The 113,354-nt window shown below is 62.9% G+C and carries 103 protein-coding genes (1 of these 103 running past the window's edge); 54 read left to right on the top strand and 49 right to left on the bottom strand.

Going from position 1 to position 113,354, the window contains the following annotated elements:
- A protein-coding gene (locus APH27_RS09575) for an AEC family transporter (protein ID WP_027920239.1) crosses the window boundary here: on the top strand, positions 1-703 show its 3' portion. The gene continues 239 nt to the left of window position 1, outside the view; 703 of the gene's 942 nt are visible here — the last part of the coding sequence; its start codon lies off the left edge, out of view; it ends in the stop codon at positions 701-703.
- A 57-nt stretch (positions 704-760) separates the two neighbouring features.
- Positions 761-2,122, top strand: coding sequence for an amino acid permease (locus tag APH27_RS09570; protein ID WP_060484662.1), 1,362 nt, complete (start codon positions 761-763; stop codon positions 2,120-2,122).
- Positions 2,123-2,398: 276 nt separating this feature from the next.
- Here APH27_RS09570 and APH27_RS09565 read toward each other — a convergent pair whose 3' ends face one another.
- The 5 genes from APH27_RS09565 to gatC form a co-directional block, all read right to left on the bottom strand.
- Positions 2,399-3,442 carry a calcium/sodium antiporter gene (locus tag APH27_RS09565; protein ID WP_060484661.1) on the bottom strand — a complete coding sequence of 348 codons (1,044 nt, stop codon included), beginning with the start codon at positions 3,440-3,442 and terminating at the stop codon, positions 2,399-2,401.
- A 72-nt stretch (positions 3,443-3,514) separates the two neighbouring features.
- On the bottom strand, positions 3,515-3,889 hold the full coding sequence (locus APH27_RS09560; protein WP_027920236.1) for a septal ring lytic transglycosylase RlpA family protein: 375 nt from the start codon (positions 3,887-3,889) through the stop codon (positions 3,515-3,517).
- Between the two features lie 137 nt (positions 3,890-4,026).
- On the bottom strand, positions 4,027-5,472 hold the full coding sequence (gene gatB / locus APH27_RS09555) for an Asp-tRNA(Asn)/Glu-tRNA(Gln) amidotransferase subunit GatB (protein ID WP_027920235.1): 1,446 nt from the start codon (positions 5,470-5,472) through the stop codon (positions 4,027-4,029).
- 11 nt (positions 5,473-5,483) lie between these two features.
- The gene (gene gatA, locus APH27_RS09550; protein WP_060484660.1) at positions 5,484-6,935 is read right to left on the bottom strand and encodes an Asp-tRNA(Asn)/Glu-tRNA(Gln) amidotransferase subunit GatA; all 1,452 of its coding nucleotides are present in this window, start codon (positions 6,933-6,935) and stop codon (positions 5,484-5,486) included.
- 15 nt (positions 6,936-6,950) lie between these two features.
- On the bottom strand, positions 6,951-7,238 hold the full coding sequence (gene gatC / locus APH27_RS09545) for an Asp-tRNA(Asn)/Glu-tRNA(Gln) amidotransferase subunit GatC (RefSeq protein WP_027920233.1): 288 nt from the start codon (positions 7,236-7,238) through the stop codon (positions 6,951-6,953).
- A gap of 204 nt (positions 7,239-7,442) precedes the next feature.
- Here gatC and mreB point away from each other — a divergent pair, with 204 nt between their 5' ends.
- From mreB to tldD, 8 genes are all read left to right on the top strand, one after another.
- Complete coding sequence (gene mreB, locus APH27_RS09540; RefSeq protein ID WP_003255163.1) at positions 7,443-8,480, top strand: rod shape-determining protein MreB; 1,038 nt, start codon at positions 7,443-7,445, stop codon at positions 8,478-8,480.
- 192 nt (positions 8,481-8,672) lie between these two features.
- The gene (gene mreC, locus APH27_RS09535) at positions 8,673-9,686 is read left to right on the top strand and encodes a rod shape-determining protein MreC (RefSeq protein WP_371262705.1); all 1,014 of its coding nucleotides are present in this window, start codon (positions 8,673-8,675) and stop codon (positions 9,684-9,686) included.
- Positions 9,686-10,174 carry a rod shape-determining protein MreD gene (gene mreD / locus APH27_RS09530; RefSeq protein ID WP_027920231.1) on the top strand — a complete coding sequence of 163 codons (489 nt, stop codon included), beginning with the start codon at positions 9,686-9,688 and terminating at the stop codon, positions 10,172-10,174. Before mreC ends, mreD begins: the two co-directional genes overlap by 1 nt.
- Before the next feature lie 33 nt (positions 10,175-10,207).
- The gene (locus tag APH27_RS09525) at positions 10,208-10,819 is read left to right on the top strand and encodes a nucleoside triphosphate pyrophosphatase (RefSeq protein ID WP_060484659.1); all 612 of its coding nucleotides are present in this window, start codon (positions 10,208-10,210) and stop codon (positions 10,817-10,819) included.
- 54 nt (positions 10,820-10,873) lie between these two features.
- Entirely contained in the window at positions 10,874-12,331 is a 1,458-nt protein-coding gene (gene rng, locus APH27_RS09520; protein ID WP_027920229.1) for a ribonuclease G, read from the top strand.
- 82 nt (positions 12,332-12,413) lie between these two features.
- Positions 12,414-16,229 (top strand): YhdP family protein, encoded by a 3,816-nt coding sequence (locus tag APH27_RS09515; protein WP_060484658.1) that lies wholly within the window; start codon positions 12,414-12,416, stop codon positions 16,227-16,229.
- Positions 16,230-16,243: 14 nt separating this feature from the next.
- Positions 16,244-17,095 carry a carbon-nitrogen hydrolase family protein gene (locus APH27_RS09510; protein WP_060484657.1) on the top strand — a complete coding sequence of 284 codons (852 nt, stop codon included), beginning with the start codon at positions 16,244-16,246 and terminating at the stop codon, positions 17,093-17,095.
- 2 nt (positions 17,096-17,097) lie between these two features.
- Positions 17,098-18,537 carry a metalloprotease TldD gene (gene tldD, locus APH27_RS09505; protein WP_060484656.1) on the top strand — a complete coding sequence of 480 codons (1,440 nt, stop codon included), beginning with the start codon at positions 17,098-17,100 and terminating at the stop codon, positions 18,535-18,537.
- Positions 18,538-18,686: 149 nt separating this feature from the next.
- Here tldD and yjgA read toward each other — a convergent pair whose 3' ends face one another.
- Entirely contained in the window at positions 18,687-19,208 is a 522-nt protein-coding gene (gene yjgA, locus APH27_RS09500) for a ribosome biogenesis factor YjgA (RefSeq protein ID WP_027920225.1), read from the bottom strand.
- A 108-nt stretch (positions 19,209-19,316) separates the two neighbouring features.
- Between yjgA and pmbA the strand changes: the two genes are divergently transcribed.
- The 6 genes from pmbA to APH27_RS09470 all read left to right on the top strand — a co-directional run bounded on the left by pmbA (position 19,317) and on the right by APH27_RS09470 (position 24,571).
- Positions 19,317-20,663, top strand: coding sequence for a metalloprotease PmbA (gene pmbA, locus APH27_RS09495; RefSeq protein ID WP_027920224.1), 1,347 nt, complete (start codon positions 19,317-19,319; stop codon positions 20,661-20,663).
- Between the two features lie 127 nt (positions 20,664-20,790).
- Positions 20,791-21,192, top strand: coding sequence for a hypothetical protein (locus APH27_RS09490; RefSeq protein ID WP_060484655.1), 402 nt, complete (start codon positions 20,791-20,793; stop codon positions 21,190-21,192).
- On the top strand, positions 21,185-22,561 hold the full coding sequence (locus tag APH27_RS09485; RefSeq protein WP_060484654.1) for a lyase family protein: 1,377 nt from the start codon (positions 21,185-21,187) through the stop codon (positions 22,559-22,561). Before APH27_RS09490 ends, APH27_RS09485 begins: the two co-directional genes overlap by 8 nt.
- Before the next feature lie 30 nt (positions 22,562-22,591).
- Positions 22,592-23,053 (top strand): hypothetical protein, encoded by a 462-nt coding sequence (locus tag APH27_RS09480; RefSeq protein WP_060484653.1) that lies wholly within the window; start codon positions 22,592-22,594, stop codon positions 23,051-23,053.
- A 1-nt stretch (position 23,054) separates the two neighbouring features.
- Complete coding sequence (locus tag APH27_RS09475) at positions 23,055-23,666, top strand: superoxide dismutase (RefSeq protein WP_060484652.1); 612 nt, start codon at positions 23,055-23,057, stop codon at positions 23,664-23,666.
- Between the two features lie 11 nt (positions 23,667-23,677).
- Positions 23,678-24,571, top strand: coding sequence for a ZIP family metal transporter (locus APH27_RS09470; RefSeq protein ID WP_027920219.1), 894 nt, complete (start codon positions 23,678-23,680; stop codon positions 24,569-24,571).
- Positions 24,572-24,851: 280 nt separating this feature from the next.
- Here the strand turns inward: APH27_RS09470 and APH27_RS09465 are convergent, their stop codons facing one another.
- The 10 genes from APH27_RS09465 to APH27_RS09420 all read right to left on the bottom strand — a co-directional run bounded on the left by APH27_RS09465 (position 24,852) and on the right by APH27_RS09420 (position 31,869).
- Positions 24,852-25,124: an HPr family phosphocarrier protein gene (locus APH27_RS09465; protein WP_027920218.1), complete on the bottom strand. Its 273-nt coding sequence runs from the start codon at positions 25,122-25,124 to the stop codon at positions 24,852-24,854.
- Between the two features lie 20 nt (positions 25,125-25,144).
- Complete coding sequence (gene rapZ, locus APH27_RS09460) at positions 25,145-25,999, bottom strand: RNase adapter RapZ (protein WP_027920217.1); 855 nt, start codon at positions 25,997-25,999, stop codon at positions 25,145-25,147.
- A 2-nt stretch (positions 26,000-26,001) separates the two neighbouring features.
- Positions 26,002-26,469 (bottom strand): PTS IIA-like nitrogen regulatory protein PtsN, encoded by a 468-nt coding sequence (gene ptsN / locus APH27_RS09455; RefSeq protein WP_027920216.1) that lies wholly within the window; start codon positions 26,467-26,469, stop codon positions 26,002-26,004.
- A gap of 12 nt (positions 26,470-26,481) precedes the next feature.
- Positions 26,482-26,790, bottom strand: coding sequence for a ribosome hibernation-promoting factor, HPF/YfiA family (gene hpf / locus APH27_RS09450; protein WP_003255135.1), 309 nt, complete (start codon positions 26,788-26,790; stop codon positions 26,482-26,484).
- 78 nt (positions 26,791-26,868) lie between these two features.
- A complete protein-coding gene (locus tag APH27_RS09445; RefSeq protein ID WP_060484651.1) occupies positions 26,869-28,362 on the bottom strand; it encodes an RNA polymerase factor sigma-54 in 1,494 nt (497 codons plus the stop codon).
- Positions 28,363-28,537: 175 nt separating this feature from the next.
- Entirely contained in the window at positions 28,538-29,263 is a 726-nt protein-coding gene (gene lptB, locus APH27_RS09440; protein ID WP_027920214.1) for an LPS export ABC transporter ATP-binding protein, read from the bottom strand.
- Positions 29,264-29,788, bottom strand: coding sequence for a lipopolysaccharide transport periplasmic protein LptA (lptA, locus tag APH27_RS09435; RefSeq protein ID WP_027595608.1), 525 nt, complete (start codon positions 29,786-29,788; stop codon positions 29,264-29,266). It abuts the gene before it with no gap.
- On the bottom strand, positions 29,775-30,347 hold the full coding sequence (lptC, locus tag APH27_RS09430) for an LPS export ABC transporter periplasmic protein LptC (protein WP_027920213.1): 573 nt from the start codon (positions 30,345-30,347) through the stop codon (positions 29,775-29,777). The genes lptA and lptC overlap by 14 nt, the downstream gene beginning before the upstream one ends.
- Before the next feature lie 8 nt (positions 30,348-30,355).
- Positions 30,356-30,880, bottom strand: coding sequence for an HAD family hydrolase (locus tag APH27_RS09425; RefSeq protein ID WP_027920212.1), 525 nt, complete (start codon positions 30,878-30,880; stop codon positions 30,356-30,358).
- Positions 30,881-30,894: 14 nt separating this feature from the next.
- Positions 30,895-31,869 (bottom strand): KpsF/GutQ family sugar-phosphate isomerase, encoded by a 975-nt coding sequence (locus APH27_RS09420; RefSeq protein WP_027920211.1) that lies wholly within the window; start codon positions 31,867-31,869, stop codon positions 30,895-30,897.
- 247 nt (positions 31,870-32,116) lie between these two features.
- Between APH27_RS09420 and APH27_RS09415 the strand changes: the two genes are divergently transcribed.
- The 10 genes from APH27_RS09415 (at position 32,117) to hisC (ending at position 40,054) form a co-directional block, all read left to right on the top strand.
- Positions 32,117-32,926 carry an ATP-binding cassette domain-containing protein gene (locus APH27_RS09415; protein ID WP_027920210.1) on the top strand — a complete coding sequence of 270 codons (810 nt, stop codon included), beginning with the start codon at positions 32,117-32,119 and terminating at the stop codon, positions 32,924-32,926.
- The gene (gene mlaE / locus APH27_RS09410) at positions 32,926-33,723 is read left to right on the top strand and encodes a lipid asymmetry maintenance ABC transporter permease subunit MlaE (protein WP_027920209.1); all 798 of its coding nucleotides are present in this window, start codon (positions 32,926-32,928) and stop codon (positions 33,721-33,723) included. Before APH27_RS09415 ends, mlaE begins: the two co-directional genes overlap by 1 nt.
- Positions 33,723-34,208 (top strand): outer membrane lipid asymmetry maintenance protein MlaD, encoded by a 486-nt coding sequence (mlaD, locus tag APH27_RS09405; protein ID WP_027920208.1) that lies wholly within the window; start codon positions 33,723-33,725, stop codon positions 34,206-34,208. The genes mlaE and mlaD overlap by 1 nt, the downstream gene beginning before the upstream one ends.
- A gap of 9 nt (positions 34,209-34,217) precedes the next feature.
- Positions 34,218-34,865 carry a phospholipid-binding protein MlaC gene (locus APH27_RS09400; RefSeq protein ID WP_027920207.1) on the top strand — a complete coding sequence of 216 codons (648 nt, stop codon included), beginning with the start codon at positions 34,218-34,220 and terminating at the stop codon, positions 34,863-34,865.
- Positions 34,862-35,164, top strand: a complete 303-nt coding sequence (locus tag APH27_RS09395; RefSeq protein WP_027920206.1) for a lipid asymmetry maintenance protein MlaB — start codon at positions 34,862-34,864, stop codon at positions 35,162-35,164. The genes APH27_RS09400 and APH27_RS09395 overlap by 4 nt, the downstream gene beginning before the upstream one ends.
- A 118-nt stretch (positions 35,165-35,282) precedes the next feature.
- Positions 35,283-35,522, top strand: a complete 240-nt coding sequence (locus tag APH27_RS09390) for a BolA family protein (RefSeq protein ID WP_003255121.1) — start codon at positions 35,283-35,285, stop codon at positions 35,520-35,522.
- Positions 35,523-35,545: 23 nt separating this feature from the next.
- Positions 35,546-36,811, top strand: a complete 1,266-nt coding sequence (gene murA, locus APH27_RS09385) for a UDP-N-acetylglucosamine 1-carboxyvinyltransferase (RefSeq protein WP_027920205.1) — start codon at positions 35,546-35,548, stop codon at positions 36,809-36,811.
- 93 nt (positions 36,812-36,904) lie between these two features.
- Complete coding sequence (gene hisG, locus APH27_RS09380) at positions 36,905-37,540, top strand: ATP phosphoribosyltransferase (RefSeq protein ID WP_027920204.1); 636 nt, start codon at positions 36,905-36,907, stop codon at positions 37,538-37,540.
- A 136-nt stretch (positions 37,541-37,676) separates the two neighbouring features.
- The gene (gene hisD, locus APH27_RS09375; RefSeq protein ID WP_060484650.1) at positions 37,677-39,002 is read left to right on the top strand and encodes a histidinol dehydrogenase; all 1,326 of its coding nucleotides are present in this window, start codon (positions 37,677-37,679) and stop codon (positions 39,000-39,002) included.
- Between the two features lie 2 nt (positions 39,003-39,004).
- On the top strand, positions 39,005-40,054 hold the full coding sequence (gene hisC / locus APH27_RS09370) for a histidinol-phosphate transaminase (protein WP_060484649.1): 1,050 nt from the start codon (positions 39,005-39,007) through the stop codon (positions 40,052-40,054).
- Between the two features lie 58 nt (positions 40,055-40,112).
- On the opposite strand, the gene APH27_RS26365 is transcribed toward hisC, so the two are convergent.
- Positions 40,113-40,619, bottom strand: a complete 507-nt coding sequence (locus tag APH27_RS26365; RefSeq protein ID WP_156335869.1) for a hypothetical protein — start codon at positions 40,617-40,619, stop codon at positions 40,113-40,115.
- Between the two features lie 275 nt (positions 40,620-40,894).
- On the opposite strand from APH27_RS26365, the gene APH27_RS09360 reads away from it, so the two are divergent.
- From APH27_RS09360 to APH27_RS09345, 4 genes are all read left to right on the top strand, one after another.
- Positions 40,895-41,545, top strand: a complete 651-nt coding sequence (locus APH27_RS09360) for a FadR/GntR family transcriptional regulator (protein ID WP_060484647.1) — start codon at positions 40,895-40,897, stop codon at positions 41,543-41,545.
- Positions 41,546-41,558: 13 nt separating this feature from the next.
- On the top strand, positions 41,559-42,839 hold the full coding sequence (locus tag APH27_RS09355; RefSeq protein WP_060484646.1) for an MFS transporter: 1,281 nt from the start codon (positions 41,559-41,561) through the stop codon (positions 42,837-42,839).
- 160 nt (positions 42,840-42,999) lie between these two features.
- Positions 43,000-43,470, top strand: coding sequence for a nuclear transport factor 2 family protein (locus tag APH27_RS09350; RefSeq protein WP_027920198.1), 471 nt, complete (start codon positions 43,000-43,002; stop codon positions 43,468-43,470).
- Between the two features lie 18 nt (positions 43,471-43,488).
- Positions 43,489-43,782, top strand: a complete 294-nt coding sequence (locus APH27_RS09345) for a GIY-YIG nuclease family protein (protein WP_060484645.1) — start codon at positions 43,489-43,491, stop codon at positions 43,780-43,782.
- Here the strand turns inward: APH27_RS09345 and yejK are convergent, their stop codons facing one another.
- Positions 43,783-44,790, bottom strand: coding sequence for a nucleoid-associated protein YejK (yejK, locus tag APH27_RS09340; protein ID WP_060484644.1), 1,008 nt, complete (start codon positions 44,788-44,790; stop codon positions 43,783-43,785).
- 393 nt (positions 44,791-45,183) lie between these two features.
- On the opposite strand from yejK, the gene APH27_RS09335 reads away from it, so the two are divergent.
- Positions 45,184-45,465: an HU family DNA-binding protein gene (locus APH27_RS09335; protein WP_027920195.1), complete on the top strand. Its 282-nt coding sequence runs from the start codon at positions 45,184-45,186 to the stop codon at positions 45,463-45,465.
- A gap of 51 nt (positions 45,466-45,516) precedes the next feature.
- On the opposite strand, the gene rlmF is transcribed toward APH27_RS09335, so the two are convergent.
- The 5 genes from rlmF to APH27_RS09310 form a co-directional block, all read right to left on the bottom strand.
- Positions 45,517-46,467 (bottom strand): 23S rRNA (adenine(1618)-N(6))-methyltransferase RlmF, encoded by a 951-nt coding sequence (gene rlmF, locus APH27_RS09330; RefSeq protein WP_060484643.1) that lies wholly within the window; start codon positions 46,465-46,467, stop codon positions 45,517-45,519.
- Positions 46,468-46,629: 162 nt separating this feature from the next.
- Entirely contained in the window at positions 46,630-49,476 is a 2,847-nt protein-coding gene (locus APH27_RS09325; RefSeq protein WP_027920193.1) for a valine--tRNA ligase, read from the bottom strand.
- Between the two features lie 209 nt (positions 49,477-49,685).
- Entirely contained in the window at positions 49,686-50,057 is a 372-nt protein-coding gene (locus APH27_RS09320) for a hypothetical protein (protein ID WP_027920192.1), read from the bottom strand.
- Positions 50,058-50,062: 5 nt separating this feature from the next.
- Complete coding sequence (locus APH27_RS09315) at positions 50,063-50,491, bottom strand: DNA polymerase III subunit chi (protein ID WP_027920191.1); 429 nt, start codon at positions 50,489-50,491, stop codon at positions 50,063-50,065.
- A 50-nt stretch (positions 50,492-50,541) separates the two neighbouring features.
- A complete protein-coding gene (locus APH27_RS09310; RefSeq protein ID WP_027920190.1) occupies positions 50,542-52,035 on the bottom strand; it encodes a leucyl aminopeptidase in 1,494 nt (497 codons plus the stop codon).
- A 289-nt stretch (positions 52,036-52,324) separates the two neighbouring features.
- On the opposite strand from APH27_RS09310, the gene lptF reads away from it, so the two are divergent.
- Positions 52,325-53,440 carry an LPS export ABC transporter permease LptF gene (gene lptF, locus APH27_RS09305; RefSeq protein WP_027920189.1) on the top strand — a complete coding sequence of 372 codons (1,116 nt, stop codon included), beginning with the start codon at positions 52,325-52,327 and terminating at the stop codon, positions 53,438-53,440.
- Complete coding sequence (lptG, locus tag APH27_RS09300) at positions 53,433-54,494, top strand: LPS export ABC transporter permease LptG (protein WP_060484642.1); 1,062 nt, start codon at positions 53,433-53,435, stop codon at positions 54,492-54,494. Before lptF ends, lptG begins: the two co-directional genes overlap by 8 nt.
- A 49-nt stretch (positions 54,495-54,543) precedes the next feature.
- Here the strand turns inward: lptG and APH27_RS09295 are convergent, their stop codons facing one another.
- The 13 genes from APH27_RS09295 to arcD (APH27_RS09235) all read right to left on the bottom strand — a co-directional run bounded on the left by APH27_RS09295 (position 54,544) and on the right by arcD (APH27_RS09235) (position 70,108).
- Complete coding sequence (locus APH27_RS09295; RefSeq protein WP_027920187.1) at positions 54,544-55,032, bottom strand: RDD family protein; 489 nt, start codon at positions 55,030-55,032, stop codon at positions 54,544-54,546.
- Positions 55,033-55,122: 90 nt separating this feature from the next.
- A complete protein-coding gene (locus APH27_RS09290) occupies positions 55,123-55,332 on the bottom strand; it encodes a cold-shock protein (protein ID WP_016392187.1) in 210 nt (69 codons plus the stop codon).
- A 357-nt stretch (positions 55,333-55,689) separates the two neighbouring features.
- The gene (gcvT, locus tag APH27_RS09285; RefSeq protein ID WP_027920186.1) at positions 55,690-56,811 is read right to left on the bottom strand and encodes a glycine cleavage system aminomethyltransferase GcvT; all 1,122 of its coding nucleotides are present in this window, start codon (positions 56,809-56,811) and stop codon (positions 55,690-55,692) included.
- 26 nt (positions 56,812-56,837) lie between these two features.
- A complete protein-coding gene (locus tag APH27_RS09280; RefSeq protein WP_060484641.1) occupies positions 56,838-58,214 on the bottom strand; it encodes an L-serine ammonia-lyase in 1,377 nt (458 codons plus the stop codon).
- 136 nt (positions 58,215-58,350) lie between these two features.
- On the bottom strand, positions 58,351-61,206 hold the full coding sequence (gene gcvP, locus APH27_RS09275; protein WP_060484640.1) for an aminomethyl-transferring glycine dehydrogenase: 2,856 nt from the start codon (positions 61,204-61,206) through the stop codon (positions 58,351-58,353).
- An 11-nt stretch (positions 61,207-61,217) separates the two neighbouring features.
- Complete coding sequence (gene gcvH, locus APH27_RS09270; RefSeq protein WP_027920183.1) at positions 61,218-61,601, bottom strand: glycine cleavage system protein GcvH; 384 nt, start codon at positions 61,599-61,601, stop codon at positions 61,218-61,220.
- Positions 61,602-61,878: 277 nt separating this feature from the next.
- Complete coding sequence (gene gltS / locus APH27_RS09265; RefSeq protein ID WP_027920182.1) at positions 61,879-63,084, bottom strand: sodium/glutamate symporter; 1,206 nt, start codon at positions 63,082-63,084, stop codon at positions 61,879-61,881.
- Between the two features lie 106 nt (positions 63,085-63,190).
- Complete coding sequence (locus tag APH27_RS09260; protein ID WP_060484639.1) at positions 63,191-64,699, bottom strand: sigma-54-dependent transcriptional regulator; 1,509 nt, start codon at positions 64,697-64,699, stop codon at positions 63,191-63,193.
- 196 nt (positions 64,700-64,895) lie between these two features.
- Complete coding sequence (locus APH27_RS09255; protein ID WP_060484638.1) at positions 64,896-65,264, bottom strand: DUF5064 family protein; 369 nt, start codon at positions 65,262-65,264, stop codon at positions 64,896-64,898.
- Positions 65,265-65,319: 55 nt separating this feature from the next.
- Positions 65,320-66,249, bottom strand: a complete 930-nt coding sequence (gene arcC, locus APH27_RS09250; protein WP_027920179.1) for a carbamate kinase — start codon at positions 66,247-66,249, stop codon at positions 65,320-65,322.
- A 64-nt stretch (positions 66,250-66,313) separates the two neighbouring features.
- Positions 66,314-67,324: an ornithine carbamoyltransferase gene (locus tag APH27_RS09245; protein WP_027920178.1), complete on the bottom strand. Its 1,011-nt coding sequence runs from the start codon at positions 67,322-67,324 to the stop codon at positions 66,314-66,316.
- A 69-nt stretch (positions 67,325-67,393) separates the two neighbouring features.
- Complete coding sequence (gene arcA / locus APH27_RS09240) at positions 67,394-68,647, bottom strand: arginine deiminase (RefSeq protein WP_060484637.1); 1,254 nt, start codon at positions 68,645-68,647, stop codon at positions 67,394-67,396.
- Between the two features lie 33 nt (positions 68,648-68,680).
- Positions 68,681-70,108, bottom strand: coding sequence for an arginine-ornithine antiporter (gene arcD / locus APH27_RS09235; RefSeq protein ID WP_027920176.1), 1,428 nt, complete (start codon positions 70,106-70,108; stop codon positions 68,681-68,683).
- A gap of 433 nt (positions 70,109-70,541) precedes the next feature.
- On the opposite strand from arcD (APH27_RS09235), the gene arcD (APH27_RS09230) reads away from it, so the two are divergent.
- Entirely contained in the window at positions 70,542-71,969 is a 1,428-nt protein-coding gene (arcD, locus tag APH27_RS09230) for an arginine-ornithine antiporter (protein WP_027920175.1), read from the top strand.
- On the opposite strand, the gene APH27_RS09225 is transcribed toward arcD (APH27_RS09230), so the two are convergent.
- The 6 genes from APH27_RS09225 to gap all read right to left on the bottom strand — a co-directional run bounded on the left by APH27_RS09225 (position 71,949) and on the right by gap (position 78,808).
- Positions 71,949-72,362, bottom strand: a complete 414-nt coding sequence (locus APH27_RS09225) for a YbaN family protein (RefSeq protein WP_027920174.1) — start codon at positions 72,360-72,362, stop codon at positions 71,949-71,951. The two genes, arcD (APH27_RS09230) and APH27_RS09225, sit on opposite strands and share 21 nt — an antisense overlap.
- 53 nt (positions 72,363-72,415) lie before the next feature.
- Complete coding sequence (locus APH27_RS09220; protein ID WP_027920173.1) at positions 72,416-73,009, bottom strand: biliverdin-producing heme oxygenase; 594 nt, start codon at positions 73,007-73,009, stop codon at positions 72,416-72,418.
- Positions 73,010-73,273: 264 nt separating this feature from the next.
- Positions 73,274-75,859 carry a TonB-dependent receptor gene (locus tag APH27_RS09215; RefSeq protein WP_060484636.1) on the bottom strand — a complete coding sequence of 862 codons (2,586 nt, stop codon included), beginning with the start codon at positions 75,857-75,859 and terminating at the stop codon, positions 73,274-73,276.
- 125 nt (positions 75,860-75,984) lie between these two features.
- Complete coding sequence (locus APH27_RS09210; RefSeq protein ID WP_060484635.1) at positions 75,985-76,947, bottom strand: FecR domain-containing protein; 963 nt, start codon at positions 76,945-76,947, stop codon at positions 75,985-75,987.
- A gap of 90 nt (positions 76,948-77,037) precedes the next feature.
- Positions 77,038-77,550 (bottom strand): RNA polymerase sigma factor, encoded by a 513-nt coding sequence (locus APH27_RS09205; protein ID WP_027920170.1) that lies wholly within the window; start codon positions 77,548-77,550, stop codon positions 77,038-77,040.
- A gap of 256 nt (positions 77,551-77,806) precedes the next feature.
- Positions 77,807-78,808 carry a type I glyceraldehyde-3-phosphate dehydrogenase gene (gene gap, locus APH27_RS09200; protein ID WP_027920169.1) on the bottom strand — a complete coding sequence of 334 codons (1,002 nt, stop codon included), beginning with the start codon at positions 78,806-78,808 and terminating at the stop codon, positions 77,807-77,809.
- A 264-nt stretch (positions 78,809-79,072) separates the two neighbouring features.
- Here gap and edd point away from each other — a divergent pair, with 264 nt between their 5' ends.
- From edd to APH27_RS09145, 11 genes are all read left to right on the top strand, one after another.
- Positions 79,073-80,899, top strand: a complete 1,827-nt coding sequence (gene edd / locus APH27_RS09195) for a phosphogluconate dehydratase (RefSeq protein ID WP_027920168.1) — start codon at positions 79,073-79,075, stop codon at positions 80,897-80,899.
- Positions 80,896-81,855, top strand: coding sequence for a glucokinase (locus tag APH27_RS09190; RefSeq protein ID WP_060484634.1), 960 nt, complete (start codon positions 80,896-80,898; stop codon positions 81,853-81,855). The genes edd and APH27_RS09190 overlap by 4 nt, the downstream gene beginning before the upstream one ends.
- 165 nt (positions 81,856-82,020) lie before the next feature.
- Positions 82,021-82,746, top strand: a complete 726-nt coding sequence (locus APH27_RS09185) for a response regulator (RefSeq protein WP_060484633.1) — start codon at positions 82,021-82,023, stop codon at positions 82,744-82,746.
- On the top strand, positions 82,727-84,181 hold the full coding sequence (locus APH27_RS09180) for an ATP-binding protein (protein WP_060484632.1): 1,455 nt from the start codon (positions 82,727-82,729) through the stop codon (positions 84,179-84,181). Before APH27_RS09185 ends, APH27_RS09180 begins: the two co-directional genes overlap by 20 nt.
- Before the next feature lie 101 nt (positions 84,182-84,282).
- Positions 84,283-85,533, top strand: a complete 1,251-nt coding sequence (locus tag APH27_RS09175) for an AGE family epimerase/isomerase (protein WP_027920164.1) — start codon at positions 84,283-84,285, stop codon at positions 85,531-85,533.
- A gap of 104 nt (positions 85,534-85,637) precedes the next feature.
- Complete coding sequence (locus tag APH27_RS09170) at positions 85,638-86,924, top strand: ABC transporter substrate-binding protein (RefSeq protein WP_060484631.1); 1,287 nt, start codon at positions 85,638-85,640, stop codon at positions 86,922-86,924.
- 209 nt (positions 86,925-87,133) lie between these two features.
- Positions 87,134-88,042: a carbohydrate ABC transporter permease gene (locus APH27_RS09165; RefSeq protein ID WP_060484630.1), complete on the top strand. Its 909-nt coding sequence runs from the start codon at positions 87,134-87,136 to the stop codon at positions 88,040-88,042.
- Complete coding sequence (locus APH27_RS09160) at positions 88,035-88,892, top strand: carbohydrate ABC transporter permease (protein WP_027920161.1); 858 nt, start codon at positions 88,035-88,037, stop codon at positions 88,890-88,892. The genes APH27_RS09165 and APH27_RS09160 overlap by 8 nt, the downstream gene beginning before the upstream one ends.
- 3 nt (positions 88,893-88,895) lie before the next feature.
- Positions 88,896-90,050: an ABC transporter ATP-binding protein gene (locus tag APH27_RS09155; protein ID WP_060484629.1), complete on the top strand. Its 1,155-nt coding sequence runs from the start codon at positions 88,896-88,898 to the stop codon at positions 90,048-90,050.
- 41 nt (positions 90,051-90,091) lie between these two features.
- Complete coding sequence (locus APH27_RS09150) at positions 90,092-91,435, top strand: carbohydrate porin (protein WP_027920159.1); 1,344 nt, start codon at positions 90,092-90,094, stop codon at positions 91,433-91,435.
- 117 nt (positions 91,436-91,552) lie between these two features.
- Positions 91,553-92,407 carry a D-hexose-6-phosphate mutarotase gene (locus tag APH27_RS09145; RefSeq protein ID WP_060484628.1) on the top strand — a complete coding sequence of 285 codons (855 nt, stop codon included), beginning with the start codon at positions 91,553-91,555 and terminating at the stop codon, positions 92,405-92,407.
- Here APH27_RS09145 and hexR read toward each other — a convergent pair.
- The gene (gene hexR, locus APH27_RS09140) at positions 92,400-93,263 is read right to left on the bottom strand and encodes a DNA-binding transcriptional regulator HexR (RefSeq protein WP_177326722.1); all 864 of its coding nucleotides are present in this window, start codon (positions 93,261-93,263) and stop codon (positions 92,400-92,402) included. The genes APH27_RS09145 and hexR overlap by 8 nt on opposite strands.
- A 211-nt stretch (positions 93,264-93,474) precedes the next feature.
- Here hexR and zwf point away from each other — a divergent pair, with 211 nt between their 5' ends.
- The 3 genes from zwf to APH27_RS09125 are packed head-to-tail and all read left to right on the top strand — an operon-like array spanning position 93,475 to position 96,342.
- Entirely contained in the window at positions 93,475-94,944 is a 1,470-nt protein-coding gene (gene zwf / locus APH27_RS09135; RefSeq protein WP_027920156.1) for a glucose-6-phosphate dehydrogenase, read from the top strand.
- On the top strand, positions 94,931-95,644 hold the full coding sequence (gene pgl, locus APH27_RS09130) for a 6-phosphogluconolactonase (protein WP_060484627.1): 714 nt from the start codon (positions 94,931-94,933) through the stop codon (positions 95,642-95,644). The genes zwf and pgl overlap by 14 nt, the downstream gene beginning before the upstream one ends.
- Before the next feature lie 17 nt (positions 95,645-95,661).
- A complete protein-coding gene (locus APH27_RS09125; RefSeq protein WP_060484626.1) occupies positions 95,662-96,342 on the top strand; it encodes a bifunctional 4-hydroxy-2-oxoglutarate aldolase/2-dehydro-3-deoxy-phosphogluconate aldolase in 681 nt (226 codons plus the stop codon).
- 237 nt (positions 96,343-96,579) lie between these two features.
- Here the strand turns inward: APH27_RS09125 and leuA are convergent, their stop codons facing one another.
- The 4 genes from leuA to APH27_RS09105 all read right to left on the bottom strand — a co-directional run bounded on the left by leuA (position 96,580) and on the right by APH27_RS09105 (position 101,891).
- Complete coding sequence (gene leuA, locus APH27_RS09120; protein ID WP_060484625.1) at positions 96,580-98,253, bottom strand: 2-isopropylmalate synthase; 1,674 nt, start codon at positions 98,251-98,253, stop codon at positions 96,580-96,582.
- A 414-nt stretch (positions 98,254-98,667) separates the two neighbouring features.
- Positions 98,668-99,495, bottom strand: coding sequence for a M23 family metallopeptidase (locus APH27_RS09115; protein ID WP_060484624.1), 828 nt, complete (start codon positions 99,493-99,495; stop codon positions 98,668-98,670).
- A gap of 3 nt (positions 99,496-99,498) precedes the next feature.
- Positions 99,499-100,878 carry an exodeoxyribonuclease VII large subunit gene (gene xseA, locus APH27_RS09110; protein ID WP_060484623.1) on the bottom strand — a complete coding sequence of 460 codons (1,380 nt, stop codon included), beginning with the start codon at positions 100,876-100,878 and terminating at the stop codon, positions 99,499-99,501.
- A 134-nt stretch (positions 100,879-101,012) separates the two neighbouring features.
- On the bottom strand, positions 101,013-101,891 hold the full coding sequence (locus APH27_RS09105; protein WP_060484622.1) for a LysR family transcriptional regulator: 879 nt from the start codon (positions 101,889-101,891) through the stop codon (positions 101,013-101,015).
- Positions 101,892-101,988: 97 nt separating this feature from the next.
- Between APH27_RS09105 and APH27_RS09100 the strand changes: the two genes are divergently transcribed.
- The 4 genes from APH27_RS09100 (at position 101,989) to guaA (ending at position 106,558) form a co-directional block, all read left to right on the top strand.
- On the top strand, positions 101,989-102,744 hold the full coding sequence (locus APH27_RS09100) for a sulfite exporter TauE/SafE family protein (protein ID WP_060484621.1): 756 nt from the start codon (positions 101,989-101,991) through the stop codon (positions 102,742-102,744).
- Positions 102,745-102,789: 45 nt separating this feature from the next.
- Positions 102,790-103,347: a hypothetical protein gene (locus APH27_RS09095; protein WP_060484620.1), complete on the top strand. Its 558-nt coding sequence runs from the start codon at positions 102,790-102,792 to the stop codon at positions 103,345-103,347.
- Between the two features lie 86 nt (positions 103,348-103,433).
- Positions 103,434-104,903, top strand: coding sequence for an IMP dehydrogenase (gene guaB, locus APH27_RS09090; RefSeq protein ID WP_027920147.1), 1,470 nt, complete (start codon positions 103,434-103,436; stop codon positions 104,901-104,903).
- Between the two features lie 77 nt (positions 104,904-104,980).
- Complete coding sequence (gene guaA, locus APH27_RS09085) at positions 104,981-106,558, top strand: glutamine-hydrolyzing GMP synthase (protein ID WP_027920146.1); 1,578 nt, start codon at positions 104,981-104,983, stop codon at positions 106,556-106,558.
- Between the two features lie 59 nt (positions 106,559-106,617).
- On the opposite strand, the gene APH27_RS09080 is transcribed toward guaA, so the two are convergent.
- Positions 106,618-109,602: a membrane-targeted effector domain-containing toxin gene (locus tag APH27_RS09080; protein WP_060484619.1), complete on the bottom strand. Its 2,985-nt coding sequence runs from the start codon at positions 109,600-109,602 to the stop codon at positions 106,618-106,620.
- Positions 109,603-109,799: 197 nt separating this feature from the next.
- On the opposite strand from APH27_RS09080, the gene APH27_RS09075 reads away from it, so the two are divergent.
- Positions 109,800-111,182, top strand: coding sequence for a multicopper oxidase family protein (locus APH27_RS09075; protein ID WP_027920141.1), 1,383 nt, complete (start codon positions 109,800-109,802; stop codon positions 111,180-111,182).
- Positions 111,182-111,661, top strand: coding sequence for a tRNA adenosine(34) deaminase TadA (tadA, locus tag APH27_RS09070; protein WP_060484618.1), 480 nt, complete (start codon positions 111,182-111,184; stop codon positions 111,659-111,661). The genes APH27_RS09075 and tadA overlap by 1 nt, the downstream gene beginning before the upstream one ends.
- A 111-nt stretch (positions 111,662-111,772) precedes the next feature.
- Here the strand turns inward: tadA and mltF are convergent, their stop codons facing one another.
- Positions 111,773-113,230, bottom strand: coding sequence for a membrane-bound lytic murein transglycosylase MltF (mltF, locus tag APH27_RS09065; protein WP_027920139.1), 1,458 nt, complete (start codon positions 113,228-113,230; stop codon positions 111,773-111,775).
- Between the last annotated feature and the right edge of the window lie 124 nt (positions 113,231-113,354).

Raw genomic sequence — 113,354 nt, 5'->3', positions numbered from 1 at the left:
CTTCGCAGTCTCCTGGGGCATGGCCATCTGGCGAAGCCCGTTGGCCGACCGGGGCATCTACACCCAGGGTGCGTTTCGCGGCAACAACGGTGTGATCGGCCTGGCCCTGGCCGCCAGCCTCTATGGCGATTACGGCATTTCCCTGGGGGCGGTGCTCGCCGGCCTGGTGATCCTCATGTACAACTCGCTGTCGTCGGTGGTGCTGGCGGTGTACAGCCCGGACCTGAAGTCCGACCCCTGGAGCATTTGCAAGAGCATCTTCAGCAACCCGCTGATCATCAGCGTGCTGGTGGCCACGCCGATGGCCTACGGCCAGGTACCGCTGCCCAACTGGCTGCTGACCTCGGGCGACTACCTGGCGCAGATGACCCTGCCGCTGGCGCTGATCTGCATTGGCGGCACCCTGTCACTGGCGGCGCTGCGCGACAGCGGCAAGCTGGCCGTCGATGCCAGCCTGGTGAAGATGGTCTGGCTGCCGCTGATCGGCACGCTGGGTGCCTGGCTGTGCGGCTTCCGTGGTGCCGAACTGGGTATCCTGTTCCTGTACATCGGCAGCCCGACGGCGGCAGCCAGTTATGTCATGGCTCGTGCAGCCAACGGCAACCATGAATTGGCGGCGTCGATCATCGTGATCACCACGCTAATGGCTGCGATCACCACCAATATTGGTATTTTCATCTTGCAGTGGGGCGGATGGATCTAGATCCTTGACTGCAAAACAACAGCAACAACACTGCCTCACTGAGCCAAAGGACACTTCATGCAAGACCAGAGCACGCCCGAGCAGTTGAAGCGCGGGCTGAAGAATCGCCATATCCAGCTGATCGCGCTGGGTGGTGCCGTTGGCACCGGGCTGTTTCTGGGCATTGCCCAGACCATCCAGCTGGCCGGCCCCTCCGTTTTGCTGGGCTACGCCATCGCCGGCCTGATGGCCTTCTTCATCATGCGCCAATTGGGTGAGATGGTGGTCGAGGAACCGGTCGCCGGCAGCTTCAGCCACTTCGCCCACCAATACTGGAGCGAGTTCGCCGGGTTCGTCTCGGGCTGGAACTACTGGGTGGTGTACGTGCTGGTCGGCATGGCCGAACTCACCGCCGTGGGTATCTATGTGCAGTACTGGTGGCCAGAGTTTCCGACCTGGGCCACCGCGGCGATCTTCTTCGTGGCGATCAACCTGATCAACCTGACCCAGGTGAGGGTCTACGGCGAGATGGAGTTCTGGTTCGCCCTGGTCAAGGTGGTGGCAATCGTCAGCATGATCGGCTTCGGTGCCTGGCTGCTGGCCAGCGGTCACGGTGGCCCGGATGCCAGCGTGGCGAACCTGTGGCAATACGGCGGGTTCTTCCCCAATGGCGTGACCGGGCTGGTGATGGCGCTGGCGGTGATCATGTTCTCGTTCGGTGGCCTGGAGCTGGTCGGTATCACCGCTGCCGAAGCCGACAATCCGCGCCAGAGCATCCCCAAGGCGACCAACCAGGTGGTCTACCGCATCCTGATCTTCTACATCGGCGCCCTGGCCGTGCTGCTGTCGCTGTACCCCTGGCAGAACGTGGTGCAGGGCGGCAGCCCGTTCGTGATGATCTTCCACGAACTGGACAGCGACCTGGTGGCGACCATCCTCAACATCGTGGTACTGACCGCGGCGCTGTCGGTGTACAACAGCTGCGTGTACGCCAACAGCCGCATGCTGTTCGGCCTGGCCAGCCAAGGTGATGCACCGCGTCAGTTGCTCAAGGTCAGCCGCAGCGGCGTGCCACTGACGGCGTTGGGCGTTTCGGCCTTTGCGACCGGCATGTGCGTGCTGATCAACTACCTGATGCCCGGTGAAGCGTTCGGCCTGCTGATGGCCCTGGCGGTGTCGGCGTTGGTGATCAACTGGGCCAGTATCAGCATTACCCATCTTAAGTTCCGCAAGGCCAAACTGGCGGCGGGGATTACCCCGTTCTACCAGAGCTGGGGGCACCCGCTGACCAACTACCTGTGCCTTGCGTTCATCGTGCTGATTCTGGTGGTGATGTACCTGACTCCGCCGATTCGCATCTCGGTGATGCTGATTCCGGGGTGGATTGCGGTGTTGTGGGTGGCCTTCAAACTTAAGAAATCTCGCCAGGTTCGTCGTTAGATTTGTATTGCCTGTGAGATCGAGCGCCGCCCGCGCGGCGCATCGCGGATGAATCCGCTCCTACATCTGTTGCAACGTACCGAACCTGTTACGCCATGGTTGCCCGCCTTGGCGCATGTCGTGAGTCTTGCAAGCAGGCTGACAACCATGGCCTGACAGGCATGGCCACGTTGCAACAGATGTAGGGGCGGATTCATCCGCGATGCGCCGCGCGGGCGGCGCTCGGTCTCACAGGCGACACAAGGCCCAAGGCATGCACCTGCGGGTATCACTCCATCAATGCTGCCGCCGCCAGGCACGCACAGTGGTATAGAGCAACACCACACCCAGCACCGGCAGAACGTAGAACAGCATCAACCGCTCCAGGCGGCCAGCCAGTGGCATGCCCATGGTAAAGGCCGCCACATGCAGGGCGTAGACCAGGTACAGGCAGAGGAACATCAGCCCCTCGGCGCGGGTGATGCGATAACCGGAATAGAACACCGGCAAGCTCAGCGCGGCGACGCCAAGCATCACTGGCAAGTCGAAGGCCAGTGCATTGGGTGAGATGGTCAGTGGCTCGGGGGTAATCAGCGCGGTCAGGCCGAGTACTGCGAGCAGGTTGAACAGGTTGCTGCCGACCACTGTGCCGACTGCAATCTCCCGCTCACCTCGAATGGCGGCGATCAGCGCGGCGGCAAGCTCAGGCAGGGATGTACATACCGCGACCACGGTCAGGCCGATGACCCGTTCGGACAGGCCCAGGTCGGTCGCCACTTCGATGGCTGCTTCCAGCAGCAGGTGCCCAGCCAGGCTCAGCAGGCCGAGGCCGAACAGCACCTGCAGCAGCGTCCCGGACCAGAAGCGCCCGGCACTGGCCGCCCCGGCATTCGGCGCCGGATAGGTGCGGGCATAGTTGCGCGATTGATGCCACAACATGGCCAGGTAGCCCGTCAGGGCAAGCAACAGCAGCAACCCTTCGGCCCGGCCCAGGTGGCCGTTGGCACAGAGCGCATAGACCAGGCCGCTGGCGGCAATCATCAGCGGGATGTCCAGGCGCACCAGCTGGCGTGAAACCCGCAACGGGATGATCAGTGCCGCCAGGCCGAGGATGACCAGCACATTGAAGATGTTGCTACCGATTACGCTGCCCACGGCCACGTCGGGCGCACCCTGGTAGGCGGCCTGCAGGCTCACGGTCAGCTGCGGTGCAGTACTGCCGAAGGCCACCAGGCTCAGACCGATGATCAATGGCCGTACGCGCAGCCGCCCGGCCAGGCGCAGCGCCGCGCGCACCAGCAGTTCGGCGCCGGCGATCAGCAGCAGCAGGGCGACGCCCATTTGCAGCAGGCTGAAGGTTGGGAGGGTGGCGAGGTCGAAAATGGTGGGGCTCCAGTCAGGACGGGTGTCAGCTCAGTCGCTCAGACCTTGTACCCGGACGCGCGCCGTTCCGCTACGGAGCATGCCGATTTTTTCTGCTGCGGCACGTGACAGGTCGATCAGCCGGCCGCGGGTATGCGGGCCTCGGTCGTTGATGCGCACTACCACGCTGCGGTCGTTTGCCAGGTTGGTGACCAGCACCCGGCTGCCAAAAGGCAGGCTGCGGTGGGCGGCGGTGAGGCCGTGCTGGTTGAACGGTTCGCCGCTGGCGGTGCGTTTGCCGTGGTGGCGTGAGCCGTAGTAGGACGCGGTTCCGGTTTCATTGTAACCGCGGGGGTCGATGTCATGGCTGGCGCAGCCGGCCAGGGCAGAGAAGAGGGCGAGGGTGGTCAGGGATCGTTTTAGCAATTCGGATGCTCCGGTGCTGCTAGTGGGGCCGCTGTGCGGCCCATCGCGGATGAATCCGCTCCTACACGCGTGTCGCGATGCCTTGTAGGAGCGGATTCATCCGCGATCGAGGGCAAGGCCCTCGCCGCGTTTTCAGCTCACCCTTCGAGCTTGGCCTTGAGCAATTGGTTCACCTGCCCCGGGTTGGCCTTGCCTTTGGAGGCCTTCATCGCCTGGCCAACGAAGAAGCCGAACATCTTGCCGCGCTTGGCCTCGTCGGCGGCGCGGTACTGTTCGACCTGCTCGGCATTGGCGGCGAGCATCTCGTCGAGCATCTTGTCGATCGCACCGGTGTCGGTGACCTGCTTGAGGCCGCGGCTGGAGATGATGCTGTCGGCATCGCCTTCACCGGCGGCCATGGCCTCGAACACGGTCTTGGCGATCTTGCCGCTGATGGTGTTGTCGCGAATGCGCAGCAGCATGCCGCCCAGGTGCGCGGCGCTGACCGGCGCCTGGTCGATCTCGATGCCCAGCTTGTTCAGCAGGCTGCCCAGCTCGACCATTACCCAGTTGGCGGCCAGTTTGGCGTCGCCACCGATCTTGACCACTTCTTCGAAGTAGTCCGCCTGCTCGCGGCTGGAAGCCAGCACGTTGGCGTCGTAGGCCGACAGGCCGTACTGGCTCTGGAAGCGCTCGACTTTCTGTGGCGGCAGCTCCGGCAGGCCGGCGCGGACGGTTTCGAGGAAGCTGTCCTCGATCACCACCGGCAGCAGGTCCGGGTCGGGGAAGTAACGGTAGTCGTTGGCTTCCTCCTTGCTGCGCATGGAGCGGGTCTCGTCCTTGTTCGGGTCGTACAGGCGAGTTTCCTGCACCACCTTGCCGCCGTCCTCGATCAGGTCGATCTGGCGCTGGATCTCGCTGTTGATCGCGCGCTCGATGAAGCGGAACGAGTTGACGTTCTTGATCTCGCAGCGGGTGCCGAACTCGGCCTGGCCTTTCGGGCGGATCGACACGTTGCAGTCGCAGCGCAGCGAGCCTTCGGCCATGTTGCCGTCACAGATACCCAGGTAGCGCACCAGTGCGTGGATCGCCTTGACGTACGCCACGGCTTCCTTGGCGCTGCGCATGTCCGGCTCGGAGACGATTTCCAGCAGTGGCGTGCCGGCACGGTTCAGGTCGATGCCGGTGGAGCCGCTGAAGTCTTCGTGCAAGCTCTTGCCAGCATCTTCTTCCAGGTGCGCGCGGGTGACGCCAATGCGCTTGATGGTGCCGTCTTCGAGGGCGATGTCCAGGTGGCCCTTGCCGACGATCGGCAGGTCCATCTGGCTGATCTGGTAACCCTTGGGCAGGTCGGGGTAGAAGTAGTTCTTGCGCGCGAACACGTTGCGCTTGCCGATCTCGGCATCGATTGCCAGGCCGAACATGCAGGCCATGCGCACGGCTTCCTGGTTCAGCACCGGCAGGACGCCGGGCATCCCCAGGTCGACCAGGCTGGCCTGGGTGTTCGGCTCGGAGCCGAAGGTGGTGGCGCTGCCGGAGAAGATCTTCGACTGGGTGGCCAGCTGGGTATGAATCTCCAGCCCGATCACAACTTCCCATTGCATGTGTGAATTCCTCAGAAGCCGTTAGGGGCGCGGGTGTGCCAGTCGGTGACTTGCTGGTAACGGTGCGCGACGTTGAGCAGGCGGCCTTCCTGGAAGTACGGGGCCAGCAGCTGCACGCCGACCGGCAGGCCATCGACGAAGCCGGCTGGCATCGACAGGCCCGGCAGGCCCGCCAGGTTGGCGGTGATGGTGTAGACGTCTTCCAGGTAGGCGGCGACCGGGTCGCTGCTCTTGGCGCCAAGTTTCCAGGCCGGGTTCGGCGTGGTCGGGCCGAGAATCAGGTCGACATCGTTGAAGGCGGCCATGAAGTCGTTCTTGATCAGGCGGCGAATCTGCTGCGCCTTGACGTAGTAGGCATCATAGTAGCCGGCCGACAGGGCGTAGGTGCCGACCATGATGCGGCGCTGCACTTCTGCGCCGAAGCCTTCGCCACGGGAGCGCTTGTACAGGTCGGTCAGGTCTTTCGGCGCTTCGCAGCGGTAGCCGAAGCGCACGCCGTCGAAACGCGACAGGTTGGACGAGGCTTCGGCCGGGGCGATCACGTAGTACGCCGGAATGGCGTGCTGCATGTTCGGCAGGCTGATTTCCTTGACCACCGCGCCGAGCGTTTCCAGTTCCTTGACGCTGGCCTGGACCAGTTCGGCGATGCGCGGGTCGAGGCCGGCACCGAAGTACTCCTTCGGCAGGCCGATGCGCAGGCCCTGCAGCGAGCCATTAAGGCCGGCGCTGTAGTCCGGAACCGGCTCATCGATGCTGGTGGAGTCCTTGGCGTCGAAGCCGGCCATGCCTTGCAGCAGCAGGGCGCAGTCTTCGGCGGTACGCGCCAGCGGGCCACCCTGGTCGAGGCTGGAGGCGTAGGCGATCATGCCCCAGCGCGACACGCGACCGTACGTCGGCTTGAGGCCGGTGAGGTTGGTCAGTGCCGCCGGCTGGCGGATCGAGCCGCCGGTGTCGGTGCCGGTGGTGGCCGGCAGCAGGCGCGCGGCAACGGCCGCGGCCGAACCACCGGACGAGCCGCCTGGGACGTGCTCGAGGTTCCACGGGTTCTTCACCGCGCCGTAGTGGCTGGATTCGTTGGCCGAACCCATGGCGAATTCGTCCATGTTGGTCTTGCCCAGGGTGACCATGCCGGCTTCGGCCAGCTTGGCGACCACGGTGGCGTCATACGGCGCCTTGAAGTTGTCGAGCATCTTGGAGCCGCAACTGGTGCGTACGCCGAGGGTGCAGAACAGGTCCTTGTGGGCGATCGGCGCACCCAGCAGCGCACCGGTCTCGCCAGCGGCGCGACGGGCGTCGGCGGCACGCGCCTGGCCCAGGGCCAGCGCTTCGGTGACGCTGATGAAGCTGTTGATCTGTGGGTCGATCTGCTTGACGCGCGCCAGCAAGGCGCCGGTCAGCTCTTCGGAGGAAAACGACTTGTCGGCGAGTCCGCGAGCGATCTCGGCCAGGGTCAATTCATGCATGGCAGGCTCTATCCCTTACTCGATGACTTTCGGAACCAGGTACAGACCGCTTTCGGTCGATGGTGCGATGGCCTGGTAGGCCTCGCGCTGGTTGCTTTCGGTGACCTGGTCGGGACGCAGGCGCTGGCTGGCCTCCAGGGGGTGGGCCAGGGGCTCGATGCCGTTGGTATCGACCGCTTGCATCTGGTCGACCAGGCCGAGAATGCTGTTCAGGGCGTCAGTAATGCGTGGCAGTTCGCCGTCATTCAGGCCCAGGCGGGCCAGATGGGCGATCTTTTCCACGTCGCTGCGTTCAAGCGCCATGGTGATCTCCAGGGGAAACAAAGAACGGAATAGGGTCCGCGGTGAGGAACATGTCAGCATTTTGGCGGTCTAACGGCCGCGATCATCTGCTGGCGTGCTCGGAAAAACAGCCAATTTAACATATTGGCTCCTTGCCCAAAATCCCTGCCATTGTTAGAGTTTGCCGCACTTTTTTACCCACGCTTTCCCCAGGGTCACTTTCCCATGTTCAAGAAACTGCGTGGCATGTTTTCCAGCGATCTTTCCATCGACCTGGGGACTGCCAACACCCTTATTTACGTGCGTGAGCGCGGTATCGTCCTGAATGAGCCCTCGGTTGTTGCCATCCGTACCCACGGCAACCAGAAAAGCGTCGTCGCCGTCGGTACCGAAGCCAAGCGCATGCTGGGCCGTACGCCAGGTAACATTGCTGCCATTCGTCCGATGAAGGACGGCGTCATCGCCGACTTCAGCGTTTGTGAAAAAATGTTGCAGTACTTCATCAACAAGGTTCACGAAAACAGCTTCCTGCAGCCCAGCCCTCGCGTGCTGATCTGCGTGCCGTGCAAGTCGACCCAGGTAGAGCGCCGCGCCATTCGCGAGTCGGCCCTGGGCGCCGGTGCCCGGGAAGTGTTCCTGATCGAAGAGCCAATGGCCGCTGCCATCGGCGCCGGCCTGCCGGTCGAAGAAGCCCGTGGCTCGATGGTTGTCGATATCGGTGGTGGTACCACCGAAATCGCACTGATCTCGCTGAACGGTGTGGTGTATGCCGAGTCCGTTCGTGTTGGCGGCGACCGCTTCGACGAAGCCATCGTCACCTACGTGCGCCGCAACTACGGCAGCCTGATCGGCGAATCCACCGCCGAGCGCATCAAACAGGAAATCGGCACCGCCTACCCGGGTGGCGAAGTACGCGAAGTCGACGTGCGCGGCCGTAACCTGGCCGAGGGCGTGCCTCGCGCCTTCACCCTGAACTCCAACGAAGTCCTGGAAGCCCTGCAGGAATCCCTGGCTACCATCGTCCAGGCGGTCAAGAGCGCCCTGGAGCAGTCGCCGCCGGAGCTGGCCTCCGACATCGCCGAGCGCGGCCTGGTGCTGACCGGTGGTGGCGCATTGCTGCGTGACCTCGACAAGCTGCTGGCCCAGGAAACCGGCCTGCCGGTGATCGTCGCCGAAGACCCGCTGACCTGCGTCGCCCGTGGCGGCGGTCGCGCCCTGGAGATGATGGACAAGCACGCGATGGACCTGCTCTCCAGCGAGTGATCCCCGCAGCGATAGAGCGCCCGGTTTACAGGTAGCACGCGCAGTGCTACCTGTATGCGCAGGGCTGGCGTCCATTCGGGCGTCGTTTCCGTCAACCCGCAACCAGGCTGGTGCGTTGTCCCATGTCCAATGACCTCCTGAGTCGTCCACGAGGAACGGCCCATTAAACCGCTTTTCTCCAAGGGCCCTTCGCTGGGCGTTCGCCTGCTGGTACTGGTGGTGCTGTCGGTCGCGTTGATGGTTGTCGACGCGCGTTTCGACGTGCTCAAGCCGGTGCGTAGCCAGATGGGCCTGGTGCTCATGGAATCGTACTGGATCACCGACCTGCCGCAGCGCATGTGGCAAGGCGTGGCCGGCCAGTTCGGCAGCCGCACCGAGCTGATCGCCGAAAACGAAAAACTCAAGACCGAAGCCCTGCTGCTGCAGGGGCGCCTGCAGAAGCTGGCGGCCCTGACCGAGCAGAACGTGCGCCTGCGCGAGCTGCTCAATTCCTCGGCGCTGGTCAACGAAAAGGTCGAGGTGGCCGAGCTGATCGGTGTCGACCCCAACCCTTTCACCCACCGCATCCTGATCAACAAGGGCGAGCGTGATGGCGTGTTCCTCGGCCAGCCGGTGCTCGATGCCCGCGGCCTGATGGGGCAGGTGGTCGAGCTGATGCCGTATACCTCGCGCGTCCTGCTGCTGACCGACACGACCCACAGCATTCCGGTGCAGGTCAACCGCAATGGCCTGCGTGCCATCGCCAGCGGCACCGGCAACCCGGAACGCCTTGAACTGCGCCACGTCGCCGACACCGCCGACATCAAGGAAGGCGACCTGCTGGTGAGTTCCGGCATGGGTCAACGCTTCCCTGCCGGTTACCCGGTGGCCACGGTCAATGAAGTGATCCACGATTCTGGCCAGCCGTTCGCCATCGTCCGCGCCATACCTACTGCCGCGCTCAACCGCAGCCGTTACATGCTGCTGGTGTTCAGTGACCGTCGAAGCCCGGAACAGCGCGCCACCGACGCAGCGATTGCCCAGGAAGAAGCCGATCGCAAAGGTACTGGCCAACCCGCTGCCAATGCCGAGCACCCGGCCGCGGCCCCGACCCCGGCGCAGCCGGCTGCTCCGGCAGCTGCGGGTCAGGCACCTGCGGCCCCGGCTGCAGCGCCTGCCAGCCCAGCCGCCGCGCCTGCGGCATCTGCCCATTCACGGAGGCAATGATGGCCAAGTCGCGCCGTAATCACGGTTGGGTCATCTGGCTGACGTTTGCCATTGGCCTGCTGCTCAGCGTTTCTCCCATGCCGCAGTTCCTCGAAGTGTTCCGGCCCATGTGGCTGGCAATGCTGGTGTCGTTCTGGACCTTGAACGTGCCCAGCAAGGTGGGCATGACTACCGCCTTCGTACTTGGCCTGGCCGAGGATGTGCTGTACGGCACCTTGCTGGGGCAGAACGCATTCATCCTGACCCTGATCACGTTCCTTGTGCTGTCGCTACAGCAGCGCCTGCGCATGTTCCCGCTGTGGCAGCAGAGCTTGGTGATCCTGGTGATCTTCGGTATCGCCCAGCTGATCCAGCTGTGGCTCAGCGCGCTCACTGGCAATCGCCTGCCAACCCTGGCGCTGGTCTGGTCAGCCGTGATCAGTGCCTTGCTCTGGCCATGGATCAGTTTCGCCCTGCGCGACCTGCGCCGACGTTTGCATATCAACTGACGGCGCTGCCATCACTGACAGGGAGATGTCTGAATGAAACCCCTCTACCTCGCCTCCGGCTCGCCACGCCGGCGTGAACTGCTCGCCCAGATCGGCGTGCCGTTCACGGTTGTCAGTGCGCCCATCGATGAAACCCCGTTAGCGGGTGAAACCGCCGAAGCCTACGTCGAGCGCCTGGCCCGGGCCAAGGCCGAAGCCGGCCTGGCCACGCTTCAAGGCCCTGCCGTGGCGCTTGGCGCCGATACGGCGGTGGTGCTCGATGGTCGTATTCTCGGCAAGCCAGAAAACCGTGAACATGCACTGACCATGCTGGCGGACCTGGCCGGGCGCGCGCACCAGGTGCTGACGGCCGTGGCTTTGAGCGATGGCCAGCGTTGTGAAAGCCTGTGTGTCAGTAGCACCGTGCATTTTCGTCCTGTCGATGCCGCAGAAGCCGAGCGCTATTGGGCCAGTGGCGAACCCTTGGACAAGGCGGGCGGCTACGCCATTCAGGGCCTGGGTGCGGTGTTCGTCACCGGCCTCGAAGGCAGTTACTCGGCCGTGGTCGGCCTGCCATTGTGCGAAACGGCCACCCTGCTCACCCGGTTCGGTATCGCCTGCTGGCAGGTACCGGCGCTTTTGCCTGAGGTAACAAACCAGCGGTAGCCAGCCTGACACGCGCGATCCATCATTACCGAAGACCTTTGACGAGAGCCTGCCATGAGTGAAGAGATCCTGATCAACATCACGCCGATGGAGTCGCGTGTGGCGGTGGTGGAAAACGGGGTGCTGCAGGAAGTGCATGTGGAGCGCACCCAGCGCCGCGGCATCGTCGGCAATATCTACAAGGGCAAGGTGGTGCGAGTGCTGCCGGGCATGCAGGCGGCGTTTGTCGACATCGGCCTGGAGCGCGCGGCGTTCATCCATGCGTCGGAAATCTCCCAGCGCGAAGGCTCGGCAGTGGAGAACATCACCGCACTGGTGCATGAGGGCCAGGCCCTGGTGGTGCAGGTGACCAAGGACCCGATCGGAACCAAGGGCGCACGTCTGACCACGCAGCTGTCGATTCCCTCCCGTTACCTGGTGTACATGCCACGCAGCAGCCATGTCGGCATCTCGCTGAAGATCGAAGACGAAGCCGAACGCGAACGCCTCAAGCAGGTGGTCAGCGACTGCATGGACAGCGAGAACATCAAGGACGCCGGTGGCTTCATTCTGCGTACCGCTGCCGAGGGCGCGCGGGCCGAAGAAATCCTCCAGGACATCCGCTACCTGCGACGCCTGTGGGAGCAGATTGGCAGCCAGATCCAGACCTGCGGCGCGCCGACAGTCATTTATGAAGACCTTGGCCTGGCCCTGCGTACGCTGCGCGACCTGGTCAACCCGAAGATCGAGAAGATCCGCATCGACTCGCGGGAAACCTTCCAGAAAACCACGCAGTTTGTCGCCGAACTGATGCCGGAAATCGCCGATCGCCTGGAGCACTACCCTGGGGAGAGGCCAATTTTCGACCTTTATGGGGTCGAGGACGAAATCCAGCGCGCCCTGGAGCGCAAGGTACCGCTTAAGTCCGGTGGCTACCTGGTGGTCGACCCGGCCGAGGCGATGACCACCATCGACGTCAACACGGGGGCATTTGTCGGCCACCGCAACCTCGAAGAAACCATCTTCAAGACCAACCTCGAAGCCGCCACGGCAATCGCCCGGCAGCTGCGCCTTCGCAACATCGGCGGGATCATCATCATCGACTTCATCGACATGGAAGACGAAGAACACCAGCGCCAGGTGCTGCGGACCCTGGAAAAGCAGCTGGAACGCGATCACGCCAAGACCAACATCATTGGCATCACTGAGCTGGGCCTGGTGCAGATGACCCGCAAACGCACCCGTGAAAGCCTTGAACAAGTGCTCTGCGAACCCTGCGTCGCCTGCCAGGGCCGCGGCAAGCTGAAAACCCCGGAAACCATCTGTTACGAGATCTTCCGCGAAATCCTCCGCGAGGCCCGTGCCTACCAAGCTGAAGGTTACCGTGTGCTGGCCAACCAGAAAGTGGTCGATCGCCTGCTGGACGAGGAGTCCGGCAACGTTGCCGAACTGGAGGCCTTCATTGGCCGAACCATTCGCTTCCAGGTCGAGTCGATGTATTCGCAGGAACAATATGATGTGGTGCTGCTCTGAGGCATTCTGATACCCACCCAAGAAGGTACTGGCTGGCAAATTCGGCTCGTCGGGCCATCATGGATAAACGACCTGGAGGGCCATGGCCATGGGACGTCTGAACCGCGTTCTTGTTGCCTTGACCCGCTGGGGGCTGGGCATCTGCGCCTTGCTCGCTGTGCTGGTGGCGTTGTACGTCAGCCTTGGCCGCGAACTGGTGCCACTGGTGGCCGAATACCGTGCCGACGTCGAAAGCAAAGCTGAACAGGCACTGGGCCTGCCTGTGCATGTTGGGGCCCTGGAAGGACGTTGGAGTGGCCTGGCGCCGTTATTGCGCGTACGCGACCTGCAACTGGGTGAAGGCGCATCGGCCTTGCGCCTGGATGAGGTCAAGGTGGTGCCCGACCTCTGGGCCAGCCTGACCGCCCGTGAAGTTCGCCTGGCGCGCATCGAGCTCAGCGGCCTGCAGCTGATTTTGCGGGAAGACGAGCAGGGTGGCTGGGCCCTTGAAGGGCTGCCGAAAAAGGACGATGCGCCGCTGGACCCCGCCGAAGTGTTGCAGCGTCTGCGCCAATTGGGCCGCATCGATGTGTTCGACAGCCAGGTAACCCTGCAGCCCTGGCAGCGTGACCCGCTGACCCTCACCTATGTCAGCGTCGGTTTGCAGGCGGGTGCATCGCGTCAGGCCCTGGACCTGCATGCGACCTTGCCCGACGGCCAGCCGCTGGCGGTCAGCCTGCGCAGCCGGGCAACCGCCAAAGACTGGCGCGACGGTGAAGTCGAGGCCTACCTGAGCCTGCCACAAAGCGACTGGGCGCGATGGTTGCCGCCTCGGGTGCTGGGCCAGTGGCGGGCTGAAGCGCTGAAGGCCGGTGGTGAATTCTGGGTCGACTGGCGCAAAGGCCAGTTGCAGCAGGCGGTAGTCCGCCTCAATGCCCCACAATTGCGAGGAGCCTACGCTGAGCGCAAGGCTGCGGCTTTGGATAATCTCGCCCTGGCTGCGTGGTTCCAGCGCCGCGATGAGGGCTTCGATGTGGTGGTGGACTCACTCGCCGCGAGTATCGGCAAGGCACGCTGGGAATCGCACCTGCAAGTGAAGCAGCGCCAGGGTGATGACCCGGCGGGTGAAACCTGGCAAGTTCAGGCCGACCGCCTTGACCTCACCCCGTTGACCCCAGTGATCAACGCACTGGCCCCCTTGCCGGACAAGCTCATGACCGTGGTCGATGCGCTGAAGGTCACCGGGGCGCTGCGCAACGTTCGCCTGGAAGCACGGCCAAAAGCCGAGGGCGACCAGCGACTGCAGTTCGCCGCCAACCTGGAGAAGGTCGGTTTCGACGCCTATCACGGCGCACCGGCGGCCGGCAATGTGAGTGGCAGTATCAGTGGCGACCTCGGGCATGGCGAATTGCGCCTGGATACGGACGCGTTCATGCTGCATCTGTATCCGATCTTCGCCAAACCCTGGCAGTACCAGAAGGCCAATGCGCGGCTGACGTGGACGCTCGACCAACACGGCTTCACCCTCATCGCCCCCTACCTCAAGGTGCTGGGCGAAGAAGGCAAGATTGCTGGCGATTTCCTGATTCGCCTGCTGTTCGACGAAGGCGCCGAAAGCTACATGGACCTACGCGTCGGCCTGACCGAAGGCGATGGCCGCTACACCGCCAAGTACCTGCCCGAAGTGCTGAGCCCGGCACTCGACGAGTGGCTGCGCAGCGCTATCGTCAAAGGTAACGTCGACCAGGGCTACTTCCAGTACCAGGGCTCGTTGAACCACAGCGCCACACCGGAGGCTCGCAGCATCAGCCTGTTCTTCAAGGTTCACGATGCCGCGCTGGACTTCCAGCCAGGCTGGCCGCAGGTGCAGCAAGTGGATGGCGATGTACTGATCGAGGACAGCGGCGTACGCATCAAGGCACGCACGGGCCTGCTGCTCGACACCAAGGTCAGCGACGTCAGTGTGAACATTCCCCATGTCGACAACGGCCAGCACAGTCACCTGTACCTGGACGGTGATTTCGACGGCAGCCTTGGCGATGGTCTGAAAATTCTCAAGGAAGCACCGATCGGCACTGGCGAGATCTTTGCCGGCTGGGACGGCGAGGGGCCCCTCAAGGGCAAATTAAAGCTCGACGTTCCCCTGGCCCACGGCGAGCAGCCGAAAGTGCTGGTGGACTTCGCCACTGCCGATGCACACCTGAAGATAGCTCCGCCTAGCCTGGACCTGACGCGTCTGAAGGGCGACTTCAGCTTCGATCTCGACAAGGGGCTGAGCGGCAAGAACATCAGCCTGCAGGTGTTCGGCAAACCGGTCACTGCGCAGATCAGCGCCGACGGCCAGCCGGGGCAGATGCAGACGCGCATCAATGCCAGCGGCCAGGCTTCGCTGAAGTCCCTGACCGACTGGCTGCAGTTCAAGCAGACCTTGCCCGCCGTTGGCGATATCCCGTACCAGTTGCAGGTCAATCTGGGCAGCCGCGATAACAGCTTGAATGTCAGCTCTACGCTCAAGGGCCTGGCCATCGACCTGCCGGCGCCATTCGGCAAGGCGGCGGGGGAAACCCGTGACAGCCGTTTCAGCATGAGCCTGCAAGGGCCTGAGCGGCGTTTTGATGCGTCTTACGCTGATTTGGCCCGTTTCGCCTACGCCGCGCCGGCCGACAAGCTGGGCCAGGGCCGCGGCGAGTTGCTGCTCGGCCCTGGCCAGGCACAATTGCCAGCGGGCCAGGGGTTGCGGGTGAAAGGGCGGCTGGAAAGCCTGGACCTGGGGCCTTGGCAGGAGCAGGCCGCACGTTTTGCCGGTGACGACCCCGGTGGCAATGCCCGGCAGAACCTGCAGAGTGTCGACTTGAGCATCGGCCAGCTGAAAGCCTTCGGCATGGCCCTGAACCAGGCCGTGGTGCGCCTGGCCCGTGGCGGCTCGGCCTGGGATCTGCGCCTGGACAGCAGGGAAGTCATCGGCAACGCACGCGTGCCCGATGCCAAGGCTGCGCCAATGACGGTGCGCCTGCAGACCCTGCGCCTGCCGCCTGCCGACCCGGCTGAAACACAGTCGGAAGAAGGTCCCGATCCGTTGGCCTCCTTCGACCCGCGCAAGGTGCCGGCCCTGGACCTGAGCATTGACAAGCTGTACCGCGGCGACGAGCTGTTCGGAAATGCCGCGCTGAAACTTCGCCCGACCGCACGGGGTGTGGCAGCACAGGACATCGACCTCGATTTCAAAGGCCTGCATGTCGATGGCAGTGGCGGTTGGGAAGGCGAAACCGGGGCTACCAGCAGTTGGTACAAAGGCCGGCTCGATGGCAAGAACCTCGCCGATGTGCTCAAGGCCTGGGGCTTCGCCCCGACGGTGACCAGTCGCGATTTCCGCCTGGATGTCGACGGCCGTTGGCCTGGTTCGCCGGCCTGGGTCGGCCTCAAGCACTTCTCTGGCAGCATGGATGCTGCCTTGCGCAGCGGCCAGTTTGTCGAAGTGGAAGGTGGCGCCCAGGCCCTGCGTGTATTTGGCCTGCTCAACTTCAACTCGATCGGCCGGCGCCTGCGCCTGGACTTCTCCGACCTGTTCGACAAGGGGCTGGCCTACGACCGGGTCAAGGGCCTGCTGGTGGCCAGCAATGGCGTATACGTAACCCGCGAGCCGATCACAGTGACCGGGCCGTCGAGCAACTTCGAACTCGACGGCACCCTGGACCTGGTGCGCGATCGGGTCGCTGCCAACCTCCAGGTGACCCTGCCGGTCACCAACAACCTGCCACTGGCTGCGCTGATCGTCGGTGCGCCAGCGGTCGGTGGTGCGCTGTTCCTGGTCGACCGGTTGATTGGTGACCGGGTGTCGCGTTTCGCCAGCGTCCACTATCGCGTCGAGGGGCCGGTGAAAGAGCCTAAAATCACCTTTGTGAAACCATTCGATAAGTAACTTCGGGAGTGCCCATGAAGGCAGCGGTCATCCAGATGGTCAGCCAGGACGATGTGCTGGCCAACCTGCAACGTGCCGGCGCCCTGCTCGAACAGGCGGCCTTGGGCGGTGCGCGGCTGGCGGTTTTGCCGGAAAACTTCGCGGCAATGGGGCGCAAGGATGCCGCCGCCATCGGCCGCGCCGAAGCCTTGGGCGACGGCCCGATCCTGCCATGGTTGAAACGTACTGCACGCGACCTCAGGTTATGGGTGGTTGCCGGTACCTTGCCCTTGCCACCGCAAGGCCAGCCTGAAGCCAAGGCGCATGCCTGTTCGCTGCTCGTCGACGAACACGGCGAAGTGGTAGCGCGCTACGACAAGCTGCATCTGTTCGACGTGGATGTGGCCGACAACCGTGGCCGCTATCGCGAGTCTGATGATTATGCCCATGGTGCCCAGGTGGTGGTGGCCGATACGCCAGTGGGGCGCCTGGGGCTCAGCGTGTGTTACGACCTGCGCTTCCCCGAGCTGTACAGCGCCTTGCGCAGCGCAGGCGCGGAACTGATCACGGCACCGGCCGCCTTTACTGCGGTCACAGGAGCAGCGCATTGGGAAGTGCTGATCCGTGCCCGGGCCATCGAGACCCAGTGCTACGTACTGGCAGCGGCTCAGGGCGGAACACATCCAGGCCCGCGGGAAACCCACGGGCATGCGGCGATCATCGACCCGTGGGGGCGGATCGTCGCTGAACAGGCGCAAGGCGAAGCGGTATTGCTTGCCGAGCGCGACATTGATGAACAGGCGTCCATCCGGGCGCGCATGCCGGTCACCACGCACCGGCGCTTTTTCTCGCAGGACGCCTTGCGGCCTGCGCACACCTCGGAGTGACTATGAGCCAGATGTTATCCACCGTCAGCGAGCAGCTCCTGGCCCCGGGCGGACTCACCCTCGACAGCCTGCAGAGCGTGCTGGGCGAACTGGCCGGCCCTGGCATCGACGCCGCCGACCTGTATTTCCAGGGCCAGATTTCGGAAACCTGGGCGCTGGAGGACGGCATCGTCAAAGAGGGCAGCTTCAACCTTGACCAGGGCGTGGGTGTGCGTGCCCAGTCCGGCGAGAAGACGGGCTTCGCCTACAGCAATGCGATCAACCTCGAGGCGCTGACCTCGGCGGCCCGTGCGGCCCGCTCGATTTCCCGCGCCGGCCAGAACGGCACGGTGCAGGCCTTCCGCAGCCAGGACGTGGCGGCGCTGTACGCGCCGGACAACCCGCTGGACGTGCTCAGCCGTGCCGAGAAGGTCGAGCTGCTCAAGCGTGTCGATGCAGCCACCCGTGCCCTCGACCCACGTATCCAGCAGGTCAGCGTAAGCATGGCCGGGGTCTGGGAGCGCATCCTGATTGCCGCCGCCGACGGTAGCCTGGCCGCCGATGTGCGCCCGCTGGTGCGTTTCAACGTCAGCGTCATCGTCGAACACAATGGCCGTCGCGAGCGCGGCGGGCAGGGCGGTGGCGGGCGTACCGACTACCGCTTCTTCACTGAAGAACGCGTCATGGGCTATGCCCGCGAAGCGTTGCGCCAGGCGCTGGTCAACCTCGAAGCTATCCCCGCTCCGGCCGGTACTTTACCGGTGGTGCTGGGTTCCGGCTGGTCGGGTGTGTTGCTGCACGAAGCGGTGGGCCATGGCCTGGAAGGCGACTTCAACCGCAAGGGCAGCTCGGCGTTCAGTGGCCGGATCGGCCAGAAGGTTGCCTCCAGCCTGTGCACCATCGTCGATGACGGTACCCTTGAAGGTCGCCGCGGCTCGTTGAGTGTCGATGACGAAGGTACGCCGACCGAATGCACCACGCTGATCGAGAACGGCATCCTCAAGGGCTACATGCAGGACAAGCTCAATGCGCGCCTGATGGGCATGGCGGTTACCGGCAATGGTCGTCGCGAGTCTTATGCGCACCTGCCGATGCCGCGCATGACCAACACCTACATGCTTGCCGGCGAAAGCGACCCACAAGAAATCATCGCCTCGGTGAAGAAGGGCATCTATTGCGCCAACCTCGGCGGTGGCCAGGTCGATATCACCAGTGGCAAGTTCGTGTTTTCCACCAGCGAAGCCTACTTGATCGAAGACGGCAAGATCACGGCCCCCGTCAAAGGCGCGACCTTGATCGGCAACGGGCCTGAGGCAATGAGCCGGGTGTCGATGGTCGGTAACGACCTGGCGCTGGACAGTGGTGTGGGAACGTGCGGCAAGGATGGGCAATCGGTGCCGGTAGGCGTTGGGCAGCCGACCTTGAAGCTGGACGCGATTACCGTGGGCGGTACTGGCGCTTGATGATGCGCGCTGCCTGTAGGCGCGGCCTCGTGTCGCGAAGGGGCCGCCAAGCGGCCCCAGGGTTTCAGCGATACTGCAGAAATAGCTGGGGCTGCTACGCAGCCCAATCGCGACGCAAGGCCGCTCCTACAAGGGCACCGCGCCAGGCTTCAGCGCAGGCCGCGCTGCATCTCGTCGAGGTCGCGGATGTACTTGAACACCTTGCGCGCAGCGGCAGGCGGTTTGTTCCGCGCCTTTTCGTGCTGGGCATGACGGATCAGCGAGCGCAGCTGCTGGCGATCGGTCTCGGGGTATTCGTTGACGAAACGCTCGAGGTCTTCGTCGTTACCGTCGATCAGGCGGTCGCGCCAGCGCTCCAGGTTGTGGAAGCGCTCGTTGTACTGGCGGCTGGAGCTGTCGATCTGCTCAAGCACGGCGTGGATGGCGTCCAGGTCCTGGTCGCGCATCAGCTTGCCGACGAACGACATGTGGCGTTTGCGTGCGCCATGGGCGGTGTGCTTGCTGGCGTCGGCCAGGGCCTTGCGCAGCTCGTCGGTGAGCGGCAGGCGCGCCAGGGTGTCGGCCTTGACCGTGGTCAGGCGCTCGCCAAGTTCGACCAGCGCATGCAGCTCGCGCTTGATCTGGGTTTTGCTTTTTTCGCCGTCGAAGGCGTCGTCGTATGAATCAACCATGGTGGCAGTCCGCTAGAAATCGCCGCCATGATAACCAGTCGGGGGCCGCTTGTCCGGCCCGGTCGTAGAATGACCCTCGCCGTACGCAGAATTTGAGTGGAGAAAACCATGAGTGCAGTCCAGAGCGTAGGCCCCAAGGACCTGCCAGCGTTGCAGGAGCAGGTCGAAGCGATCATTGCAGAAGCCCGCAAGCAAGGCGCCAGTGCCTGCGAAGTGGCGGTATCGCTGGAGCAGGGCCTGTCCACCACGGTGCGTCAGCGCGAGGTCGAGACGGTCGAGTTCAACCGCGACCAAGGCTTTGGCATCACCCTCTATGTCGGCCAGCGCAAGGGTTCGGCCAGTACCTCGGCCAGTGGCCCTGAGGCTATCCGCGAAACCGTGGCCGCCGCTTTGGCGATTGCCAAGCACACGTCCGAGGACGAATGCTCGGGCCTGGCTGACGCCGCGCTGATGGCCCGCGAGATCCCCGACCTCGACCTGTATCACGACTGGGACATCGAGCCGGAGAAAGCCATCGAGATGGCGCTGGCCTGTGAGGCGGCGGCGTTCGACGCCGACAAGCGCATCCTCAATGCCGATGGCACCACCCTGAATACTCACCAAGGTTGCCGCGTGTACGGTAACAGCCACGGCTTCATCGGTGGCTACGCCTCGACCCGGCATAGCCTGAGCTGCGTGATGATCGCCGAAGGCGATGGCCAGATGCAGCGTGACTACTGGTATGACGTGAACCGCCAGGGCAACCTGCTGGCCGACCCGCGCAGCATTGGCGTGCGCGCCGCGCAGCGTGCCGCCAGCCGACTGGGTGCGCGGCCGGTACCGACCTGCGAAGTGCCAGTACTGTTCTCCGCCGAGCTGGCCGGTGGCCTGTTCGGCAGCTTCCTGTCGGCGATCTCGGGGGGCAACCTGTACCGCAAATCGTCGTTCCTCGACGGTGCCATCGGCCAGCGTCTGTTCCCGTCCTGGTTGACCCTCGACGAGCGCCCGCACATTCCGCGAGCACTGGGCAGCGCTGCATTCGACGGTGACGGCCTGGCGACCTACGCCAAGCCGTTCGTCGACAAAGGCGAGCTGGTGTCATACCTGCTGGGCACCTATTCCGGGCGCAAGCTGGGCCTGCCGAGCACCGCCAACGCTGGCGGTGTGCACAACTTGTATGTCACCCATGGCGTCGAAGACCAGGCGGCGCTGATCCGGCGCATGGGCCGTGGTCTGCTGGTAACCGAGTTGATGGGCCATGGCCTGAACATGGTGACCGGCGATTACTCGCGCGGTGCGGCGGGCTTCTGGGTCGAGAATGGCGAGATCCAGCATGCAGTGCAGGAGGTGACCATTGCCGGCAACATGAAGGATATGTTCCAGCAAATTGTCGCGATTGGCAGTGATCTTGAGACCCGAAGCAATATCCACACGGGCTCGGTTCTGATCGAGCGGATGACTGTCGCTGGCAGTTGATAGCCGCCAAAATTGCTCCGTGACATTGAAACCCGGCCATCGCGCCGGGTTTTTCTTTCATCGTTCAACACTTGAAGTGATTCTATTTATCACTTAATAATGAATATCATTATCCAGTAACCCGGCGATGATGTTCATGAAACCCGTCCTCCGCGAACTTCCCTACCTGGAAAACTGGCGCTGGCTCAGCCGGCGCATTCGCTGCGCCCTCGAGCCCGACGAGCCGCGTCTGATCGAGCACTACCTGGCCGAAGGCCGTTACCTGGTGTGCTGCACTGAAACCTCGCCATGGACTGTGGCGCTGACTTCCTTCCGCCTGCTGCTGGATACCGCCTGCGACCGCATGTTGCCGTGGCACTGGCGCTGCCTGTGCCTGGATCAGGCCTGGCGCCCACTGCTCGACCTGCGCAACCTCGATCGCCGCGAGCAGAACCAGCGCTGGCAGCCTTATGCCTTGCAGCTGGCCAACTGCCGGCTGCTGCCGTCGATTTCTCCCGATGAACTGATGCAAGGATTTGAAGATGAGTGATACCCGTATCGAGCGTGACAGCATGGGCGAGCTGCAGGTGCCGGCCAAGGCCCTGTATGGCGCCCAGACCCAGCGCGCGGTCGACAACTTCCCGGTCAGCGGTCAGCGCATGCCGGCCCAGTTCATCCGCGCCCTGTTGCTGGCCAAGGCCGCTGCGGCGAAGGCCAACATCGAACTGGAGCAACTGTCGGCAGGGCAGGGCCAGGCGATCGTCAAGGCAGTCGAGCAGCTGTTGGCCGAAGATTTCATCGAGCATTTCCCGGTGGATGTGTTCCAGACCGGTTCTGGCACCAGTTCGAACATGAACGCCAACGAAGTGATCGCCACCCTGGCCAGCCGCATCCTTGGCGAGCCTGTCAATGCCAACGACCACGTCAACTGTGGCCAGAGCAGCAACGACATCATCCCGACCACCATCCACGTGAGTGCCGCCCTGGCCCTGCATGAGCAACTGTTACCGGCGCTGAGCCATCTGGTGCAGGTGATCGAGGCCAAGTCGGCGCAGGTGCATCACCATGTGAAAACCGGCCGCACCCACCTGATGGATGCCATGCCGGTACGCATGAGCCAGGTGCTCGATGGCTGGGCCGCGCAGGTCAACGGCGCCAAGGCGCATATCCAGGCAACCCTGCCGAGCCTGCAGGCGCTGGCCCAGGGTGGAACCGCCGTAGGTACCGGGATCAACGCCCATCCCCAGTTCGCTGCGGGTTTCGCGCGCCAGTTGAGCGGCCTTACCAAGGTCGAGTTTACCCCTGGCCATAACCTGTTCGCCCTGATCGGTTCCCAGGACACTGCCGTGGCACTGTCTGGTCAGCTCAAGACCACCGCCGTGGCGCTGATGAAGATTGCCAACGACCTGCGCTGGATGAACTCGGGCCCCTTGGCCGGCCTGGGCGAAATCGAGCTGCAGGGCCTGCAACCGGGGTCGTCGATCATGCCGGGCAAGGTCAACCCGGTGATTCCGGAAGCCACCGCCATGGTCGCCGCCCAGGTGATCGGCAACGACGCCACCATCGCGGTGGCCGGCCAGTCGGGCAACTTCGAACTGAACGTGATGCTGCCGGTGATCGCCCGCAACCTGCTGGAGAGCATCGAGCTGATGGCCAATGTCAGCCGGCTGCTGGCCGACAAGGCCATTGCCAGCTTCAAGGTCAACGAAGGCAAGCTCAAGGAAGCCTTGGCCCGCAACCCGATCCTGGTCACCGCGCTGAACCCGATCATCGGCTACCTCAAGGCCGCTGAAATCGCCAAGACCGCTTACCAGCAGGGACGCCCGATCATCGATGTGGCACTGGAGCACACCGACCTGTCACGTGATCAGCTCGAGGCGCTGCTGGATCCGGAAAAACTCACTGCCGGCGGCATCTGACAAGCCGTAGCGCCCAGAGGGAGCAACGTCATGCAGCACTGGAAACGCACAACCGAGGCGGCCAACCGCCTGTTCAAGCAGGGCGAGCTGGTCGATGCCCGGGAACACTATCTGCAAGCCCTGGCCTTGGCCCAGGTGCTGTTCGAGCGCTGGCATGACGTCGATGAAGCGGTGGCTGCGCTGGTCATCGCCCATCACAACCTGGCCGACCTGCACCTGCGTCTGAACCAGCCGCATGAGAGCGCCGACTACCTGTGTGCCGCTCATCAGCGATTGCTTCAGGCCAGCCAGGAAGCACGTTTGCCACAGACGCTGCGTGACGCAGCGCTGCGCCACAGCGGGCGCACCTACACCGAACTGCTGAGTTTCATCGCCGAGTACGGCCAGTACCCACGTACCGAGCGCCTGCTCAACCGCCACGGCGCCGGGGTCAGCGAACTTGCTGGCCAGCCAGACGTGGCGCCCAGTACACATGCCTACGGAATCCATTGATATGCCGCATACCTTGCCTGCACTGACTTACGCCTACGATGCACTGGAACCGCACATCGATGCGCAAACCATGGAAATCCACCACACCAAGCACCACCAGACCTACGTCAATGGCCTGAACATGGCCATCGAGGGCACCGAGTGGGCCGAATGGCCAGTCGAGAAGCTGGTCGGGGCGGTCAAGCAACTGCCCGAAAACCTGCGCGGTGCGGTTACCAATCACGGTGGTGGCCATGCCAACCACAGCCTGTTCTGGACAGTCATGTCACCCCAGGGAGGTGGCTTGCCACGCGGTCAGCTGGCCAAGGCCATCAATGCCGAGCTGGGTGGTTTCGAGGTGTTCAAGGACGCCTTCACCAAGGCCGCGCTGACTCGCTTCGGCAGCGGCTGGGCCTGGCTCAGTGTTACCCCGCAAAAACAACTGGTGGTGGAAAGCAGCGGCAACCAGGACAGCCCGCTGATGCACGGCAACACGCCGATTCTTGGCCTGGACGTCTGGGAGCATGCTTATTACCTGAAATACCAGAACCGTCGCCCGGAATACATTGGTGCCTTTTACAACGTGATTGACTGGGCGGAAGTGGATCGCCGCTATCACGAAGCCTTGAAGTGAGTCGGCCCGGTATGCGCTCCGAGGTGATGTCTGTCAGCAGTGTGCGCCTGTTCCGGTTGGCGTTGGGAACTTTGCTGTTACTGGCCGGCACCGCGTTGCTGCTGGCCCGAGGCATTGCCTGGCTGGACCTGGAGCCGCGCATGCTGCGTGCCCTGGAAGGTGGCGCACTGTGCGCGCTGGGTACGGCATTGGGCGCAGTACCGGTGCTGGTGATTCGCAACATGCCGGTGGCTTTGGCCGATACCTTGCTGGGCTTTGGAGCTGGGGTGATGCTGGCGGCCACGGCGTTCTCGCTGATCATCCCCGGGCTGGAGGCTGCCCAGGCCATTGGCTTCAGCCCTTGGGGCGCCGGAGGCCTGATCAGCTTCGGCCTGATGCTCGGCGCTCTGTGCCTGTTCCTGGTCGATCTCAAGGTCTGCGGTGCTTCGCCGGAGGCGTTGGTTGGCACCGAGAATCAACCAGTGATCGCCGCGCGGATCTGGTTGTTCGTGATCGCCATCATTGCTCATAACATACCCGAGGGCATGGCCATCGGGGTGTCTGCCGGAGGCGGCATGGCCGATGCCGACAGCCTGGCGATGGGTATTGCCTTGCAGGATGTACCTGAGGGGTTGGTGATAGCACTGGTGCTGGCAGGGGCGGGGATGCCGCGCTTCCAGGCGTTTCTGATTGGCGCCGCCTCTGGCCTGGTCGAGCCGCTGGCTGCAGTAATCTGTGCCTGGCTGGTGAACATGGCAGCGTTGCTGTTGCCGGTGGGCCTGGCCTGTGCGGCCGGGGCGATGTTGCTGGTGGTGACCCAGGAGATCATTCCCGAGTCGCGCAGCAATGGGCATCACCGCTTGGCCAGCCTGGGGCTGTGCATCGGCTTCTGCCTGATGATGGTGATGGATACGGCAATGTCTTGATGTTCACCGGGATATTTTTTGCGCCTGTGAGATCGAGCGCCGCCCGCGCGGCGCATCGCGGATAAATCCGCTCCTACATGTGTTGCAACGTGCCGAACCTGTTGCGCCATAGTTGCCAGCCCTTGCGCATGACTTGAGCCTCGCAAACCGGCTGACAACCATGGCCTGTCAGGCATGGCTACGTTGCAACACATGTAGGAGCGGATTTATCCGCGATGCGCCGCGCGGGCGGCGCTGGATCTTACAGGCACTGAAAGTACCGCGGTAAGCACCAGGTGACTTACTCGCCTTCGTCGAAGTAGTTGTTGATCAGTGCTACCAGGGCTTCCAGGGCGTCGTTATCCTGCTCACCTTCGGTCAGCAGGTGCACCTGGGTGCCTTTGCCCGCAGCCAACATCATCACCGCCATGATGCTCTTGCCGTCCACCAGCTTGTCGGGCGCACGACCTACGCGGACCTGGCAAGGGTACTTGCCGGCCACGCCGACGAACTTGGCTGCCGCCCGGGCATGCAGGCCCAGCTTGTTGATGATGGTGATTTCGCGGGCGGGCATCGTGCGGTGGATCCTGTGGGCTAGAGGTCGCGATGGCGAACCTGGACGTTTTTCAGGGATTGCTGCAGCAGTTGGCCCAAGCGTTCGGTGATGTAGACCGAGCGGTGGTGCCCACCCGTGCAGCCAATGGCGATGGTGACATAGGCGCGGTTGCTGGCAGCAAAGCGCGGCAGCCATTTGAGCAAGTAGCTTGAAATGTCGTTAAACATTTCCTCGACGTCCGGCTGTGCAGCCAGGTAATCGATGACCGGTTGCTCCAGGCCGGAATGCTCCCGCAGCTCAGGCTTCCAATAGGGATTCGGCAGGCAGCGAACATCGAACACCAGGTCGGCGTCGACAGGCATGCCGCGCTTGAAGCCGAACGATTCGACCAGGAATGCGGTGCCTGGTTCGGGCTGGTTGAGCAGGCGCAACTTGATCGTATCGCGCAACTGATACAGGTTGAGTCTGGTGGTGTCGATCTTCAGGTCGGCAAGATCAGCAATCGGCCCCAGCAGTTCGCTTTCCACGCGTATGGCCTCGGCCAACGAGCGGTCGGCGTTGGTTAACGGGTGCCGTCGGCGCGTTTCCGAGAAGCGCTTGAGCAGCGTGTCCTCGTCGGCGTCGAGGTACAGCACGTCACACTTGATGTGGCGTGCGCGGGCTTCTTCGAGCAGTTCGGGGAAGCGTGACAGGTGGCTAGGCAGGTTGCGTGCATCGATGCTCACTGCCACCTTGGGTTGCAAAAGCTCGGTATTGATCAACGCGTTTTCCGCCAGCTGCGGCAGCAGCCCGGCTGGCAGGTTGTCGATGACGTAATAGCCGTTGTCTTCCAGTACATCGAGGGCGGTGCTCTTGCCGGAGCCGGACCGGCCGCTAACGATGATCAGGCGCATGTTCAGCTCCCGTTCTGTACGTCCAGGACGACTTGATACAACGCTTCGCTGCTGCTGGCTGCACGCAGGCGATCACGGACTTCCTTGCGATCGAGCATGCTGGCGATCTGGCGGAGCAGTTCGAGGTGCGCATCGGTGGCGGCTTCTGGCACCAGCAGGACGAACAGCAAGTCCACTGGCGCGCCGTCGATGGCGTCGAAATCAATGGGGGCGGCGAGGTGGAGCAGGGCACTTACCGGGCTCTCGCAACCCTTGAGGCGGCAATGCGGGATTGCGATGCCATTGCCAAATCCAGTGGAGCCCAGTTTTTCGCGGGCGATCAGCTTCTCGAAGAGATCTTGCTCATCAAGCTCGGGGACTTCGCGGTGGACCGCAGTGGCGATCGTTTCCAGCGCGCGTTTTTTACTGCTGACGCCCGGCACGTTCACCAGGGAACGGCCGGGGGTCAGGATGGTTTCAAGTCGGATCATGGATGAGAGGGATCAGCGGGCGGCTGCACCTTGCAGCAAGCTTTGCTGTTTTTCCTTGTGTTTTTTCAGTTGGCGGTCGAGCTTGTCGGCCAAGGCGTCGATCGCTGCATACATGTCTTCGTGTTCCGCGTTGGCAACCACTTCACCGCCTGGAATCTGCAGGGTCGCCTCGACCTTCTGCTGCAGTTTCTCGACTTTCATGATGACCTGCACGTTGGTGATCTTGTCGAAGTGACTTTCCACGCGAGCGAGCTTTTCGAGCACATAATCGCGCAGTGGCTGGGTGACTTCTACATGCTGTCCACTGATATTGACTTGCATACAGCTTCTCCTTTGTTGCCCGTGCATAAAGAGGCAGGTCTTGCACCTGCCCCACAAACGCTGTGGCACATCCAGGGGCTACATCAGTCGCTTGCGCTCGCTCGACGGTGCGATGCCGAGAGACTCGCGGTACTTGGCGACGGTGCGACGGGCTACCTGGATGCCTTGTGCCTCCAGTAAACCAGCGATCTTGCTGTCACTCAATGGCTTTTTCTGATTTTCCGCCGCAACCAGTTTCTTGATGATCGCGCGGATCGCTGTAGACGAGCATTCTCCGCCTTCGGCAGTGCTGACGTGGCTGGAGAAAAAGTATTTCAGTTCATAGATGCCACGTGGGGTGTGCATGTATTTCTGCGTGGTCACACGCGAAATGGTCGACTCATGCATGCCCACAGCTTCGGCGATGTCATGCAAAACCAATGGCTTCATCGCTTCGTCGCCGTGGTCGAGGAAGCCGCGCTGGTGCTCGACAATCTGCGTGGCGACCTTCATCAGCGTTTCGTTGCGGCTTTGCAGGCTCTTGATGAACCAGCGTGCCTCTTGCAGCTGATTGCGCATGAAGGTGTTGTCGGCGCTGGTATCGGCGCGGCGGACGAAGCCTGCGTACTGCGGGTTGACCCGCAGGCGCGGGATCGCTTCCTGGTTCAGCTCGACCAGCCAGCGGTCGCTGTCCTTGCGCACGATCACATCAGGTACAACGTATTCCGGCTCGCTCGACTCGATCTGCGAACCTGGCCGCGGGTTGAGGCTTTGCACCAGCTCGATCACCTGGCGCAACTCGTCTTCCTTGAGCTTCATGCGGCGCATCAGCTGGCTGTAGTCGCGGCTGCCGAGCAGGTCGATGAAGTCGGTGACCAGGCGCTGGGCTTCGCTGATCCACGGGGTGCTGGCAAGCAGCTGGCGCAGTTGCAGCAGCAGGCACTCGCCCAGGGTGCGTGCGCCGACGCCGGCTGGCTCGAACTGTTGAATTCGGTGCAGCACTGCCTCGACCTCGTCGAGCTCGATGTCCAGCTCCGGGTCGAAGCCTGCACAGATTTCTTCGAGGGTGTCTTCCAGGTAGCCCTGGCCGTTGATGCTGTCGATCAGGGTGACGGCGATCAGGCGGTCGGTATCGGACATCGGTGCCAGGTTCAGCTGCCACAGCAGGTGGCTCTGCAGGCTTTCGCCGGCCGATGTGCGGGTGGTGAAGTCCCACTCGTCGTCATCGTTGCTCGGCAGGCTGCTGGCGCTGGTCTGGTAGATGTCTTCCCAGGCGGTGTCGACTGGCAGCTCGTTGGGGATTCGCTCGTTCCACTCACCGTCTTCCAGGGTTTCGGCACTGCTGGTGCTTTCCTGGAAGCTGTTGTCCTGAACTTCGGCGGCCGGCTTGTTCTCGGCGTTGTCCGCCATCGGGTCGCTATTGTCGAAGTCGTCGCCGTCTTCCTGACGTTCGAGCATCGGATTGGACTCCAGCGCTTCCTGGATTTCCTGTTGGAGGTCCAGGGTGGAGAGCTGAAGTAGGCGGATGGCCTGTTGCAACTGAGGAGTCATCGTCAGTTGCTGGCCCATTTTTAGGACGAGCGATGGTTTCATGGCTGGGGCTTAATACCTTGTTCGCCGGCGCGCATGCGCCATCCACTACACGAGGGCGCCGGAGCGCCAAATTCAAGCAAGTTTTATGCCTCAAATTGTAGCGTTTGCCTAGAGCGCTGTAACAACTTAAGCCCCGACAGGGCGTTATTGCCAGCGCTCCAGGCAGATCCCGGGGTCAGAGTCGGAACTCGTGGCCCAGGTAGACTTCCTTGACCAGGTCATTGGCCAGGATGGTCTCGGCGTCACCTTCGGCGATCAGCTGACCATCGTTCACGATGTAGGCGGTTTCGCAGATATCCAAGGTTTCACGGACGTTGTGGTCGGTGATCAGTACACCGATGCCCTTGGCCTTGAGGTGATGGATGATCTGCTTGATGTCGCCCACGGAGATCGGGTCGACACCGGCAAACGGTTCGTCCAGCAGGATGAACTTCGGTGCAGTGGCCAGGGCGCGGGCAATTTCGACCCGGCGGCGTTCACCACCGGAAAGGCTCATGCCGAGGTTGTCGCGGATGTGGCTGATGTGGAATTCCTGCAGCAGGCTTTCCAGTTCTTTGCGCCGGCCTTCGCGGTCGATGTCCTTGCGGGTCTCGAGAATGGCCATGATGTTGTCGGCCACCGACAGCTTGCGGAAGATCGAGGCTTCCTGCGGCAGGTAGCCGATACCGGCGCGGGCGCGCCCGTGCATGGGCTGGTGGCTGACATCGAGGTTATCGATCAGCACGCGCCCCTGGTCGGCCTGGACCAGGCCTACGATCATGTAGAAGCAGGTGGTCTTGCCGGCGCCATTGGGGCCGAGCAGGCCGACGATCTGCCCGCTGTCGATCGACAGGCTGACATCGCGCACGACTTGCCGCCCCTTGTAGCTCTTGGCCAGGTGCTGGGCTTTGAGGGTTGCCATTTACTCGGCCTTCTTCTTCGGCTGGATCACCATGTCGATGCGCTGACGTGGCTGAGTCACGTTGCCACCACGACCGGCGGTCGCAACCTGGGTCTTGGTGTTGTAGACGATCTTCTCGCCTTCGGTGGTGTTGCCTTCGTTCTCGACCTTGGCGCGATCGGTGAGAATCACCGTGTCTTTCTGGGCCTGGTACTGGATGGTCACGGCCCAGCCTTTCATCTTGTCAGGCTTGGCCGTGCTCTGCTGCTGCTCGAAGTAGGCCAGGTTGCCCACCGAAGTCACCACGTCGATGTCGCCGTTGGCGGCACGGGTCATGGTCACGGTGTTGCCTTTGATCATCATCGAGCCCTGGGTGATGATCACATCGCCGGTGTAGGTGGCCACGCCTTGCTTGTCGTCCAGGTGCGCGTTGTCGGCCTGGATGCGAATAGGCTGGTCACGGTCGGTCGGCAGGGCGAAGGCGCTCGCGCTTCCCAGTGCTGCGCTCAGGCTGAGCAAAAGGGGGAGGGTTTTAACGAGCCTCATACTGTCCTCTTACGTTAGAGAGCAAGTCAATCTTGCCTTCTTTCAAATACGCTTTCATTCCTTTGCCCGTAGTTGTGCCACCGGCGCCGTCGATTCTAACGGCTTGCTCGGTCTGCGCATATTGCTTCTGCGGGAATACGGTCATGCGTGAGCTGGTAACGACGAGTTCACGCTGCTTTTCGTCGGTGCGTTGCACGCGGACGTTGTCGATCAGTTCGACCTCGGTGCCATCCGGGTTGACTTCGGCGCGTTCGCTCTGCACATGCCAAGGGTACTCGGTGCCCCGGTACATGTGCAGGTCGGGCGTGGTCAGCAGGGTGACTTCGCTGGCCCTGAGATGCTCGACCTTGTCGGCAGTCATTTCGTACTGCAGCTTGCCGTCGGGCAGGAACTGCACGCTGTGCGCGTTGATCGCGTAATAGTCGATGGCGCTTTCATCAACTTGGGCCGCCGGCTTTTCGAGGAAGCTCTCGGGGCTGACATTCCAGTAGCCGACTGCTACCAGCAGGGCGGCGATCACCGCCAGCAGCGCAAAATTGCGGGCTTTCTTGCTGAACATGGGCAGCCTTAAAGGTAGTTGGCGTTGGCAGCGTCCAGGGTACCCTGGGCCTGCATGATCAGTTCGCAGAATTCGCGTGCAGCGCCTTCGCCGCCGCGAGCCTGGGTTACTCCGTGGGCGTGCTGGCGGACGAACGGTGCGGCGTTGGCGACGGCAATGCCCAGGCCTACCCGGCGAATCACCGGCAGGTCAGGCAGGTCGTCGCCCAGGTAGGCGACCTGTTCATAGCTTAGGCCCAGTTCGGCGAGCAGGCCGTCGAGCACTGTCAATTTGTCCTCGCGGCCCTGATAAAGATGAGGAATGCCGAGGTTTTTCGCCCGGCGCTCTACCACTGGAGTCTTGCGACCACTGATGATTGCCGTGGTCACGCCGGAGGTCATGAGCATTTTGATGCCCTGGCCATCGAGGGTGTTGAAGGTCTTGAATTCGCTGCCATCTTCGAGGAAGTACAGGCGGCCATCGGTGAGTACGCCGTCTACGTCGAAAACGGCGAGCTTGATCGCCTTGCCGCGTTGCATGAGATCTAGAGTCATCTGTTCGTTCTCCTTTACATCACGCCAGCGCGCAGCAGGTCGTGCATGTTCAGGGCGCCGGTCGGCCGGTCGTCCTTGTCCACAACCACCAGGGCGCTGATCTTGTGGTCTTCCATGATTTTCAGCGCTTCGGCGGCGAGCATCTCGGCGCGAGCGGTCCTGCCGTGTACGGTCATCACCTGGTCGATCAGGGTGGTGTGAACATCGATGTTGCGGTCCAGGCTACGGCGCAGGTCGCCATCGGTGAAGATACCGGCGAGGGTGCCGTCCTGCTCCAGGACCACGGTCATGCCCAGGCCCTTGCGCGACATTTCGAGCAGGGCATCCTTGAGCAGTGTACCGCGCTGAACCTGTGGTAGCTCGTCGCCGGCATGCATGACGTTCTCGACCTTGAGCAGCAGGCGGCGGCCCAGTGCACCGCCGGGGTGCGAGAAGGCGAAGTCTTCTGCGGTGAAACCGCGCGCCTCGAGCAGTGCGATGGCGAGCGCGTCGCCCAGCACCAGCGCGGCAGTGGTGGAGGAGGTCGGCGCCAGATTCAGCGGGCAGGCTTCCTGGGCAACGCGTGCGTCGAGGTTGACCTCGGCGGCCTGGGCCAGTGGCGAGTCCGGGTTGCCGGTCAGGCTGATCAGCTGGATACCGAGGCGCTTGATCAATGGCAGCAAAGTAACGATTTCGGCTGTGCTGCCGGAGTTTGACAGCGCCAGGATCACATCATCCCGGGTGATCATGCCCATGTCGCCGTGGCTGGCTTCGGCCGGGTGCACGAAAAATGCCGGGGTGCCGGTGCTGGCCAGGGTGGCGGCGATCTTGTTGCCGATATGCCCAGACTTGCCCATGCCGACCACCACCACCCGCCCTGTGCTGGCGAGGATCAGCTCGCAGGCCTTGACGAAATTCGCGTCGATGCTGGCTGTCAGGCCCTGTACGGCCTCCAGCTCAAGGCGCAAGGTGCGTTGGGCGGATTGGATAAGCTCGCTGGATTGGCTCATGTCGAAAAGCAATGCCTGATTAAAAGGCGGCGATTATAGCTGCAATGGAGGAAAGCCTCATCCATTGGTTTGCCTGAACAATTGTCATGAAACCCTGTCGTTGCCCTGAACGACCTGTTCCACACCCTTGGGGGCGCACGGTCAGCGGTGCTATAGTTCGCCGCTATTCGGCCTGCCAAGGGTGCGTGTGCCTTCACGATGAAGGCCGGCGTCCATTAGTGCGAGGCTGCACTAGCAAGGAGTCTAGATGAGTGTGGATAGCGCCTACGCGGTCGAGTTGAAGGGAGTCACCTTCAAGCGCGGTTCGCGCAGCATTTTCAGCAATGTCGACATCCGTATCCCGCGTGGCAAGGTAACCGGGATCATGGGGCCGTCGGGTTGCGGCAAGACCACGCTGCTACGCCTTATGGGCGCGCAGCTACGGCCGTCGAGCGGTGAAGTGTGGGTGGCGGGGCAGAACCTGCCGAGCCTGTCGCGCAGCGACCTGTTCGACGCACGCAAGCACATGGGCGTGTTGTTCCAGAGCGGTGCGCTGTTTACCGATCTCGACGTGTTCGAGAACGTGGCATTTCCTTTGCGCGTGCATACCCAGCTTTCGGACGAAATGATCCGGGACATCGTCTTGATGAAACTGCAGGCCGTTGGCCTGCGCGGTGCCATCGACCTGATGCCTGACGAGCTGTCCGGCGGCATGAAGCGTCGGGTGGCGCTGGCTCGGGCGATTGCCCTGGATCCGCAGATCCTCATGTACGATGAACCGTTCGTCGGCCAGGACCCAATTGCCATGGGCGTGCTCGTGCGGCTGATCCGCCTGCTCAACGATGCCCTGGGTATCACCAGTATCGTGGTTTCCCACGACCTGGCCGAAACCGCCAGTATCGCCGACTACCTCTATGTGGTCGGTGACGGCCAGGTGTTGGGCCAGGGTACGCCAGACGAGCTGATGGGGTCGGACAACCCGCGCATTCGCCAGTTCATGAAAGGCGACCCGGACGGCCCGGTGCCATTCCACTTTCCCGCGCCTGACTACCGCGCCGATCTGCTGGGGGCGCGGTGATGCGCAGAAAATCCTTACTCGAACGTATCCGCCTGCTGGGGCGCTCGGCGATCGACGTGGTGGCGGTGCTCGGGCGTTCGTGCCTGTTCCTGTTCCATGCACTGATCGGTCGCGGCGGCATTGGCGGCGGTTTCCAGTTGCTGACCAAGCAGTTGTACTCGGTGGGCGTGCTGTCGCTGGCGATCATCGTCGTTTCCGGCGTTTTCATCGGCATGGTGCTGGCCCTGCAGGGCTACAGCATCCTGACCAAGTACGGCTCCGAGCAGGCGGTCGGGCAAATGGTCGCCCTGACCCTGCTGCGTGAGCTCGGTCCGGTGGTCACCGCGCTGTTGTTCGCCGGCCGCGCCGGTTCTGCGCTTACCGCCGAAATCGGCAACATGAAGTCCACCGAGCAGTTGTCGAGCCTGGAAATGATCGGCGTCGACCCGCTCAAGTACATCGTCGCGCCACGCCTGTGGGCCGGTTTCATCTCGCTGCCGCTGCTGGCGTTGATCTTCAGCGTGGTCGGTATCTGGGGGGGGTCGTGGGTCGCAGTTGACTGGCTGGGCGTTTACGAAGGCTCGTTCTGGGGCAACATGCAGAACAGCGTTTCCTTTACCGACGACGTGCTCAACGGGCTGATCAAGAGCCTGGTATTCGCCTTCGTCACGACCTGGATTGCCGTATTCCAGGGGTACGACTGCGAACCCACCTCAGAGGGGATCAGCCGCGCCACCACCAAGACCGTGGTCTATGCCTCGTTGGCAGTACTGGGTCTGGACTTTATTCTGACCGCCTTGATGTTTGGAGATTTCTGATGCAAAACCGCACCCTGGAAATCGGTGTCGGCCTGTTCCTCCTGGCCGGGATCCTGGCACTGCTGCTGCTGGCCCTGCGTGTCAGCGGGCTGTCGGCCAGCCCGAGCAGCGATACCTATAAAGTTTATGCGTACTTCGACAATATCGCCGGTTTGACGGTCAGAGCTAAAGTGACCATGGCCGGTGTAACGATCGGCAAGGTCACCGCCATCGATCTGGACCGTGATTCCTACACCGGCCGGGTGACGCTGCAATTGGACAAGGCGGTCAACAACCTGCCGACCGACTCCACTGCTTCGATCCTGACCGCCGGCTTGCTTGGCGAGAAGTACATCGGTATCAGCGTGGGCGGCGAAGAAGATGTGCTCAAGGATGGTGCCACCATCCATGACACGCAGTCGGCGCTGGTGCTGGAAGATCTGATTGGCAAGTTCCTGCTCAACTCCGTTGGCAAGGAACCAAAAGAAGCGCAACCGGCTAATTAAGGAGTTTCCATGATTTCGATCCTGCGACGTGGCCTGCTGGTGTTGCTGGCGGCCTTCCCTCTGATGGCCTTGGCCGCGCAGTCGCCGCACGACGTGGTGCAGAGCACCACCACCGAACTGCTTGGCGATCTCAAGGCCAACAAGGAGCAGTACAAGGCCAACCCTAACGCCTTCTACGATGCGCTCAACCGCATCCTTGGCCCGGTGGTGGACGCCGACGGTATTTCCAAGAGCATCATGACCGTCAAGTACTCGCGCAAGGCGACCCCTGCGCAGATGCAGCGCTTCCAGGAAAACTTCAAGCGCAGCCTGATGCAGTTCTATGGCAATGCGCTGCTCGAGTACAACAACCAGGGCATCACCGTCGACCCGGCCAAGGCTGATGACGGCAAGCGCGCCAGTGTCGGCATGAAGGTCACCGGCAACAACGGTGCCGTGTACCCGGTGCAGTACACCCTGGAAAACCTGGGTGGCGAGTGGAAGGTGCGTAACGTCATCGTCAACGGCATCAACGTTGGCAAGCTGTTCCGCGACCAGTTCGCCGACGCCATGCAGCGCAACGGCAATGACCTGGACAAGACCATTGACGGCTGGGCCGGCGAAGTGGCCAAGGCCAAGGAAGCTGCCGACAACTCGCCAGAGAAGACCGTCAAATGAGCGAAGCCGCTGTAACCATGGCCGAGCCGGGCGTGCTGTGCCTGGCCGGCGAACTGGATTACCGCAGCGGGCCGGCCCTGCGCACGCAGGGCAAGGCGCTGATCGGCGCCTGCCGTGAGGCGCGCCTGGTGCTGGACTGTTCGGCTGTGGGGCGCTCCACCAGTGTCGGCCTGTCGCTGCTGCTGGCGTTCATCCGTGATGCCCAGGCAGCCGGCAAGGCTTTCGAGGTGCGCGGCATGCCCGACGACATGCGGGAGATTGCCGGGGTTTATGACCTCGACGAGGTGCTGGCAAGCTGATGGCTTGGCAGTGACGAGAGGCCCCTCGGTCGCGAGCCCCTTCGTTGGGCTTCGCAGGCGAGGGGCTTTTTTGTATGATGGCCGACCCGTGCGCATCGGGCGCCGATTGAGGTTGAGCATGCAGGCCGTAGAAGTTAAGAGCTTCCTTGAAGAGAAATTGCCGGGATCCCGGGTCGAAGTTGAAGGCGAAGGCTGCAACTTCCAGTTGAACGTGATCAGCGACGAGTTGGCTGGCCTGAGCCCGGTCAAACGTCAGCAGGCGATCTATGCTCACCTGAATCCGTGGATTGCCAATGGCAGCATCCATGCGGTAACCATGAAATTTTTCAGCAGCGCAGCCTGGGCTGAGCGCACCTGAGCCAACTTGGCGGCGAGACACCAATGGACAAACTGATTATTACTGGCGGCGCTCGTCTTGACGGCGAGATCCGTATTTCCGGCGCGAAGAACGCGGCTCTGCCGATCCTGGCGGCGACCTTGCTGGCCGATGGCCCGGTCACCGTGGGCAACCTGCCGCACCTGCACGACATCACCACCATGATCGAGCTGTTCGGGCGCATGGGCATCGAGCCTGTGATCGACGAAAAGCTGGCGGTGGAAATCGATCCGCGCACCATCAAGACCCTGGTAGCCCCTTACGAGCTGGTCAAGACCATGCGCGCCTCGATCCTGGTGCTCGGCCCTATGGTCGCGCGCTTCGGTGAAGCCGAAGTGGCACTGCCAGGTGGCTGCGCAATCGGTTCGCGCCCGGTCGACCTGCACATCCGTGGCCTCGAGGCCATGGGCGCGCATATCGAGGTCGAAGGCGGCTACATCAAGGCCAAGGCGCCTGAGGGCGGCCTGCGCGGCGCGCACTTCTTCTTCGACACCGTCAGCGTGACCGGTACCGAGAACATCATGATGGCCGCTGCCCTGGCCAAAGGCCGCAGCGTGCTGCAGAACGCTGCGCGCGAGCCTGAAGTGGTCGACCTGGCCAACTTCATCAACGCCATGGGCGGCAAGGTCCAGGGCGCCGGTACCGATACCATCACCATCGATGGCGTCGAGCGCCTGCACTCGGCCAGCTACCGTGTAATGCCTGACCGTATCGAGACGGGTACCTACCTGGTCGCCGCTGCCGTGACCGGCGGTCGCGTCAAGGTCAAGGACACCGATCCGACCATCCTCGAGGCGGTTCTGGAAAAACTGAAGGAAGCGGGCGCCGACCTCACTACCGGTGAGGACTGGATCGAACTGGACATGCACGGCAAGCGGCCGAAAGCCGTCAACCTGCGCACCGCCCCGTATCCGGCGTTCCCGACCGACATGCAGGCGCAGTTCATCTCGCTGAACGCCATCGCCGAAGGCACTGGCGCAGTCATCGAGACGATCTTCGAAAACCGCTTCATGCATGTGTACGAAATGCACCGCATGGGCGCGCAGATCCAGGTCGAAGGCAACACCGCGATCGTCACTGGCGTACCGGCCCTCAAAGGGGCTCCGGTCATGGCCACCGACCTGCGTGCATCCGCCAGCCTGGTGCTGTCGGCGCTGGTCGCCGAAGGCGACACCCTGATCGACCGCATCTACCACATCGACCGTGGTTACGAGTGCATCGAGGAAAAACTGCAGATGCTCGGCGCGAAAATCCGCCGCGTACCGGGCTAGTCGCCCGCTGGCACAGGGACGTGCCATTCGAATTGAATGCGGTCGGGCGATAGTAGCCCGGCCGGCAGTAGCCGCTTAAGGACCGACGTTCCAATGTTGACCATCGCGCTTTCCAAAGGCCGTATTCTCGACGATACCCTGCCATTGCTGGCCGAGGCCGGCATCGTGCCGACCGAGAACCCGGACAAGAGCCGCAAGCTGATCATCCCCACCACGCAGGACGACGTGCGCCTGCTGATCGTGCGTGCCACCGACGTGCCGACCTATGTCGAGCATGGTGCTGCCGACCTCGGTGTGGCTGGCAAGGACGTGCTGATGGAGTACGGCGGCCAGGGCCTGTATGAACCGCTGGACCTGCAGATTGCCCGCTGCAAGCTGATGACCGCCGGTGTGGTTGGTGCGCCCGAGCCCAAGGGGCGCCTGCGCGTCGCCACCAAGTTCGTCAACGTGGCCAAGCGTTATTACGCCGAACAAGGCCGCCAGGTCGACATCATCAAGCTGTATGGTTCGATGGAGCTGGCGCCACTGATCAACCTCGCCGACAAGATCATCGACGTGGTCGACACCGGTAATACCCTGCGTGCCAACGGCCTGGAGCCCCAGGAACTGATCGCCACGATCAGTTCGCGCCTGGTGGTCAACAAGGCCTCCATGAAGATGCAGCACGCCCGCATCCAAAGCCTGATCGACACGCTGCGCAAAGCAGTCGAATCGCGACACCGCGGCTAAGACTCTCTACCTCCTGCGCGCGGCCTTCGCTGTCGCGCCCGTCTATCCGCGTCATAGCCACTTTTCTCGGGTGCCCGCGCGGATGGACTGGTAGCCTAGGGCGCCTGAGCATTCGCTAATAATCGAGGCCCTCGCCATGACCGTGTCCACTGCAATTGCCCGTCTCAACGCTGCTGATCCGGATTTCGCCCGACATCTGGATCATCTGCTGAGCTGGGAAAGTGTGTCCGATGACGCGGTCAACCAGCGCGTGCTCGACATCATCAAGGCCGTGCGTGAGCGCGGTGATGCCGCGCTGGTGGAATTCACCCAGCGTTTCGATGGCGTTGACGCCACGTCCATCGACGACTTGATTCTCGGCCGCGAGCGCCTGGAGCTGGCCCTGACTCGCATCACCGACGCCCAGCGTGAAGCGCTGGAGAACGCCGCCAATCGCGTGCGCCTGTACCACGAGCGGCAGAAGCAGGACTCCTGGCAGTACACCGAAGCTGACGGCACCGTGCTCGGCCAGAAAGTCACCCCGCTGGACCGGGCCGGCCTGTACGTGCCTGGTGGCAAGGCGTCGTACCCGTCGTCGGTGCTGATGAACGCCATTCCGGCCAAGGTCGCTGGCGTTACCGAAGTGGTGATGGTGGTGCCGACCCCACGTGGCGAGGTCAATGAACTGGTGCTGGCCGCCGCCTGCATTGCCGGTGTCGACCGGGTGTTCACTGTTGGTGGTGCCCAGGCCGTTGCGGCCCTGGCTTATGGCACTGAAAGTGTGCCGCAGGTGGACAAGATTGTCGGCCCGGGCAATATCTACGTGGCCACCGCCAAGCGCCACGTGTTCGGCCAGGTCGGCATCGACATGATCGCTGGCCCTTCGGAAATCCTCGTGGTGTGCGACGGCCAGACTGACCCGGACTGGATCGCCATGGACCTGTTCTCCCAGGCCGAGCACGATGAAGACGCCCAGGCCATCCTGGTCAGCCCGGATGCTGCGTTCCTCGACCGCGTGGCCGCGAGCATCGACAAGCTGCTGCCGACCATGGAGCGTGCCGAGATCATCGAGAAATCGATCAATGGCCGTGGTGCGCTGATCCAGGTGCGTGACATGCAGCAGGCCATCGAGGTGGCGAACCGCATTGCCCCTGAGCACCTGGAGCTGTCGGTCGCCGACCCGCAAGCCTGGTTGCCGCAGATCCGCCACGCCGGCGCGATCTTCATGGGCCGCCACACCAGCGAAGCGCTGGGCGACTACTGCGCCGGCCCCAACCACGTGCTGCCGACTTCCGGCACCGCGCGTTTCTCGTCGCCGCTGGGGGTGTATGACTTCCAGAAGCGCTCGTCGATCATCTTCTGCTCCGAGCAGGGTGCGTCCGAGCTCGGCCACACTGCCTCGGTCCTGGCCCGTGGCGAGTCGCTGACCGCCCACGCCCGTAGCGCTGAATACCGCATCCTGACCCAAGACAAGGGGAACTGAGCATGAGTCGATTCTGGAGCCCCTTCGTCAAGGCGTTGGTACCTTACGTGCCGGGCGAGCAGCCCAAAATGGCCCGCCTGGTGAAGCTGAACACCAACGAGAACCCGTATGGCCCGTCGCCCAAGGCGCTGGAGGCCATGCGTGCGGAACTGAACGACAACCTGCGCCTTTATCCGGACCCGAACAGTGACCGGCTCAAGCAGGCGGTGGCCGAGTACTACGGCGTCACCCCGGCCCAGGTATTTGTCGGCAACGGCTCGGACGAAGTGCTGGCGCACATTTTCCACGGTTTGTTCCAGCACGATCGCGGTCCGCTGCTGTTCCCGGATGTCAGCTACAGCTTCTATCCGGTCTACTGTGGCCTGTATGGCATCGGGTTCGAGCAGGTGGCACTGGACGAGCAATTCCAGATCCGCATCGCCGACTACGCCAAGGTCAATGCCGGGATCATCTTCCCCAACCCTAACGCGCCAACCGGCTGCCTGCTGCCGCTGCAAGCGATAGAGCAGTTGCTGCAGGCCAACCGTGATTCGGTCGTGGTGGTGGATGAAGCCTACATCGACTTCGGTGGTGAGACGGCTATCAGCCTGGTGGACCGCTACGACAACCTGCTGGTGACCCAGACCCTGTCGAAATCGCGCTCGCTGGCCGGGCTGCGGGTTGGTCTGGCTGTCGGCCACCCGGACCTGATCGAAGCGCTGGAACGGATCAAGAACAGCTTCAACTCCTATCCGTTGGACCGTATGGCCATCGTGGGTGCAGCGGCGGCGTTCGAAGATCAGGCCTACTTCGAGGAAACCTGCCGCAAGGTAATCGACAGCCGTGAAGCGCTGGTCGAGCAACTGGTGGCGAAGGGCTTCGAAGTGCTGCCATCGGCGGCCAACTTCATCTTCGCCCGCCATCCGCAACAGGATGCCGCGCAGCTGGCGGCGCGTCTGCGTGAGCAAGGGGTGATCGTGCGTCACTTCAAACAGGAGCGGATTGCCCAGTTCCTGCGTATTACCATTGGCACGCCAGAGATGAACCAGGCGTTGATCGATGCGCTGAACTGAGCATGGCGTACCGCAGGGGCGGGCGAGCTCGCTCCTGCAGACCATGCCGCGTATATCACTAGCGGCTTTGCTCGATGATGAATGGCTTGCTGACCGGCCGGGTTCGCACGGCTATCGGTGTGTCATCAAGCTCGAGCACATAGTCGCTGGCCTGGCGCATGCCCTGTGGATCAGTCCATTGCTGCAGGTAAGCCGGGACGTTCGCGACTATCTGGTCATTTTTGTGAATGATCACAGTGCCTTGTGAGTCGCTGTTCCACAACAGCTTGGCGTCACCTTCAATAGCCCGTGCTTTCCGTACGCCGGTGGTGCCCAGCAGCGGCGTACCATCCAGTTTCCATTCCGGCAGCAGGTCGAGCCCCATGTGCCTGAGCACAGTCGAGGCCACCGACATTTGCGCCGCGTAGCCATACAAGTTGTTGGGCCCAGGATTGTCCTGCGGAATGCTCGGTTGGTTCAGTGCTGACAGTGGCCTGCTCGCTGGCCCGGCCGGTAATACCGCCCGCATAGGCCTTGCCGTAAAACAGGTGCTTATGCAGGTTTGTGTCGCCGCCCAGTTTTTCATAGTGCTGCAACTATGCCGATGATCAGTGTCTTGGGTTGCGTTGGCGGTTGTCTCTGGTCGCAGCCTTTGGAAGACAGGCCGAGCAGCCGTATGGCTGCAACCCGTGCAACCAACCGCAGCACGTTGGAAGTGAGCATGAACGGGGCCTTGATGGCGTGGAGCCAAGCGTTGCAACAAGGCATTGAACTGGCAACTGGTAGCAATGCCAGTTGAATTGATGTCCGGAACGCGTTCCATTATGCTCGGGCAATTCATCGGATGATTGGTTGAATGAAATGAACAGTGAATTGACCAAGCGTTCATTGGTCGAGTTGGCCGTGGAGCGCATGCGTGAGCGGATTGTGCAAGGCGACTGGCAAGTCGGGCAGCGGCTACCGACCGAGCCGGTGCTGGCACTGGAGTTGGGCATCAGCCGCAACACTGTGCGCGAGGCCATGCGTGTGCTCGCATTCAGTGGCCTGGTGGAAATCCGCCAGGGTGACGGCAGTTACTTGCGTACATGCCAGGACCCGCTGCAGGCCGTGCAGGCGATGTCGCGCTGCACCCTGGAGCAGGCCCGCGAGACTCGGCACATCCTCGAAACCGAGGCGATCGGCCTTGCGGCATTGCGCCGTACCGACGAAGACTTGCAAGGCTTGCGTGCGGCACTGACCGACAGTGCCGAGCACTTTCACGGTGATGTCGATGCCTATGTCAGTTGCGACCTGGTGTTCCACCAGCGGTTGATCGACGCCGCGCACAACCCGGCTCTGAGCGAGCTGTACCGTTACTTTTCCGGTGTGGTGGCCGCCGCGCTGCAACACAACATGGCGACCGTGCCGCGCAGCCAGGCGACTTTCGACCTGCACGGGCAGATCCTCGACGCCATCGAACAACGCGATCCGGAGCGGGCCAAGGCCCTGAGCCGGACCCTCATCGAATCCTGAAGACGAGAAGGCCATGGCTGAACCAATGACCCGAGACGCGCCTGCCCGCGAGCGAGACCTGGAAGAACTGCTGATCGACGCCGAAGCCGACGATGCCCAGGTGCAACAACAACCGCCGGCTCTGCGGCGGCCTTGGCTGTTGCTGCTGGGCCTTGTGCTGGTGGCGTTGAACCTGCGCCCGGCGTTGTCGAGCATGGCGCCTGTGCTTGGCCAGGTCGCCGTGGGGCTCGGCCTGAATGCCTCCGAGGCTGGCCTGCTGACCACCTTGCCGGTGCTCTGCCTGGGGCTGTTCGCACCGCTGGCGCCGGTCCTGGCGCGCCGCTTTGGCAGCGAGCGGGTGATCCTTGGCATCCTCCTCACCCTGGCGTTGGGTATCGTGGTGCGCAGCGCCCTGGGGGCTGCCGGCGTATTCATCGGCAGCGTGATGGCCGGGGCCAGCATCGGCATCATCGGCGTACTGCTGCCGGGTATCGTCAAGCGCGATTTCCCGCAGCATGCGGGTACGCTGACTGGCGTCTACACCATGGCCCTGTGCCTGGGGGCGGCCATGGCGGCCGGGGCCACCGTGCCGCTGACCCAGCATTTCGATGACAACTGGGCCCTTGGCCTGGGCTTCTGGATGATACCGGCGCTGCTGGCCATGCTCATCTGGTTGCCGCAAGCGCGCCAGGGCCACGGCATGCACAAGGTCGCCTACCGGGTGCGGGGGCTTTGGCGTGATCCGCTGGCGTGGCAGGTAACGCTGTACATGGGGTTGCAGTCGTCACTGGCGTACATCGTCTTTGGCTGGTTGCCGTCGATTCTCATCGGCCGTGGCCTGAGCCCGACCGAGGCCGGCCTGGTGCTGTCCGGGTCGGTGATCGTGCAGCTGGTCAGCTCGCTGAGTGCCCCCTGGCTGGCGACCCGCGGCAAGGACCAGCGCCTGGCCATCGTGATCGTGATGCTGGTGACCTTGGCGGGCCTGTTCGGTTGCCTGTATGCACCTGTCGACGGGCTGTGGGGCTGGGCGGTGCTGTTGGGGCTGGGGCAGGGCGGTACCTTTGCCCTGGCGTTGACACTGATCGTGCTGCGCTCGAAGGATGCCCATGTGGCGGCGAACCTGTCGAGCATGGCCCAGGGTGTGGGTTATACCCTGGCGTCCATGGGCCCGTTTGCGGTCGGCCTGGTGCATGACGTGACCGGGGGCTGGGCGGCGGTGGGCTGGATTTTCGCTGTGCTTGGCGTCGGGGCGATCGTGTTTGGGCTTGGTGCTGGGCGGGCTATGCATGTGCAGGTGACCAGCGAAAAGCTCTGACATTGAGGGTGGCCTTACAGGCCTCTTCGCGGGCAAGCCCGCTCCCACAGGGATCGCGACGACCGTGGGAGCGGTCTTGCCCACGAAGAGGCCGGTACTGGCGTATGCAGGCGGGGCAGATTATCGTGCAACTTCCCATTCCCAGGACGGACCAGCCCCCATGAGCGACGCCAACCGTGACCTGATCACCCGCTTCTATCAGGCCTTTCAGCGCCTGGACGCCGAGGCCATGGTGGCCTGCTACAGCGACGACATCGTCTTCAGCGACCCGGTATTCGGCACCCTGCGCGGCCGCGATGCCGGCGACATGTGGCGCATGCTCACCACCCGTGCCAAGGATTTCTCGCTGACGTTCGATCAGGTCCAAGCCGACCAGCGCAGCGGCTGTGCCCACTGGGTTGCCACCTACCTGTTCAGCCAGACTGGCCGCACCGTGGTCAACGATATCCAGGCGCGCTTCGTCATGCGCGACGGGCTGATCTGCCAGCATGACGACAGCTTCGACCTGTGGCGCTGGTCACGTCAGGCACTGGGAACGCCAGGGCTGTTGCTGGGCTGGTCGCCTATGCTGCAGAACAAGGTGCGCCAGCAGGCTTTCAAAGGCCTGCGAGCGTTCCAGCAAGCGAGTTGAGCGGTTAAGCTGTCGGCCATGAGCATCGTCAAAGAAGTCGCCGAAACCCCGCTGTGCAAACCGTGGTACGTGTATCTGGTAAGGGCAGCCAATGGCTCGCTGTACTGCGGTATCAGCGACGACCCGCAGCGGCGTTTCGCTGCCCATCAGAAAGGCCAGGGCGCCCGCTATTTCAAGACCAGCCCGGCCCAGGCGCTGGTCTATGTGGAGCAGTGGCCGGACAAGGGCGAAGCGCTGCGCCAGGAACGGCTTGTGAAGAAGTTGCGCAAGTCGGCCAAGGAGGCGCTGGTCGCCTCCTATGTGGCCGTCTGATCAGTCCTTGCGGCGCTTGAGCTGATCCACCAGCGTGGTCGGCAGGCCTTTGATGATCAGGGTGCCGGCGGCTTCGTCATACTCCACCTTATCACCCAGCAGGTGCGCCTCGAAGCTGATCGACAGGCCTTCGGCACGCCCGGTGAAGCGGCGGAACTGGTTGAGGGTGCGTTTGTCCGCAGGGATTTCCGGCGACAGGCCGTAGTCCTTGTTGCGGATATGGTCGTAGAAGGCCTTTGGGCGGTCCTCGTCGATCAGGCTCGAAAGCTCTTCCAGGGTTACCGGTTCACCGAGCTTGGTCTGAGTGGTGGCGTACTCCACCAGGGTCTGGGTCTTCTCGCGGGCGGCTTCTTCCGGCAGGTCCTCGCTTTCGACGAAGTCACTGAAGGCCTTGAGCAGCGTGCGTGTCTCGCCCGGGCCGTCGACGCCTTCCTGGCAGCCGATGAAGTCGCGGAAGTAGTCCGACACCTTCTTGCCGTTCTTGCCCTTGATGAACGAGATGTACTGCTTGGAGTTCTGGTTGTTCTTCCACTCCGACAGGTTGATGCGCGCTGCCAGGTGCAATTGGCCGAGGTCGAGGTGGCGCGACGGCGTCACGTCCAGTTCGGCGTTCACTGCCACGCCTTCGCTGTGGTGCAGCAGGGCGATGGCCAGGTAGTCGGTCATGCCTTGCTGGTAGTGGGCGAACAGGATGTGGCCGCCGGTCGAGAGGTTGGACTCTTCCATCAGCTTTTGCAGGTGCTCGACCGCCACCCGGCTGAACCCGGCGAAGTCTTTCTCTTCTTCCAGATATTGCTTCAGCCAGCCACTGAGCGGGTAGGCACCAGACTCGCCGTGGAAGAAGCCCCAGGCCTTGCCTTGCTTGGCGTTGTAGCTGTCGTTGAGGTCGGCCAGGAGGTTTTCGATGGCGTCCGATGCGCCCAGCTCGGTATCCCGTGCATGGAGCACGGCGGGGCTGCCATCGGGCTTCTTGTCGATCAGGTGAACGATGCAATGACGGATTGGCATGGAATTCTCGGTGAGTCTGGGGCGGCCGCAAGCCGCGCTGCAAAAGTCGTCCAGTTTACCCCAGACAACAGGCGCTGCAGTGGCCGGATGTTGGCAGAAATGCCGGTTGTTCGTTTTTTGTTCAAATTTGTGGGTTTTCGGCTAGAACCCCCGAAAAACCTGCACTAAATCGAAGCGGGTAGCGGATATTTATCCATTCCTGTGGTAGCTTTGCGCGGTCTTGCGCACCCTGTGTGGCGCATTGCTGGCAGCGTGTTCATGCCGTGTCGAACCAAACGTCGATTTACGCATCTACATGCGCGATTGGCGCGGCCCTCCAGTTCTCAGGGGCTGGCCCGATAACGTCGTAGAACGCTGCATAACCACTGAATTAGATAGGGAAGGAACACCACCATGGCATTGACCAAAGACCAACTGATTGCCGACATCGCTGAAGCCATCGACGCGCCAAAAACCACCGCTCGCAACGCGCTGGAGCAACTGGGCCAGATCGTTGCCGACCAACTGGAAAACGGCGCTGAAATCACCCTGCCAGGCATCGGCAAGCTGAAAGTCTCCGAGCGTCCTGCCCGTACCGGCCGCAACCCTTCGACTGGCGCTGCCATCGAAATCGCTGCCAAGAAAGTCGTCAAGTTCGTTCCGGCCAAGGGCCTGACCGACGCAGTCAACAAGTAATTCGTTGACGCATTGACGAAACCGCGCCCGGCTTGCCGGGGCGCGGTTTTTTCATGCCTGCGATTTACGCTGGGCGTGCCAGGCCTGGCGAGCCGCGGTGTCCTGGAAGCTCCAGGCGACCATGCGGCTCTGCTTCTGGCCCTGGCCCATCTCGGCGATGCGCACGGCCTTGGCGCCGGCCTTCTTCAGCGCCGCCTCGATGCCGGGCAGGTTGCTGGCCTTGGACACCAGGCTGGTGAACCACAGCACTTGCTGCGCGTATTGCGCACTTTCGTTGACCAGCTGGGTGACGAAGCGGATCTCGCCGCCCTCGCACCACAGCTCGTTATTCTGGCCACCGAAGTTGAGCACTGGCAGCTTGCGCTTGGGGTCTTGCTTGCCGAGGTTCTTCCACTTGCGCTGGCTGCCACGGGTGGCTTCCTCGCGTGAGGCATGGAAGGGCGGGTTGCAGAGGGTCAGGTCGAAGCGTTCATCTTCTTGCAGCAGGCCGCTGAGGATGTGCTTGCGGTTGGCTTGCTGGCGCAGGCTGATGCCCTTGCTCAAACCGTTGGCCTGGACGATGGCCTTGGCCGAGGCCAGTGCAACTGGGTCGATGTCAGAGCCGAGGAAGCGCCACCGGTAATCGCTATGACCGAGCAACGGATAAATGCAGTTGGCGCCTACGCCAATGTCCAGTGCCCGAACCTGGGCGCCCCTGGGCACCTCGCCGGCATTGTCCTCGGCCAACAGGTCGGCGGCCACGTGGATGTAGTCGGCGCGGCCTGGGATCGGTGGGCACAGGTAATCGGCAGGGATATCCCAGTGCTGGATGCCGTATTGCGCCTTGAGCAACGCGCGGTTGAACACGCGCACGGCTTCTGGGTTGGCGAAGTCGATGCTGGGTTTGCCGTGGGGGTTGGTGAGGGTGAAACGGGCCAGGTCAGGGTGGGCCTTGATCAGGCTGGGGAAGTCGTAGCGGCCCTGGTGGCGGTTGCGCGGGTGCAGGGTGGGTTTGTCGGTCATGGTCGGATCCGGTGTTGCAGCCGTGGGGCTGCTTTGCAGCCCTTTCGCGACACAAGGCCGCTCCTGCAGGATAGCGGCGCCTCTAAAACCGGCACCGTCCCTGTAGGAGCGGCCTTGTGTCGCGAAAGGGCCGCACAGCGGCCCCATCGGTCTCTCTAGAAATTACAGCGCTGCAATCCGCGCATGCTGCTCGGTGAAGTTGGCCAGGGCCTGCTCGGACTCGGCCAGCTTGGCGCGCTCCTTCTCGATCACCGCAGGCGGTGCCTTGTCGACGAAGGCAGCGTTGGACAGCTTGCCGCCCACGCGCTGGACTTCACCCTGCAGACGCTGGATTTCCTTGTTCAGGCGAGCCAGCTCGGCGTCCTTGTCGATCAGGCCGGCCATTGGCACCAGCACCTGCAAGTCGCCAACCAGGGCGGTAGCCGACAGCGGTGCTTCGTCGGCGTCGCCGAGCACCGTGAACGATTCGACCTTGGCCAGCTTCTTCAGCAGGGCTTCGTTTTCCTGCAGGCGACGCTGGTCGTCGGCGTTGGCGTTCTTCAGGAACAGCGGCAGTGGCTTGCCCGGGCCGATGTTCATCTCGGCGCGGATGTTGCGCAGGCCGACCATCAGCTCTTTCAGCCACTCGATATCACCTTCGGCGGCGGCATCGATGCGGCTTTCATTGGCCACTGGCCATGGCTGCAGCATGATGGTCTTGCCTTCGATGCCGGCCAGCGGCGCGATGCGCTGCCAGATTTCTTCGGTGATGAATGGCATGAACGGGTGTGCCAGGCGCAGCGCCACTTCCAGCACGCGCACCAGGGTGCGACGGGTGCCACGGGCGCGTTCGACCGGGGCGTTCTCGTCCCACAGCACAGGCTTGGAGAGCTCCAGGTACCAGTCGCAGTACTGGTTCCAGATGAACTCGTACAGCGCCTGGCTGGCCAGGTCGAAACGGAACTGCTCGAGCTGGCGGGTCACTTCGGCTTCGGTGCGCTGCAGCTGCGAGATGATCCAGCGGTCGGCCAGCGACAGCTCGTAGGCTTCGCCGTTCTGGCCGCAGTCCTCGCCCTTGTCCAGCACGTAGCGGGCGGCGTTCCAGATCTTGTTGCAGAAGTTGCGGTAGCCTTCGACGCGGCCCATGTCGAACTTGATGTCGCGGCCGGTGGAGGCCAGCGAGCAGAAGGTGAAGCGCAGGGCGTCGGTGCCGTAGCTGGCGATACCTTCAGGGAACTCGGCCTTGGTCTGCTTGGCGATTTTCTCGGCAAGCTTGGGCTGCATCATGCCGCTGGTGCGTTTTTCCAGCAGGGCATCGAGGGTGATACCGTCGACGATGTCCAGCGGGTCCAGGACGTTGCCCTTGGACTTGGACATTTTCTGGCCCTGGCCATCGCGCACCAGGCCGTGCACGTAAACGGTCTTGAACGGTACCTGCGGGGTGCCGTCTTCGTTCTTGATCAGGTGCATGGTCAGCATGATCATGCGCGCAACCCAGAAGAAGATGATGTCGAAGCCGGTCACCAGCACATCGGTGGAGTGGAACTTCTTGAGGAACTCGGTCTGCTCCGGCCAGCCCAGGGTGGAGAAGGTCCACAGGCCCGAGCTGAACCAGGTGTCGAGCACGTCGTCGTCCTGGCGCAGGTTCACATCGCTGCCGAGGTTGTGCTTGGCGCGCACTTCTTCTTCATTGCGGCCGACATAGACCTGGCCAGCCTCGTCGTACCAGGCCGGGATGCGGTGGCCCCACCACAGCTGGCGGCTGATGCACCAGTCCTGGATGTCACGCATCCAGGAGAAGTACATGTTCTCGTACTGCTTGGGCACGAACTGGATGCGGCCATCTTCCACGGCTTCGATGGCGGGTTCTGCCAGCGGCTTGGTAGAGACGTACCACTGGTCGGTCAGCCACGGCTCGATGACGGTGCCAGAACGGTCGCCCTTCGGCACCTTCAGGGCGTGGTCGTCGATGCTGACCAGCAGGCCCTGGGCGTCCAGGTCAGCGACGATCTGCTTGCGCGCGACAAAGCGGTCGAGGCCGGCGTACTGGGCGGGCAGGCTGGTGTCGAACTGCTCGTTGACACTGCCGTCGAGGTTGAAGGCCTGGGCGGCAGACAGCACCAGCGCATTCTTGTCGAAGATGTTCAGTAGCGGCAGGTTGTGGCGCTTGCCGACTTCGTAGTCGTTGAAGTCGTGGGCCGGGGTGATCTTCACACAGCCAGTGCCGAATTCCGGATCGCAGTAGTCGTCGGCGATGATCGGGATGCGACGGCCGACCAGCGGCAGCTCGACGAACTTGCCGATCAGTGCCTGGTAGCGCTCGTCGGTCGGGTTGACGGCAACGGCGGCGTCACCCAGCAGGGTTTCCGGGCGGGTGGTGGCAACCACCAGGTAGCCCTTGCCCTCGGCGGTCTTGGCGCCGTCGGCCAGCGGGTAGCGCAGGTTCCACAGGTGGCCCTTCTCGTCGTGGTTTTCCACTTCGAGGTCGGAGATGGCCGTGTGCAGTTTGGTGTCCCAGTTGACCAGGCGCTTGCCGCGGTAGATCAGGCCATCCTCGTGCAGGCGCACGAAGGCTTCCTTGACCGCCTCGGACAGGCCGTCGTCCATGGTGAAGCGCTCGCGGCTCCAGTCTACCGAGGAGCCCAGGCGACGGATCTGGCGGCTGATGTTGCCACCGGATTGATCCTTCCATTCCCAGACCTTTTCCAGGAACGCTTCACGGCCCAGGTCGTGACGGTTCTGGCCCTTGGCCTCGAGCTGGCGCTCGACCAGCATCTGCGTGGCGATACCGGCGTGGTCGGTACCTGGCTGCCACAGGGTGTCGCGGCCTTGCATGCGGCGGAAACGGATCAGGGCGTCCATGATCGCGTTGTTGAAGCCGTGGCCCATGTGCAGGCTGCCCGTCACGTTCGGTGGCGGGATCATGATGGTGTAGGACTCACCTGCACCTTGTGGAGCGAAATAGTTCTCGGACTCCCAGGTGTTGTACCAGGAAGTTTCGATGGCGTGCGGCTGGTAGGTCTTATCCATGCGCGGCGGGACCCTGTGCATTTATTCGGGAAAGCCGGGAAGTATAACCAAGCTGGGGGCCGCAGGCGACAAGCTGCTGACAACTGTCGGAACAGTGGCGCCTGCTTCGCGGGCAAGCCCGCTCCCACAGGTGCAGCACAGTCTTCAGAATGGTGGTGATCCTGTGGGAGCGGGCTTGCCCGCGAAGCAGGCGCCGCCGATTTTCAGGCTTACTCGGAACGTTTGATCAGGCGCTCGATCCGCGCATCCAGGCGGCGCTTGATTTCGTTCTCGATATGCGGGGTAAAGTCGTTGATCACGTCTTGCATGATCATCTGCGCCGCGGCGCGCAACTCGCTCTCCAGGTGCAGCAGGGTGTCCTGGCGGCGGGTTTGCGGATCATCCTCGGGCTCAGTTGCTGCGGGCTCGGCATCAGGTGCCGGCGCCGCGTTGCCTGCAGGCACGTCGAGCAACAGCGGAATCTGCTCGACCGTTTCGGTCAGCAGCGGCGGCTGCAGGTCGGCATCGCCGAGCAACTGGCGAATCGACTCCAGGTCGTCCAGCAGATGGGAGGAATCGGGTAGGGCGGAAGGCTTGTCCATCGTCGTTAAAGTCGCTGTAAGCGGTGGTCTTGCAGAGCATAGCCCTGTTCGCGGTAGAAACGGAACCGCTCGCGGGCCGATTGGCGAATGCCGGGCGCCTCGACAACGATCTCGGCAACCCGCTCGAACTGGCCAACGAAGCCCGGTACATCGGCTCCCAGGTTGATCAGCAGGTCACGGTGCTCGCCGGCATCGTCCGCCAGGCCCAGGGCCACTGAGGCGTGCGCGTGCTCTTCCGCCAGGTCATGGGGCACGAAGGCTTCGCCCTTGAAGCGCCACAGGCGTTGATCCAGCTCGTTGCGCTGCTCGGCGTCCTGGCAGTGCAGGTAGACCCGGTGGCCGAGGCGCCAGGCCTTCTCGCACAGCTTGCAGGCGAAATCCAGCCGCGCTGACAGCGAGTCGGTGGGCAGGATATAGAAATCGACTTTGCTCATGGTGTGCTCTGCCAGCCTGCGGCGCCCGGGGCGCCACAGGCCTCACGGCATCAGGCGCCAGCGCGGTCCAGCAGGTACTGGGTCAGCAGCGGGACCGGGCGACCGGTGGCGCCCTTGTCCTTGCCGCCGCTGATCCAGGCCGTGCCGGCGATATCCATGTGCGCCCAGTTGTAAGCCTTGGCGAAACGCGACAGGAAGCAGCCTGCGGTGATGGTGCCGGCTTTCGGCCCGCCGATGTTGCCCATGTCGGCGAACGGGCTGTCCAGTTGCTCCTGGTACTCGTCGAACAGCGGCAGCTGCCAGGCGCGGTCGTCGGCACGCTTGCCGGCGTCGAGCAGTTGGCCGACCAGTTCGTCATTGTTGCCCATCAGGCCCGAAGTGTGGCTGCCCAGGGCGACGATGCAGGCACCGGTCAGGGTGGCGATGTCGATCACCGCCTGCGGCTTGAAGCGCTCGGCGTAGGTCAGGGTGTCGCACAGCACCAGGCGGCCTTCGGCGTCGGTGTTGAGGATTTCGACGGTCTGGCCACTCAGGGTGGTGACGATGTCACCTGGGCGTGTGGCACCGCCGCTCGGCATGTTCTCGGCGCAAGCCAGCAGGCATACCAGGTTGATTGGCAGTTGCAGCTCGAGGACCGCACGCAGGGTGCCGAACACGCTGGCGGCGCCGCACATGTCGTATTTCATTTCATCCATGCCGGCGCCTGGCTTGAGGCTGATGCCGCCGGTATCGAAGGTGATGCCCTTGCCCACCAGTACGAACGGCTTGTCGGCCTTCTTGCCCCCCTGGTAGTTGAGCACGATCAGGCGCGGTGGCTGGTCGCTGCCCTGGCCCACGGCATAGAACGCGCCCATGCCCAGGTCCTTGATCTTCTTCTCATCCAGGACTTCGACCTTCAGGCCCTTGTGGGCCTTGCCCATGTCCTTGGCCTGCTCGGCCAGGTAGCTCGGGTGGCACAGGTTGGGCGGCAGGTTGCCGAGGTCGCGGGTGAAGGCCATGCCGGTGGCGATGGCGCTGGCGTGCTTGACGGCGCGTTCGACCTCGGCCAGGCCGGCCTTGTCGGCCAGCAGGGTGACTTTCTTCAGGGCGCGCGGCTCGGCCTTCTGGCTCTTGAAACGGTCGAACACGTATTCGCCGTCGAGCAAGGTCTCGGCCAGCAGGCGGTACTTGCCGTAATGAGCGTCGCGGTTGCTGACGGCGATATCGTCCAGTGCCAGCACGGCATCGCTGCCGTTCAGGCCCTTGAGCACGCCGGCCACGCTGGCGACCAGTTTGCGCCATGCGCGGTCACCGAGGGCTTCGTCCTTGCCGCTGCCGACCAGCAGCACGCGCTCGGCCTTCAGGCCCGTCAGGCTCTGCAGCAACAGGGTCTGGCCTGGTTTTCCGGCCAGGTCGCCGCGCTTGAGCACCGCACTGATAGCGCCTTCGCAGGCTTGGTCGATGGCCTTGGCGACAGTACCGAGCTTGCGCCCTTCACCGACCGCCACGACCAGAGTGGCGGTTTTTACGGATGCAGCAGCTACGCTTTTTACAACCAGTTCCATGTCAGGGTCCCCGAATGATCTATGCAGTTGGCGCTATGCGTTTTCGCGCTCTGGACGGGCCTGGCCGCGATGTCGCGCACCAGTGGAAAAGCTGCCAGTTTGAGCCTCTGGCAAGTGTGCTGACAAGCCCGATGTGGGCCTTCATGCGCAGCCAAGTGACAGGCGCCACCAATCACAGGATAATGCGCGCACTTTATATGGAGGTTCGCCTTTGGCGAACCAGCTTTGGTCCTGGCTGTCACAGGCCAATGTTTGGCAGTCCGCCCCTGACAACCCAGGAGTGTCTGGTTTGATCGTCTTTCGTTATCTGTCCCGCGAGGTCCTGGTGACCTTGAGCGCCGTCAGCGCCGTGCTGTTGGTAATCATCATGAGCGGGCGTTTCATCAAATACCTGGCCCAGGCGGCCCAGGGCATCCTCGATCCGGGCGTGCTGTTCCTGATCATGGGTTTCCGCATGCCAGGTTTCCTGCAGCTGATTCTGCCGCTAGGTCTGTTCCTCGGGATTCTCCTGGCATATGGCCGGCTGTACCTGGAAAGCGAAATGACCGTGCTTTCGGCGACCGGCATGAGCCAGCAGCGTCTGCTGGGCCTGACCATGGCGCCAGCTGCGCTGGTCGCATTGCTGGTCGCCTGGCTGAGCCTGAGCCTGTCACCCTTGGGCGTAGCTCAGGTGCAGAAGATCATTGCCCAACAGGATGCCATGACGGAGTTCGACACCTTGGTGCCGGGCCGCTTCCAGACTTTGCGCGACGGTTCTCGGGTCACCTACACCGAGCAGCTGTCCGACGACCGCGTCAAGCTGGCCGGGGTGTTCATTTCCGAGAAGCGCTTCAATCAGGACAAGACCAAGGACCGTGCTCCTTCGGTACTGGTCGCCGAGAAAGGCCATCAGGAAATACAGGCCGATGGCAATCGCTATCTGGTGCTGGAGAACGGCTACCGCTACGACGGTAACCCGGGCCAGGCGGACTACCGTGCCATCAAGTACGACACCTACGGTGTATTGCTGCCAAAGCCGGAAGTCGCCGAGGAAGTGACCGATCGCGAAGCGATCCCGACCCTTGAGCTGTTCAGTAAGACCGACCTGCGCGAGCGTGCCGAGTTGCAATGGCGCCTGTCGCTGCCGATCCTGGTGTTCATCGTGACCTTGATGGCGGTGCCGCTGGCCAGGGTCAATCCACGCCAGGGCCGCTTCCTCAAGCTGCTGCCGGCGATTCTTCTGTACATGGCTTACCTGACAATGCTGATTTCCGTACGCGGCGCCCTTGAGAAGGGCAAGTTGCCGATTGGCCTGGGCATCTGGTGGGTGCACGGCCTGTTCCTGCTGATCGGCCTGGCCCTGATGTACTGGGAACCGCTGCGCCTGAAAATGGCTGCCCGTCGTGCGGAGGTGGCCCATGGCTAAGCTCGACCGCTATATCGGCCAGAGCGTGCTGCTGGCCATTCTGGCCGTGCTGGGGATCATTCTCGGCCTGGCCTCGCTGTTCGCCTTCATCGACGAGATGGGCGAACTGAGCGACACCTACACCTTGCTGGATGCGGGTAATTTCGTCCTGCTGACTGCGCCTCGGCGCCTGTACGAAATGCTGCCGATGGCGGCGCTGATCGGCTGCCTGATCGGTCTCGGCAGCCTGGCCAGCAACAGTGAGCTGACCATCATGCGTGCCGCCGGTGTCTCCATCGGCCGCATCGTCTGGGCGGTGATGAAACCGATGCTGGTGCTGATGGTGGTCGGCCTGCTGATTGGTGAATACGTCGCCCCGGTCACCGAGAACAAGGCCCAGGCCGACCGTTCGCTGGCCCAGGGTGGTGGTGAAGCGCAAAGCTCCAGGCATGGCATGTGGCACCGCCAGGGCGAGGAGTTCGTGCACATCAACTCCGTGCAGCCCAATGGCTTGCTGCTGGGCGTGACTCGCTACCGCTTCGACAACGAGCGCAAGATCCAGACTTCGAGCTTTGCGCGTCGGGCCCAGTACACCGATGACCACTGGACACTCAGCGATATCAGCACCACTCACTTCCGCGGTGACCATACCGAAGTGGTGACGGCGCCGAGCGAGCTCTGGGACGTTTCGCTGACACCGCAACTGCTCAATACGGTGATCATGGCCCCCGAGTCGCTGTCGATCACCGGGCTGTGGGACTACATCCACTACCTGTCCGACCAGGGCCTGAACAACGCGCGCTACTGGCTGGCGTTCTGGACCAAGGTGCTGCAGCCGATGGTGACCGCCGCCCTGGTATTGATGGCGATTTCCTTCATCTTCGGCCCCCTGCGTTCGGTAACCCTTGGCCAGCGCGTGTTCACCGGTGTGCTGGTGGGCTTCGTGTTCCGCATTGGCCAGGACCTGCTGGGCCCGTCGAGCCAGGTGTTCGGGTTCCCGCCGCTGCTGGCGGTGGTGATCCCGGCGGGTATCTGTGCCGTGGCCGGCCTTTGGTTGTTGCGCCGGGCTGGATGATGAGCTGACGCAAAAGAAAAAGCCGACCCCGGGGTCGGCTTTTTTGTGCCTACTTTTTCTGCTTGGGCACCCGCACCAGCTGGGTTTCCGAATAGATGTCATGCCAGCCGCGTTGGCGTTTGTCGATCAGCGACCAGAAGAACCCAAGCCCCAGGCACAGCCAGGAGGCAATCGACACCACGAAACGCAACAGTGCCTGCCACAGGCTGATCGCGCTGCCATCAGCGTTCTGCACGCGCACGCCCCACACCTGCATGCCAAGGGTCTGGCCGCCATGGGTCCAGAATTTGGCAAAGAAGCCGAACAGGGCGAACAGCAGAATGGTCGAGAGCAGCGGGTCGCCATCCAGCGCCCCGGCCTCGGTCAGTTCACGCATGCGGGCTTCGCCGATGATCGCCATCTGGATCATCTTGTAGGCCCCTGCGGTGACGATCAGCAGTGCGGTACACAACAGGAAGTCGTAGAACATCGCCGCCAGGCGTCGGCCCAGGCCGACTGGTGGGAAATCACCCTGGGGGGAGAGCAGAGGCTTGGGCATGCAGAACAGCTCCGAATGGCGAAGCCGCTATTCTACGTGCAAAAAAAAGCCCCTGCACATGGCAGGGGCTTTGGGGAGTCGGGCTTGTGCTTAGACAGGCTGGACTTTGTCAGCCTGCATGCCTTTTTGGCCTTGGACTGCTTCGAAGGTAACCTTCTGGCCTTCTTTCAGGCTCTTGAAGCCGTTACCTTCGATGGCACGGAAGTGTACGAACAGATCCGGACCGCTTTCTGGGGTGATGAAACCGTAACCTTTTTCGTCATTGAACCACTTGACGGTACCGTTCTGACGCTCAGCCATTGTCTTATTTCCTATGAAGCTTGAATTTTGATGACAGTTTCTTTCACGTTATATAAGTGTGAAAGAGTACTGGGCTGGGTTGCAGGAAAGTAAGAGACGTCGAACGGGTTGTAGCAAATTTCGGCTACTGGCCCAGGTCACGAACTGTTGCGACCCATGCAAACACAGTGCAGTGACTCTACGCCAACTCCCGAGAAAAAAACAAGCCCTTGGTCGTATGGAAAATTGGCGTTTTGCCGAGAACCGACAGATTTGTCGGAAACGGCATGGTGCCTGGCCTGGCGCCATGTTCAAAAGTTATTGGGCAGGTTCGAAATCGAATATCTGCAACCTGCCCGCAAACCTCAGACCCTACCTTCAACCACGATAGTAACGCTGTGGAACGAAAGGCATTTTGCTGACTTTCAAGGCAACCTTCTTGCCACGCACCAAGGCAAACAGTGCAGTGTCGAGTGCACTGTGTTCGATATCGACATAGCCCATTGCAACCGGGGCGCCGAGTGTCGGGCCGAAACCGCCACTGCACACTTTGCCAACAGTTTTATCGAACGCATCAACAATATCCGCACCTTCGCGCACGGGGGTACGCTCTTGCGGCAACAAACCCACTCGTTTGCGCGCTACACCTTGTTGCTGTTGAGCGAATACCGCCTCGGCGCCCGGGAAGCCACCGGCGCGGCTACCGTCGGCGCGACGAACCTTGGACACTGCCCAGAGCAGGCTGGCTTCGATTGGCGTGGTGCTGGTGTCCATGTCGTGGCCATACAGGCACAGGCCGGCTTCCAGGCGCAAGGAGTCGCGCGCACCCAGGCCGATAGGCTGCACCTCAGGCTCGGCAAGCAGGCGACGGGCCAGGGCTTCGGCTGCGCCAGTCGGCACCGAGATCTCATAGCCGTCTTCGCCGGTATAGCCCGAGCGGCTGACGAAGCAGTCTTCACCCAGCAGTTTGACCGGGCGGAACTGCATGAAAGTCATGCTTGCCACTTCTGGTGCCAGGCGCTCCAGCACCTTGACTGCAGCCGGGCCTTGCAGGGCGAGCAGGGCACGTGCCTCGAACAAGGGCTGCACTTCACAACGGCTGCCGATGTGTGCCTGCAGGTGGGCCAGGTCCTGGTCCTTGCAGGCCGCGTTGACCACCAGGAACAGGGTGTCGTCACCGAGGTTGGCGACCATCAGGTCGTCGAGGATACCGCCTTGCTCGTTGGTGAACATGGCGTAACGCTGCATGCCGACTGGCAGGTCGATGATGTCCACGGGCACCAGGGACTCCAGGGCCTTGGCTGCATCGGCGCCACGCAGGACGATCTGGCCCATGTGCGAGACGTCGAACAGGCCAGCCTGTTCGCGGGTGTGCAGGTGCTCCTTGAGCACGCCCAGCGGGTACTGCACCGGCATGTCGAAGCCGGCGAACGGCACCATGCGCGCGCCCAGTTCAAGGTGCAGGGCGTGCAGCGGGGTCTTTTGCAGTGTTTCGGACATCGATGACTCCTTTGTTTGTTATCGGGTCAACATTCGATGATGTTGACGGCCAGACCGCCGCGGGCGGTCTCCTTGTATTTGCTTTTCATGTCGGCGCCGGTCTGGCGCATGGTGCGGATCACCTTGTCGAGCGACACGTAGTGTTGCCCGTCACCGCGCAACGCCATGCGTACGGCGTTGATGGCTTTCACCGAGCCCATGGCGTTGCGTTCGATGCAGGGCACCTGAACCAGGCCACCGATCGGGTCGCAGGTCAGGCCGAGGTTGTGTTCCATGCCGATTTCAGCGGCGTTTTCCACTTGCTGCGGGGTGCCGCCCATCACTTCGCAAAGCGCCCCCGCGGCCATCGAGCAGGCCACGCCGACCTCGCCCTGGCAGCCGACTTCAGCCCCGGAAATCGAGGCGTTTTCCTTGTACAGGATGCCGATGGCGGCAGCGGTGAGCAGAAAACGCACCACTCCGTCTTCGCTGGCACCCGGGACGAAGCGCATGTAGTAGTGCAACACCGCCGGAACGATGCCCGCCGCGCCATTGGTGGGCGCGGTGACCACGCGCCCGCCGTAGGCGTTTTCCTCGTTTACTGCCAGGGCGTAGAGGTTGACCCAGTCGAGCACCGACAGTGCGTCGCGCAGGCTGGCCTCCGGATGGCGGCTGAGTTGACGGTACAGCGCCGGGGCGCGGCGCTTGACCTTGAGCCCGCCGGGCAGGATGCCTTCGTGCCGGTAGCCGGCTTCGACGCAGTCTTGCATCACCTGCCAGATGTGCAGCAACCCGCTGCGTGTTTCGCTTTCCGGGCGCCAGGCGGCCTCGTTGGCCAGCATCACCTGGCTGACCGGCAGGTGCTGCGCGGTGCAGTGGCCGAGCAGTTCCTTGGCGGTCTTGAACGGGTAGGCCAGCACGGTGCTGTCCTCGACGATGCGGTCCTGGCCGGCGGCGTCCTCGTCCACCACGAAACCGCCACCCACCGAGTAGTATTCCCTGCTGCGGATTTGCAATCCGGCTGCATCGAACGCACGAAAGATCATGCCGTTGGGGTGATAGGCCAAGGGCTTGCGGATCATCGCCAGGTGCTGCTTTTCGTTGAAGGCAATGGTCTGCTCACCGAGCAGGCTGAGCTGGCCGGTAGTGCGGATGGCCTGCAGGCGGGCGGGAATGGATTCGGTATCGACGGTATCAGGGTGCTCGCCTTCCAGGCCGAGCAATACCGCCTTGTCGCTGCCGTGGCCTTTGCCGGTGGCGCCGAGCGAGCCGTACAGCTCGGCCTTGACGCAAACGGTGCTGGCCAGCAGGCCATCGCGGCGCAGCCCTTCGGCGAAGCGCGCGGCGGCGCGCATCGGGCCGACTGTGTGGGAGCTGGAGGGGCCGATGCCGATCTTGAACAGGTCGAAGACGCTCAGTGACATGGTGACCTCCTACCAGGTTGTTTGGGCGGACACTTGTCCCTGTGGGAGCGGGTTCACCCGCGAAGGCGGAGGTGAAGCCACTGTCGCATTCGCGGGTAAACCCGCTCCCACAGGTTATGTGTCAATCCTGGGGCTATCAGGCGTCCTGATAGCTCTCGATCGACGGGCAGGCGCACACCAGGTTGCGGTCGCCGAACACGTTGTCGACCCGGCCGACCGGCGGCCAGTACTTGCTCTCCACCAGGCTCGGCAGCGGGTACACCGCCTGCTCGCGGCTATAGCCATGGGCCCATTCGCCAACCAGCTCGGCCGCAGTGTGCGGGGCGTTCTTCAGCGGGTTGTCGTCCTTGTCCAGGCTGCCGTTCTCCACCGCGCGAATCTCTTCGCGGATCTGGATCATCGCGTCGCAGAAGCGGTCCAGTTCTTCCTTTGACTCGCTTTCGGTCGGTTCGATCATCAGCGTGCCGGCCACCGGGAACGACATGGTCGGCGCATGGAAACCGAAGTCGATCAGGCGCTTGGCCACGTCATCGACGCTGATGCCGCTGGTGTCCTTGAGCGGGCGCAGGTCGAGGATGCATTCGTGGGCGACCAGGCCATTGCCACCGGTGTACAGGACAGGATAGTGCTCTTCCAGGCGGCGGGCGATGTAGTTGGCGTTGAGGATTGCCATCTGCGAAGCACGCTTGAGGCCGGCGCCACCCATCATGCGAATGTACATCCAGGTGATCGGCAGAATGCTGGCGCTGCCGAACGGTGCGGCGCACACCGCGCCCTCGGTGTTTTCGAGCGCAGCATGGCCCGGCAGGAACGGCGCCAGGTGCGACTTGACGCCGATCGGGCCGACGCCCGGGCCGCCACCGCCATGCGGGATGCAGAAGGTCTTGTGCAGGTTCAGGTGCGACACGTCGCCACCGAACTTGCCCGGGGCACAGAGACCGACCATGGCATTCATGTTGGCGCCATCGATGTACACCTGGCCGCCGTTGTCATGGATGATCGCGCAGATCTCGCCGATCGCTTCCTCGAACACGCCGTGGGTCGACGGGTAGGTGATCATGATCGCGGCCAGGCGCTCGCGGTGTTCGATGGCCTTGGCGCGCAGGTCCTCGACATCGACGTTGCCGCGGGCGTCGCACGCAGTGACCACCACGCGCATGCCGGCCATGTGTGCGGTCGCCGGGTTGGTGCCGTGGGCCGAAGACGGGATCAGGCAGATGTCGCGGTGGCCTTCGCCACGGCTGCGGTGGTAGGCACGAATGGCCAAGAGGCCTGCGTATTCACCCTGGGAGCCGGCGTTGGGTTGCAGCGACACGGCGTCGTAGCCGGTGGCGGCGCAGAGCATGGCCTCCAGCTCGGTGGTCATCTGCAGGTAGCCCTGGCTTTGTTCGGCCGGAGCGAACGGGTGCAGGTTGCCGAACTCGGCCCAGGTCACCGGGATCATTTCGCTGGCAGCGTTGAGCTTCATGGTGCACGAGCCCAGCGGAATCATGCTGCGGTCCAGCGCCAGGTCCTTGTCGGCCAGGCGGCGCAGGTAGCGCATCAGCTCGGTTTCGCTGTGGTAGCGGTTGAACACCGGGTGTTCGAGGATGGCCGACTGGCGCAGCAGGGCGGCTGGCAGGCGCGAGCCGGTGCTGGCGGCCAGGGCAGCGAAGTCAGGCTGGGCCTGGCCAGCGCCGAGCAGTTGCCAGAGGGCTTCGACGTCGGCCTGGGTGCTGGTTTCGTCGAGCGACATGCCCAGGTGAGCGGCGTCGATCTGGCGCAGGTTGATGCGCAGGGTGCGGGCCTTGTCATGCAGGCTTGCAGTAGCGCCGCCGGTGGCCAGGGTCAGGGTGTCGAAGGCGGTTTCGCCAACCACTTCGAGCCCCAGGGTTTTCAGGCCGGCAGCCAGAATCGCGGTCAGCGCGTGGGTGCGTTCGGCAATGCGCTTGAGGCCTGCCGGGCCGTGGTACACGGCGAACATGCTGGCGATGTTGGCCAGCAGCACCTGGGCGGTGCAGATGTTGCTGGTGGCCTTCTCGCGGCGAATGTGCTGTTCGCGGGTCTGCATGGCCAGGCGCAGGGCGGTCTTGCCGAAGCGGTCGATCGACACGCCGACCAGGCGGCCCGGCATGTCGCGCTTGAAGGCATCGCGGGTAGCGAAATAGGCCGCGTGCGGGCCACCAAAGCCCAGTGGCACGCCGAAGCGCTGGGCGCTGCCGATGGCCACATCGGCGTCGAACTCGCCCGGCGGGGTCAGCAGGGTCAGGGCCAGCAGGTCGGCGGCAACGGCGACAAGGGCGTTGGCTGCGTGGAAGCGCGCGACGACTTCCCGGTAGTCGAACACTTCGCCATTGCTGGCCGGGTACTGCAGCAGGGCGCCGAAGAAGGCGCTGACATCGCCCAGTTCACGCTCGTCGCCCACCACGATCTCGATGCCCAGCGGCTCGGCACGGGTGCGCAGCACTTCGAGGGTTTGCGGGTGGCAGTGCACGGAGGCGAAGAAGGCGTGGCTGGCCTTGTTCTTCGACAGGCGCTTGCAGAAGGTCATGGCTTCGGCAGCGGCTGTGGCTTCGTCGAGCAAGGATGCGTTGGCGATGGGCAGGCCGGTGAGGTCGCTGATCAGGGTCTGGAAGTTCAGCAGCGCTTCCAGGCGACCCTGGGAAATTTCTGGCTGGTACGGGGTGTAGGCGGTGTACCAGGCCGGGTTTTCCAGCAGGTTGCGCAGGATCGGCGCCGGAGTGTGGGTGTTGTAGTAGCCCTGGCCGATGAAGCTCTTGAACAGAGCGTTCTTGCTGGCGATGGCCTTGAGTGCAGCAAGGGCATCGGCTTCGCTCTGGCCATCTTCCGAGCCAAGCACGCTGGTGCCTTTGATGCTGTCAGGGATGACCGCAGCGGTCATGGCGTCCAGCGAGTCGAAGCCCAGGGTGGCGAGCATGGCTTGCTCGTCGGCGGCGCGGGGGCCGATGTGACGGGCGATGAATTCGTTGGCGGTGCCGAGGTTGATGGTCATGGTCGAATTCCTCAGGCGTCGTCGTTGGCTTTGATCAGGCGGTCATAGGCGTCCTGGTCAAGCAGGGCGGTGACTTCGCTCATGTCGGCAGGGATGAAGCGGAAGAACCAGCCTTCGCCCAGCGGGTCCTCGTTGACCCGCTCTGGGCTGTCGTTGAGGCCGTCGTTGACGGCGACCACTTCACCGGTCAGGGGCATGTACACGCCGCTGGCGGCTTTCACCGACTCGACGGTGGAGGCTTCGGCGCCTTTGTCGTACGCCTGCAGCTCAGGCAGTTGCACATAGACCACATCGCCAAGGGCGTTCTGGGCGTAGGCGGTGATGCCCACGGTGACGCTGCCATCGGCTTCGACGCGCAGCCATTCGTGATCTTCAGTGAAACGCAACTCGCTCATGGGGAATCCTCGGAAAGCAGGGCGTTGGGCGCGGTGCGTCCGCGCTCTTGGGTTGGGATTCCCATTGCAATAATGCGGCCATGCTTAAAAAACCGTTATAAAACAATGGCTTGTATATTTTTCTCAACGGTTTTTTCGTTCAGCTGTAGTGAAATCGCTACAGTCGAGGCGGGCGGAAAAAGGGTTTGGGGATCAAACCCTTGCTCAGCGCGGGGCGTGAAGCGGTGTATTGATTTCAATACGGTGTATTGAAATCAATACATCGTAGGGTGAAGGCTTAACCCACAGTGAACATGGGCAGTGCCAGGTACAGCTTGATCACGATCACATTGATGATGTCGATGAAGAACGCGCCCACCATCGGTACCACCAGAAACGCCATTTGCGAAGGCCCGAAGCGGTGGGTTACCGCTTGCATGTTGGCGATGGCGGTCGGCGTGGCGCCCAGGCCGAACCCGCAGTGCCCTGCAGCCAGTACTGCCGCGTCGTAATTGCTACCCATGACCCGGAACGTCACAAAGACCGCGAACAGCGCCATCAGCAATGTCTGCGCGGCCAGGATGATCAGGAATGGCAGGGCCAGAGCAGCGAGGTCCCACAGCTTGAGCGACATCAGCGCGATTGCCAGGAACAGTGACAGGCTGACATTGCCCAGTACCGACACCTCCCGTTCGAACACCTGGTACAGGCCCAGCGCAGAAAGCCCGTTGCGTAGCAACACACCCACGAACAGGACGCAGACGAAGGTGGGTAGTTCGAACACCGTGCCTTGTAGCTGGGCATTGAGGAGTGTGCCACCGAGCAGGCTGACCGAGATCAGCGCCAGGGTTTCGATGAATGAAAACGGTGTGATCAGGCGCTCCTTTTGCGGTTCTTCGAACCCCTTGGGCAGGCGCGACATCGCATGTTCGACACCGGGCGCCTGCACGCGCTTGATCAGCAGGCGGGCAACCGGCCCACCGATCAGGCCGCCGAGCACGAGGCCAAAGGTGGCGGAGGCCAGGGCGAGTTCCGAGGCCGAGGCAAGGCCGTACTTTTCGCTGAAAGTGCTCCCCCAGGCCGCGCCGGTGCCATGGCCACCGGACAAGGTGATGGAACCGGTCAGCAGGCCCATCAGCGGGTCCAGCCCCAGCGCTGTGGCCAGGCCGATGCCCATGGCGTTCTGCACCAGTAACAGCCCGGTGACTGCGAGCAGGAATATACCCACCACGCGGCCACCTTTTTTCAGGCTGGCGAAGTCCGCGTTCAGGCCGATGGTGGCAAAGAAGGCCAGCATCAACGGTGCCTGCAAAGAGCTGTCGAATTGAACTTTCAGGTCGAAACTGCGCAAGCCCAGCAATATCAGCGCAACGACCAGGCCGCCGGCCACTGGCTCAGGAATGTTGTAGGTACGCAGGATGGCGACGCGTTTCACCAGGCCATGCCCCAGCAGCAGGACCAGGGAGGCGGCAACCAGCGTGCCGTAGAAGTCGAGTTCCAGCATGGGAGGCATTCTTCTTGTCAACGAGGAAGAAAGCCATTTTACTCACCGGCCTGATGAAGTAATGATCTAACTTGTAGGAAAAATCGGGTATCTAGCTGAGAAAAAGTCAGAATTTTCCAGGTATGCCGTACTTGCGCAGGCGTTGTGCAATCGCCGTGTGAGAGGTCTGCAGGCGCCCCGCCAGCTGCCGGGTGGAGGGGTAGCTGGCATACAGGCGCTGCAGCAGTTCGCGCTCAAAGTCGCCTACTGCCTGTTCCAGGCTGGCTACTTCGCCATCCTGCCCGCGGGCCACGGAGGTGCCAGCGATATCCAGGTCACCGATATCCACCAGGTTGCCCTCGCAGATGGCTGCCGCACGGAAAATCACGTTCTGCAGCTGGCGCACGTTGCCTGGCCAAGGGTTGGCAAGCAACGCCGAGTGGGTAGCCGGTGTGAGCCTGCAGGGTGGCCGCTGGATCTGCGTGCAGGCCTGCTGCATGAAGTAGTGCGCCAGCATGAGGATGTCCTGGCCTCGGTCACGCAGCGGCGGCACTTGCAGGTTGAGCACGTTGAGGCGGTAGAACAGGTCTTCACGGAAGGTGCCTTCGGCGACCATGCGTTCCAGGTCACGGTGGGTGGCGCTGATGATGCGCACATCCACTTTCACCTCGCGATCGCCACCGACTCGGCGGAAGCTGCCGTCGCTGAGAAAACGCAGCAGCTTGGCCTGCAGGTACGGCGACATTTCGCCGATCTCATCGAGAAACACCGTGCCCTGGTTGGCCAGCTCCATCAGCCCCGGCTTGCCACCGCGCTGGGCGCCGGTGAAGGCACCGGGTGCATAGCCGAACAGCTCGCTCTCGGCCAGGCTTTCGGGCAGTGCGGCGCAGTTGAGGGCAAGGAATGGCGCGGCCTGACGGCTGCTGATGGCATGGCAGGCGCGGGCCACCAGTTCCTTGCCGGTGCCGGTTTCGCCGTGCACCAGCAGCGGCGCATCGAGGGCCGCCACACGCAGGGCGCGGGCCTTGAGGGTGCGGATCGCCGGTGATTCGCCGAGCAACGCATCGAAACCTTCAGCGTGGTCGTGGTGCAGGGCGGACAGGCGCTCGCCCATGCGGTTCGGCGCATACAGCGTCAGCAGGCCGCCGGCGTTGGTGATGGGTGAAGCGTCCAGCAGCAGGCTCTGGCCGTTGAGCTGCATCTCGCGCATCGGCAGGTGGAAATTGTTGTCCAGCAAGGCCTGCAGCAGGTCGGGGTCATTGAACAGTTCGCCCACCGTGCGCCCCGCGGATTCGCGGCCGCACAGGGCGATCAGCGCCGGGTTTGCCAGCAGCACCTTGCCGGCGCTGTCGACCGCCAGCACCGGGTCGCTCATGGCAGCCAGCAGGGCGTCGAGCTGCAGGTGGCGGCGCTGGCCGGGGAGGATGTCGACCACGTCCACCGACTGCACGCCACGCACTTCGAACAGGGCGTCGTGGAGTTCTTCGAGTACCGCCGGGCTGAGGGTCGGGGCATCGATGTAGACGTTGGGCGGGACCATTTCCACGGCGTCCAGGTTGAGGTTGCGGGCACCGAGCAGGGCGAGGACTTCCTGGGTGATGCCGACGCGGTCGATGAAGCTGACGTGGATGCGCATGGGAACGGTGAAAGTGGTGGCCTGGGAGGGCGGTAGTATGCCTTAACATCGTCGGGGCCGCTTTGCGGCCCTTTCCGAGCGGTCCGGCGCCCCGGCAAGGCCGTTCCTATAGGGGAGCGCGATCGTTTGTAGGAGCGGCCTTGCCGGGGCGCCGGACCGGTCGGAAAGGGCTGCGAAGCAGCCCCAGGTTCTCGAATCACTCCAGATGTTCAGGCTTGATCGGGTCGCCTGATTTCACATCCAGCTTCTGGCGAATGTCTTCGAACATGGCGTCGTATAGCTTATGCGGCGAACCCAGCGTTTCGAACTTCTGGTGCGGCGCGAGATAGGATTGGGCTTTGCGCGAAGCCACGCTGAGGAAACTCGGCAGCACCTGGTCTTTGGCCAGGAAGAAATTTTCATCGACGGTCTTGCCCTCGATGCTGCCATGCATGCGGAACTGGATGCCTCTGCCTTCCTTGGGGTCTGAAGACGCTTCGTACTCGATGTTGAGGTCGTAACTGTGGTCGTTTTTGTTCAGCGCAGTGCGCTCGATATGTACATGACCGGGGTGGAACTGGGCCATGGCAAACTCCTCCGGAAGGTAAAAATGGCGGGCCCCGTAAGCCCGCCCACTGCAATCAACGGTAGCTGATACCAGGCTTTTCGGTACTTACGCGGGTGCCGGCGATGCCTTTGACAATGCCCTCGATGTTCTCCAGCGAGCTGATCACCGCCACTTTGCCAGTGTGCCGGGCAAAGTCGCAGGCCGCCTGTACTTTGGGCCCCATGGAGCCGGCCGCGAAGCCGAGGCGTTCGAGCTCATCGGGGTGGGCCTGGGCAATGGCTTTTTGCGTTGGCTTGCCCCAGTCAATGTAGGCGCCATCGACGTCCGTGGCGATTACCAGAAGGTCGGCTTTCAGCTGTTCGGCCAGCAGCGCCGAGCACAGGTCCTTGTCGATTACCGCCTCGATGCCTTTGAGTTTGCGGTTTTCATCGTACATGGTGGGGATGCCACCACCGCCGGCGCAGATGACGATGCTTTTCTTTTCCAGCAGCCATGTGATCGGGCGGATTTCAAAGATGCGCTTGGGTTTCGGGCTGGCGACCACACGCCGGTACTTGTCGCCGTCGGCCTTGACCACCCAGCCTTTTTCCTTGGCCAGGCGCTCGGCCTCTTCCTTGCTGTAGACCGGGCCGATGAACTTGCTCGGGTCCTTGAAGGCAGGGTCGTTGGCGTCCACTTCCACCTGGGTGAGCAGGGTGGCGAACGGCACTTCGAAGTCCAGCAGGTTGCCCAGTTCCTGTTCGATCATGTAACCGATCATGCCTTCGGTTTCGGCACCGAGCACGTCCAGGGGGTAAGCCTCGTCGGGCTTGTATGACAGCCCTTGCAGGGCCAGCAGGCCAACTTGCGGGCCGTTGCCGTGGGCGATGACCAGTTCGTTGCCGGGATGAATCTTGGCGATCTGTTCGGTGGCCGTGCGGATATTGGCGCGCTGGTTGTCAGCGGTCATGGGCTCGCCACGGCGCAGCAGGGCGTTGCCGCCCAATGCAACAACGATACGCATGGGGAATGTCCTTTAACGAAGAAGGGAGGGCGCCGCCCCCATGGTCAGGAGCGGCGCGGCCGGCTTACAGATCAGCCAGGGTCGAAACCAGGATCGCCTTGATGGTGTGCATGCGGTTTTCCGCCTGCTCGAAGGCAATACACGCCGGCGACTCGAACACGTCATCGGTCACTTCGATGCCGTTGGCCAGGTCCGGATACTGCTCGGCAATCTGCTTGCCGACTTTGGTTTCGGAGTTGTGGAAGGCCGGCAGGCAGTGCATGAACTTGGTGCGTGGGTTGCCGCTGGCTTTCATCAGCTCCTTGTTCACCTGGTAAGGCTTGAGCTGCTTGATGCGCTCACCCCAGGCCTCGATCGGCTCGCCCATCGAGACCCAGACGTCGGTGTGGATGAAGTCGACGCCTTTGACCGCGGCCTTGGGGTCTTCAGTCAGGGTGATGCGCGCACCGCTTTCTTCGGCGTACTTGTGGCAACGCTCGACCAGGTCGTCATGTGGCCACAGCGCCTTGGGCGCAGCGATGCGCACGTCCATGCCAAGCTTGGCGCCGATCAGCAGCAGCGAGTTGCCCATGTTGTTGCGGGCGTCGCCCAGGTAGGCGTAGCTGATATCGTGCAGCGGCTTGTCGCTGTGCTCACGCATGGTCAGCACGTCGGCGATCATCTGGGTCGGGTGGTATTCATCGGTCAGGCCGTTGAACACGGGCACGCCGGCGAACTTGGCCAGCTCTTCGACGATTTCCTGCTTGAAGCCGCGGTACTCGATGGCGTCGTACATGCGCCCGAGCACGCGGGCAGTGTCCTTCATGCTCTCCTTGTGGCCGATCTGCGAGGAGTTGGGGTCGATGTAGGTGACGTTGGCGCCCTGGTCATAGGCGGCGACTTCGAAGGCGCAGCGGGTGCGGGTCGAGGTCTTTTCGAAGATCAGGGCGATGTTGTTGCCCTTCAGGTGCTGCTGCTCGGTGCCGGTGTACTTGGCGCGCTTGAGGTCGCGCGACAGGTCGAGCAGGTACTTCAGCTCGCGAGTGGTGTGGTGTTCGAGGCTGAGCAGGTTGCGGTTGTGAATGTTGAACGCCATGACTGTATCTCCTTGAATTCGGTGAGGGTCCCGGCCGCTGCTTTGTGGGCGCGGCCGGGTGTATGGTCGTTAGTAGTCGATTGGGTCGCGCACGATCGGGCAGGTCATGCAGTGGCCGCCGCCCCGGCCCCGGCCCAGTTCGCCGGCGCTGATGGTGATGACCTCGACGCCGGCCTTGCGCAGCAGGGTATTGGTGTAGGTGTTGCGGTCGTAGCCGATGACCACGCCTGGCTCGATGGCCACCACGTTGTTGCCGTCATCCCACTGCTCGCGTTCGGCGGCGAAGCTGTTGCCGCCGGTTTCGACCACGCGCAGCTTGACGCCCAGTTGCTCGCCGACCACCTCGATGAACGACTTGTTGATACGGCGTACGTCCATGCCGTAAGGCTTTTTCTCGTCCGGGCGGATGATGAACGGCACGATCTCGTTGACCACTTCCGGGAAGACCGTGACCAGGTCGCGGTCGCAGAAGCTGAACACAGTGTCCAGGTGCATGGCAGCGCGGGATTTTGGCAGGCCGGCAACGATGACTTCCTTCACTGCGCCCTTGGCGAACAGGTTGCGTGCCAGCTGGCCAATGGCCTGGCGCGAGGTGCGCTCGCCCATGCCGATCAGCACGATGCCTTTGCCAATCGGCATCACGTCACCGCCTTCGAGGGTCGACTGGCCGTGTTCCTTGTCCGGGTCGCCGTACCAGACTTCGAAGTCGGCGTTGGTGAACTCTTTGTGGAACTTGTAGATGGCGGTGGTCAGCAGGGTTTCCTGGCGGCGCGCCGGCCAGTACATCGGGTTCAGCGTCACGCCACCGTAGATCCAGCAAGTAGTGTCGCGGGTGAACTGGGTGTTGGGCAGCGGTGGCAGGATGAAGCTGGAGTGGCCCAGGTAGTCGTTGTACATCTTGACCACATCGGCGCCTTCGCTCTGTGGCAGGTCCTGGCCAGCCACACCACCGATCAGGAACTCGGCCAGGTGGCGTGGTTCGAGGCCTTCGAGCCAGCTGCGCACTTCGTTGTTCAGGCCGACACCGACGGTGTCATCGGTGATCTTGCGGTCGAGGATCCACTTGAGTGCTTCCTTGTCCTGCACGATGTCGGTCAGCAGATTGTGCATCTCCAGCACATCCACGCCGCGCTCGCGCATCTTGGTGACGAAGTCGAAATGGTCGCGCTTGGCCTGGTCGACCCAGATCACATCGTCGAACAGCAGCTCGTCACAGTTGCTCGGCGTCAGGCGCTTGTGCGCCAGGCCCGGAGAGCAAACCATCACTTTGCGCAGTTTGCCGGCTTCGGAGTGGACACCGTACTTCTGTTTTTCAGCGGACATGGTTTCATTCCTCCAATTGAACGAAGACGTGGGTCAAAGGGTCAGGAAGCCGTCATACAGGCCAAAGGCTGCTACCAGGGCGCCAATGACCACGGCTGCGAAGATCAGTTTTTCCACGTTGGTGAAGATAGGTTGGCCCACTTCGCGCTTGGCCTTGGCGAACAGGATCGCGCCAGGGGCATAGAGCAGGGCCGAGAGCAGCAGGTATTTCACGCCGCCGGCATACAGCAGCCAGATGGCGTAGATCAGCGCGATGGCACCGATGAACAGGTCTTTCTTCCGCTCGGCCAGGGCCTGTTCGTAGGTTTCGCTGCGCAGTGCCAGCAGGAAGGCATAAGCCGCCGACCACAGGTAGGGCACCAGGATCATCGAGGTGGCGAGGTAGATCAGCGACAGGTAGGTACTGCTGGAGAACAGGGTGATGACCAGGAAGATCTGCACCATGGCGTTGGTCAGCCACAGGGCGTTGGCCGGCACCTGGTTGGCGTTCTCGCGGCGCAGGAACTCCGGCATGGTGTGGTCCTTGGCGGCGGCGAACATGATCTCGGCGCACAGCAGCACCCACGACAGCAGGGCGCCGAGCAGCGAGATGATCAGGCCGACGCTGATCAGCACCGCACCCCAGTGGCCGACCACGTGCTCGAGCACGGCAGCCATCGACGGGTTCTGCAGCTTGGCCAGTTCCGGTTGGGTCATGATGCCCAGCGACAGCACGTTGACCAGTACCAGGAACAGCAGCACGGTGACGAAGCCGATGACCGTGGCCTTGCCTACGTCGGAGCGTTTTTCCGCCCGTGACGAGAAGATGCTCGCGCCTTCGATACCGATGAACACCCATACGGTGACCAGCATCATGTTGCGCACCTGGTTCATCACGCTGCCCAGGTCAGGTGTGCCCACCGCCCAGATGTCGGCGGTGAAAATGTCGAGCTTGAAGGCGAACAGGCAGATCAGTGCGAACAGCACCAGCGGTACGACCTTGGCCACGGTGGTGACCAGGTTGATGAACGCCGCTTCCTTGATGCCACGCAGCACCAGGAAGTGCACCGCCCAGAGCAGAATCGAGGCACCGATGATCGCTGCCGGGGTGTTGCCCTCGCCGAAGATCGGGAAGAAGTAGCCGAGGGTGCTGAACAGCAGCACGAAGTAGCCGACGTTACCCAGCCATGCGCTGATCCAGTAGCCCCAGGCCGAGGAGAAGCCCATGTAGTCGCCGAAGCCGGCCTTGGCATAGGCGTATACACCGCCATCCAGGTCAGGCTTGCGGTTGGCCAGGGTCTGGAACACGAAGGCCAGGGTCAGCATGCCCACTGCCGTGATCGCCCAGCCAATCAGCACCGCGCCAACGCCGGCACTGGCGGCCATGTTTTGCGGCAGGGAGAAAATCCCGCCGCCAATCATCGAGCCGACCACGAGTGCAACTAACGCGCCGAGTTTTAGTTTTCCGGATGAATCAGACATTTAACAACTCCTGCCAGGAGAAAGTTGACGACAGATTAAATCCGACGCCTGAACCATGACCTGACTTGGATCAGTTCATGGCAACGCGATGGTAGGAAATTTCCTACGCGCGACTCCTGGAGAGTGCCGACTGCTCAGCTGCAGGCCCTGTGCACTGGCATCTCCATGTCCTTCTAGAGCAAATGCTCCGTTTGGCCTGCGATGTCTGAAACTAGCCGCTTTTGCCGCTTTCGCAAATTTTTCACAAGAATTTCGAGTTTTATCAGATTCTTTTCTAGTTGCTGGGTAGCTGCTAGTTTTTACAGAGGCATGGCGATAGACAATGTGGTTATTAATGCTATAGGTTTAATAGGTTTAGCCATATAAGTAACAGCATTTATATGGCGCCCATGGCTGTTTCAAACGCATGACAGCACGGAAAAAAGGGAGCCCCATGAGCGAACCGGGACAAAAGCTGCGTCTGGGCGCACTGATCGCGCTGGTGGTCGGTTCGATGATTGGTGGTGGGATCTTCTCGCTGCCGCAGAACATGGCCGCCCGTGCGGACGTTGGCGCGGTACTGATCGGTTGGGCGATCACCGCAGTGGGCATGCTGGCATTGGCCTTCGTGTTCCAGACCCTGGCCAACCGCAAGCCTGAACTGGATTCGGGGGTGTACGCCTACGCCAAGGCCGGCTTCGGCGACTATATGGGCTTCTCTTCGGCCTGGGGCTACTGGATCAGTGCGTGGCTGGGCAACGTCGGCTACTTCGTGCTGCTGTTCAGTACCCTCGGCTTCTACTTCCCGGTATTTGGCGAAGGCAACACGCCAATTGCCATCGGCTGCGCCTCGATGCTGCTGTGGGCGGTGCACTTTCTGGTACTACGTGGCATCAAGGAAGCGGCGTTCATCAACCAGGTGACCACTGTTGCCAAGGTGGTGCCGCTGCTGATCTTCGTCGTCATCGCCGCTTTTGCCTTCCGCGCCGATATCTTCACCCGCGATATCTGGGGCCTGAGCAACCCGCAGTTCGGCAATGTGCTGGACCAGGTGCGCAACATGATGCTGGTCACGGTGTTCGTGTTCATCGGTATCGAGGGCGCCAGTGTGTACTCCGGGCGGGCGCAGCGCCGTTCCGACGTGGGCAAGGCCACGGTGATCGGCTTTCTTGGCGTACTGGCACTGTTGGTGCTGGTCAACGTGCTGTCGTTGGGGGTGATGACCCAGCCGGAGCTGGCCGGGTTGCAGAACCCGTCGCTGGCCTCGGTGCTGGAGCATATTGTCGGCCCTTGGGGCGCCTTGCTGATCAGCATCGGCCTGGCGGTGTCGCTGCTCGGTGCCTTGCTGTCATGGGCACTGCTGTGTGCAGAGATTCTTTTCGCCACGGCACGTGACAAGACCATGCCGCGCTTTCTGGCCAAGGAAAACGCCAACCACGTGCCGGCCAATGCCTTGTGGCTGACCAACTGCATGATCCAGGGCTTCCTGCTGATCACGCTGGTTTCGGCAGGCACCTATACCAGCCTGATCTACCTGGCATCGTCGATGATTCTGGTGCCGTACCTGTGGTCGGCGGCTTATGCGGTGCTGCTGGCGTGGCGCGGGGAGAGTTACCAAGGGCAGCCGGGGTTGCGGCGCAAGGACCTGCTGGTGGCGGTACTGGCGCTGGTCTATGCGGTGTGGTTGTTGTACGCAGGTGGCCTCAAGTACTTGCTGCTGTCGGCCTTGCTCTACGCCCCCGGGGTCATCCTCTTCGCCCGGGCCAAGCACGAACAAGGGCAGACGCTGTTCACCACCTGGGAGAAGCTGATTTTCGCGGCAGTGCTGGCTGGCGCGGCACTGGCTGCCTACCTGCTGTATTCAGGGTTGCTGAGCCTGTGAGGCAGCGGGGCAGGGTTGTTCAGGGCGCGACCAGATCCACAGGTTGCCCAGGGTCATGCCGGCAATCGCCAGGAACACTGGCCAGTGGTGTTCGAGGAAAATCAGCATCAGGGCGGCGCACAGCAACATGCTGATGGTGGCGCTGACTTTGGCGCGGCGCTGGATCACCTTGCCGTTGCGCCAGTTGTACAGGATCGGCCCGAACAAGCGATGGTTTTCCAGCCAGGCGGACAGGCGCGGTGAGCTGCGCGTGGCGGCCCAGGCGGCCAGCAGGATGAACTCGGTGGTCGGGAGGCCGGGGATGACGATGGCGACCAGGCCTATCCCCAGGCTTACGTAAGCCAGGATGCCATACAGCAGGCGGGACAGTTTCGAGCGGGCGGGTCGGGTCATGGTCTCACTGCAAAAAACGTCCGGCCACCGGAAAGGTGGCCGGTTGATGCGTATCAGGCCAGCGCGGCATCCGCGGCGTAGGCATGCTTGAGCAGTTCAGTGAAGCGCTCGAAGGCGGCAACCGCTCCGCGCTCGGCGGCAGCGTCTTCCTCGGGCGACAGCGCCAGGCCATCGAGGATGCGGGTGAACTGCTTCCAGCCTTCGGCACGGCCACCGGCCGGCTCGCCGAGATGACGGGCACCGAAACTGTCTGACAATTCCAGGGCCACGGCACGCTTGATCAGAAACGCAGCGCCAAGTTTGGAGCCTTCCGAGACGAAGATCCAGCCCATTGCCTCACCCAGGCTCGGGTTCTGCAGCGCGCCAGGCACGGCAGACGGTACTTCAGTGCCGAGGTCGGCGAGGTCCAGGCGGGCTTGTGCGGCGCGGCAGCGCTCGGCCAGGTCGGGGACGATGGCGATCAGTTGCGGGTCGTTGTACAGGGCCTGCAGTTCGGCCTGAAACAGGTACTGGGCGACGACGAAGCGGGCGAAACTTTCGCGGCTGTCGAATGGCGCGTGGGATTTGACCAGGGCATCGAGCTCGCTGTGCGGAGCGTGGGTGACCTGGTTCAGGCGTTGCGAGCGCAGGGCTGGGCGATCGGTCATGGGGGTGTCCTTGGAAAATGAGGGCGTCTAGTGACAAGACGAAACAGCGGTGCGGGAACAGTAAAAAAACAGGGTTCTTTGATGTTTTTGCAGCGCGATAGAGATCGAGCGCCGCCCACGCTTCGCATCGCGGATAAATCCGCTCCTACAGTTGTTGCAACGCGGCCATGCCTGTGAGGCAACAACTGTAGGAGCGGATTTATCCGCGATGCGACGCGTGGGCGGCGCCCGATCTCATGGGCGCAAAACCTCTCAAGCCCTACATCAGATATCCCACACCACATTGATGGCGAAGTTGCGCCCCGGCATGGTCAGGCGGTCGAGGTTCGCCGGTTGGGTCACGCCAGCTTCACCCTGGCCGTCGTAGCCGCGCACCGAGTCCCACTGCCAGTATTTCTTGTCGGTCAGGTTGTACAGCCCGGCGTTGACGGTGACGTCGTCGGTCAGTTTGTAGAAGCCGCTCAGGTCCAGCACACCATAGCCAGGTGTGCGGAACTGCGAGCTCTGGCCGTCCGGTGCGAAGAAGGTGGTGTCGTCGACGCGGGTCTTGCGCTTGACCAGGGTCCAGCTCAGCAGGCCGCCATAGTTCGGCTGCTCGTAACCCAGGCCGAACACGCCGGTCAGCGGGTTGACGCTGTTCAGCGGCTGGCCGTTGTCGTCATTGCGACCATAGGCGTAGGCGATCGACCCCTGGGTGTACAGGCCCTGCGGTGCACCGAAGTGGTCCAGGTACAGGCGGCCCTTGATCTCGGCGCCCTTGATGGTGGCATGCTTGATGTTGTTGGCCTGGAACGTGGTTTCCAGGTTGGCCGACTGCACGGCATCTTCGTCGATGAAGTCGCGGTACTTGTTGTAGAACACCGCCACGTCGAAGTTGCCGGCGTCGAAGTTGCCGCGCAGGCCGGTTTCGTAGCTCTTGCTCTTTTCCGGCTCGAGCCCGGGGTTGCCCTGCACGCTGTAGCCCAGGGTGGGGTTGTCAAAGCGCCCGTACATCGATTTGGCCGTCGGCGTGCGGAAGCCCTCGGCGTACTGGCCGTACCAGGTGTAGTTGTCATTGAAGGCGTAGGTCAGGCCGAACTTGGGCGAAACGCGGTGCCACTTCTTGTCCGAGTCGTCGAGGCTGCTAGGTGCGGTACCCGAACCCTGGATGCCGCGCAGGAACTCCTCGGTGAACTTCGGCTCCATGCGCGTGTAGTCGTAGCGGGCGCCGGGCATGAAGGTCCAGTTGTTCCAGCGGATCTCATCCTGCACGAACAGGCTGTAGGTATTCACGGTCGGGTCCGGGAAGTCACTGATCAGCGCCTGGGCATCGCTGGTGCTGACCTGGCCGATGCTGCGGCAGGTGCCACCGACCGTCAGGCAGGTGCCGGTGCCGCTGCGCGAACCGGTGACCTTCTCGTGCTTGAGGGTAGTGCCGTAGGTCAGCAGGTGATCGGTGGCGCCGATGCTGAAGGCCTTGTCCAACTGGGCGTCGAACACCCACTGGCGGTCTTTGTAAGTGGTATCGCGGGTGCGCAGCACGGTGCGGTTGAACGGGAAGTAGACTTCCTCGGTGTGCTGGTCGGTCTTGGCGATCTGGTAGTTCAGGCTCCACTTGACGTGGTCGGCTACCCGCGAATCAAGGCCGAACTCGTGGTTGATGCCAAAACGCTCGCGGGTGATGGTGTCATTGCCATTGCGGCTTTTGTACATGCCCATGCCGGCGCCGTTGGTGAACGGCCCGCCGACAGCACTGAGGATGTCCTGGTCGCGGTCGTCCTTGTAGCGCTCGTAGGTTAAACCCAGGCGAGCATCGTCGGCGTAGTTCCAGCCCAGTTTGGCCAGCACGTTGGTGGTACGCACGTCTTCCGGGTTGGCCTCGGTGCGCGCAAGGCCCGTGCCGCCGTGGCTGCCGTAGGATTCGGTCTCATGGCCATTGCGCTGGCTCAAGTGCAGCAGGCCGTCGAAATCGCCCGTGCGGCCCGCCACGGTAGCCGAGGTCAGCCAGCTGTCATCGGCCGAGCTGTAGCCGGTCTTCAGGCGCGCACCGGCGTCTTTGCCGGGCTTGATGATGTCGTCCGGGTCCAGGGTGAAGTAGCTCACCGCACCGCCGATGGCGTTGCTGCCGTACAGCACCGAGGCCGGGCCGCGGAGGATTTCCACGCGTTTGACGATTTCAGGGTCGACGTAGTTGCGCTGGGTCTGGGCGTAGGGGCCATAGAAGAAGCTGTCGGGGATCGACACGCCATCGACCTGGGTAAGGACGCGCTCGCCGTCGATGCCGCGGATGTTGTAGCCGTTCAGGCCACTGCGCTGGCCGGTGCCACCCACCGACACACCCGGTTCGTAACGGACCAGTTCCTGGATATTGTTGACGTTCCGCCGGTCCAGCTGCTCGCGGGTCTGCACGGTCACGGTGCTCGGTACCTGGCTCACGTCCTGGGCGCTACGGGTGGCGCTGACGGTCATCTGCTGCAGGGCAATGGCATTACCCGCCGACTGGCGCTCGAGCACCACGTTGCCGTTGCTGATCTTGCGCAAGACCAGGCCGGTGCCCTGGAGCAGGCGTTTGAGCGCAGCTTCAGGTGGCAGCGAACCTTGCACGCCAGGCGATGCCACGCCGTCGGCCAGTTCGGCGCTGAAACCGACCTGCCAGCCGGTAACCTGGCTGAAGGCATTGATTGCCTCGACCAGCGGCTGTTGCGCAATGCTGAAGCGGTAGTCGCCCATGCGCGGGCTGCTGGCCTGGGCCGGTTCGGCGGCCAGCGCCGTTAGGCTGCAGGCACCGCTGGCGAGCAGGGCCAGCGTCAGCAGGGACAGCTGACCGGTACGGCGGGGAAGGGTGGACGAGCGAGTTGGACCTGTGGACATCGAAAGCGCTCCCAGACGCGCGAACTGTTATAGGTGATGACCGTTCTTGTTTTCAAACAAGAATCAGTTGCATTGGCTATAACGAGACGGGCGGGGTTGCGCGATCGCGTAAAAAAAATTTCAGGTCAGTTGATGATCACCACGGCAGGGAACTCGTGCAGCTGCGCCGAGGTGATGTGGGCCAGGGCGCGCAGGGTTTCCAGCGGCTGATCCAGGCGGTAGTTGCCGGTCACGGCCATGTCGTCGAGGCGGCCGTTGCGATTGATGATCCAGCCGGGGTAATAGCGCCGTACTTCCGCCAGTACCTGGCTCAACGGGCAGTTCTCGAACACCAGGCGGCCGTCGACCCAGGCCAGGTCCTTGTGCATGTCCGGGCGCTGGCGCTGGCCAAAGCCCTGTGGGCCAACACTGATGCTGTCGCCGGCACTGAGGCGAATGCGTTGGTCGCGGGCCCCCTGCAGGTCGACGTCGCCTCGCTGTACGCGCACCTGTGCCTCGCCGTTGAGGTAGCGTACGGCGAAATCGGTGTCGCGTACCTGCGCGCGCACTGGCCCGGCCTGCACCTCCAGCGGTAGCTGGGCGCCACCGGGTACCTGGAAATACGCCTCGCCTTGCAGCAGGCGCGCAACCTGGCGGCCGCCCTGCAGGTCGCTGGCGAAGGCGGAATTGGTGTTGAGCAGGATCTTGGCGCCGCCATCCAGCTCCAGGCGCTGGCGCTCACCGACCACGGTCAGGTGGTCTGCCTGCAGGCGCACCGGCAGGTTGCCGAACGTGAACAGCCCGACCAGCAGCACGGCGGCGGTAGCCAGTGGCTTCCAGTGCGCACGCAGGCGGCCGCGCAGCGAGCGGCGCTGATGCTGGTGCATGTGCATGGCCGCCTGGCGTAGCGGGGTGCCGTTCCACAAGGCTTCGGCCTCAACGTAGGCCTCGGCGTTTTCAGGGGATGCGCTGAGCCATTGCTCGAAGGCGAGGGTGTCTGCGTCGCTGGCGCACTGCAGGCGCACGAGCCAGTCCAACGCCTCGTCCAGCGCACGGGCGCGGGCGTCGGGCCCGGTGGCTGGCGGGCGAGTGACGGGGCTGTCGGTCACAGTGGGTCCTTGCAGGTATTTTTGCGAATGATCAAGGCTCGGGCAAAGCATGGCAAGGGCCACGTCGCATTCGGCACGCCGGCGGTCGGCTCATTTGAGGCGGTCGGCCACGCCCATGCAGATCGCCATGATCAGTTTCAGTTCCTTCTGTACGGTGCTGGCCGAGACCTGCAGTTGCTCGGCAATTTCCAGGTAGCTGGCGCCGTGCAGACGGCTGAGGATGAAAATGCGCTGCTGGCGCTCGGTCAACTGATTGAGGCTGACGCTCAGGTGCTTGAGCAGTTGTTCGGCGTGGGCGGCGTCCTCGCTGCTGCCGAGCGGGGAGGCGACATTGTGCAGCACCTCGTCGGGTACATCGTCGACCAGCATGCGCGCCTGCACCCGGCGTGTACGCAGGTGGTCCAGGGCGAGGTTGCGGGCGGTCTGGAACACGAAGGGTTCGAGGTGTTCGATGGGCCGCTCGCCCAAGGCACGGGACACCCGCAGGTAGGTTTCCTGCAACAGGTCCTCGGCCGTGCTGGGGTTGCCCACCATGCGTTGCAGGGTGCGCAGCAGGGAAAGGCGCTGAACGAGGAAGACGGAGTTGAACCGGGACTGACTCACGGGGGGACCTGGCCGACGAAAGGTGAATGATAATGCTTATCATCTTGCCGTCAGGTCAAGCTTGGAATTGTTAGGGAAAGGTAAAGATTGTGAGTTCTTCAGCCTTGTGCGGTCCCGTGCAGGAGCGGCCTTGTGTCGCGAAAGGGCTGCAAAGCAGCCCCCTGAAATGTGCAACAGCGCTCATGCCCGGGGGCCGCTTTGCGGCCCTTTCGCGACACAAGGCCGCTGCCACAAAGGCCGCATAAACCCGCCAGGTTCAGCGAGCGCTGGCCAATGCCAGGCAGTTGTCCAGCATGCGGTTGGAGAACCCCCACTCGTTGTCATACCAGGCCAGCACCTTGAGCATCCGCCCGTTGGCGCGGGTATGGTTGGCATCGAAGATCGACGACAACGGGTTGTGGTTGAAGTCGCACGACACCAGCGGCAGGGCGTTGTAGCCGAGCACCTTGGAGTGCCGGCTGGCTTCGAGGAACAACTGGTTGACCTGCTCGGCGCTGGCCTCGCGCTTGAGGTTGACGGTAAGGTCGACCAGTGAGACGTTGATCACCGGTACCCGCACGGCCATACCGGTGAGCTTGCCGGCCAGCTCCGGCAGCACCAGGCCCACGGCCTCGGCGGCGCCAGTCTTGCTTGGAATCATCGACTGGGTGGCCGAGCGGGCGCGGTACGGGTCGCTGTGGTAGACGTCGGTCAGCACCTGGTCGTTGGTGTAGGCGTGGATCGTGGTCATCAGCCCCTGTTCGATGCCGAACTCGCGGTGCAGCACCTGGGCGATCGGCGCCAGGCAGTTGGTGGTGCACGAAGCGTTGGAAATGACCTGGTGCGAAGCCCGCAAAATATCGTGGTTGACCCCGTACACCACGGTGGCATCGACACCCTTGCCCGGCGCTGAGACGATCACCTTGGAGGCCCCGGCAGCCAGGTGCGCGGCGGCCTTGGCGCGGTCGGTAAACAGCCCGGTGCATTCGAACACCACATCGATCGCTTCGGCCTTCCAGGGCAGCTCGGCCGGGTTGCGGATGGCGCTGACCGCGATACGGTCACCATTGACCGTCAGGCTCTCATGGTCGGCTTCGACCACGGCATCGAACGTGCCGTGCACGCTGTCATATTTGAGCAGGTGGGCGTTCATCGCGCTGTCACCCAGATCATTGATGGCGACGACCTGCAGGTCCTGGCGGTAGCCTTGGGTATACAGTGCGCGCAGGACATTGCGCCCGATGCGGCCGAATCCATTGATGGCGATACGTAGGGTCATGGCAGTACCTCTGGCGGTCCGAGTGAAAGCTGTGGCACAAAGACGCTTCACTGAAACGGTTTTGTTGTTGGAATTACAAGATTATTCACTGGCCGATAGAAAACAAGCCTTTTTGATGGCAGTATTTTGTTTAAACATACAACGAGTGGTTGGGCGCAGTGCCTCTCCGATGTTGCGAGCCCCTCTACCTTGAGCCTAGGCCGCAATCGTTTGGAGGGGAAATGCCCGGTAAACCGCCCTTACAATTAGCCTGGAGTCCAGTACATGCACCCGCGCATCCTTGAGGTCACCCAGCGGCTGATCGAACGTAGCCGTGCCACCCGCGAGCGCTACCTGCAGCTGATTCGTGGCGCGGCCAGTGACGGCCCCATGCGTGCCAGCCTGCAATGCGCCAACTTCGCCCACGGTGTGGCCGGTTGTGGCGCCGAGGACAAGCAGACCCTGCGGCTGATGAACGCGGCCAACGTCGCCATCGTTTCGGCCTACAACGACATGCTCTCGGCGCACCAGCCGTACCTGCATTTCCCTGACCAGATCAAGCAGGCCCTGCGCGAGGTCGGTTCAGTCGGCCAGTTCGCCGGGGGGGTGCCAGCCATGTGCGATGGTGTGACACAGGGCGAGCCGGGCATGGAGCTGGCCATCGCCAGCCGCGAAGTGATCGCCATGTCCACTGCGGTCGCGCTGTCGCACAACATGTTCGACGCCGCGTTGATGCTCGGCATCTGCGACAAGATCGTCCCCGGCCTGATGATGGGGGCGCTGCGCTTCGGTCACCTGCCGACCATTTTCGTCCCGGGCGGGCCGATGGTTTCCGGCATTTCCAACAAGCAGAAAGCCGACGTGCGCCAGCGCTATGCCGAGGGCAAGGCCACGCGCGAGGAACTGCTTGAATCGGAAATGAACTCCTACCACAGCCCTGGCACCTGTACCTTCTACGGCACTGCCAACACCAACCAGTTGGTGATGGAAGTCATGGGCCTGCACCTGCCCGGCGCCTCGTTCGTCAATCCGTACACCCCGCTGCGCGATGCCCTTACCGCCGAGGCGGCTCAGCAGGTCACGCGCATGACCAAGGCCAGCGGCAGCTTCATGCCGCTGGGCGAGATCGTCGACGAGAAGGCGCTGGTCAACTCCATCGTGGCCCTGCACGCCACTGGCGGCTCGACCAACCACACCCTGCACATCCCGGCGATCGCCCAGGCAGCCGGCATCCAGCTGACCTGGCAGGACATGGCCGACCTGTCCGAGGTGGTGCCGACCCTGTCCCACGTCTACCCCAACGGCAAGGCCGACATCAACCACTTCCAGGCCGCTGGCGGCATGGCCTTCCTGATCCGTGAACTGCTCGACGCCGGCCTGCTGCACGAAGACGTCAACACCGTGGCCGGGCACGGCCTGCGCCGCTACACCCAGGAGCCGTTCCTCGACGACGGCAAACTGGTATGGCGCGAAGGGCCAAGGCAGAGCCTGGATGAGAGCATCCTGCGCCCGGTGGCGCGGCCATTCTCGGCCGAAGGCGGCCTGCGGGTGATGGAAGGCAACCTGGGCCGTGGCGTGATGAAGGTTTCTGCGGTAGCCCCTGAGCACCAGGTGGTCGAGGCGCCGGCGCGGGTGTTCCAAGACCAGCAGTCGCTGGCCGATGCTTTCAAGGCCGGTGAGCTGGAGCGCGATTTCGTTGCCGTGGTGCGCTTCCAGGGCCCGCGTTGCAATGGCATGCCCGAGCTGCACAAGTTGACGCCGTTCCTCGGTGTGTTGCAGGACCGCGGCTACAAGGTCGCACTGGTGACCGACGGGCGAATGTCGGGCGCCTCTGGCAAGATCCCGGCGGCCATCCACGTCTGCCCCGAAGCGTTCGATGGTGGCCCCCTGGCACGCGTGCGTGATGGTGATATCGTGCGGGTCGATGGCGTCGAAGGCACGCTGCGGGTCATGGTGTCGGCAGAAGAGCTGGCCAGCCGTGACCTGCCGCCCGCGCCCCAGGGCAACGACCTGGGCTGCGGCCGTGAGCTGTTCGGCTTCATGCGTATGGCGTTCAGCCCGGCAGAGCAGGGTGCGAGCGCCTTCACCTCGGCCCTGGAGAACCTCAAATGAAGGACCTGCTGGTTGGCGACATCGGTGGCACCAATGCCCGTTTTGCGTTGTGGCGTGACAACCAGCTGTACCAGGTGAAGGTTTTCGCTACGGCGGACTACACCAGCCCGGAGCAAGCCATCGAGGCCTACCTGCAGGGTCAGGGTATTGCCCGTGGTGGCCTGGCGGCGGTATGCCTGGCGGTGGCGGGGCCAGTCGATGGTGATGAATTCCGCTTCACCAACAACCACTGGCGGCTCAGTCACAAGGCGTTTTGCCAGACCTTGCAGGTCGAGCGGCTGCTGCTGATCAACGACTTTTCTGCCCAGGCCCTGGGCATGACCCGCCTGCAACCTGGTGAGTACCGCGAGGTCTGCCCAGGCAAGGCGGACCCTGCGCGGCCCGCGCTGGTGATCGGCCCGGGCACCGGCCTGGGCGTCGGCAGCCTGCTGCGCCTGGGCGAGCAGCACTGGCAGGCGCTGCCAGGTGAAGGCGGGCATGTCGACCTGCCGGTGGGTAATGCCCGCGAAGCAGCGATCCATCAGCAGATGCACAGCCAGATCGGCCACGTCAGTGCCGAGACGGTACTCAGTGGCGGAGGCCTGGTACGCCTGTACCAGGCCATGTGTGCGCTGGATGGCGACTCGCCGCGACACACATCCCCGGCGCAGGTCACTGATGCGGCGCTGGGTGGCGAGCCACGGGCGCTGGCGGTGGTTGAGCAGTTCTGCCGATTCCTCGGGCGCGTGGCTGGTAACAATGTGCTTACCTTGGGCGCGCGCGGCGGGGTTTATATTGTCGGCGGGGTGATCCCGCGCTTTGCCGAACTGTTCCTGCGCAGTGGCTTTGCCACCAGCTTTGCCGACAAGGGCTGCATGAGTGGCTACTTCGCCGGGGTACCGGTGTGGCTGGTGACAGCGGAATTCTCTGGACTGCTGGGGGCCGGAGTGGCATTACAGCAATCATTGGATCACTGACGGGGGCCGCTCTGCGCCCCTTTCGCGACACAAGGCCGCTCCTACAGAATGGCGCGATCCCTGTAGGAGCGGCCTTGTGTCGCGATAGGGCTGCGCTGCGGCCCCCGACTGCAATACCCGAGAGCAGGCGATGAAGACCTGTGATTAACAAGAGGGCGGGATACCTTGAGCACTGCCGGAAAATCCATCCTGATGGTCGACGACGATCAGGAAATTCGTAAACTGCTGCAAACCTACCTGAGCCGCGCCGGCTTCCAGGTCCGTGCCGAGGCCGATGGTCAGGGCTTTCGCCGCGCCCTGCAAAGCTCCCCCTGCGACCTGGTGATCCTCGACGTCATGCTGCCCGACGAAGACGGTTTCAGCCTGTGCCGCTGGGTGCGCCAGCATCCTCGCCAGTCGCGGGTGCCGATCATCATGCTGACGGCCAGCTCCGACGAGGCCGACCGCGTCATCGGCCTGGAGCTGGGCGCCGACGACTACCTGGGCAAGCCATTCAGCCCGCGTGAATTACAGGCGCGCATCAAGGCCCTGTTGCGCCGCAGCGAGTTCGGCCAGGCCGCGCCAGCCAGCTCCGTGCTGGCCTTCGATGACTGGCGCCTGGATACCATCAGCCACCGCCTGTTCCATCGCGATGGCGAAGAGGTGATTCTGTCCGGTGCCGACTTTGCCCTGCTCAAGCTGTTTCTCGATCACCCGCAGCAGATTCTCGACCGCGACACCATCGGCAACGCCACCCGCGGCCGCGAGCCGATGCCGCTGGACCGTATCGTCGACATGGCGGTCAGCCGCCTGCGCCAGCGCCTGCGCGACACCGACAAGCCGCCGCGGCTGATCCGCACCGTGCGTGGCAGTGGTTACCTGCTGGCTGCCCATGTCTGCTGCGCTTCCTGAGCGGCGCTGGCGCCTGCTGCCGCGCTCGCTGCTGGGGCGCATGCTGCTGCTGACCTTGCTGGTGGTACTGCTGGCTCAGGGCCTGTCGAGCCTCATCTGGGTCGCCCAGTTGCGCGCCAGCCAATTGCAGGGCCTGCGTGCCAGTGCCGGGAGCCTGGCCCATTCCATGAGCGCCAGCGTCAGCTACTTCCGCTCGCTGCCGGTGGCCTATCGGCCGATGGTACTCGACCAGTTGCGCAGCATGGGTGGCACGCGCTTCTTCGTGTCGCTCAACGACAAGCCGCTGGACATGCCGGTGTTAGCCATCACCCCGCGCAAGCAGGCGGTGATCGACGTGTTCCAGCAGGTACTGCACGAGCGCCTGGGCGAGCAGATGGAGGTCTCTGTCGAGTTCGTCGCCCCCGATGACCTGCGCATCTTCAACAGTGGCCTGAAGCTCGATGAGCTGCCGCGCTCGTGGGCGCATTACTCGCTGACCCTGGAGCCCCTCAACCCGCCAGTGCTGGTGACCCAGATCCGTCTTGACCAAGGCGAATGGCTTTACATCGCATCCTTGCTGCCCGAGCCCTATACCAGCCTTGAGGCCGAACGCCTGCCACGCCAGCAGATCGGTTTCATCGTGCTGACCACCGCTTTGCTGCTGCTGTTCATCGGCTTGCTGGTGCACTGGCAGAGCTGGCCGCTCAAGCGGCTGGCGCGTGCCGCCCGCGAACTGTCACTGGGCGCCGATGTGGCACCGGTGGCCGAAGGCGGCGGCAGCGAGGTGGTGGAAGTGGGGCGGGCGTTCAACAGCATGCGTGAGCGCATCAGCCGTTACCTGACCGAGCGTTCCCAGTTGTTCAGCGCGATTTCCCACGACCTGCGCACACCGATCACGCGCTTGCGCCTGCGCGTGGAGCTGCTCGAGGACGAACGCCTGCAGGCCAAGTTCAGCCACGACCTGGATGAGCTGGAGCTGCTGGTCAAGGGGGCGCTGCAGTGCGTGAAGGACACCGACATCCACGAGAACATCGAGCCGATCGACCTCAACCAGGTGCTGGAGATTCTCGCAGAGCCGTATCTGGGTGACGGCCGTATCACCGTCGAAGGGCGAGCCATGGCGCCGTACCCGGGCAAACCGCTGGCCCTGCGCCGCTGTATCGGCAATCTGATCGACAATGCCATCAAGTATGGCGAGCGGGCGCGCCTGCGTATCATCGACAGTGCCGAGGGCTTCGTCCTGCAGGTGGATGACCAAGGGCCCGGCGTGCCCCAGCAGCAGATGGAGCAAGTGTTCGAGCCGCATTTTCGCCTGGCCGGGAAGCAGCAGGGCTACGGTCTGGGCCTGGGTATCGCGCGCAACATTGCCCATAGCCATGGCGGCGAGGTGAGTCTGCTCAACCTGCGCGAAGGCGGTTTGCGGGTGACGCTGTACCTGCCCAGAGGCATGGATTGAGGCGTGTCACAGACTGGTGACACAACAGCTGTCCTTCGTGACATGCCGGCCAGGACGGCTGGCTAGACTTCGCAGACGACTGGCAAGGAACGCGCTGGCCCATGAAGCATAACGACCTCCCCTTTGGCAGTTGGCTGGACTCGCCTGTCCATGCTGCCTGGCTCATGGCCGAAGGGCGGCGCCTGCTGGCCTTCGCCAAGGCGTCGAAGTTGCCAGGCGGCTTCGGCAACCTCGAAGCCTCTGGCAACCTGGCGCCTGATGCCGCCGCCGAAACCATGAGCACCGCGCGCATGACACATTGCTTCGCTGTCGCGCACATCCAGGGTATGCCAGGGTGCCTGGCTTACGCCGAGCATGGTGTCGCGGCCTTGCGCGGGGTGTTGCACGATGCCACCTACGATGGCTGGTTCGCGCACCCCGAAGGCCGCCAAGACAGTGGCAAGGCCGCTTACCTGCATGCTTTCGTCGCGCTGGCTGCCAGTTCCGCCAAAGTGGCCGGCACGGCCGGCGCCGCGCAGTTGCTGGCGGACGCTGTGCGAGTCATCGAAGGCCACTTCTGGTGCGAGCAGGAGGGCGCCCTGCGTGAAACCTTCTCGCGCGCCTGGCAGATGCCTGAAGCCTACCGTGGCGCCAACAGCAACATGCACGCCACCGAGGCGTTCCTGGCCCTGGCCGATGCCACCGGCAACACGCTGTGGCTGCAAAGGGCGTTGCGCATTGCCGAGCGCATCATCCACACCCATGCCGCCGCCAACGGCTATCGGGTCATCGAGCATTTCGACGCATTCTGGCAGCCAGTGCCGCACTACAACCTGGAGCATCCCGCCGACCACTTCCGCCCTTATGGCACAACGCCCGGGCACGCGCTGGAATGGGCGCGCCTGCTGCTGCACCTGGAGGCCAGCCTCCAGCTTGCCGGGCTGCCCGCACCCGAATGGCTGCTAGCCTGCGCCCATGGCTTGTTCGACAGCGCCTGTCGCCACGGCTGGAGCGTCGATGGTGAGCCTGGCTTCGTCTACACGTTGGACTGGGACAACCGCCCGGTCGTCAGGCAGCGCCTGCACTGGGTGCATGCCGAGGCGTGCGCCGCAGCCGCCGCGCTGTTGCGCAGAACCGGTGAAGCCCGTTACGAGCAGTGGTATCAATGTTTCTGGGGGTTCATCGACAACCATTTCATAGACCGTGCCGGAGGCAGCTGGCACCACGAACTCGACGCGTACAACCACCCTGCCGGCACCCTCTGGCCGGGCAAGCCGGACCTGTATCACGCTTATCAGGCGGTGCTGCTGCCGGGCTTGCCATTGGCACCCAGCCTGGCGACGGCCATTTCGCGTTATGTAACCAAACGATGACATTCGCGCATCGCTTCGTTACCTGACGAGGCGGGCGCGCTGATTAGACTTCATGCAATGCAAGCGACCGACTTGCCCCGCATAACAACAAGAAAGGTACTCCGATGAATTTGACCCTCCGCCTCGCCGCCGCGATCTCCCTCGCCTCGCTCCTGCCACTCAGTGCGTTCGCCGCCGAATCCAAAGGCAGCGTCGAAGTGGTGCACTGGTGGACCTCCGGTGGTGAAAAAGCCGCTGTGGATGTACTCAAGGCCCAAGTCGAGAAAGATGGCTTCACCTGGAAGGACGGCGCGGTTGCAGGTGGCGGTGGTGCCACGGCCATGACCGTGCTCAAGAGCCGCGCAGTAGCCGGTAATCCGCCTGGCGTCGCGCAGATCAAGGGGCCGGACATCCAGGATTGGGCTGCCACCGGCCTGCTCGATGACGACGTGCTCAAGGACGTTGCCAAGGAAGAAAAGTGGGACGCGCTGCTCGACAAAAAGGTCGCCGACACCGTGAAGTTTGACGGTAACTATGTCGCTGTGCCGGTCAATATCCACCGCATCAACTGGCTGTGGATCAACCCTGAGGTATTCAAGAAGGCCGGCATCGACAAGGCGCCGACTACCCTCGACGAATTCTATGCCGCCGCCGACAAGCTCAAGGCTGCCGGTTTCATCCCGCTCGCCCACGGCGGCCAGCCTTGGCAGGACAGCACCGTGTTCGAAAGCGTGGTGCTGGCCGTGATGGGGCCAGAGGGCTACAAGCAGGCCATGGTCGATCTGGACGAAGCGGCGCTCACCGGCCCCGAGATGGTCAAGGCGCTCAGCGAACTGAAGAAGGTCGCTACCTACATGGACCCTGATGGCAAGGGCCAGGACTGGAACCTGGAGGCGGCCAAGGTCATCAACGGCAAGGCCGGCATGCAGATCATGGGCGACTGGGCCAAGAGCGAATGGACCCTGGCCAAGAAGACCGCCGGCAAGGATTACCAGTGCGTGCCGTTCCCTGGCACCGAAAAGGCCTTCCTCTACAACATCGACTCGCTGGTGGTATTCAAGCAGAACGACAAGGGCACTGCTGCCGGCCAGCAGGACATCGCCCGCAAGGTCCTGGGCCAGGACTTCCAGAAGGTCTTCAGCATCAACAAGGGCTCGATCCCGGTGCGTAACGACATGCTCGCCGACATGAGCAAGTACGGCTTCGACGCCTGCGCCCAGACCTCCGCCAAGGACTTCCTCGCCGACGCCAAGACCGGCGGCCTGCAGCCGAGCATGGCGCACAACATGGCCACCACGCTGGCCGTGCAGGGCGCATTCTTCGATGTGGTGACCAACTACATCAACGACCCCAAGGCCGACCCGGCCGATGCGGCGAAAAAGCTGGCGGCGGCGATCAAGGCTGCGCAGTAAAGGTCGAGCGATCCCCGTTGTAGGAGCGGCCTTGCCGGGGCGCCGGACCGGTCGGAAAGGGCTGCGCAGCAGCCCCAAGGACTCAAGTCCACCACCTACCTGGCAGATCGAGCGCACCGAATTGGGGCTGCTGCGCAGCCCTTTCCGACCGGTCCGGCGCCCCGGCAAGGCCGCCCCTACAGAGTGTTGCAGCGCCTGAAAGGTGACCCATGACTACAGCAACCGCCCAACTGCGGGCCTCTCCCCTGGACGCGCTGCAGCGCTGGCTACCGAAACTGGTACTGGCACCGAGCATGTTCATCGTCCTGGTGGGCTTCTACGGTTACATCCTGTGGACCTTCGTCCTGTCCTTCACCACCTCGACCTTCCTGCCGACCTACAAGTGGGCGGGCCTGGCGCAATACGCCCGGCTGTTCGACAACGATCGCTGGTGGGTGGCGAGCAAGAACCTGATGCTGTTCGGCGGCCTGTTCATCGCCATCAGCCTGGTCATCGGTGTGCTGCTGGCAGTACTGCTGGACCAGCGCATCCGCCGCGAAGGCTTCATCCGCACCCTTTACCTGTACCCAATGGCGCTGTCGATGATCGTCACTGGTACCGCCTGGAAATGGCTGCTCAACCCCGGCATGGGCCTGGACAAGCTGCTGCGCGACTGGGGTTGGGAGGGCTTTCGCCTGGACTGGCTGATCGACCCTGACCGGGTTGTGTACTGCCTGGTGATCGCCGCCGTGTGGCAGGCATCGGGCTTCATCATGGCGATGTTCCTCGCCGGACTGCGCGGGGTCGACCAGTCGATCATCCGCGCCGCGCAGATCGACGGTGCCAGCCTGCCGCGCATTTACTGGACCGTGGTGCTGCCCAGCCTGCGCCCGGTGTTCTTCAGCTCGTTGATGATCCTTGCGCACATCGCCATCAAGAGCTTCGACCTGGTGGCGGCGATGACTGCCGGTGGGCCGGGTTATTCGTCCGACCTGCCAGCCATGTTCATGTACTCCTTCACCTTCAGCCGCGGCCAGATGGGCATGGGCTCGGCCAGCGCCATCCTCATGCTCGGGGCGATCCTGGCGATCCTCGTGCCGTACCTGTACTCGGAACTGCGGAGCAAGCGCCATGCATAGTTCATCACAGGCTCCTGCCGACAGGCCGGCGCTGACCCTGAGCCGCATCGCCATCCATGCCGTGCTGCTGCTTGCCGTGCTGCTGTACCTGGTGCCGCTGGTGGTGATGCTGCTGACCAGCTTCAAGTCCCCGGAAGACATCAGCACCGGCAACCTGCTCAGCTGGCCCACCGTGGTCACCGGCATCGGCTGGGTCAAGGCCTGGGGCACGGTCAGTGGTTACTTCTGGAACTCGATCATGATCACCGTGCCGGCGGTGCTGATCTCAACCACCCTCGGCGCACTGAACGGCTATGTGCTGTCGATGTGGCGTTTCCGCGGCTCGCAGCTGTTCTTCGGCCTGTTGCTGTTCGGTTGCTTCCTGCCATTCCAGACCGTGTTGCTGCCGGCGTCGTTCACCCTCGGCAAGCTGGGGCTGGCCAGCACCACCACCGGCCTGGTGCTGGTGCACGTGGTCTACGGCCTGGCATTCACCACGCTGTTCTTCCGCAATTTCTACGTGAGCATTCCCGACGCTCTGGTGAAGGCCGCGCGCCTGGATGGCGCCGGTTTCTTCACCATCTTCCGCCGCATCATCCTGCCGATGTCGACGCCGATCATCATGGTCTGCCTGATCTGGCAGTTCACCCAGATCTGGAACGACTTCCTGTTTGGCGTGGTGTTCTCCAGCGGCGACTCGCAACCGATCACCGTGGCCTTGAACAACCTGGTCAACACCAGCACCGGGGCCAAGGAATACAACGTCGACATGGCAGCGGCGATGATTGCCGGCCTGCCAACCCTGCTGGTCTACGTGGTGGCAGGCAAATATTTCGTCCGCGGGCTCACGGCTGGCGCGGTCAAGGGGTAAGTCATGGCAACGCTCGAACTTCGCAATGTGAACAAGACCTACGGCAGCGGCTTGCCGGACACCCTCAAGGATATTCAGCTGTCGATCAAGGATGGCGAGTTCCTGATCCTGGTCGGCCCTTCGGGCTGCGGCAAGTCGACCCTGATGAACTGCATCGCCGGCCTTGAGCACATCACCGGCGGCGCGATCCTCATCGATGATCAGGACGTCAGCGGCATGAGCCCCAAGGATCGCGACATCGCCATGGTGTTCCAGTCCTATGCGCTGTACCCGACCATGAGCGTGCGCGAGAACATCGAATTTGGCCTGAAGATCCGCAAGATGCCCCAGGCAGCCATCGACGAAGAGGTGGCGCGGGTGGCCAAGCTGCTGCAGATCGAGCACCTGCTCGCGCGCAAGCCGGCACAGCTTTCCGGTGGCCAGCAGCAACGTGTGGCCATGGGCCGGGCGCTGGCGCGGCGGCCGAAGATCTACCTGTTCGACGAGCCGCTGTCCAACCTCGACGCGAAGCTGCGGGTCGAGATGCGCACTGAAATGAAACTGATGCACCAGCGCCTGAAAACCACCACGGTGTATGTCACCCACGATCAGATCGAGGCCATGACCCTGGGCGACAAGGTGGCGGTGATGAAGGACGGCATCATCCAGCAATTCGGCACGCCGCAGCAGATCTACAGCGATCCGGCCAACCAGTTCGTCGCCAGCTTCATCGGTTCGCCGCCGATGAATTTCATTCCAGTGCGCCTGAGCAAGCAGGAAGGGCGCCTGCTGGCGGTGCTCGACAGTGGCCAGGCGCGCTGCGAACTGCCGTTGGGGCCGGCCAGCGATGACCTTGATGGTCGCCAGATCATGCTCGGCATCCGTCCCGAACAGATCGCCCTGGGTGCAAGCGAGGGCAACGGCCTGCCGGGTATCCGTGCCGAAGTCCAGGTGACCGAGCCCACTGGGCCAGACCTGTTGGTGTTCGTCACGCTCAACCAGACCAAGGTCTGCTGTCGCCTGGCGCCGGACATTGCCTGCCGTGTGGGCGACAGCCTGAACCTGCAGTTCGACCCGGCCCGGGTGCTGCTGTTCGACGCCGGCAGCGGTGAACGTTTGCACCTGGCCAGCAGCAACACCGCCGTAAAGGACAACGTGGCTCACTTCAAAGGCCGCTAACTCGTCTACACCATCAATAAGAAAAAAGAGGACGCAAAGGGATGGAACAGCGCAATCGCATCAGGACCTTGGGTTCACTGGCCCTGCTCGCCGTAGTCGGCAGCAGTGGCGTGCAGGCTGCCGAGGCATTTTCCAGCGAATCGAAATGGATGACCGGTGATTGGGGCGGCACCCGCACCGCACTGCTGGACAAGGGCTACGACCTCACCCTCGACTACGTTGGCGAGGTGGCTGGCAACCTGCATGGCGGCTACAACGACGACAAGACCGCGCGCTACAGTGACCAGTTCGCCCTCGGCGCGCACCTGGACCTGCAGAAGATCCTTGGCTGGCACGATGCCGAGTTCAAGCTGGCGATCACCGAGCGCAGTGGCCGCAACCTGTCCAATGACCGCATCAGTGACCCGCGCGCCGGGCAGTTCAGTTCGGTGCAGGAAGTGTGGGGCCGCGGCCAGACCTGGCGCCTGACGCAGATGTGGGTCAAGCAGAAGTATTTCGACGGCGCGCTGGACGTGAAAGTCGGCCGCTTCGGTGAGGGCGAGGACTTCAACAGTTTCCCCTGCGACTTCCAGAACCTGGCCTTCTGCGGCTCGCAGGTGGGCAACTGGGTAGGCGGCATCTGGTACAACTGGCCGGTCAGCCAGTGGGCGCTGCGGGTCAAGTACAACATCACCCCGGAATTCTTCGTCCAGGTCGGTGCCTTCGAGCAGAACCCGTCGAACCTGGAGACCGGCAACGGCTTCAAGCTCAGCGGCAGCGGCACCAAGGGCGCGATCCTGCCGGTGGAGATGGTCTGGTCGCCCAAGGTCAATGACCTGCCGGGCGAATACCGCCTGGGTTACTACTACAGCACGGCCAAGGCCGATGACGTGTTCGAAGACGTCAACGGCAACCCGCAGGCGGTCACCGGGCAGGACTTCAAGTCGCACTCGAGCAAGCACGGCTGGTGGGTAGTGGCGCAGCAGCAGGTGACTGCCCACGGCGGTGACATCAATCGCGGCCTGAGCCTGTTCGCCAACTTCACCGTGCACGACAAGGCCACCAACGTGGTCGACAACTACCAGCAGGTCGGCCTGGTCTACAAAGGTGCCTTCGACGCTCGTCCCAAGGACGACATCGGCTTTGGCGTGGCGCGTATTCATGTGAATGACGACGTGAAGAAACGCGCCGAGCTGCTCAATGCGCAAAGTGGTATCGATGACTACGACAACCTGGGCTTCGTGCCGCTGCAGCGCACCGAGTACAACGCCGAGCTCTACTACGGCTTCCACGTCACCAACTGGCTGACCGTGCGGCCCAACCTGCAGTACATCAAGAGCCCGGGCGCAGTGGACGAAGTGGACAACGCGCTGGTCGCAGGTTTGAAGATTCAGTCGTCTTTCTAAGCCTACTTGTTGTAAATTTACGCCAATCCAAATTCGGCTCCCGGCACCCACTGGCTTGCAGTGGTTGTCGGGAATAAGCCGAGATAGCGCTATCTCAAACAACAAGAGCTTGGAACCATGCCCGAACATCCGCTACATCGCTTCTTTTCCTCGCAGCGGCCCCGGCCGACATTCGAGTGGGAGCGTTACCAGCAGCGCGATGTGCTGATCATCGATCATCCCCGTTGCCAGGCGGTGTTCAGCCGCCAGGGTGCACAACTGCTGCACTTCCAGCCGGCCGGTGAGCGGCCGTGGCTGTGGTGCGCCGAGCAATGGCCGCAAGTGGGCGCCATTCGTGGTGGTGTGCCGGTTTGCTGGCCCTGGTATGGGCGCCACCCTAGCGAAGACCTGTGGCCGGCCCATGGCTGGGCACGCTTGCTGGACTGGAAGCTGGTGGATAGCCGTGAAGACGAGGAGGGCGTAAGCCTGAAGTGGCGGCTGGACCTGTGCGACTGGCAGGTAGACCTGCACGCCAGGCTTGGCAACCGCATGGAACTGAGCCTGAGCACCGAGCATCAGGACAGCGAGCCGTGCCAGCTGAGCCATGCGCTGCTGGCCTATTGGCGTATCAGTGACGTGTCCGAGATAGCGCTGTCTGGGCTCGAGGATATCGAAGGCTACGACCGCCTGAGCCGCCAGGCCTGTCGTGAGGAGGGCGCACTCAAGCTCAAGGGGGGGTGCCAGAAAGTCTACCCAGGCACGCCACGCGTGCAGTTGCAGGACCCGGCCTGGGAGCGGGAACTGTGCATCGACACCGGCGACAGCGATGACACCGTGGTCTGGCACCCGGGCAATCGGCCGCTGATGGGCGTCAGCGGCCGTGAGTGCCAGGGCTTCGTCTGTGTCGAGGCGGCCAGCGGCAGTGGCGAGGGCCTGAGCCTGGCGCCGGGGCAGCGTGCGCACCTGCGGTTGCAGGCACACCGGCTCAGTTGAGTTCGTCGTCCTCGATCGGGTAGCGGCTGGCGTTGAGGCTTTCCTTGATCTTGCGCAGGTGCGGCTGGAAGTCCACGCCGCGGCGCAGGGTCATGCCGGTGGCCAGCACGTCGAGCACGGTCAGCTGGATGATTCGCGAGGTCATTGGCATGTAGATGTCGGTGTCCTCCGGCAGCGGGATGTGCAGGCTCAGGCTGCAAGCCTGGGCCAACGGCGAACCGGCGGCGGTCAGGCCGAGTACCGAAGCGCCGTTTTCCCGGGCCAGGCGCGCCACTTCGACCAGTTCGCGGGTGCGCCCGGTGTAAGAGATGATCACGAACAGGTCGCCAGTGTGTGCCACCGAGGCCAGCATGCGTTGCATCAGCACGTCGGCATGGGCCGATACCGCGAGGTTGAAGCGGAAGAACTTGTGCTGGGCATCGAGGGCTACCGGGGCCGAGGCGCCGAGGCCGAAGAAGTGGATCTGCCGGGCCTGGATCATCATGTCCACGGCGCGGCTGACCTGTTGCGGGTCCAGTTGCTGGCAGGCGCTGTCGAGCGAGGCGATGGCGCTGCCAAAGATCTTCTGGGTGTAGGCTGCCGGGTCGTCGTCGGCTTCCACCGCACGGCTCACGTAAGCCGCGCCGCTGGCCAGGCTCTGCGCCAGCTGCAGCTTGAGCTCTGGGTAACCGCTGACGCCGAACGAGCGGCAGAAGCGGTTGACGGTCGGTTCGCTGACCTTGGCTGCCTGGGCCAGCGCGGCGATGCTGAAGCGTGTGGCTTGTTGCGGGTTGAGCAGGATGACTTCGGCGACTTTGCGTTCGGCCTTGTTCAGCTCGTCGAGGCGGCCCTGGATCTGTTCCAGGAGGTTTCGCACGCGGTCCATGGGTGTGTCCTTGGGTCGGGAAGACAGCCGGCTGTGGGAGCAGCAGGCTTTTTGCACGGTCGTCTATCGTACTGTCGGTGCGATTGGCGTACCACTTGTCTGTAACGCTTGTGTGTAATGTTATGGTTTTTACTACATTATCCCTTGAAAACCGTGTGTGAAAGCGGTATTCCTAGTCCAACTTTAGGAAAGAACCAACATCATGGCTGCGATCAGTGTTGAACCTTGCACTTTTGCCCTGTTTGGCGCCTTGGGCGACCTGGCATTGCGCAAGCTGTTTCCTGCGCTCTACCAGCTCGACCGTGCCAACCTCCTGCACGCGGACACCCGCCTGCTGGCGTTGGCCCGCGAGGCCGGCAGCGCCGAGGATCACCTGAACACCATCGAAGCGCACTTGCGCCGGCATGTGGCCGAGGCCGATATCGAGCCTGCCGCGCTGGGGCGTTTTCTTGGCCGCCTGCGCTACCAGCACCTGGACTTCCTGCAGCCCGAGGGCTATGTGGCGTTGGCCGGGCAGCTGACGGGTGAGCAGCCGCTGATCGCCTACTTTGCCACGGCGGCGGCCGTTTACGGTGCCATCTGCGAAAACCTCGACAAGGCTGGCCTGGCGGCGCGCACCCGGGTGGTGCTGGAAAAACCCATCGGCCATGACCTGGAGTCGTCGCGGCGGGTCAACGATGCCGTGGCGCGCTTCTTCCCGGAAAGCCGGGTTTATCGCATCGACCACTACCTGGGCAAGGAAACGGTGCAAAACCTGATCGCCCTGCGTTTTGCCAACAGCCTGTTCGAAACCCAGTGGAACCAGAATTCCATCTCCCACGTGGAAATCACCGTGGCAGAGAAGGTCGGCATCGAGGGCCGCTGGGGCTACTTCGACAAGGCCGGCCAGCTGCGCGACATGATTCAGAACCACCTGCTGCAACTGCTTTGCCTGATCGCCATGGACCCGCCCAGCGAGCTGTCGGCCGACAGCATCCGTGACGAGAAGGTAAAGGTGCTCAAGGCGCTGGCGCCGATCACCGGTGAGGCTTTGAGCACCAGCGTGGTGCGTGGTCAGTACATCGCCGGTTACAGCGACGGCAAGCCAGTGCCTGGCTACCTGGAAGAAGACAATTCCAACGCCCAGAGCGACACCGAAACCTTCGTTGCCCTGCGCGCCGACATTCGCAACTGGCGCTGGTCGGGCGTGCCGTTCTACCTGCGTACCGGTAAACGCATGCCGCAGAAACTGTCGCAGATCGTCATCCACTTCAAGGAAACGCCGCACTACATCTTCGCCCCGGAGCAGCGTTTGCAGGTCGGTAACAAGCTGATCATCCGCCTGCAACCGGACGAAGGCATATCCTTGCGGGTGATGACCAAAGAGCAAGGCCTGGACAAGGGCATGCAACTGCGCAGTGGCCCGTTGCAGCTGAATTTTTCCGACACTTGGCGCAGTACGCGGATTCCGGATGCCTACGAGCGCTTGCTGCTGGAAGTGATGCGCGGCAACCAGAACCTGTTCGTGCGCAAGGACGAGATCGAGTACGCCTGGAAGTGGTGTGACCAGTTGATCGCCGGCTGGCGTAACGCGGGCGATGCGCCCAAGCCTTACGCAGCGGGCTCCTGGGGGCCGATGAGCTCGATTGCATTGATCACCCGTGATGGGAGGGCGTGGTATGGCGATATCTGAACTGAAGCTGCCAGCGACCGTGCAGGTGCACGATCTGGCAGATGCCCGGGCACTGGCCGCAACCTTGGCCCACGACGTGGCCGAGCGCCTGCGCGCAGCCATTGCCAGCAAGGGCCAGGCCTGCGTTGTGCTGTCCGGCGGCCGCAGCCCGGTGCCGTTTCTCGAACAGCTGGCCAGCGAGCAGCTGGACTGGGCCAAGGTCACCGTCAGCCTGGCCGACGAGCGCTGGGTGCCAGTGGAACACGCCGACAGCAACGCCGGCTTGCTGGCTCGGCATTTGCTCAAGGGCGCTGCGGCCAAGGCGCGTTTCGTCGGGCTCTATCAGCAGGCCGAAAACCTCGACGCGGCAGCAGCCAGCGCGGATCAGGCCTTGGCAGAGCTACCCGCCATCGACGTACTGGTGCTGGGCATGGGCGACGATGGCCATACCGCCTCGCTGTTCCCCAATAGCCCCAACCTCGCTGAAGGCCTGGACCCTGACAGCAAGCGTCGTTGCCTGCCGATGCTGGCTCCGAGCGTGCCGCACCAGCGCCTGTCGCTGACCCGCTCTGTCCTGGCCAGCGCGGCGTTCATCGCGCTGTCCGTGCAAGGCCCGGGCAAACTCGCTACCCTGCGCGCCGCGCTGGCGGGCAACGACCTTTCCGAAATGCCGATTCGCGCCTTTCTTCACGACCCCCTGGACATCTACTGGTGCCCATGAGCCAAGGATCCACTGTCATGACCACCCTTGAACGCCCACAGCCAAAGCTTTCGATGGCGGATAAAGCCGCCCGGATCGATGCCATCTGCGAAAAGGCGCGCATCCTGCCGGTAATCACCATCGCCCGTGAGCAAGATATTCTGCCGCTGGCCGATGCCCTGGCTGCTGGCGGAATCCGCACCCTGGAAGTGACCCTGCGCTCGCAGCATGGCCTGAAGGCCATCCAGGTACTGCGTGAGCAGCGCCCGGAGCTGTGCGTCGGTGCCGGTACCGTGCTCGATCGCAGCATGTTCGCTTCGGTCGAGGCTGCTGGCGCGCAGTTCGTCGTCACGCCGGGCATCACCCAGGACATCCTGGAAGCGGGCGTGGACAGCGAGATCCCGCTGCTGCCGGGCATCAGCACGCCGTCCGAAATCATGATGGGCTACGCCTTGGGCTACCGCCGCTTCAAGCTGTTCCCGGCGGAAATCAGCGGCGGCGTGGCAGCGATCAAGGCTTTTGCCGGCCCGTTCGGCGATATCCGCTTCTGCCCCACTGGCGGCGTCAACCCGGCCAACGTGCGTAACTACATGGCCCTGGCTAATGTGATGTGCGTGGGCGGTACCTGGATGCTCGACAGCAGCTGGATCAAGAACGGCGACTGGGCGCGGATCGAGGCGTGCAGTGCCGAGGCGATAGCGCTGCTGGACGCCAACTGAATCTGTTGTGTGCTGTACGGCTTATGGGGCGCTTGGTCGGCGCCCTTTTTTTTGCCTTGGATTTGTATATTGCCTGTGCCGGCCCTTTCGCGGGTAAACCCGCTCCCACAGGTACTGCACAGTATTCAAAAGCTGTGTGGTCCCTGTGGGAGCGGGTTCACCCGCGAAAGGGCCGGCACAGAAAAACAAAAAAGCCCGCATCCAAGGATGCGGGCTTTTCATTCATCGCGGTGATGCTTAAGCCGCTTTGGCTTCCTGCTGGCTCAGCGAGCGGTTCAGCGCGCTGAACAGTGCCTTGAAGCTGGCCGTGGTGATGTTCTCGTCGATACCCACGCCGTGCACTGGGCGACCGCCTGCCACGCGCAACTCGATGTAGGCTGCCGCCTTGGCATTGGTGCCGGCACCGATGGCGTGCTCGTTGTAGTCCATGATCTCGACCGATACCGGCAGGCCGGCTACCAGGGCTTCCAGGGCGCCGTTGCCCTTGCCGCGCCAGTGCAGGGTGGTTTCGCCTTCACCGGCGACTTCCACTTCCACGGCGCTGTGGCCGTTTTCTTCCTGCAGGCGGTGGCTGACCAGCGCATACGGGGCGTTGGCCTGGAGGTATTCCTTGTGCAGCAGGCTGTAGATCTGCTGGGCAGTCATTTCCAGGCCCAGTCGGTCGGTTTCACCCTGTACCACCTGGCTGAATTCGATTTGCATGCGGCGTGGCAGGCTGATGCCGTATTCCTGCTCGAGCAGGTAGGTGATGCCGCCTTTGCCCGACTGGCTGTTGACGCGGATTACCGCCTCGTAGCTGCGGCCGATGTCGGCCGGGTCGATCGGCAGGTACGGCACTTCCCACCGCTCGCCTTCCTGCTGCTTGGCGAAGCCTTTGCGGATGGCGTCCTGGTGCGAGCCGGAGAAGGCGGTGTGGACCAGGTCGCCGACGTACGGGTGACGTGGGTGCACCGGCAACTGGTTGCACTCTTCGACCACCTTGCGCACGCCGTCGATGTCGGAGAAGTCCAGCAGCGGGTCGATGCCTTGGGTGTAGAGGTTCAAGGCAAGGGTCACCAGGTCGACGTTGCCAGTGCGCTCGCCGTTGCCGAACAGGCAGCCTTCGGCGCGGTCGGCGCCAGCCATCAGGCCCAGTTCGGTGGCCGCGATGCCGGTGCCACGGTCGTTGTGGCAGTGCAGGCTGATGATCACGCTGTCGCGACGGCTGACGTTGCGGCAGAACCACTCGATCTGGTCGGCGTAGATGTTCGGCGTGGACACTTCCACGGTGGCAGGCAGGTTGAGGATGACCTTGTGCTCGGGGGTCGGGTTCCACACCTCGATGACCGCGTCACAGACTTCCTTGGCGAACTCCATCTCGGTGGCGCTGAACGTTTCTGGCGAGTACTGGAAGGTCCACTGGGTTTCCGGCTGCTGGGCGGCATATTTGACGAACAGCTTGGCCGCGTTCACCGCGATGTCCTTCACGCCTTGCTTGTCCTGATTGAAGACGATGCGGCGGAACGATGGGCTGGTGGCGTTGTACAGGTGAACGATGGCCTTCTTCGCGCCGCGCAGCGACTCGAAGGTGCGGGCGATGAGGTCTTCACGGGCCTGGGTGAGCACCTGGATGGTGGTGTCATCCGGGATGTGGCCGTCTTCGATCAGGGTGCGCACGAAGTCGAAGTCGGTCTGCGAGGCCGATGGGAACGAGGCTTCGATTTCCTTCACGCCAACCTGCACCAAGGTCTTCCAGAAACGCAGCTTCTTCTCCGAATCCATCGGCTCGATCAGCGACTGGTTGCCATCACGCAGGTCGGAGCTGCACCAGATCGGCGCGGCGGTGATGGTCTTCGACGGCCAGGTACGGTCAGGCAGGTCGATGGTCGGGAAGGCGCGGTATTTCTTCGATGGGTCTTTGAGCATGGTCATGGAAGCAATCCTTTTGTGTGCGGCCGAAATCGGGCCTGCCGGGCAATAACGAGATGAAGAGGCGAGGCGACGCGAATCAGCCTGGTAGTCGGGCGCTGACCAGGCAGAGGCTGCAATGTTGTCGGAGCAGGATGAGGGTGCTGAAGGTTTTCATGCCCTCAACCCTAACCAGTGAGGTGGGGGATGGCAAGTGTTCGGAAAAAATTGAGAGGAATGCTTAAAAAAAGCTGAGTGGCGAGATTTTATCGCTGAAAATTAATTCAGATCTTTGAATTGTTGCGCGGTATATTTCGATGGCGCAACAGAGTGGAAGTGATGTCGACTGTGCTGGCCTCTTCGCGGGTAAACCCGCTCCCACAGGGTTTCGCGATCCCTGTAGGAGCGGGTTTACCCGCGAAGCAGGCGCTGCCGATCTCAGGGTTGGAACGCGCCAATGAAGATCGCCGGATCCACCCGAGCATCATTCAGGCTGACATTCCAGTGCATGTGCGGCCCGGTCGCCCGCCCGGTCGACCCCACGCGCCCGACCACATCGCCTCGGCGCAGCTGTTGGCCAACCTGCACATCGATCTTCGACATGTGGCAGAACATGCTGATAAAGCCCTGGCCATGGTCGACGAACACCGTGCGGCCGTTGAAGAAGTAATCACCCACCAGGATCACCTTGCCGTTGGCCGGAGTCTTGATCGGGGTGCCGGCCGGCACGGCGAAGTCCAGCCCTGCGTGCGGGTTGCGCTCCTCGCCATTGAAAAAGCGACGCACGCCGAACTTGCTCGACAGCGGCCCGTTGACGGGTTTGTCGAGGATCAGGTTGCTTGGCAATACCGGGCTGAAGCTGCGATACGCCTGGATCTGCTCGGCCAGCTCGCGGTCGATGCGCTTGAGGTCGTCCGGGTTCGGGTTGACCTGGCGGGTGTTCTTCAAGGTGATGTGCTGTTCAGGGTACTGCTTGCTGCCGACACTGAAGGGCAGGCTGCGGCCGCCCTGGGTCAGCATGGCGGTGCCAGGCTTCTGGGTCAGCGGGATGCCGACGATGGCCAGCCAGCTGTCCTGTTCCTTGACCACCAGCACCGGCTTGCCATCGAAGCGCGCGCTCGGCGCCGTTGCCGCCGGGCCAAGGTCGACCACCGCCACACCACCCGGCACAGGTTTGTTCAGGGTGCGGGTGATGTAGCTGGCCTGGGCGCCTGCGGCCAGCAGCATCAGAGAGAGGGCGAACAGGGGCGCAAACAGGCGGGGCATGTGTCAGTCCAGTAAAGAGAGGGTGACCGGGGTCAGGTGATTGTCTTCGACGCGTACCTGCAGCTCGCCCTGGTTCAGGCGGGCAGTCAGGCGCTGGCCATTGCGGGTCTGCTCGGCGCTGCGGATGGCCTGGCCATGTTCGTCGAGGAGGATGCTATAGCCACGCGCCAGGGTCGCCAGCGGGCTGACCACTTGCAGTGTCTGCAGTTGTGCCTGGAAGCGCTGGCGGCGGTCCTTGAGCACTTCGCGCATGGCCCGTGGCAGGCGCTCGGAGAGGCTGTTCAGGCGTTGCTCCAGCAGTTTCAGCGTGCGCCCCGGGTGCTGAGCCGCCAGGCGTGTATCCAGGCGCGCCAGGCGTTCGCGGCGCTGATTGAGGTTGAGCATGAACGCGCGGCGCAGGCGCATGTCCAGGTCGTCCAGGCGTTGCGCCTGCTGGCGCAGCCGCTCGCCGGGGTGGCGCAGGCGTCGGGTCAGTGACTCCAGGCGCAAGCGGTCGTGGGTCAGGCGGTTCTGCATGCGCAGCAGCAGGCGCCGTTGCAGGCCGTCCAGGCGCTGCTGCAGGCCGCTGTTGTCGGGGGCCAGCAGTTCGGCCGCCGCCGAGGGTGTAGGGGCGCGCACGTCGGCGACGAAGTCGCTGATCGATACATCGGTCTCGTGGCCCACGGCGCTGACGATCGGCGTCACACAGGCGGCCACGGCACGCGCAACGGCTTCTTCGTTGAAGCACCAGAGGTCTTCCAGCGAGCCACCACCGCGGGCCAGGATCAGCGCGTCGAAGCCCAGCCGGTCGGCCTGCTGCAAGGCGCGCACGATCTGGTTGATCGCTTCGCGGCCCTGCACGGCAGTGGGAATCAGATTTAGTTCAACCTGTGGGGCACGGCGGCCGAACACGCTGATGATGTCGCGAATCACTGCGCCGGTGGGGGAGGTGATGATGCCGATGCGTTGCGGATGGGCCGGCAGTGGCTTCTTGCGTTCGGCGCTGAACAGCCCTTCGGCGCCAAGCTTTTCCTTCAGTGCCTCGAAGGCCAGGCGCAGGGCGCCATCACCGGCAGGCTCGACCGTGTCGAGGATCAGCTGATAGTCGCCACGCCCCTCGAACAGCGAGACCTTGCCGCGCACGCGCACCGCCAGGCCGTCACGCAGGGCCTGGCGGACCCGGGTGGCGTTTTGGCGGAACAGCGCGCAGCGCACCTGGGCGCCGCTGTCCTTTAGGGTGAAGTACATGTGGCCGGAGGCCGGGCGGGCGAGGTTGGATATCTCGCCTTCCACCCAGACGCTGCGGAACACGTCTTCCAGCAGCACGCGGGCGCGGCCGTTGAGCTGGCTGACGGTGAGGACCTCGCGGTCCAGGCCGAGTCGTTCGAAGGGGTCTCTGATCATGGCGGGCATCATAAAGGACATCGGCCCCGGTTGTCTGTCCCGGCTCTGTAGCCAGGCTTGTCGCTCCCACAATGACCGCGTGAAGGCTCAGCCCAGCGCAGTAACCGTGGGCTGGGTTGCCGTTGGCGGGGCCATCAACCCTGCATCGCCGCCACGAACTGGTGCACCCGCTGCCCCGCATCGCGCCGGCAGGCCAGTGCTACGGTGCTTTCGCATGTCCCCTCCAGTGCCACGAAGCGGATCGACGCCGGGGCAATTTCCCTCATGCACGCCGGCAACAGCGCCACCCCGAATCCGGCCTGGATCAACTGCAACTGCGTGGTCTTGCGCGACAGCACCTGCGCCGCCCGAGGGAAAAAGCCCGCCGCCATGCACAACGAGGCCGACAGGTAACTCAGCCCGCCACGGTCCCGGTGTGGAATCGAAGTAAAGCGCTCTTCACGCAACTGCTCAAGCTTCACCTGAGCAGCGTCAGCCAGTGGATGTCCAGCGGCAACCGCCAGCAACAATGGCTCGCTGAACAATTGATGCAGCACCACGCTTTCATGCTGGCGCAACACCGGCAGGCGCAACAGGCCGATATCCAGCCGCCCGGCGGCGATATTCTCCAGCTGCGCCTCTGACGATTGCTGGGCAATCTCCAGCGCAATCCCTGGGTTACCCCGCAGGTAATCGCCCAACCGGGCCAGCAACGGTCCGGTCAGCGGTACCGTGCTGGAGTGGTTCAGGCGCAGGCTGCCTTGCAGCCCTTCGCCAATGTCGCGAGTCACCTGCTCAGCCTGCGCCAGGTCGGCCAGCAAGCGCCGTGCACGTTCCAGGAAAGCCTGGCCGGCCAGCGTCAGGCGCGGCAGGCGCGCGGTGCGCTCGAACAGGGGTGTGCCCAGTTGCAGTTCCAGCTCCTTGATCTGTCGGCTCAGCGCCGACTGGGCGATGTACAGCCGCTCGGCGGCACCGCTGAAGCTGCCGCATTCGGCGATTTCCACGAAGTAACGCAACTGGCGGATCGACGTCATGTCATGCCTTTTCGAGATGGGTATGGCGCTAAAGGTATATTAGTCGGCATGGCTTACGGCTGGCTAACCTTTGCCTGTCTTCCCAGGAACGGTTGCCATGCTCGCCCAGCTGTCTTTTTCCGGCCTTGACTGGCTGCCCATTTTGTTTGGTGTCGGCGCTGCCTACGTCGTCTTCGGCATCGCCGGCTTCGGCACCGCGCTGGTGGCTGGCCCCGTATTGATCCACTTCATGCCCTTGTCACGCATCATCCCCTTGCTGGTGCTGCTGGACTTCGTCGCCGCCTTCGGCAACCTGCTGCCGTCACGTCGCGACGTAGTGCGCGGCGAGCTGCTGCGCCTGTTGCCGTGCATGGCCGTGGGCTGCACCCTGGGCGTGGTGTTCCTGCTGCACCTGAAGTCCGACCTGCTGTTGCTGCTGATGGGCCTGTTCGTCACCGCCTATGCAATCTATGGATTGGCAGTGAAAGTGCGGCCGGCCAGATTGGCAGGCCTCTGGGCGGTGCCGATGGGGACGATTGGCGGGCTGTTTGGCGCTTTGTTCGGCAGTGGCGGTTTCCTTTATGCGATCTACCTCAACGCACGCCTCGATGTGAAGGAGCAGGTGCGTGCGACCCAGAGCGCGTTGATCAGCTGCAGCACTCTCGTGCGTCTGTCGCTGTTCCTGATTGCCGGCGTCTACGCCGACACCAGCCTGTTGCTGCTCGCCGCCTGCCTATTGCCGGTGATGTTCATCGGCCTCTGGGCCGGGCGCCGGCTGACCCTGAAACTGTCCCGCGAAGCCTTCGTGCGCCTGGTCACCTGGCTGGTGCTGGCCAGCGGCCTGGCGCTGATCGGTCGCTACCTGAGCGGCTGAGCGGTAGAATTGCAGGATTACCGCAGTCCGCAGGCCGCTTCTTTCATGAACACCCAGAGCATCATCGTCCCCAAGCTATCCACCGTCCCCTCGCATGAAGCCCGTTCCCGGGCCATCCTGCGCTGGCTGGTGCGCGAGAAGATCGTCGAAGAACAACTGACCACCTGCGGGCGCACCGGCAACCGCATGGGCCATGCCCTGGCCGAGGGCGCGCGCAAGGTCGCCCTGCACCCGGATAAACTGCCGTTCGGCGAACAGGCCAATGGCCTGGAAGTGATGCTCAAGCGCTGCATCTATACCCCGACCGAGGGCTTCCTCGAGGAGGCCGGCTGCCCGGAGTGCCGGCGCGAGGTGGGCGAGCCGCTGTTCGAGAGCCTGGAAGAGTGGATGCCGGCGGTGAGCGACAACTTCACCTGTCCGCTGTGCGGCCATGAAGACGACATCAATGGCTTCATTTACCTGCAGCCATGTGCCTTTTCCAACCTGGGGTTCATCTTCAACAACTGGGGCGAGGCCGGGTTTACCCAGGCCTTTCTCGACAGCTTCGCCGACTGGCTCGACCAGCCAGTGGCGGTGGTGCAGGTAAAACTGCCACAAGGCTGACCGAAGGCCCTTATTTTGCATTGAGCGGCGCGCCGTGGATGAGTATAATGGCGCGCTTCCATTTTTCCCGCCCGGGAGCCCCCGCGATGCTGCGTATCAGCCAAGAAGCCCTGACCTTCGACGATATCCTCCTTGTACCTGGCTACTCCGAGGTACTGCCCAATGAAGTCAGTCTCAAGACCCGTTTGACTCGTGGCATCGAGCTGAACATTCCGCTGGTTTCCGCTGCCATGGATACCGTGACCGAAGCGCGCCTGGCCATCGCCATGGCCCAGGAAGGCGGCATCGGCATCATCCACAAGAACATGACCATCGAACAGCAGGCCGGCGAAGTACGCAAGGTCAAGAAGTTCGAGGCTGGCGTGGTCAAGGACCCGATCACCATCGAGGCTGACGCCACCGTGCGTGACCTGTTCGACCTGACCCGCCTGAACAACATCTCCGGCGTTCCGGTACTGGCGAACGGCGACCTGGTCGGCATCGTCACTTCCCGTGACGTACGCTTCGAAACCCGTCTGGACGCCAAGGTCCGCGACGTGATGACGCCGAAAGAGCGCCTGGTCACTGTCCGTGAAGGCGCCGACAAGAACGAAGTCCGCGAGCTGCTGCACAAGCACCGCCTGGAAAAAGTCCTGATCGTCGACGACAAGTTCAACCTCAAGGGCATGATGACCGTCAAGGACATCGAAAAGGCCAAGGCCTACCCGCTGGCCAGCAAGGACGACCAGGGCCGCCTGCGCGTCGGCGCTGCGGTCGGCACTGGCAAGGACACCGGCGAGCGCGTTGCCGCCCTGGTTGCCGCCGGCGTTGACGTGGTTGTGGTCGACACCGCTCACGGTCACTCCAAAGGTGTTATCGACCGCGTTCGCTGGGTGAAAGAAACCTACCCGCACGTGCAGGTGATCGGCGGCAACATCGCCACCGGCGCCGCGGCCAAGGCCCTGGCTGAAGCCGGCGCCGACGCCGTCAAGGTCGGTATCGGCCCAGGCTCGATCTGCACCACCCGTATCGTTGCCGGTGTCGGCGTGCCGCAGATCAGCGCCATCGCCAACGTCGCCGCTGCACTGGAAGGCACTGGCGTGCCACTGATCGCCGACGGCGGCATCCGTTTCTCGGGTGACCTGTCCAAGGCCATCGTTGCCGGCGCCTCTTGCGTGATGATGGGTTCGATGTTCGCCGGTACCGAAGAAGCACCGGGTGAAGTCGAGCTGTTCCAGGGGCGTTCCTACAAGGCCTACCGTGGCATGGGCTCGCTGGGTGCCATGGCACAGGCGCAGGGCTCGTCCGACCGGTACTTCCAGGACTCCTCGGCCGGCGCCGAGAAGCTGGTACCGGAAGGCATCGAAGGTCGCGTTCCTTACAAGGGCGCCCTGGCTGCGATCATCCACCAGCTGATGGGCGGCTTGCGTTCGTCCATGGGCTACACCGGCAGCGCAACCATCGAAGAGATGCGCACCAAGCCGGAATTCGTGCGTATCACCGGTGCCGGCATGGCCGAGTCCCACGTGCATGACGTGCAGATCACCAAAGAAGCCCCTAACTACCGCGTAGGCTGAGGCTTCAAGCAATAACCGAACGGGGCTGTCACGAACAGCCCCGCGTCGTTTCCGATTTCCACTGACGAGATTGAGTCATGGCCCTCGACATTCACGCTCACCGTATCCTGATCCTCGATTTCGGTTCCCAGTACACCCAGCTGATCGCCCGCCGCGTGCGTGAAATCGGCGTGTACTGCGAACTGCACCCGTTCGACATGGACGACGAAGCGATCCGCGAATTCAACCCGCGCGGCATCATCCTCGCTGGCGGCCCCGAGTCGGTCCACGAAGCCAACAGCCCACGCGCCCCGCAGGCGGTGTTCGACCTGAACGTGCCGGTGCTGGGCATCTGCTACGGCATGCAGACCATGGCCGAGCAGATGGGCGGCAAGGTTGAAGGTTCCGACCTGCGCGAGTTCGGTTATGCCCGCGTTGACGTGGTTGGCAAGAGCCGCCTGCTCGACGGCATCGAAGACCACGTGGACGATGACGGCGTGCTGGGCCTGGACGTGTGGATGAGCCACGGCGACAAGGTCACCCAGATGCCGGGCAACTTCCACGTGCTGGCCAGCACACCAAGCTGCCCGATCGCCGGCATGTTCGACGACTCGCGCGGCTACTACGGCGTGCAGTTCCACCCGGAAGTGACCCACACCAAGCAAGGTGGTCGCATCCTGTCCCGCTTCGTCCAGGACATCTGCGGCTGTGAAGCCCTGTGGACCCCATCCAACATCGTCGAAGACGCCATCGCCCAGGTGCGTGAGCAAGTCGGTTCGGCCAACGTCCTGCTTGGCCTGTCCGGCGGCGTTGACAGCTCCGTGGTTGCCGCACTGCTGCACCGCGCCATCGGCGACCAGCTGACCTGCGTATTCGTCGACAACGGCCTGCTGCGCCTGCACGAAGGCGACCAGGTAATGGCCATGTTCAAGGAGAACATGGGCGTCAAGGTGATCCGCGCCGACGCTGAAAAGCAGTTCCTCGACAACCTGGAAGGCGAAGCCGACCCGGAGAAGAAGCGCAAGATCATCGGCCGCACCTTCATCGACGTGTTCGATGCCGAAGCCAGCAAGCTGGAGAACATCCAGTTCCTCGCCCAGGGCACCATCTACCCGGACGTGATCGAGTCGGCTGGCGCCAAGAGCGGCAAGGCCCACGTGATCAAGTCGCACCACAACGTCGGTGGCCTGCCAGAGGAAATGAACCTCAAGCTGGTCGAGCCGCTGCGTGAATTGTTCAAGGACGAAGTGCGCAAGATCGGCCTGGAGCTGGGCCTGCCGTACGACATGGTCTACCGCCACCCGTTCCCAGGCCCGGGCCTGGGCGTGCGTATCCTGGGTGAAGTGAAGAAGGAATACGCCGACATCCTGCGTCGCGCCGACCACATCTTCATCGAAGAGCTGCGCAAGGCCGACTGGTACCACAAGACCAGCCAGGCATTCGTGGTGTTCCAGCCGGTCAAGTCGGTTGGCGTCGTTGGCGACGGCCGTCGCTACGCCTGGGTCGTGGCCCTGCGTGCCGTCGAGACCGTGGACTTCATGACCGCGCGCTGGGCACACCTGCCGTACGAGCTGCTGGAAACCGTCAGCGGCCGCATCATCAACGAAATCGACGGCATCTCGCGCGTTACCTACGACGTGTCGAGCAAGCCGCCTGCCACCATCGAGTGGGAATAATCGGCACGGTCGATTAGAAAAAAAGGGTGAGACCGTGAGGTTTCACCCTTTTTTTATGCTTAATTGGCCGGCTTGTAATGCATGCCATTACGTTCAAGCACGTCCCTCATTCGCTTCAGCTCTGGTGTGCGGTACTGATGCGCCCAAGGCCAGCGGCTGTTATCGATATAGAAGAAATGGTTGTCCTGCAGAATGGGTGTAAACACCAGCTGGCCGGAACGGCTGCGGTGCACCAGGGTAGGTTTATTGCCCTTTGTGATGAACATGAAGTCGCCGGTTGCCGTCAGGCGTTGCTCAAGTTGATGTTCTGAAATAGCGGATTGCAATAGTTCGTCCAGGCTGCTGGTACGCGCTTCGGCGACTGTCAGTGGGGCGCGCAGCAACAGGTCACTCTTTATTCGGCTGGTCGAGGCGTCCTTGTGAATATAGGGAAACCCAGGGTCAGCACCAATGCCTCCAGGTTGACCGAAATCGACATCCACCACGCGCAGGCCAATGGCTTTTTGCATTTCACCCAGGCCGGGCACGCCTTCATAGGTATTGGCGTGGGTGTTGCCCACTAATGCTATCCATCTGCTTTTGCCACGTACCAGCTGGTCTGCGTCGATGATCAGGTGCGCGAAAAAATTCATCATCTGTTGGCGTACCGTTGCCGCAGGTGCTCTGGCCCACGCCTGCGCATAACTGGCCAGGCAATCGATGGCCTGAATGCGTATGCCATGCTGTTGAGCCTTGAGCATGACATTTTCAAAGGTATATTGGCCCGCGCGATCTGTGACATGCCCGAAATCTTGGGCCTTTATATAGCGTTTCAGCTCTGCTGACAGTGTGCCGGTTCGGTTGAATTCATCCAGATCGGCCTGTTGGAAATCGGTGGTGTAGTGCTCCATGTACAGCACTTTTACATTCTGCTTCTTCAGCTCGGCCATATTGTCGATCAGAAAGCGTTTACTGCCCAATGCGGAATGTGGCTCGCCAATGACCAGTCCCTCGCTGTTTTCATAAATGCTTCGAATGATCTGTTTAGGGCTGGCCTGGCTGGGAAGGTCCGGAATGCGGGGGCGTTCTGGCAAGGTGCTGGAGCGGATGAATGCCTCAGCGTCGGCGGCCAACCGGTCACGGATTGCTCCGTATTCTTCGTAGACTTGATTGGCTTCTTGATCAAAAGTGAAGTGGTCACCGGTAATGACCCTGTTTTCTGGGGAAATATCGTATTTGCTGAAGATTGCGCGTCGAGCGGTTGGCACTTCGTACGGTGTTAATTCAAGGGGCTGCACGGCGGGCCGGGTGGGCGTCAAGCCGAGTAGTTTCTGCACCAATTTCGGCGGTTTTCCGCCTTTGAGCCCGGTGCGTGCTATGGGTTTCCAGGTGCCCTCGGCCGTGCGTTGCAAAGGCACGTGGCGAGAGAACGAGAAGGGCGATTCAGGATCGACGACCACCCAACTCGCCGACTCCCCAACATATCGAACCTGGTAGGGCAGGTCGTCAATCAAAACATAGAACTGGCCTTGCTGGGTGTAGACCCCTTCGAGCGCGCCGCTGCCGGGCTCGCCGCTGAGGATTTCATTGGATTCGAAAGACGTTAGCAATTGATCTTGTGGTTTGGACCGGAAAGCCTCGGGCAAGCGCGCTTCCAGCTCGCTGCTGCTTAACGGCGTTTGGGGTTCGCTTTCGGTCGGTGCTTCGCCGGGCTCGACCTCTGCTGCTTCACTGGCAGAGCCTGTCTCGGCAAATTCCTCACCCACCGTGCCTTCGACACCGGCAAGCAGCGTTGCGTTGAACAGCGTATCGATGGCGGCGAACACAGCACCCAGCACGCCGGCCTTGCGCTGGGCGGTGGTGTGGCCAGTGACTGCCTGGTCGATGTTCAAGCCAGTGTCTGCCAGCCCTGCGCCTACCACGGCCAGTGCAACGGGCCAATCCACAGCGGCCATGGGGCCGAAGACTTGCCCGAATGCTTTCAGGTAACCAATCCACAGTTGTTTACGCAGATCACTGTTCGAACGCAGGGCGAAGTGCGCATCGTCTTGCATGCGTTGGCGTGTCGCGTCCCGCATGTGGGCAAAAGCATCGCCCTGTATCTTCTGATCAAGTTGGTTGAGGTACTGCCCATTGTCGCGGCCCCAGTGATAGAACATGAGGTCGATCTGGTGGTTGAGGCCTACATTGCTGCCGTGTTCCGCGTGGCATGACATCGCGAAGTGGCTCATGAAGCGTGCGCGATTCGCTCGCTCGTTGGTTTGATTGAGTACCCACCAATAGAGTTCGTCGCGGTTGGCAAATAACTGTAGGGCTTCTACTTCACCCGGCATGTAGACAAGCTCTGCGCCATCGGCCATCACGATGCGCAGGATATCGCTGGCGACATAGCCACCGATGTCCAAGGTGCGCAATGCGTAGCCTTCATGTAGAGGGCTGGAGCGGCGCAGCTGCTCGAGCGTTACTGGCCAGGTGATTTCCCCGCCCAGTGCGGCAGCCGCCCGCAAGCTGCTTTTTGCCAGCTCGCTGCCTGGATTGTCGGCGCAAACCTCCATCACCTTGGCCATGAAATTTGTTTTGGCCAGCACCCTGAAATCATCGGCGTGTTGGCTCCAGAACGCCTCCAGGCGCTGTTGGAATACGTTGCTGAAGTCGATGGCCCAGAAGTCTTCAAGTACCTTCCGAGGTGCGATTGGGATCTCGTTGGAGGCATCAAACACTTCAATGTTGGGGCCGTCCTTGTAAAAACCCGTGTAATCACTCAGCAAGTCGGCGCTGTCCTGATCATTCACGTCGAAACGTTGCATGACCAGTTGCGGCAAGGTCAGCGACTGGGTCGGGCGCTCGTAGTGTGCCCAGCCGCTGTACGTCGCGGCGCTCACGGCTCGGGTGAAACGGTTGAAATAGACGTGGTCGGGGTCGAGCGTGCCCTGGTCATATTTGTTCAGGATGGCCTGTGCCGTTTCTCTCGCCATCTGACGCATGTCAGGGCATGCGCCGACCAACGGTTCGGCGAGAGCTCTCAATTGCTGTTGATCGGCGTGCTGCTGTTCAGGCGTAGTCATGAGCCTCTCCTGCGGTCGATGAGGGAGCACGCAGGATGGGCAGTTCGGCACGATGCTGGTGTTAGATATCGCTGTGCAGGGCGCGCAGGCAGCGCACTCTTTACTTAATATTTCTCAATTGCAGGTGTATCGTATTCGCCCTTCACCGCCAGCCGTGCTGGCAGCTTGATTGCGCAGAACACGAGGTACCCGCACCGATGTCTTTCACCCGTCGACAAATGCTCAAGGGCCTCACCGGCCTGGTTGTGGTTGGCCTGGGCGCCGGTGGCGCGGCGCGTTACTGGCTGGGCAAGGTAGAAGACGACAATGCCGGGCATGACTACGAGCTGATTGCCGCGCCCCTGGACGTCGAGTTGGTGCCGGGCTTCAAGACCGAGGCCTGGGCCTTTGGCCCCTCGGCGCCGGGCACCGAGCTGCGTGTGCGCCAGGGTACCTGGCTGCGGGTGCGCTTCATCAACCACCTGCCGGTGGAAACCACCATCCACTGGCATGGCATTCGCCTGCCGCTGGAAATGGACGGCGTGCCTTACGTCTCGCAGTTGCCGGTAAAGCCAGGCGAGTACTTCGACTACAAGTTTCGCGTGCCGGATGCAGGCAGCTACTGGTATCACCCCCATGTCAGCAGCTCCGAGGAGCTTGGGCGTGGGCTGGTCGGCCCGCTGATCGTCGAGGAGCGCGAACCGACCGGGTTCAAGCACGAGCGCACCCTGAGCCTGAAGAACTGGCACGTGGACGAGCAGGGCGCGTGGCTGCCGTTCAGCATCCCCCGCGAGGCTGCGCGTAACGGCACCGCCGGGCGGCTGATCACAATCAATGGCCAGGCCGACTCGGTAACCGAACTGCCGGCCGGTCAGGTGGTGCGCGTGCGCCTGCTGAACCTGGACAACACCTGGACGTACCGTCTCAACCTCAAAGGCAACTGCGAGGCGAAAATCTATGCCCTCGACGGCAACCCCGTGACCCCAAGGCCACTCGATGATGAATACTGGCTTGGTCCTGGCATGCGCATCTGTCTGGCCATTCGCATTCCTGAGGTGGGTGAAGAAATTTCCCTGCGCGACGGTTTTGTGCGCCTGGGCACGCTGCGCTCGGTGGCCAGCGGCGAAGCGCCAGGCGAGTGGCCCAAGGCCTTGCCGGCGAACCCCATCGCCGAGCCGGACCTGGAGAATGCCGAAAAGCTCAACTTCAATTTCGAATGGGCGGCGAGCGTCTCGGTCACCAGCGACCCGGACAAACCGTCGAGCATGTGGCAGATCAACGGCCAGGCGTGGGACATTACCGACAAGACCTGCGCCGACAGGCCGATCGCCACGCTGAAGAAGGGCAACAGCTACATCTTCGAGCTGAAGAACATGACCCAGTACCAGCACCCGATTCACCTGCATGGCATGAGCTTCAAGGTGATCGGCTCCAATCGCCGCCAGATCGCCGAGCCTTACTTTACCGACACCTACCTGTTAGGCAAGAACGAGCGAGCCCAGGTGGCGCTGGTCGCGGATAACCCCGGTACGTGGATGTTTCACTGCCACGTCATCGACCACATGGAAACCGGCCTGATGGCCGCGATCGCGGTGGTTTGATGCGTCCGCAGATCATCGACCGCAGTCGCGATCAGGAATTCATGCGCCTGGCCCTGGCCCTGGCCGCCGAGGGTGCAGCCATGGGCGAGGTGCCGGTGGGGGCGGTGCTGGTGCAGCATGGCCAGGTGATCGGCCAGGGGTTCAACCGGCCGATCGTCGACAGCGACCCCAGCGCCCATGCCGAAATGGTGGCCATTCGCGCGGCGGCCCAGGCCGCCAGCAACTACCGGCTGCCGGGTAGCACCCTGTACGTGACCCTGGAGCCGTGCAGCATGTGCGCAGGGCTGATCGTGCATTCTCGGGTGGCGAGGGTGGTGTTCGGGGCCTTGGAGCCCAAGGCGGGGATCGTGCAGAGCCAGGGGCAGTTCTTCGGCCAGGGCTTTCTCAACCATCGGGTGATGGTGGAGGGCGGGGTGCTGGCGGAGGAGTGTGGGCAGATCCTGAGTGACTTCTTCAAGGCTCGGCGAGCCAGGAATTAACCTGTAGCGGCCCTTTCGCGGGTGAACCTGCTCCCACAGAGATAGCACGGCTCTCAAAACCTGTGCAGTCCCTGTAGGAGCGGGTTTACCCGCGAAAAGGCCGCTACAGCCTCACATCGGCGGCGACTGATCCGCCGGCTTGTCCTTGTTCACCCCGGGCACATGCAGGTTGCCCTCGGCCACCTGGCCCTCGAGCTGCGGTTGGGTCACCCAGGTGAGGATGTCGTAGTAGCGACGGATGTTGGCCACGAAGTGCACCGGTTCGCCACCACGGGCATAGCCGTATTTGGTCTGCCGGTACCACTGTTTCTGGGCCAGCCGGGGCAGCATCTTCTTCACGTCCAGCCACTTGTTCGGGTTGAGCTTTTCTCGCTTGGCCAAGGTGCGGGCGTCTTCCAGGTGGCCGGTGCCGACGTTGTAGGCGGCCAGGGCGAACCAGGTGCGGTCAGGCTCCTGGATGCTGTCGTCGAGCTCCTCCTTGATCTTCATGAAGTACTTGGCACCACCCTGGATACTCTGCTTCGGGTCCAGGCGGTTGGACACGCCCATGGCCTGGGCGGTGCGCTGGGTCAGCATCATCAGGCCGCGCACGCCAGTCTTGGAGGTGACTTCCGGCTGCCACATCGACTCCTGGTAGCCGATGGCTGCAAGCAGGCGCCAGTCGACCTGTTCGACCTTGGCGTAGCTCTTGAAGTGCTTCTCGTACTTGGGCAGGCGCTGTTGCAGGTGCTGAGCGAAGGTGTAGGCCCCCACATAACCCAATACGTCGACATGGCCGTAATAACGGTCTTTCAGGCGCTGCAAGGTACCGTTTTTCTGCGCCTTGTCGAGAAATTCGTTGATCTCGTTGAGCAGGCTGTTGTCATCCCCCGCAGCCACTGCCCAGCGCTGGTCGCGGGTGTCGCCCAGGTCGAAGGCGACCCGCACGTTGGGGAAGTAGACCTGGTTCATCGCCAGTTCATTGGAGTCGACCAGAGTCAGGTCGATCTGACCTTCATCGACCATGCGCAGCAGGTCGACCACCTCGACGGCGTCGGACTCTTCGTACTGCAGACCTGGGTACTGTTTCTTCAGCTCGGCCAGTTGGTCGGCGTGGCTGCTGCCCTTGAGTACCATGATCTTCTTGCCGACCAGGCCCTTGGCATCGGTGGGGCGGGGGCGGCCGTTGCGGTAGATGACCTGCGGGGTCACTTCCAGGTAAGGGTGCGAGTACCTGACCTGGGCTTTGCGCCGGTCGCTACTGACCAGGCCGGCAGCTGCCAGCACCGGGCCGGAAGGTTTGCCGAGCGAGTCGTACAGTTCGTCGAGGTTGTCGGCGGTCTCGATCTGCAGCTTCACGCCGAGATCGTCGGCGAAATGCTGGACCAGTTCGTACTCGAAGCCGGTTTCGCCGTTGCGGTCCTGGAAGTAGGTGGCCGGGCTGTTGCGGGTGATGACGCGCAGCACGCCGTCCTCCTTCACGCGCTCGAGGGTGCTGGGTTTTTCAACGCAGGCACCGAGCAGCAGAAAGAGTCCGGTTGCGATTAGCCATCTGGCGCAACGTTGGCGCAAAGCAGTGTGGGCGAACATAGGTTGCAGTATACGCAAAGGACCGGCCCAGCCATATCTCGACAACAGATAGCTTGTCTGGTAGCGGGTTGTGTGGTGGGGCATGCCTATAGAGAGTCGGTACCCGTTAGATCGAGCGCCGCCC

The sequence above is a fragment of the Pseudomonas sp. NBRC 111123 genome (assembly GCF_001320205.1).
GTDB classification, from domain to species: Bacteria; Pseudomonadota; Gammaproteobacteria; order Pseudomonadales; family Pseudomonadaceae; genus Aquipseudomonas; species Aquipseudomonas putida_J.
The sequence above is the reverse complement of the archived record's forward strand: the minus strand, read 5'-3'. Positions and strand labels throughout refer to the sequence as shown.

What these genes read in the sequence shown, in the direction of transcription:
- APH27_RS09400 (WP_027920207.1), top strand. Translation starts at nt 34,218, where the DNA reads ATGATTTCGATCCTGCGACGTGGCCTGCTGGTGTTGCTGGCGGCCTTC.
- APH27_RS09095 (WP_060484620.1), top strand. Translation starts at nt 102,790, where the DNA reads ATGAACACCCAGAGCATCATCGTCCCCAAGCTATCCACCGTCCCCTCG.
- yejK (WP_060484644.1), bottom strand. Translation starts at nt 44,790, where the DNA reads ATGCCAATCCGTCATTGCATCGTTCACCTGATCGACAAGAAGCCCGAT.
- APH27_RS09150 (WP_027920159.1), top strand. Translation starts at nt 90,092, where the DNA reads ATGGAACAGCGCAATCGCATCAGGACCTTGGGTTCACTGGCCCTGCTC.
- APH27_RS09180 (WP_060484632.1), top strand. Translation starts at nt 82,727, where the DNA reads ATGTCTGCTGCGCTTCCTGAGCGGCGCTGGCGCCTGCTGCCGCGCTCG.
- arcD (WP_027920176.1), bottom strand. Translation starts at nt 70,108, where the DNA reads ATGTCTGATTCATCCGGAAAACTAAAACTCGGCGCGTTAGTTGCACTC.
- APH27_RS09470 (WP_027920219.1), top strand. Translation starts at nt 23,678, where the DNA reads ATGCGCTCCGAGGTGATGTCTGTCAGCAGTGTGCGCCTGTTCCGGTTG.
- mlaE (WP_027920209.1), top strand. Translation starts at nt 32,926, where the DNA reads ATGCGCAGAAAATCCTTACTCGAACGTATCCGCCTGCTGGGGCGCTCG.
- lptB (WP_027920214.1), bottom strand. Translation starts at nt 29,263, where the DNA reads ATGGCAACCCTCAAAGCCCAGCACCTGGCCAAGAGCTACAAGGGGCGG.
- gcvH (WP_027920183.1), bottom strand. Translation starts at nt 61,601, where the DNA reads ATGAGCGAGTTGCGTTTCACTGAAGATCACGAATGGCTGCGCGTCGAA.
- APH27_RS09255 (WP_060484638.1), bottom strand. Translation starts at nt 65,264, where the DNA reads ATGGCCCAGTTCCACCCCGGTCATGTACATATCGAGCGCACTGCGCTG.
- APH27_RS09080 (WP_060484619.1), bottom strand. Translation starts at nt 109,602, where the DNA reads ATGACTACGCCTGAACAGCAGCACGCCGATCAACAGCAATTGAGAGCT.
- guaB (WP_027920147.1), top strand. Translation starts at nt 103,434, where the DNA reads ATGCTGCGTATCAGCCAAGAAGCCCTGACCTTCGACGATATCCTCCTT.
- APH27_RS09295 (WP_027920187.1), bottom strand. Translation starts at nt 55,032, where the DNA reads ATGCCCAAGCCTCTGCTCTCCCCCCAGGGTGATTTCCCACCAGTCGGC.
- APH27_RS09220 (WP_027920173.1), bottom strand. Translation starts at nt 73,009, where the DNA reads ATGACCGATCGCCCAGCCCTGCGCTCGCAACGCCTGAACCAGGTCACC.
- APH27_RS09395 (WP_027920206.1), top strand. Translation starts at nt 34,862, where the DNA reads ATGAGCGAAGCCGCTGTAACCATGGCCGAGCCGGGCGTGCTGTGCCTG.
- gcvP (WP_060484640.1), bottom strand. Translation starts at nt 61,206, where the DNA reads ATGACCATCAACCTCGGCACCGCCAACGAATTCATCGCCCGTCACATC.
- lptG (WP_060484642.1), top strand. Translation starts at nt 53,433, where the DNA reads ATGGCTAAGCTCGACCGCTATATCGGCCAGAGCGTGCTGCTGGCCATT.
- hisG (WP_027920204.1), top strand. Translation starts at nt 36,905, where the DNA reads ATGTTGACCATCGCGCTTTCCAAAGGCCGTATTCTCGACGATACCCTG.
- arcA (WP_060484637.1), bottom strand. Translation starts at nt 68,647, where the DNA reads ATGTCCGCTGAAAAACAGAAGTACGGTGTCCACTCCGAAGCCGGCAAA.
- APH27_RS09415 (WP_027920210.1), top strand. Translation starts at nt 32,117, where the DNA reads ATGAGTGTGGATAGCGCCTACGCGGTCGAGTTGAAGGGAGTCACCTTC.
- APH27_RS09155 (WP_060484629.1), top strand. Translation starts at nt 88,896, where the DNA reads ATGGCAACGCTCGAACTTCGCAATGTGAACAAGACCTACGGCAGCGGC.
- APH27_RS09350 (WP_027920198.1), top strand. Translation starts at nt 43,000, where the DNA reads ATGAGCGACGCCAACCGTGACCTGATCACCCGCTTCTATCAGGCCTTT.
- mltF (WP_027920139.1), bottom strand. Translation starts at nt 113,230, where the DNA reads ATGTTCGCCCACACTGCTTTGCGCCAACGTTGCGCCAGATGGCTAATC.
- tadA (WP_060484618.1), top strand. Translation starts at nt 111,182, where the DNA reads ATGCGTCCGCAGATCATCGACCGCAGTCGCGATCAGGAATTCATGCGC.
- APH27_RS09215 (WP_060484636.1), bottom strand. Translation starts at nt 75,859, where the DNA reads ATGTCCACAGGTCCAACTCGCTCGTCCACCCTTCCCCGCCGTACCGGT.
- APH27_RS09475 (WP_060484652.1), top strand. Translation starts at nt 23,055, where the DNA reads ATGCCGCATACCTTGCCTGCACTGACTTACGCCTACGATGCACTGGAA.
- APH27_RS09165 (WP_060484630.1), top strand. Translation starts at nt 87,134, where the DNA reads ATGACTACAGCAACCGCCCAACTGCGGGCCTCTCCCCTGGACGCGCTG.
- APH27_RS09320 (WP_027920192.1), bottom strand. Translation starts at nt 50,057, where the DNA reads ATGGACAAGCCTTCCGCCCTACCCGATTCCTCCCATCTGCTGGACGAC.
- rlmF (WP_060484643.1), bottom strand. Translation starts at nt 46,467, where the DNA reads ATGACCGACAAACCCACCCTGCACCCGCGCAACCGCCACCAGGGCCGC.
- mreB (WP_003255163.1), top strand. Translation starts at nt 7,443, where the DNA reads ATGTTCAAGAAACTGCGTGGCATGTTTTCCAGCGATCTTTCCATCGAC.
- guaA (WP_027920146.1), top strand. Translation starts at nt 104,981, where the DNA reads ATGGCCCTCGACATTCACGCTCACCGTATCCTGATCCTCGATTTCGGT.
- rng (WP_027920229.1), top strand. Translation starts at nt 10,874, where the DNA reads ATGAGTGAAGAGATCCTGATCAACATCACGCCGATGGAGTCGCGTGTG.
- pmbA (WP_027920224.1), top strand. Translation starts at nt 19,317, where the DNA reads ATGAGTGCAGTCCAGAGCGTAGGCCCCAAGGACCTGCCAGCGTTGCAG.
- gcvT (WP_027920186.1), bottom strand. Translation starts at nt 56,811, where the DNA reads ATGTCCGAAACACTGCAAAAGACCCCGCTGCACGCCCTGCACCTTGAA.
- ptsN (WP_027920216.1), bottom strand. Translation starts at nt 26,469, where the DNA reads ATGATCCGACTTGAAACCATCCTGACCCCCGGCCGTTCCCTGGTGAAC.
- APH27_RS09570 (WP_060484662.1), top strand. Translation starts at nt 761, where the DNA reads ATGCAAGACCAGAGCACGCCCGAGCAGTTGAAGCGCGGGCTGAAGAAT.
- APH27_RS09190 (WP_060484634.1), top strand. Translation starts at nt 80,896, where the DNA reads ATGAAGGACCTGCTGGTTGGCGACATCGGTGGCACCAATGCCCGTTTT.
- APH27_RS09565 (WP_060484661.1), bottom strand. Translation starts at nt 3,442, where the DNA reads ATGGGCGTCGCCCTGCTGCTGCTGATCGCCGGCGCCGAACTGCTGGTG.
- edd (WP_027920168.1), top strand. Translation starts at nt 79,073, where the DNA reads ATGCACCCGCGCATCCTTGAGGTCACCCAGCGGCTGATCGAACGTAGC.
- APH27_RS09245 (WP_027920178.1), bottom strand. Translation starts at nt 67,324, where the DNA reads ATGGCGTTCAACATTCACAACCGCAACCTGCTCAGCCTCGAACACCAC.
- APH27_RS09445 (WP_060484651.1), bottom strand. Translation starts at nt 28,362, where the DNA reads ATGAAACCATCGCTCGTCCTAAAAATGGGCCAGCAACTGACGATGACT.
- rapZ (WP_027920217.1), bottom strand. Translation starts at nt 25,999, where the DNA reads ATGCGCCTGATCATCGTTAGCGGCCGGTCCGGCTCCGGCAAGAGCACC.
- APH27_RS09525 (WP_060484659.1), top strand. Translation starts at nt 10,208, where the DNA reads ATGAAACCCCTCTACCTCGCCTCCGGCTCGCCACGCCGGCGTGAACTG.
- lptA (WP_027595608.1), bottom strand. Translation starts at nt 29,788, where the DNA reads ATGAGGCTCGTTAAAACCCTCCCCCTTTTGCTCAGCCTGAGCGCAGCA.
- APH27_RS09390 (WP_003255121.1), top strand. Translation starts at nt 35,283, where the DNA reads ATGCAGGCCGTAGAAGTTAAGAGCTTCCTTGAAGAGAAATTGCCGGGA.
- yjgA (WP_027920225.1), bottom strand. Translation starts at nt 19,208, where the DNA reads ATGGTTGATTCATACGACGACGCCTTCGACGGCGAAAAAAGCAAAACC.
- APH27_RS09335 (WP_027920195.1), top strand. Translation starts at nt 45,184, where the DNA reads ATGGCATTGACCAAAGACCAACTGATTGCCGACATCGCTGAAGCCATC.
- APH27_RS09115 (WP_060484624.1), bottom strand. Translation starts at nt 99,495, where the DNA reads ATGCCCCGCCTGTTTGCGCCCCTGTTCGCCCTCTCTCTGATGCTGCTG.
- xseA (WP_060484623.1), bottom strand. Translation starts at nt 100,878, where the DNA reads ATGATCAGAGACCCCTTCGAACGACTCGGCCTGGACCGCGAGGTCCTC.
- APH27_RS09510 (WP_060484657.1), top strand. Translation starts at nt 16,244, where the DNA reads ATGAAGGCAGCGGTCATCCAGATGGTCAGCCAGGACGATGTGCTGGCC.
- APH27_RS09125 (WP_060484626.1), top strand. Translation starts at nt 95,662, where the DNA reads ATGACCACCCTTGAACGCCCACAGCCAAAGCTTTCGATGGCGGATAAA.
- gltS (WP_027920182.1), bottom strand. Translation starts at nt 63,084, where the DNA reads ATGCTGGAACTCGACTTCTACGGCACGCTGGTTGCCGCCTCCCTGGTC.
- murA (WP_027920205.1), top strand. Translation starts at nt 35,546, where the DNA reads ATGGACAAACTGATTATTACTGGCGGCGCTCGTCTTGACGGCGAGATC.
- APH27_RS09310 (WP_027920190.1), bottom strand. Translation starts at nt 52,035, where the DNA reads ATGGAACTGGTTGTAAAAAGCGTAGCTGCTGCATCCGTAAAAACCGCC.
- gatB (WP_027920235.1), bottom strand. Translation starts at nt 5,472, where the DNA reads ATGCAATGGGAAGTTGTGATCGGGCTGGAGATTCATACCCAGCTGGCC.
- lptC (WP_027920213.1), bottom strand. Translation starts at nt 30,347, where the DNA reads ATGTTCAGCAAGAAAGCCCGCAATTTTGCGCTGCTGGCGGTGATCGCC.
- hisC (WP_060484649.1), top strand. Translation starts at nt 39,005, where the DNA reads ATGAGTCGATTCTGGAGCCCCTTCGTCAAGGCGTTGGTACCTTACGTG.
- APH27_RS09105 (WP_060484622.1), bottom strand. Translation starts at nt 101,891, where the DNA reads ATGACGTCGATCCGCCAGTTGCGTTACTTCGTGGAAATCGCCGAATGC.
- arcD (WP_027920175.1), top strand. Translation starts at nt 70,542, where the DNA reads ATGAGCGAACCGGGACAAAAGCTGCGTCTGGGCGCACTGATCGCGCTG.
- APH27_RS09420 (WP_027920211.1), bottom strand. Translation starts at nt 31,869, where the DNA reads ATGAGCCAATCCAGCGAGCTTATCCAATCCGCCCAACGCACCTTGCGC.
- hpf (WP_003255135.1), bottom strand. Translation starts at nt 26,790, where the DNA reads ATGCAAGTCAATATCAGTGGACAGCATGTAGAAGTCACCCAGCCACTG.
- APH27_RS09315 (WP_027920191.1), bottom strand. Translation starts at nt 50,491, where the DNA reads ATGAGCAAAGTCGATTTCTATATCCTGCCCACCGACTCGCTGTCAGCG.
- APH27_RS09425 (WP_027920212.1), bottom strand. Translation starts at nt 30,880, where the DNA reads ATGACTCTAGATCTCATGCAACGCGGCAAGGCGATCAAGCTCGCCGTT.
- hisD (WP_060484650.1), top strand. Translation starts at nt 37,677, where the DNA reads ATGACCGTGTCCACTGCAATTGCCCGTCTCAACGCTGCTGATCCGGAT.
- zwf (WP_027920156.1), top strand. Translation starts at nt 93,475, where the DNA reads ATGGCTGCGATCAGTGTTGAACCTTGCACTTTTGCCCTGTTTGGCGCC.
- APH27_RS09280 (WP_060484641.1), bottom strand. Translation starts at nt 58,214, where the DNA reads ATGTCACTGAGCGTCTTCGACCTGTTCAAGATCGGCATCGGCCCCTCC.
- pgl (WP_060484627.1), top strand. Translation starts at nt 94,931, where the DNA reads ATGGCGATATCTGAACTGAAGCTGCCAGCGACCGTGCAGGTGCACGAT.
- gatC (WP_027920233.1), bottom strand. Translation starts at nt 7,238, where the DNA reads ATGGCGCTTGAACGCAGCGACGTGGAAAAGATCGCCCATCTGGCCCGC.
- APH27_RS09515 (WP_060484658.1), top strand. Translation starts at nt 12,414, where the DNA reads ATGGCCATGGGACGTCTGAACCGCGTTCTTGTTGCCTTGACCCGCTGG.
- APH27_RS09175 (WP_027920164.1), top strand. Translation starts at nt 84,283, where the DNA reads ATGAAGCATAACGACCTCCCCTTTGGCAGTTGGCTGGACTCGCCTGTC.
- APH27_RS09170 (WP_060484631.1), top strand. Translation starts at nt 85,638, where the DNA reads ATGAATTTGACCCTCCGCCTCGCCGCCGCGATCTCCCTCGCCTCGCTC.
- mreD (WP_027920231.1), top strand. Translation starts at nt 9,686, where the DNA reads ATGGCCAAGTCGCGCCGTAATCACGGTTGGGTCATCTGGCTGACGTTT.
- APH27_RS09465 (WP_027920218.1), bottom strand. Translation starts at nt 25,124, where the DNA reads ATGCCCGCCCGCGAAATCACCATCATCAACAAGCTGGGCCTGCATGCC.
- APH27_RS09260 (WP_060484639.1), bottom strand. Translation starts at nt 64,699, where the DNA reads ATGCGCATCCACGTCAGCTTCATCGACCGCGTCGGCATCACCCAGGAA.
- gap (WP_027920169.1), bottom strand. Translation starts at nt 78,808, where the DNA reads ATGACCCTACGTATCGCCATCAATGGATTCGGCCGCATCGGGCGCAAT.
- APH27_RS09345 (WP_060484645.1), top strand. Translation starts at nt 43,489, where the DNA reads ATGAGCATCGTCAAAGAAGTCGCCGAAACCCCGCTGTGCAAACCGTGG.
- APH27_RS09075 (WP_027920141.1), top strand. Translation starts at nt 109,800, where the DNA reads ATGTCTTTCACCCGTCGACAAATGCTCAAGGGCCTCACCGGCCTGGTT.
- mlaD (WP_027920208.1), top strand. Translation starts at nt 33,723, where the DNA reads ATGCAAAACCGCACCCTGGAAATCGGTGTCGGCCTGTTCCTCCTGGCC.
- APH27_RS09100 (WP_060484621.1), top strand. Translation starts at nt 101,989, where the DNA reads ATGCTCGCCCAGCTGTCTTTTTCCGGCCTTGACTGGCTGCCCATTTTG.
- APH27_RS09290 (WP_016392187.1), bottom strand. Translation starts at nt 55,332, where the DNA reads ATGGCTGAGCGTCAGAACGGTACCGTCAAGTGGTTCAATGACGAAAAA.
- APH27_RS09325 (WP_027920193.1), bottom strand. Translation starts at nt 49,476, where the DNA reads ATGGATAAGACCTACCAGCCGCACGCCATCGAAACTTCCTGGTACAAC.
- APH27_RS09360 (WP_060484647.1), top strand. Translation starts at nt 40,895, where the DNA reads ATGAACAGTGAATTGACCAAGCGTTCATTGGTCGAGTTGGCCGTGGAG.
- arcC (WP_027920179.1), bottom strand. Translation starts at nt 66,249, where the DNA reads ATGCGTATCGTTGTTGCATTGGGCGGCAACGCCCTGCTGCGCCGTGGC.
- APH27_RS09225 (WP_027920174.1), bottom strand. Translation starts at nt 72,362, where the DNA reads ATGACCCGACCCGCCCGCTCGAAACTGTCCCGCCTGCTGTATGGCATC.
- APH27_RS09355 (WP_060484646.1), top strand. Translation starts at nt 41,559, where the DNA reads ATGGCTGAACCAATGACCCGAGACGCGCCTGCCCGCGAGCGAGACCTG.
- APH27_RS09485 (WP_060484654.1), top strand. Translation starts at nt 21,185, where the DNA reads ATGAGTGATACCCGTATCGAGCGTGACAGCATGGGCGAGCTGCAGGTG.
- tldD (WP_060484656.1), top strand. Translation starts at nt 17,098, where the DNA reads ATGAGCCAGATGTTATCCACCGTCAGCGAGCAGCTCCTGGCCCCGGGC.
- APH27_RS09145 (WP_060484628.1), top strand. Translation starts at nt 91,553, where the DNA reads ATGCCCGAACATCCGCTACATCGCTTCTTTTCCTCGCAGCGGCCCCGG.
- APH27_RS26365 (WP_156335869.1), bottom strand. Translation starts at nt 40,619, where the DNA reads ATGAAAAACTGGGCGGCGACACAAACCTGCATAAGCACCTGTTTTACG.
- APH27_RS09490 (WP_060484655.1), top strand. Translation starts at nt 20,791, where the DNA reads ATGATGTTCATGAAACCCGTCCTCCGCGAACTTCCCTACCTGGAAAAC.
- APH27_RS09160 (WP_027920161.1), top strand. Translation starts at nt 88,035, where the DNA reads ATGCATAGTTCATCACAGGCTCCTGCCGACAGGCCGGCGCTGACCCTG.
- gatA (WP_060484660.1), bottom strand. Translation starts at nt 6,935, where the DNA reads ATGCATGAATTGACCCTGGCCGAGATCGCTCGCGGACTCGCCGACAAG.
- leuA (WP_060484625.1), bottom strand. Translation starts at nt 98,253, where the DNA reads ATGACCATGCTCAAAGACCCATCGAAGAAATACCGCGCCTTCCCGACC.
- APH27_RS09480 (WP_060484653.1), top strand. Translation starts at nt 22,592, where the DNA reads ATGCAGCACTGGAAACGCACAACCGAGGCGGCCAACCGCCTGTTCAAG.